Origin of the sequence: Cognataquiflexum rubidum (assembly GCF_022538115.1) — a bacterium.
Lineage (GTDB): Bacteria > Bacteroidota > Bacteroidia > Cytophagales > Cyclobacteriaceae > Cognataquiflexum > Cognataquiflexum rubidum.
Genome location: NZ_JAKZAL010000005.1, coordinates 57672 through 173014, shown reverse-complemented (window position 1 = coordinate 173014; position 115343 = coordinate 57672). Strand labels below are relative to the sequence as shown.

At 42.0% G+C, this 115343-nt stretch carries 93 protein-coding genes (2 of these 93 cut by a window edge); 57 read left to right on the top strand and 36 right to left on the bottom strand.

The genetic code is table 11. From position 1 onward, the window contains the following. From MMU05_RS07930 to mfd, 3 genes are all read right to left on the bottom strand, one after another. Positions 1–1484, bottom strand: the 5' portion of a protein-coding gene (locus tag MMU05_RS07930) for an alpha/beta hydrolase family protein (protein ID WP_241141140.1). Its footprint begins 940 nt before the window's first position; 1484 of the gene's 2424 nt are visible here — the first part of the coding sequence; it begins with the start codon at positions 1482–1484; the stop codon falls past the left edge of the window. 226 nt (positions 1485–1710) lie between these two features. Further along, positions 1711–2934, bottom strand: coding sequence for a gliding motility lipoprotein GldJ (gldJ, locus tag MMU05_RS07925; protein WP_241141139.1), 1224 nt, complete (start codon positions 2932–2934; stop codon positions 1711–1713). Between the two features lie 180 nt (positions 2935–3114). After that, on the bottom strand, positions 3115–6468 hold the full coding sequence (gene mfd, locus MMU05_RS07920) for a transcription-repair coupling factor (RefSeq protein WP_241141138.1): 3354 nt from the start codon (positions 6466–6468) through the stop codon (positions 3115–3117). A gap of 140 nt (positions 6469–6608) precedes the next feature. On the opposite strand from mfd, the gene MMU05_RS07915 reads away from it, so the two are divergent. Together MMU05_RS07915 and MMU05_RS07910 are read left to right on the top strand one after the other, a co-directional pair. Beyond that, a complete protein-coding gene (locus tag MMU05_RS07915; RefSeq protein WP_241141137.1) occupies positions 6609–7217 on the top strand; it encodes a cytochrome c oxidase subunit 3 in 609 nt (202 codons plus the stop codon). Positions 7218–7269: 52 nt separating this feature from the next. Then, on the top strand, positions 7270–7713 hold the full coding sequence (locus tag MMU05_RS07910; protein WP_241141136.1) for an SRPBCC family protein: 444 nt from the start codon (positions 7270–7272) through the stop codon (positions 7711–7713). Here MMU05_RS07910 and MMU05_RS07905 read toward each other — a convergent pair. After that, entirely contained in the window at positions 7710–8180 is a 471-nt protein-coding gene (locus tag MMU05_RS07905) for a Fur family transcriptional regulator (RefSeq protein ID WP_241141135.1), read from the bottom strand. The genes MMU05_RS07910 and MMU05_RS07905 overlap by 4 nt on opposite strands. 211 nt (positions 8181–8391) lie before the next feature. Here MMU05_RS07905 and MMU05_RS07900 point away from each other — a divergent pair, with 211 nt between their 5' ends. The 5 genes from MMU05_RS07900 (at position 8392) to MMU05_RS07880 (ending at position 14988) form a co-directional block, all read left to right on the top strand. Next, entirely contained in the window at positions 8392–9642 is a 1251-nt protein-coding gene (locus tag MMU05_RS07900; RefSeq protein ID WP_241141134.1) for a PDZ domain-containing protein, read from the top strand. A gap of 130 nt (positions 9643–9772) precedes the next feature. Continuing rightward, positions 9773–13072, top strand: a complete 3300-nt coding sequence (locus MMU05_RS07895) for a PAS domain S-box protein (RefSeq protein ID WP_241141133.1) — start codon at positions 9773–9775, stop codon at positions 13070–13072. A 77-nt stretch (positions 13073–13149) separates the two neighbouring features. After that, positions 13150–13740: a LemA family protein gene (locus tag MMU05_RS07890; protein WP_241141132.1), complete on the top strand. Its 591-nt coding sequence runs from the start codon at positions 13150–13152 to the stop codon at positions 13738–13740. 5 nt (positions 13741–13745) lie between these two features. Next, positions 13746–14180, top strand: a complete 435-nt coding sequence (locus MMU05_RS07885; protein WP_241141131.1) for a TPM domain-containing protein — start codon at positions 13746–13748, stop codon at positions 14178–14180. 7 nt (positions 14181–14187) lie between these two features. Then, complete coding sequence (locus tag MMU05_RS07880; protein WP_241141130.1) at positions 14188–14988, top strand: TPM domain-containing protein; 801 nt, start codon at positions 14188–14190, stop codon at positions 14986–14988. Between the two features lie 173 nt (positions 14989–15161). Here the strand turns inward: MMU05_RS07880 and MMU05_RS07875 are convergent, their stop codons facing one another. Then, positions 15162–15860: a ComF family protein gene (locus MMU05_RS07875; protein ID WP_241141129.1), complete on the bottom strand. Its 699-nt coding sequence runs from the start codon at positions 15858–15860 to the stop codon at positions 15162–15164. A 79-nt stretch (positions 15861–15939) separates the two neighbouring features. Between MMU05_RS07875 and MMU05_RS07870 the strand changes: the two genes are divergently transcribed. The 13 genes from MMU05_RS07870 (at position 15940) to MMU05_RS07810 (ending at position 31351) form a co-directional block, all read left to right on the top strand. After that, positions 15940–16296 (top strand): carboxymuconolactone decarboxylase family protein, encoded by a 357-nt coding sequence (locus MMU05_RS07870; protein WP_241141128.1) that lies wholly within the window; start codon positions 15940–15942, stop codon positions 16294–16296. Continuing rightward, positions 16289–16651, top strand: coding sequence for a hypothetical protein (locus MMU05_RS07865; protein ID WP_241141127.1), 363 nt, complete (start codon positions 16289–16291; stop codon positions 16649–16651). The genes MMU05_RS07870 and MMU05_RS07865 overlap by 8 nt, the downstream gene beginning before the upstream one ends. 32 nt (positions 16652–16683) lie before the next feature. Further along, complete coding sequence (locus MMU05_RS07860) at positions 16684–17445, top strand: exodeoxyribonuclease III (RefSeq protein WP_241141126.1); 762 nt, start codon at positions 16684–16686, stop codon at positions 17443–17445. 34 nt (positions 17446–17479) lie between these two features. Continuing rightward, positions 17480–17878: an ATP-binding protein gene (locus MMU05_RS07855; RefSeq protein ID WP_241141125.1), complete on the top strand. Its 399-nt coding sequence runs from the start codon at positions 17480–17482 to the stop codon at positions 17876–17878. 1 nt (position 17879) lies between these two features. Beyond that, entirely contained in the window at positions 17880–18341 is a 462-nt protein-coding gene (gene ybeY, locus MMU05_RS07850; RefSeq protein WP_241141124.1) for an rRNA maturation RNase YbeY, read from the top strand. A 44-nt stretch (positions 18342–18385) separates the two neighbouring features. Further along, positions 18386–20251: a tRNA uridine-5-carboxymethylaminomethyl(34) synthesis enzyme MnmG gene (mnmG, locus tag MMU05_RS07845; protein ID WP_241141123.1), complete on the top strand. Its 1866-nt coding sequence runs from the start codon at positions 18386–18388 to the stop codon at positions 20249–20251. A 278-nt stretch (positions 20252–20529) separates the two neighbouring features. Further along, complete coding sequence (locus tag MMU05_RS07840) at positions 20530–21162, top strand: class I SAM-dependent methyltransferase (RefSeq protein ID WP_241141122.1); 633 nt, start codon at positions 20530–20532, stop codon at positions 21160–21162. Between the two features lie 61 nt (positions 21163–21223). Further along, the gene (locus MMU05_RS07835; protein WP_241141121.1) at positions 21224–22834 is read left to right on the top strand and encodes an Ig-like domain-containing domain; all 1611 of its coding nucleotides are present in this window, start codon (positions 21224–21226) and stop codon (positions 22832–22834) included. 471 nt (positions 22835–23305) lie between these two features. Beyond that, positions 23306–25063: an AMP-dependent synthetase/ligase gene (locus tag MMU05_RS07830; RefSeq protein ID WP_241141120.1), complete on the top strand. Its 1758-nt coding sequence runs from the start codon at positions 23306–23308 to the stop codon at positions 25061–25063. A gap of 211 nt (positions 25064–25274) precedes the next feature. After that, positions 25275–25751: a MarR family winged helix-turn-helix transcriptional regulator gene (locus MMU05_RS07825; protein WP_241141119.1), complete on the top strand. Its 477-nt coding sequence runs from the start codon at positions 25275–25277 to the stop codon at positions 25749–25751. A 14-nt stretch (positions 25752–25765) separates the two neighbouring features. After that, positions 25766–28171: a 3-hydroxyacyl-CoA dehydrogenase/enoyl-CoA hydratase family protein gene (locus MMU05_RS07820; RefSeq protein ID WP_241141118.1), complete on the top strand. Its 2406-nt coding sequence runs from the start codon at positions 25766–25768 to the stop codon at positions 28169–28171. Positions 28172–28296: 125 nt separating this feature from the next. Next, positions 28297–29472, top strand: a complete 1176-nt coding sequence (locus MMU05_RS07815; protein WP_241141117.1) for an acetyl-CoA C-acyltransferase — start codon at positions 28297–28299, stop codon at positions 29470–29472. Positions 29473–29551: 79 nt separating this feature from the next. Then, positions 29552–31351, top strand: coding sequence for an acyl-CoA dehydrogenase family protein (locus tag MMU05_RS07810; protein ID WP_241141116.1), 1800 nt, complete (start codon positions 29552–29554; stop codon positions 31349–31351). A 141-nt stretch (positions 31352–31492) separates the two neighbouring features. Here the strand turns inward: MMU05_RS07810 and MMU05_RS07805 are convergent, their stop codons facing one another. Together MMU05_RS07805 and MMU05_RS07800 are read right to left on the bottom strand one after the other, a co-directional pair. Further along, on the bottom strand, positions 31493–32623 hold the full coding sequence (locus tag MMU05_RS07805; protein WP_241141115.1) for a redoxin domain-containing protein: 1131 nt from the start codon (positions 32621–32623) through the stop codon (positions 31493–31495). A gap of 284 nt (positions 32624–32907) precedes the next feature. Then, positions 32908–34041 (bottom strand): DUF4221 family protein, encoded by a 1134-nt coding sequence (locus MMU05_RS07800; RefSeq protein ID WP_241141114.1) that lies wholly within the window; start codon positions 34039–34041, stop codon positions 32908–32910. 113 nt (positions 34042–34154) lie between these two features. Between MMU05_RS07800 and MMU05_RS07795 the strand changes: the two genes are divergently transcribed. Next, complete coding sequence (locus MMU05_RS07795; RefSeq protein ID WP_241141113.1) at positions 34155–34616, top strand: hypothetical protein; 462 nt, start codon at positions 34155–34157, stop codon at positions 34614–34616. A 45-nt stretch (positions 34617–34661) separates the two neighbouring features. Here the strand turns inward: MMU05_RS07795 and MMU05_RS07790 are convergent, their stop codons facing one another. The 3 genes from MMU05_RS07790 to MMU05_RS07780 all read right to left on the bottom strand — a co-directional run bounded on the left by MMU05_RS07790 (position 34662) and on the right by MMU05_RS07780 (position 37558). After that, positions 34662–35804 carry a cysteine desulfurase family protein gene (locus tag MMU05_RS07790; RefSeq protein ID WP_241141112.1) on the bottom strand — a complete coding sequence of 381 codons (1143 nt, stop codon included), beginning with the start codon at positions 35802–35804 and terminating at the stop codon, positions 34662–34664. A gap of 72 nt (positions 35805–35876) precedes the next feature. Continuing rightward, positions 35877–37268, bottom strand: a complete 1392-nt coding sequence (glmM, locus tag MMU05_RS07785) for a phosphoglucosamine mutase (protein ID WP_241141111.1) — start codon at positions 37266–37268, stop codon at positions 35877–35879. Between the two features lie 59 nt (positions 37269–37327). Further along, the gene (locus tag MMU05_RS07780) at positions 37328–37558 is read right to left on the bottom strand and encodes a hypothetical protein (RefSeq protein ID WP_241141110.1); all 231 of its coding nucleotides are present in this window, start codon (positions 37556–37558) and stop codon (positions 37328–37330) included. Between the two features lie 70 nt (positions 37559–37628). Here MMU05_RS07780 and mazG point away from each other — a divergent pair, with 70 nt between their 5' ends. The 4 genes from mazG (at position 37629) to MMU05_RS07760 (ending at position 41969) form a co-directional block, all read left to right on the top strand. Next, positions 37629–38429: a nucleoside triphosphate pyrophosphohydrolase gene (mazG, locus tag MMU05_RS07775; RefSeq protein ID WP_241141109.1), complete on the top strand. Its 801-nt coding sequence runs from the start codon at positions 37629–37631 to the stop codon at positions 38427–38429. 341 nt (positions 38430–38770) lie between these two features. Continuing rightward, complete coding sequence (locus MMU05_RS07770; protein ID WP_241141108.1) at positions 38771–39682, top strand: hypothetical protein; 912 nt, start codon at positions 38771–38773, stop codon at positions 39680–39682. Positions 39683–39746: 64 nt separating this feature from the next. Further along, positions 39747–40529, top strand: a complete 783-nt coding sequence (locus tag MMU05_RS07765; protein ID WP_241141107.1) for a CHAD domain-containing protein — start codon at positions 39747–39749, stop codon at positions 40527–40529. 57 nt (positions 40530–40586) lie between these two features. Next, entirely contained in the window at positions 40587–41969 is a 1383-nt protein-coding gene (locus tag MMU05_RS07760) for a methyltransferase RsmF C-terminal domain-like protein (RefSeq protein WP_241141106.1), read from the top strand. Between the two features lie 157 nt (positions 41970–42126). On the opposite strand, the gene hflX is transcribed toward MMU05_RS07760, so the two are convergent. Beyond that, on the bottom strand, positions 42127–43392 hold the full coding sequence (hflX, locus tag MMU05_RS07755; protein WP_241141105.1) for a GTPase HflX: 1266 nt from the start codon (positions 43390–43392) through the stop codon (positions 42127–42129). A gap of 229 nt (positions 43393–43621) precedes the next feature. Between hflX and rfbC the strand changes: the two genes are divergently transcribed. The 13 genes from rfbC (at position 43622) to MMU05_RS07690 (ending at position 58247) form a co-directional block, all read left to right on the top strand. Further along, on the top strand, positions 43622–44173 hold the full coding sequence (gene rfbC / locus MMU05_RS07750; RefSeq protein WP_241141104.1) for a dTDP-4-dehydrorhamnose 3,5-epimerase: 552 nt from the start codon (positions 43622–43624) through the stop codon (positions 44171–44173). Continuing rightward, the gene (locus MMU05_RS07745; RefSeq protein WP_241141103.1) at positions 44173–44925 is read left to right on the top strand and encodes a tyrosine-protein phosphatase; all 753 of its coding nucleotides are present in this window, start codon (positions 44173–44175) and stop codon (positions 44923–44925) included. Before rfbC ends, MMU05_RS07745 begins: the two co-directional genes overlap by 1 nt. Further along, complete coding sequence (locus MMU05_RS07740) at positions 44922–45887, top strand: NAD-dependent epimerase/dehydratase family protein (RefSeq protein ID WP_241141102.1); 966 nt, start codon at positions 44922–44924, stop codon at positions 45885–45887. The genes MMU05_RS07745 and MMU05_RS07740 overlap by 4 nt, the downstream gene beginning before the upstream one ends. Before the next feature lie 147 nt (positions 45888–46034). Next, entirely contained in the window at positions 46035–47462 is a 1428-nt protein-coding gene (locus tag MMU05_RS07735) for a tetratricopeptide repeat protein (RefSeq protein ID WP_241141101.1), read from the top strand. 20 nt (positions 47463–47482) lie between these two features. Beyond that, positions 47483–48253 (top strand): phosphosulfolactate synthase, encoded by a 771-nt coding sequence (locus MMU05_RS07730; protein WP_241141100.1) that lies wholly within the window; start codon positions 47483–47485, stop codon positions 48251–48253. A gap of 52 nt (positions 48254–48305) precedes the next feature. Next, positions 48306–49241 carry a polyprenyl-phosphate transporter gene (locus MMU05_RS07725; protein WP_241141099.1) on the top strand — a complete coding sequence of 312 codons (936 nt, stop codon included), beginning with the start codon at positions 48306–48308 and terminating at the stop codon, positions 49239–49241. After that, positions 49238–49978 carry a shikimate dehydrogenase family protein gene (locus MMU05_RS07720; RefSeq protein WP_241141098.1) on the top strand — a complete coding sequence of 247 codons (741 nt, stop codon included), beginning with the start codon at positions 49238–49240 and terminating at the stop codon, positions 49976–49978. Before MMU05_RS07725 ends, MMU05_RS07720 begins: the two co-directional genes overlap by 4 nt. Positions 49979–50006: 28 nt before the next feature. Further along, a complete protein-coding gene (locus MMU05_RS07715) occupies positions 50007–51263 on the top strand; it encodes a pyridoxal-dependent decarboxylase (RefSeq protein WP_241141097.1) in 1257 nt (418 codons plus the stop codon). A gap of 264 nt (positions 51264–51527) precedes the next feature. Then, positions 51528–55559, top strand: a complete 4032-nt coding sequence (locus MMU05_RS07710) for a PAS domain S-box protein (RefSeq protein ID WP_241141096.1) — start codon at positions 51528–51530, stop codon at positions 55557–55559. A 36-nt stretch (positions 55560–55595) separates the two neighbouring features. Beyond that, positions 55596–56021 carry a response regulator gene (locus tag MMU05_RS07705; protein WP_241141095.1) on the top strand — a complete coding sequence of 142 codons (426 nt, stop codon included), beginning with the start codon at positions 55596–55598 and terminating at the stop codon, positions 56019–56021. A 292-nt stretch (positions 56022–56313) separates the two neighbouring features. Then, positions 56314–57144 (top strand): mechanosensitive ion channel family protein, encoded by an 831-nt coding sequence (locus MMU05_RS07700; protein ID WP_241141094.1) that lies wholly within the window; start codon positions 56314–56316, stop codon positions 57142–57144. A 168-nt stretch (positions 57145–57312) separates the two neighbouring features. After that, positions 57313–57543, top strand: a complete 231-nt coding sequence (locus MMU05_RS07695) for a hypothetical protein (protein ID WP_241141093.1) — start codon at positions 57313–57315, stop codon at positions 57541–57543. 146 nt (positions 57544–57689) lie between these two features. Continuing rightward, on the top strand, positions 57690–58247 hold the full coding sequence (locus MMU05_RS07690; RefSeq protein WP_241141092.1) for a DUF2199 domain-containing protein: 558 nt from the start codon (positions 57690–57692) through the stop codon (positions 58245–58247). A gap of 313 nt (positions 58248–58560) precedes the next feature. Here MMU05_RS07690 and MMU05_RS07685 read toward each other — a convergent pair whose 3' ends face one another. Continuing rightward, positions 58561–59907 carry a transglutaminase-like domain-containing protein gene (locus MMU05_RS07685; RefSeq protein WP_241141091.1) on the bottom strand — a complete coding sequence of 449 codons (1347 nt, stop codon included), beginning with the start codon at positions 59905–59907 and terminating at the stop codon, positions 58561–58563. Positions 59908–60141: 234 nt separating this feature from the next. On the opposite strand from MMU05_RS07685, the gene MMU05_RS07680 reads away from it, so the two are divergent. Further along, complete coding sequence (locus MMU05_RS07680) at positions 60142–61089, top strand: polysaccharide deacetylase family protein (RefSeq protein ID WP_241141090.1); 948 nt, start codon at positions 60142–60144, stop codon at positions 61087–61089. A gap of 1183 nt (positions 61090–62272) precedes the next feature. Here the strand turns inward: MMU05_RS07680 and guaB are convergent. The 4 genes from guaB to MMU05_RS07660 form a co-directional block, all read right to left on the bottom strand. After that, positions 62273–63751 (bottom strand): IMP dehydrogenase, encoded by a 1479-nt coding sequence (guaB, locus tag MMU05_RS07675; protein WP_241141089.1) that lies wholly within the window; start codon positions 63749–63751, stop codon positions 62273–62275. Positions 63752–64066: 315 nt separating this feature from the next. Beyond that, the gene (locus tag MMU05_RS07670) at positions 64067–64828 is read right to left on the bottom strand and encodes a hypothetical protein (protein ID WP_241141088.1); all 762 of its coding nucleotides are present in this window, start codon (positions 64826–64828) and stop codon (positions 64067–64069) included. Then, positions 64825–65265 carry an ABA4-like family protein gene (locus MMU05_RS07665; RefSeq protein WP_241141087.1) on the bottom strand — a complete coding sequence of 147 codons (441 nt, stop codon included), beginning with the start codon at positions 65263–65265 and terminating at the stop codon, positions 64825–64827. The genes MMU05_RS07670 and MMU05_RS07665 overlap by 4 nt, the downstream gene beginning before the upstream one ends. A 172-nt stretch (positions 65266–65437) precedes the next feature. After that, positions 65438–66631, bottom strand: coding sequence for an RsmB/NOP family class I SAM-dependent RNA methyltransferase (locus MMU05_RS07660; protein ID WP_241141086.1), 1194 nt, complete (start codon positions 66629–66631; stop codon positions 65438–65440). Positions 66632–66750: 119 nt separating this feature from the next. Here MMU05_RS07660 and prfA point away from each other — a divergent pair, with 119 nt between their 5' ends. From prfA to MMU05_RS07625, 7 genes are all read left to right on the top strand, one after another. Further along, entirely contained in the window at positions 66751–67827 is a 1077-nt protein-coding gene (gene prfA, locus MMU05_RS07655) for a peptide chain release factor 1 (RefSeq protein ID WP_113923343.1), read from the top strand. Positions 67828–68117: 290 nt separating this feature from the next. Then, positions 68118–68660 carry a GNAT family N-acetyltransferase gene (locus tag MMU05_RS07650; protein ID WP_241141085.1) on the top strand — a complete coding sequence of 181 codons (543 nt, stop codon included), beginning with the start codon at positions 68118–68120 and terminating at the stop codon, positions 68658–68660. A gap of 33 nt (positions 68661–68693) precedes the next feature. After that, complete coding sequence (locus MMU05_RS07645) at positions 68694–69833, top strand: BamA/TamA family outer membrane protein (RefSeq protein WP_241141084.1); 1140 nt, start codon at positions 68694–68696, stop codon at positions 69831–69833. Between the two features lie 73 nt (positions 69834–69906). Further along, on the top strand, positions 69907–72402 hold the full coding sequence (locus tag MMU05_RS07640) for a TonB-dependent receptor (RefSeq protein WP_241141083.1): 2496 nt from the start codon (positions 69907–69909) through the stop codon (positions 72400–72402). A 6-nt stretch (positions 72403–72408) separates the two neighbouring features. After that, entirely contained in the window at positions 72409–73656 is a 1248-nt protein-coding gene (locus MMU05_RS07635) for a carboxypeptidase-like regulatory domain-containing protein (protein ID WP_241141082.1), read from the top strand. 127 nt (positions 73657–73783) lie between these two features. Then, the gene (locus MMU05_RS07630) at positions 73784–74782 is read left to right on the top strand and encodes a class I SAM-dependent methyltransferase (protein ID WP_241141081.1); all 999 of its coding nucleotides are present in this window, start codon (positions 73784–73786) and stop codon (positions 74780–74782) included. A 197-nt stretch (positions 74783–74979) separates the two neighbouring features. Next, entirely contained in the window at positions 74980–77472 is a 2493-nt protein-coding gene (locus MMU05_RS07625; protein ID WP_241141080.1) for a TonB-dependent receptor plug domain-containing protein, read from the top strand. Positions 77473–77551: 79 nt separating this feature from the next. On the opposite strand, the gene MMU05_RS07620 is transcribed toward MMU05_RS07625, so the two are convergent. Both MMU05_RS07620 and MMU05_RS07615 read right to left on the bottom strand, forming a co-directional pair. After that, positions 77552–78778, bottom strand: a complete 1227-nt coding sequence (locus MMU05_RS07620; protein WP_241125987.1) for a cation:proton antiporter — start codon at positions 78776–78778, stop codon at positions 77552–77554. 9 nt (positions 78779–78787) lie between these two features. Beyond that, on the bottom strand, positions 78788–79618 hold the full coding sequence (locus MMU05_RS07615) for a universal stress protein (protein WP_241141079.1): 831 nt from the start codon (positions 79616–79618) through the stop codon (positions 78788–78790). Positions 79619–79859: 241 nt separating this feature from the next. Here MMU05_RS07615 and MMU05_RS07610 point away from each other — a divergent pair, with 241 nt between their 5' ends. Together MMU05_RS07610 and MMU05_RS07605 are read left to right on the top strand one after the other, a co-directional pair. Beyond that, entirely contained in the window at positions 79860–81476 is a 1617-nt protein-coding gene (locus MMU05_RS07610) for a M14 family metallopeptidase (protein ID WP_241141078.1), read from the top strand. Between the two features lie 12 nt (positions 81477–81488). Beyond that, positions 81489–83228, top strand: a complete 1740-nt coding sequence (locus tag MMU05_RS07605; RefSeq protein ID WP_241141077.1) for a M14 family metallopeptidase — start codon at positions 81489–81491, stop codon at positions 83226–83228. A gap of 282 nt (positions 83229–83510) precedes the next feature. Here MMU05_RS07605 and MMU05_RS07600 read toward each other — a convergent pair whose 3' ends face one another. The 3 genes from MMU05_RS07600 to MMU05_RS07590 all read right to left on the bottom strand — a co-directional run bounded on the left by MMU05_RS07600 (position 83511) and on the right by MMU05_RS07590 (position 85978). Next, positions 83511–84617: a Fic family protein gene (locus MMU05_RS07600; protein ID WP_241141076.1), complete on the bottom strand. Its 1107-nt coding sequence runs from the start codon at positions 84615–84617 to the stop codon at positions 83511–83513. Between the two features lie 128 nt (positions 84618–84745). Then, entirely contained in the window at positions 84746–85327 is a 582-nt protein-coding gene (locus tag MMU05_RS07595) for a DUF4256 domain-containing protein (protein ID WP_241141075.1), read from the bottom strand. 102 nt (positions 85328–85429) lie between these two features. Beyond that, positions 85430–85978 (bottom strand): hypothetical protein, encoded by a 549-nt coding sequence (locus MMU05_RS07590; RefSeq protein WP_241141074.1) that lies wholly within the window; start codon positions 85976–85978, stop codon positions 85430–85432. 82 nt (positions 85979–86060) lie between these two features. Here MMU05_RS07590 and MMU05_RS07585 point away from each other — a divergent pair, with 82 nt between their 5' ends. Next, positions 86061–86798 carry a CBS domain-containing protein gene (locus MMU05_RS07585; RefSeq protein ID WP_241141073.1) on the top strand — a complete coding sequence of 246 codons (738 nt, stop codon included), beginning with the start codon at positions 86061–86063 and terminating at the stop codon, positions 86796–86798. A gap of 342 nt (positions 86799–87140) precedes the next feature. On the opposite strand, the gene MMU05_RS07580 is transcribed toward MMU05_RS07585, so the two are convergent. The 4 genes from MMU05_RS07580 to MMU05_RS07565 all read right to left on the bottom strand — a co-directional run bounded on the left by MMU05_RS07580 (position 87141) and on the right by MMU05_RS07565 (position 92426). Next, complete coding sequence (locus MMU05_RS07580; protein ID WP_241141072.1) at positions 87141–88385, bottom strand: NAD(P)/FAD-dependent oxidoreductase; 1245 nt, start codon at positions 88383–88385, stop codon at positions 87141–87143. 224 nt (positions 88386–88609) lie between these two features. Next, positions 88610–89614 (bottom strand): 4-hydroxyproline epimerase, encoded by a 1005-nt coding sequence (locus MMU05_RS07575; RefSeq protein WP_241141071.1) that lies wholly within the window; start codon positions 89612–89614, stop codon positions 88610–88612. A 142-nt stretch (positions 89615–89756) separates the two neighbouring features. Continuing rightward, positions 89757–91202, bottom strand: coding sequence for an aldehyde dehydrogenase (NADP(+)) (locus MMU05_RS07570; RefSeq protein ID WP_241141070.1), 1446 nt, complete (start codon positions 91200–91202; stop codon positions 89757–89759). A 333-nt stretch (positions 91203–91535) separates the two neighbouring features. Next, the gene (locus MMU05_RS07565; RefSeq protein WP_241141069.1) at positions 91536–92426 is read right to left on the bottom strand and encodes a dihydrodipicolinate synthase family protein; all 891 of its coding nucleotides are present in this window, start codon (positions 92424–92426) and stop codon (positions 91536–91538) included. 605 nt (positions 92427–93031) lie between these two features. Between MMU05_RS07565 and MMU05_RS07560 the strand changes: the two genes are divergently transcribed. Together MMU05_RS07560 and MMU05_RS07555 are read left to right on the top strand one after the other, a co-directional pair. Continuing rightward, a complete protein-coding gene (locus tag MMU05_RS07560; protein ID WP_241141068.1) occupies positions 93032–93910 on the top strand; it encodes an AraC family transcriptional regulator in 879 nt (292 codons plus the stop codon). Continuing rightward, positions 93907–95595, top strand: coding sequence for a DUF885 family protein (locus tag MMU05_RS07555; RefSeq protein WP_241141067.1), 1689 nt, complete (start codon positions 93907–93909; stop codon positions 95593–95595). The genes MMU05_RS07560 and MMU05_RS07555 overlap by 4 nt, the downstream gene beginning before the upstream one ends. 50 nt (positions 95596–95645) lie before the next feature. Here the strand turns inward: MMU05_RS07555 and MMU05_RS07550 are convergent, their stop codons facing one another. Genes MMU05_RS07550 through MMU05_RS07540 form a run of 3 tightly spaced genes read right to left on the bottom strand, consistent with a single transcriptional unit; the run spans position 95646 to position 97269 of the window. Then, entirely contained in the window at positions 95646–96443 is a 798-nt protein-coding gene (locus MMU05_RS07550; RefSeq protein ID WP_241141066.1) for a hypothetical protein, read from the bottom strand. A 23-nt stretch (positions 96444–96466) separates the two neighbouring features. Beyond that, positions 96467–96787 carry a hypothetical protein gene (locus MMU05_RS07545; protein WP_241141065.1) on the bottom strand — a complete coding sequence of 107 codons (321 nt, stop codon included), beginning with the start codon at positions 96785–96787 and terminating at the stop codon, positions 96467–96469. Further along, the gene (locus tag MMU05_RS07540) at positions 96787–97269 is read right to left on the bottom strand and encodes an RNA polymerase sigma factor (RefSeq protein ID WP_241141064.1); all 483 of its coding nucleotides are present in this window, start codon (positions 97267–97269) and stop codon (positions 96787–96789) included. The genes MMU05_RS07545 and MMU05_RS07540 overlap by 1 nt, the downstream gene beginning before the upstream one ends. 312 nt (positions 97270–97581) lie before the next feature. Here MMU05_RS07540 and gloA2 point away from each other — a divergent pair, with 312 nt between their 5' ends. The 4 genes from gloA2 (at position 97582) to MMU05_RS07520 (ending at position 100435) form a co-directional block, all read left to right on the top strand. Continuing rightward, positions 97582–97974 carry an SMU1112c/YaeR family gloxylase I-like metalloprotein gene (gene gloA2 / locus MMU05_RS07535; protein ID WP_241141063.1) on the top strand — a complete coding sequence of 131 codons (393 nt, stop codon included), beginning with the start codon at positions 97582–97584 and terminating at the stop codon, positions 97972–97974. 94 nt (positions 97975–98068) lie between these two features. Further along, positions 98069–98518: a hypothetical protein gene (locus MMU05_RS07530; RefSeq protein WP_241141062.1), complete on the top strand. Its 450-nt coding sequence runs from the start codon at positions 98069–98071 to the stop codon at positions 98516–98518. Between the two features lie 97 nt (positions 98519–98615). Further along, positions 98616–99443, top strand: a complete 828-nt coding sequence (locus MMU05_RS07525) for a DUF4349 domain-containing protein (protein WP_241141061.1) — start codon at positions 98616–98618, stop codon at positions 99441–99443. Next, positions 99440–100435 carry an AAA family ATPase gene (locus tag MMU05_RS07520; protein ID WP_241141060.1) on the top strand — a complete coding sequence of 332 codons (996 nt, stop codon included), beginning with the start codon at positions 99440–99442 and terminating at the stop codon, positions 100433–100435. The genes MMU05_RS07525 and MMU05_RS07520 overlap by 4 nt, the downstream gene beginning before the upstream one ends. A 42-nt stretch (positions 100436–100477) precedes the next feature. Here MMU05_RS07520 and MMU05_RS07515 read toward each other — a convergent pair whose 3' ends face one another. From MMU05_RS07515 to MMU05_RS07505, 3 genes are all read right to left on the bottom strand, one after another. After that, a complete protein-coding gene (locus MMU05_RS07515) occupies positions 100478–101770 on the bottom strand; it encodes an aminotransferase class V-fold PLP-dependent enzyme (protein WP_241141059.1) in 1293 nt (430 codons plus the stop codon). A gap of 309 nt (positions 101771–102079) precedes the next feature. After that, the gene (locus tag MMU05_RS07510) at positions 102080–103303 is read right to left on the bottom strand and encodes an iron-containing alcohol dehydrogenase (protein ID WP_241141058.1); all 1224 of its coding nucleotides are present in this window, start codon (positions 103301–103303) and stop codon (positions 102080–102082) included. A 124-nt stretch (positions 103304–103427) separates the two neighbouring features. Then, a complete protein-coding gene (locus MMU05_RS07505; protein ID WP_336246886.1) occupies positions 103428–104837 on the bottom strand; it encodes an aldehyde dehydrogenase family protein in 1410 nt (469 codons plus the stop codon). Between the two features lie 377 nt (positions 104838–105214). Between MMU05_RS07505 and MMU05_RS07500 the strand changes: the two genes are divergently transcribed. Both MMU05_RS07500 and MMU05_RS07495 read left to right on the top strand, forming a co-directional pair. Beyond that, entirely contained in the window at positions 105215–107617 is a 2403-nt protein-coding gene (locus MMU05_RS07500; RefSeq protein ID WP_241141056.1) for an arylsulfatase, read from the top strand. Between the two features lie 161 nt (positions 107618–107778). After that, positions 107779–108186: a hypothetical protein gene (locus MMU05_RS07495; RefSeq protein ID WP_241141055.1), complete on the top strand. Its 408-nt coding sequence runs from the start codon at positions 107779–107781 to the stop codon at positions 108184–108186. A gap of 166 nt (positions 108187–108352) precedes the next feature. Here the strand turns inward: MMU05_RS07495 and alr are convergent, their stop codons facing one another. The 5 genes from alr to MMU05_RS07470 all read right to left on the bottom strand — a co-directional run. Next, the gene (alr, locus tag MMU05_RS07490; protein WP_241141054.1) at positions 108353–109507 is read right to left on the bottom strand and encodes an alanine racemase; all 1155 of its coding nucleotides are present in this window, start codon (positions 109505–109507) and stop codon (positions 108353–108355) included. Between the two features lie 183 nt (positions 109508–109690). After that, positions 109691–110428, bottom strand: coding sequence for a tetratricopeptide repeat protein (locus MMU05_RS07485; protein WP_241141053.1), 738 nt, complete (start codon positions 110426–110428; stop codon positions 109691–109693). Between the two features lie 3 nt (positions 110429–110431). Continuing rightward, positions 110432–110992: an RNA polymerase sigma factor gene (locus tag MMU05_RS07480; protein WP_241141052.1), complete on the bottom strand. Its 561-nt coding sequence runs from the start codon at positions 110990–110992 to the stop codon at positions 110432–110434. Between the two features lie 189 nt (positions 110993–111181). After that, complete coding sequence (locus MMU05_RS07475) at positions 111182–112393, bottom strand: serine hydrolase domain-containing protein (protein WP_241141051.1); 1212 nt, start codon at positions 112391–112393, stop codon at positions 111182–111184. A 78-nt stretch (positions 112394–112471) separates the two neighbouring features. Continuing rightward, positions 112472–115343 carry the 3' portion of a CHAT domain-containing protein gene (locus MMU05_RS07470; protein ID WP_241141050.1) on the bottom strand. 368 nt of this gene lie beyond the right edge of the window, so the window shows 2872 of its 3240 coding nt (coding positions 369–3240); the start codon falls outside the window, past its right edge; it ends in the stop codon at positions 112472–112474.

Below are 115343 nucleotides of genomic sequence, written 5' to 3'. Positions count from 1 at the left end.
ACTTTGGCTACCCTTTCGTAATAGGGGGCTTGGCTCCTCCAAAGGATTTTTTCTGCTTTGGTTTTGACATTGAATGCCGACAGGTATGGCATGCTACCTTCAGGACTTCCCCCTTCGGAGGTCATAAATACATCGTCTCCTTTTCTCAGGATCACATTTTTGCCAAAAGCATTGGTTGTATATACAGGGTTTCCGGGATCGTTGTAGATATCATCCGAATTGCGCTCGATGATGAGAGCGCCTTTTTCACCCGGTTTGGAAGGATTGATGACAGAAACCCTTTCCTGTCTCGTCGCAAACCATCTTTCATTCAAAAGAGCAAAATTGTCATCTGACCAAGAAATGCCTCCAAATCTGTATCCGATACCAGCCAACTTGGTTGGTGTGGCGGTAAAGGGAGCTTCCAAAGTATAGATGATTTCCCTTTCTTCCATTTTGACTTTTGGGTCTCCCCCGTCTTGTGCCTCAGTCCAATAGAGTGAAGCGCCTTTGTCTGCTCTCCAACTGATGGATCTTGGTCCGGTAACTGTGGCATCAAAGCCTGTTGGCCTGACTTCATCCAAAGGGATTTGGGCCAGGGTTTTGACCTTATTTCCTTTGCTGTCCCAAATCTCTACATCATAGGGAAAACGCGAAGCGGGAACGAGGTAAGAAAAGGGTTTTTTGATTACCTCTACCAACACAAAACTCCCGTCAGGAGAAAGGTCCACAGAAGAAATCAATCCTGCAGCACCGACTGCCTGCTTGCTGCCACTCAAGTCTACCAACATGAGTTGCGAATTCATAAAATAGGCAAATAAAGCTTCGTCATAAGAATTGGTCAAGAGATCCTGATACGTTCGGGATGGTGCGGCATTGCCGGAAGTCTCCTGAACAATCGGGCCTGCAGGGGCAAGAGGTGCTTTGGGCATGGTTCCTCGGCTTGGATTGACGGCTTTGAGGAGGATTTTGTTATCCGGTGTCCAAGTGATGGCATTTCCATAGGCTGTATTGACGATGTCATCGGTGAGTTTTTTTGCTTCCAAAGTAGTCAAATCCACTACCCAAAGGCTTATGCCGGTGTTGGAGGTATGGGTCATGGCCACAAATTTCTCATCCTTGGAAAGGGAGAAATTACCCAACTTTGGATTGGCAGGAAGGCCTTTGATATCCTGTTCCTTACCGGTTCGGGTATTTTTTAACTTTACATTTTCTACAGAACCACCACGACTTGGACCGTTGGTAGCAGGATTGATACGGATACCTGCAATCCTGAGCTCGGGCTGTGCAAGTTCTTCGATGGATGGATTTCCGGCACGCTCGAGGAGCAGCATAAATTCTCCTGACCTGCTAAAACTCGCCTGAGGTGTAATCGGTGCATTGACCAAGTCCGCTATGGCTTTGGGCGGAGTCTGATAAGTGAGTGCATTCTGTGCTTGGGAGGAAATGACCTCTCCAAAACCACAGAGGGTCAAAACCAGGATGAATCGGTATATTTTTTTCATAGTATCAAAGTAGATTTTGGTTTGAAAATACTGCAAATCGCTGTATCGAAAACAGCTTTTGGGCTTATTGGTTTGAAATCGTTCTGAATGGAAATAGAATTGATAATTCTTAATTCAGAATTATGAATTGGATTGGACCTATAAAAATGAATTTCTTAGAAAAAAAGACATAAAAAAAGGTGTCTTTGTGGACACCTCTTTTGTTTTTTGAAACACAAACTATAAATTATTTGCCATCTGCACCGATCGAAATCATAGCGCATCTAAATCCAATATGGTTGGTAGCAGAGTCCTGATGGATAAATCTTCTGGTGCCCGGTGCAAGCCAATAAGCCATGTCTCTCCAAGAACCTCCTTTATAAACTCTGTAATTATCATCAATCAATGTAGTACCGTATGTATCGGATTCGTCGAATATACCGTCTTTTCTCAATGGGTTGAGATCATCAAAATCCTGATAAGAAAGCGGTCTGTAAACGTCCTGAACCCACTCGTTGACATTTCCTGCCATGTTGTACAATCCAAAATCATTTGGTGGGAAATCATACACGTTGGTTGGGATGATTTCTCCGTCGTTGGTTCGGCTACCTGCAATACCTGCATAATCACCTCTTCCACGCTTGAAGTTGGCTAAGAAGTCACCTTGCTTGCCTTGTCTTTTGACATTGTATGGATTTCTGACACCTCTGCCATCCCAAGGATAGATTCTACCAAATTCCTGGTTTTCGTCCATATACTGGACACCGATCATGGCTTTAGCTGCATATTCCCATTCTGCCTCACTTGGCAATCTGTATTCTGCAAAAGCTACTCCTCTTTCAATCAGTTGATTTTTTGTCAGTGAACTGTCCAATTCATTTCTTTCTCTCACCAAGTTGGATACAAATTCTGTCCTCCACTTGGCATAGGTAGTGGCCTGAACCCAAGATACGCCTGCTACCGGATAAAAGTTAAATCCCGGGAATCGGAAATAATAGGTATCGTATACGTCATTGTAAGACAATACCCCACCCCAAACACCTTCTGCAGGTTCCAATTTTTTGATGGAATCGGTAGAGACTTTCTTTTTCATGTCAAAAAGGAATTCCCTGTAATCGTTGTTGGAGATTTCCGTTTCGTCCATAAAAAAGGAAGCGATGGTCACTGTCCTTTCGGCGTTATCCCTGAAGGCCATGACGTCTTGTTCTTGTGAACCAAGAACCGCACGACCACCTTGGATGAATTTTAAGTTAGGACCGATTTCCTGTTTTGCAAGTCTGGTGACCACAAAATTAGAACTGTCATTGGCATCAAAGCTATATTCCGCACCCGTAGTAGGGCTGGCTTTTCCCGGCTTGGCTGCAGTTCTTCTGCCGTATCCAGGGGATTTGTTACAAGATGATAGCAGCGCTCCCGCTACAAGCAACGCTGAAGCCAAAATTAAACCTGCTTTATTTTTCGCAAAAACCATAATATTTAACTGTTTTTAACCCTCAAATAGAACGCTAATATATAATCAATAATATCTTTATCACAACAATTTTTTTCACAAGAGCCTATGCCTTAAATGGTTTTTATGCAAGATTGTTAGAAATAATGCAAATAGTTTTTCAGGAAAAGCAAAAATGATCTTGTTAAAAATTTTCACATTTTATGCATTTTTCATCTCCTCTAGCCATTTTTTAGCTTTTTCAATACTTTTTACCTCCTCAATGATGAGGATAAGCCTGTTTTTGGCCTCTTTGATTTTGCAATGTTTGCCGTGTTTTTGGATATAAGCAAGGATCTTACCAAATGTTTCTGACTTAAAATACTTTTCCTTTTCCGAAGGAAGAAAATAACATTTCATGACTCCTCCTTTGAGCATGAGTTTTTCAAATCCCAAAGTCTCCGCAATCCACCTCAAGCGCACTGTTTCGAACAGATCTTCCACCGTTGGAGGTACCGGACCAAACCTGTCCCGGATGGATTGGATAAAGGTCTGAAGCTCTTCCTCCTTTTTGATATTGTCAAGCTTGGCATACAGGCTTAGCCTTTCTGAAATATTGCTTACATAAGATTCCGGAATCAACAACTCCAAATCGGTTTCGATCACACAATCCTGAACGAGGATTTCGACTTTTTCTTTTAAGTCAACTTCAAAGAGGTATGCAAATTCATTTTCTTTCAATTCCTGTACCGCCTCATCGAGGATTTTGTGGTACATCTCAAATCCCAAATCGGTAATGAACCCGCTTTGTTCGGCACCAAGCAAATTGCCTGCGCCTCGGATATCGAGGTCACGCATCGCGACTTTGAAGCCGTCTCCCAAATCCGAGAATTCCTCCAAGGTCTGCAATCTCTTCCGCGCTTCTGCCGTCAAACCCGAAGTCGGCGTGGTCAATAAATAACAAAACGCTTTTTTGTTGCTTCTCCCCACACGACCCCGCATCTGATGGAGGTCGCTCAAGCCAAACATGTGGGCGCGGTTGATGATGATGGTGTTGGCATTGGGGATATCCAATCCGGATTCAATGATGTTGGTCGAAACGAGCACATCATATTCTCCCTCTATAAATTTGACCATGATGTTTTCAAGCTTTTTGCCGTCCATCTGACCATGTGCCGCAGCCACGCGCGCATCCGGCACCAACCTCAGTATCAGGTTGGCAATGGATTCTATTTCGCCGACACGGTTGTGGACAAAAAACACCTGCCCGCCTCTTTTCAATTCAAATGCTATGGCATCGCGGATGACTTCTTCCCTGAAAGTGTGGATTTCAGTGGTGACGGGTTGTCGATTTGGTGGCGGCGTTGCGATGACAGACAAATCCCTGGCCCCCATCAAAGAGAAATGAAGTGTCCTCGGTATCGGGGTGGCGGTCAGGGTCAGTACATCCACATTGACTTTCATTTCTTTGAGTTGGTCTTTGGTTTTGACACCAAACTTTTGCTCCTCGTCAATGACCAACAATCCAAGATTCTTAAATTTGATGTCTTTGTTGACAATCCGGTGGGTGCCGATTAGGATGTCTATTTCACCTGTGGCCACTTGTGCAATGATGTCTTTGATCTCTTTGGCAGACCTGAACCGGTTGATGTACTCCACTTTTACAGGAAAATTGGCCAACCTTTCTTTGAAAGTATGGAAATGTTGCATGGCCAAAATGGTAGTGGGAACGAGCACCGCTACCTGCTTTCTGTCATTCAAGGCTTTGAATGCTGCACGGATGGCCACTTCTGTTTTGCCAAATCCCACATCCCCACAGACAAGCCTGTCCATCGGATAAGGTTTTTCCATATCGGATTTGACATCGATGGTCGCCGATGCCTGATCGGGAGTATCTTCAAATACGAAGGAACTTTCGAGTTCTACCTGCATGACCGAATCGGGAGAAAACCTGAAACCGTTGGCCCCTTTCCTTTTGGCATACAGCGCTATCAAATCTTTGGCTATGTCTTTGACTTTACCTTTGACTTTTCGCTTTTTGTTTTCCCATTCAGGACTCCCGAGTTTGGACATGGCAGGCATGGTTCCCTCCTGACCGGAGTATTTGGAGATCTTGTGGAGCGAATGGATGTTGACAAAAAGCAGGTCGTCGTCTCTAAAAACCAAGCGGACTGCTTCCTGCGCTTTGCCGTGGACATCGACTTTTTCCAATCCTGCAAAGCGACCTACTCCATAATCAATATGGACAATAAAATCCCCCGGATGCAGCGCCTTCAATTCCCTTAGGGTAAGGGCTTTGGATTTACTGGATTTGGCTTTTGTCTTGTATCTGTGAAAACGCTCGAAAATCTGATGGTCCGTATAGCAGGCAATGGAAAGCGACTTGTCCACAAAACCTTCCCGCAAACCGATTTTCAAATATTGGACTTTTAAAGTGGGATCCAGCTCATGGAAAATATTCTCCAATCTTTGGATCTGCTTGTCACTCTCAGAACAGACAATGTTGAGCATTCCGGTTTTTTCGTTCCCAACAAGATTTTGTACCATCAGGTCAAAGTTCTTGTTGAATGAAGGCTGAGGTTGGGAGTCAAACTTGGCCGTAGCAGCGTTTTTAAGGTGGAACTTGTTTCCAAATTCTACTTTCCCAAATCGGGAAACATTCTGGACAAATGCCGTTTCGCCATCAAACAAGTCTTCGGGCTTCAACAGCAGCTTTTGGTTGGAAGTCCTGCTTACGATATGGTCAAACTGGTTTTTGGCTTTGTGGAAGTTGTCTTCTATGATGTCAAGGGTATACTGAAAATCCTTGAACCAAAGCAAGGTCCCTTGAGGCAAAAAATCCAGAAAAGACTGTCTCTGTTCCTGCAGCAATTTGGTCTGCACATTTGGAATCAGGCTGATATGGTCAATGGTATCTAGGGAAAGCTGGGTTTCCGGATCAAAGGTCCTGATGCTTTCTATTTCTTTGCCAAATAACTCAAGGCGGTAAGGGAGGTCATGGGCATACGAAAACACATCCAAGATTCCCCCGCGGATGGCAAACTGACCGGGTTCAAAAACAAAGTCTGTTTTTTCAAAATCATAGGTACTGAGCAGTTCAGAGATAAAGGCAAGGTCCACCTTTTCGCCGACAGCTGCTTTGAATGTATTTTCTGTCAGAGATCTTTTGTTGATCACCTTCTCGTACAGGGCCTCAGCGTAGGTGACGATGATGGGGTCTTTTTGCTCTTGGGTCAGGAGTTTGTTCAGAATTTCCGCCCTTTGGAGAACATTGGCATTTTCTACCTCATCAAACTGGTAGGGTCTTTTATAGCTTGAAGGAAAAAAGAATATTGATTCTTCTCCCAAAAGCTCCTGAAGGTCGTTGTTGATATAAGCCGCTTCTTCCTTGTCGTGGGCAATAATGAGGTGACAGCCGCTTAGAGATTTGAAAAGCACGGAAAAAACCAAACTGTCCAAACTTCCTGACAGACCTTTGATCTGATGGTTACCGGATTTGTCTTTGAGTATGTTTTGGGCAATGGTCTGTACAAAAGGATCTTTTTCGTAAAGAGAAACTAACGCGCTTTTTTCCAATTGTGTGATTTTGGCTAATGATGGACAAAGGTAGGAAATTGATTTATAAACCTGTTCCTTCCCCGATTTATGAAATTGTAATCTAATTGGCTGAACCTATGGCTTACAATAATGTTTATTGAAATATAACTTAATGACCCATGGAAAAAACCAAGGAAACCTGGCTACAAAGAGTAGAGAAAATGCATCCCTACCAGACCCTGATGTTCTTGGGGATGTTTGGTAGCGGTTTGATTTTTCTTTTTTTGACAGTGGCTTTTTTGGCCTCCGGTACCGGATATTTTGAACAATACGGCCATAAAATCCCTAAGGCATTTATTGTAAGTACTCTGGTGATTCTTTATAGCGGGTACACTGTTTCGAAATTGCTGATATATTTCAATGAGGAAAATCTCGAAAAACTCAGGTCTACGCTTATCCTTACAGCCATACTTGGACTTGTATTTACCGTCTTACAGTTTTTTGGATGGCGGGAACTTACCATGATGGGTGTCGATTTCAGGGGTTTGCCGAGTGGGAGTTTTCTGTACGTCTTGAGTGGCATCCATATTTTTCACCTTTTGGGCGTGTTGGTATTTTCGGGGATTATGTTGGTACAATATACCCAAAACAGCAAAAGTGAAATACATAAACTTCTGATGCTGACCAATCCTTTTGAGAAAATGAGGATCAGGCTTTTTACCACCTATTGGCATTTTATGGACCTGATTTGGCTGATATTATTTCTGGTATTTGTCTTGATTTTTTAAAACCTAAACGCCTTGATTTCAACCTCCAACTTCTTACTTTAGAAACTATTCCATGAAAATCAATATTGAAACTGCCGTTGAACAGGATTACCTTCAGGTCAAGGAAGGCTTCAACGAAAGCCTTTTTACCAAACTCAGCCCTCCCTTTCCTCCTGTCAAGCTGTTGCGTTTTGATGGCTCAAAAAAAGGGGATGTGGTCACCCTGGAGTTGAATTTCATCTTTTTCAAGCAAAAATGGACAAGTTTGATCACCGAGGACCATACAGATGAGAAGGAATTTTTCTTTGTAGATCAGGGTACGGCATTGCCGTTTTTTCTCCAAGAATGGCGGCATAAACACCGGATTATCAAAAACGGTAAGGGTTCGATTATCAGGGATGAAATCACCTTTAAAGCAAAACCGGGATTGTTGGGAATATTTCTCTATCCGGCGATGTACCTTCAGTTTTTATACAGAAATCCCATTTACAAAAAATGCTTCAAGGCCAAGGCCTAGGCCAATGAGAGGTTGTCGCAATTCTCAATCTGACAATCTCCATAGAGTACCAAAGAATGGCTGGTGATGGCGGACTGAAATTCTTTCCCCATGGCAATCTTAATGGAGTTGATTCTTTCATCAGAGAATTCCCTGATTTTGCGGCATTGGTTGCAGACATGGTGGTCATGGTGCTTGTAGGTCAGTGCCTGTTCGTAAAGTGCCACTTTGTCTTTGAACTGATGCTTGACAGCTAATCCGCATTCGACCAAAAGGTCCAAGGTATTGTAGATAGTAGCCCGGCTGATGGTGTAGCCTTTGTTTCTCATCAGAAGGAATAGCCCTTCTACATCAATATGTTCATCTTGTGGTAGGGCATATAGCTCGTCCAACACAGAATATCTTTCGGGGGTTTTTCTGCTTCCCTGTCTCAAAAGGAAGTTCTCAAAAATTTTCTTTGCTTTTTCTACAACTGATAATTCTGCCATAATGAATAGTACCAAAAAATAAAGATGCGGTATTTTTTAGATTTTATCAAAAATACCAACGCTTCATTAATTCGACTCGGGCTAATTTGGGATCAATCCTGATAAAAATATTCCAAAAACCGGCCTATCTAAAATTTAGATGAACAAATCACCATTGAAAAATATTTATGATTATATTAATCCAACTATAGACCCAAAATTTTAAAAACCCGTGCGCCCATTCTCTATCCTTACGCTGATTCTCTACTTTTGGATCTTTGTCGCCACAGCTCAGGTTCCAGGATTTTATATGAGGGAAGCTGAAAAAAAAGTGGAATTGCCGATCATAGTTTCCAATAATCTCGTCATCATTCCTCTCTCTATCAATAGCGGTCCGCCTGTCAATTTCCTATTGGACACCGGTGTCAAAACAAACATTTTGTTCAGTAAGACTTTCGGAAATTTTATTGGGCTCAATTACACCCGAAAGCTCGATTTGGTCGGTGCGGACGGGCAGACGATTTTGACAGCCTCCGTCTCCCCAAACAATTACATTGATATGGGTCCTTTGGAGGGAATTTTTCAGACTCTTCTGGTATTGGATGAGGATTTTATGGAACTCGAGCAGGTAATCGGCATTCCGGTGTATGGCGTTATAGGCTACGAATTTTTCAAATATAATACTGTCAAAATTGATTATGACAGACAAAAGATCACTTTTTATGCCAATGACATGATGAAAAGAAAGCCTGTTGGCTACAAGAAAGTGAATATCAAGCTTGACAACAGCAAACCTTACATCACAGGAAAAATAAAGCAAAGCTCCGATACAGAATTGGAAGGCAAGTTGCTGATTGATATCGGGGCCAACCACGGGTTGCTCTTGAACAGGGAAACGACCGACGAGATTCTATTGCCAGAAAAGAACATTAAAAGTGATTTGGGCAGGTCCTTGGGTGGTGATTTGTTTGGCTTTGTGGGACGCACCTTTCTTTTGGATATCAATGGCGTCAAATTTAAAGATGTGATCACTTCTTTCCCTGAGGAAACAGAATTCAGCTATGTCATCCGGGAAAGCGGCAGACAGGGAAGTATCGGCTCGGAGATTTTGGGTAGGTTGACAGTGATTTTGGACTACAACAGAGAGAAAATGTACATCAAAAGAGGCGATACATTTCTAATTCCTTTTGAATTTGACATGAGTGGCATCACGCCAAGATTGTTGCCTATGGATGAAAAAATCATCTATGTGACCCAAGTCCGGGAAGGATCTCCTGCCTATGAAGCCGGTATCCGGATGAAAGATGAATTCTATGATATCAACAATATCCCTATTGCCTTTTGGGAACTTCCCGATTTGATCAAACTGTTTCGTTCGGAGGAAGGAAGGGAAATTAATGTAACCATGAAACGGTTTCTTGGAGAGGATCCTGAAAATTTTGAGTTGAAGGATTTTAAATTTAGATTGAAAAGGCAGATTTAATGTTCTTGTTCCAAACCTTCAATAGCCTCATTATTGATGTTGTTATCCGAAGAGTTGTATATTTGGAGGAATGTATTTTAAGTTGAGATGCCCGTGCAGAGGCTGTCCCAATGAATTCTTTGATTAATGTATGTCAGAAGGTGCAAGAGTTTCTTTTCAAAATATTCTACTTACTGTAAAAAAGTACGAGGGTGGCAGATTTGAACTGCTTTATATTTCTTCCGAGATTAGAAATCTTCTGACAGAAGGAGAAAAGTTTTATGAGGAAGCATTTTTCGAAAAGTCATTTCCTACCATTCCAAGGCCCTTTTTCGAATACCTTTTCCAGATTCTCGGCAATGGCGATAAGCTCATCTGCCCACTCACTTGGAAGCAAAAGTATTTCAGATTTGTACAGGTAGAAGGATATGTGATTTCTCAAGAGGACAATTCTTATTTGGTGAATGTGCTCATTTCCCAGATTCCATTTGACTGTCAGGTAAAATTTTCCTGGATTATGGATAAATCTACGTCCAAGGTTTTTACCGGTTTGCACTCAGGAAATGTCCTGACCACGATTTCAGAATGGAAATCCCACTTTTATTCAAAATTCAATTTTATTTCAGAATCCGGTTTCAATGATTTTCTGGACAATCCGGACAATGAGATTTTGACCGTTTTTCCGGGTCACATCTATTTGTCAAAGAAGATGCTGACCAAAGACCATGACCTGATCCAATTGGAATATGGTGCCAATCCTTCCATCGCAAAATCAGAACCAATGGCAGCTGATTCGGAACTTGGCTTGAAGCAGGCGCCCATTTATTACGAATATGATTTAAAGACTGACCAAATCAATTTATCGGGAAATCTGGAGGGAATCTTAGGCCATGCACCGGGGTTTTTTGAAAATTATACTTCCAAAGATTGGTTGAATCTGGTCCATCCCCTTGACCGCCAATATTTTCATTCTGGGTTTGATCATGATTCTAAGGTAATCTACAGGGTCAACCATGCCTCTGGAAATTATGTGTATGTTCAGGATGAGGTGAACAAACTGTTGGATGATCCCAATAGCTCGGGGGTTTCTCTGGGAATCATCACCGACATTACCGCGCTCAAAGAAATCGAGAAGGATATTTTGGAACATAAGACCATTCTCGATCAGCTCACAGGCGTGGTACCGGGCATGGTGTATATGATCAAGGCTTTTCCGGATGGCACCAGAAAGTTTATTTTCGTCAGTGAGGGAAGTAAAAACCTTTGGGAACTTGATCCCGTGACCATCATGGACAATGACTCCAGTCTCCGTCAACTGATCTACCACGAAGATCTTGAGCAGGTAGAGTTGGCGGATAAAATTGCCTTCCAAAAAAACCTGAAATTTGAAAGTACTTTCCGAATCATCACGCCCTCAGGAAAGACCAAGTGGGTATTTGGTGCTTCCAACAGGCTCAAACAATTCCCCAAGGAATCTATTTGGGCAGGTTTTTTCATTGATATAACTTATACCAAACAGAAAGAGACAGAGTCAAATTTGCTGCTCAATAGGTACAAAATCCTGTTCGATGAGAACCCGCTGCCCATATTCCAATATGACAGCCAAGGAACTATCCTCGATGTGAACAAGCGGTTTATGGACAAAGTGGATGTGGTGGATCCCGCAGACATGATTGGCAAAAACATGTTTGAGCTGATCAAAGGACATCCAATTGAAAATGCCTATCGGGACAGCATAGAAAAAGGTCAGGGATTTTATGAAGGTCCCTATGTAAGCCATTTCAACAAAAAGTTGTTCCATGTCCGCGTCAATGCCAAATCTGTCGAGGAAGGAAAGGTCTTTCAGGCCATCTTGGAGGATATCAGTGAACAGCAATATGTCTCCAATATCCTGTCAGAATTGACCGAGCGGACATCTCGATTCTCAGGGCAGGAGTTTTTTGACGCGTTGACTTCCTTCCTTTCCGAAAAACTGAATGTATCCAACTGCTTCATTGCGGAAGTGGATGAAAAAAATCAAGTCGCCAATATTCTTTCTTACCATAAAAATGGGAAGCGTGCTGAAAATTTCCAGTATTCCTTGATTAACGCTCCTTTATATGATTATTTGAATTCTAATGTTCCATTTATAATTCAAAACGGTGCATCTGCCAAATATCCCAAAGACCAAACTTTGGTGAGCAGGGGAATATCCACTTACATGGGTGTGCCGATTGTGGATATTGACAAAAACCGCTTGGGAATCCTGGTTTTGATGGACGAAAATGACCATCCTTACAGTTTGGGTCTTTCCGGGCTGCTGACTGTCTTGTCTGATAGGATCGGAGCGGAATTGAACAGGTTGCATTTCGAAAAAAAGCTGATTTCATCAGAATTGCTCTTCAGAAGTATTGCAGAAAACTTCCCGAACGGCACAATCGAAATTCTGGATAAAAATTTCAACTACGTATTCACCGACGGAAAAGGCTACCAATCTTTACAGATAGACCAAAAGAAGCTGATCGGGACTCCACACCTTTCGATTTATGATGAATCGACTTCCAACAAAGTAAAGGGATTCTTGGAAAAAGTCATGGCAGGTGAATCCGCCATCTTTGAAGTCATGGTAAACAACCAATATTACCTGAAAAATGGTGTTCCGTTGACCAACAGTTCCCATCAAATAGACAGAATCTTGCTGGTAACCCAAAACATTACCGAGTCAAAAATTGCGGAATCAGAAAGAGAAAGGCTCATCAAAGACCTTAAATCCCAAAATGAAGAACTTCAGCGGTTTGCTTATATCATTTCTCACAACCTTCGGGCGCCAATTGTAAATATCACATCGCTCCTAGACTTATATAATTACCAAAATCCTGCGGATATAGAGAATTATGAAATCATCGAAAACCTCAAAATCTCTACCAAGATACTGAACAGTACTCTTGAAGACCTGATAGAAGTGGTTTCCATCAAAAAGAACAAACTGCCTAAAATCGAAAGGGTAAGTTTCAGAAAGTTGCTTAAAAACATTGAGCGGAGCCTTTCCAAGCAATTCCAGGAATCAGGTGCTGTGATCGTAAGTGACTATAGCGAAGCGCCGTATATCAATTACATCTATTCCCACCTAGAAAACTTCATCATCAACTTGACCACAAATTCCATCAAATACAAACATGCCGAGAGAAACCCCGTTATTGAGATCAAATCATTCCTCGAGGAAGGGTTTACTGTCATTGAATTCCGTGACAACGGCATCGGCTTGGATTTGGATCGGTACAAGGACAGGTTGTTTGGTTTGTACCAAAGATTCCATTCCCATGTAGATGGCAAAGGATTGGGATTGTACCTGATCCGTGAACAAATCAGGGCACATGACGGCAACCTCCGGGTAGAAAGTACCGTGGGAGTAGGCACAACATTCTATATTTATCTCAAGAACATGAAGGCAAATTTCCCTGAGGAAAAATAAACCTATCTTAAAATCAAACACAAAAGATATTCCCATCAAAATTTTAATTTTGTGAATCCTTAAACCAATCCAGAAAAATGAAAAAAGCACTCATTCCTATTTTGATCATTGCTGTGATAGGCATATTCATGTACACCAAAGCAGTTGGGGTTTATAATATGTTTGTCCAAAATGAAGAAACAATCAATGGCCAATGGGCAGAAGTCCAAACTCAATACCAAAGAAGGGCAGACCTGATTCCTAACCTTGTGAACACAGTAAAAGGATATGCTGAATTTGAACAGGAAACGCTGACCGGGGTAATCGAAGCCCGAGCAAAAGCCACTTCTATCAATATCAATGCAAATGACCTCAGCCCTGATAAAATCGCACAATTTCAGGAAGCACAGGACCAATTGAGCGGAGCTTTGAGCCGATTATTGGTAACAGTAGAAAAATATCCTGATCTGAAAGCCAACCAAAACTTCTTAGAATTGCAGGCACAGTTGGAAGGAACTGAAAACAGAATTGCCGTAGCAAGAAGGAACTTTAACCAATCGGTACAAGCTTATAACTCAGACCTTAGAAAATTCCCAAACAACCTATTCGCAGGTTGGTATGGATTTGAAACCAAAGGTTATTTTGAAGCAGCGGCAGGTTCCGAAAATGCACCGACGGTACAATTCTAATTGATATGGCAGAAAATCTCTTTTCTCAGGAAGACAAAAACAGGATCGTGTCAGCCATAGCAGCTGCTGAGATGGCTACTTCCGGGGAAATCCAGGTACATATAGAAAACCATTGCCGCCTTGACGTATTGGACAGGGCGGCAGAGGTTTTTGAAACCTTGAAAATGCATAAAACCAAGGAAAGAAATGCCGTTCTGTTCTATTTGGCAGTAGCAGACCATAAGTTTGCCATTCTTGGAGATTCCGGCATCAATAAAGTCGTTCCGGAAAATTTTTGGGAGAAAATAAAAGAGGAAATGGCGAAATCATTCAAACAACAGGCATTTACTGAGGGATTGTCGACTGCGATCGAAGCCTGTGGTCAGCAGCTCAAAGCCCATTTTCCTTATGATAATAAAGGAGACCTCAACGAATTATCGGATGAAATTTCCTTTGGATAACAAAATCATGATCTATAAATATTCCCTTTCCATATTACTCATTCTTCTATTTGTTGGAACACTTACTGCCCAAGGAGACTTTCCCGAAGTCCCTAATCCACCAAGGTTGGTCAATGACTTTACGAATTCCCTTTCCGCAAGTCAGGTAGCAAGTTTGGAAAGTAAGCTCGTAGCATACAATGACAGTACTTCCACGCAGGTCACGATAGTAATGATCAGGTCGGTGGGTCAGTATGATATCAGCGATTATACCTTTCAGTTGGGTGAAAAATGGGGAATAGGTCAGGCAAAGCTGGACAATGGGGTTTTGATTTTGGCAGCAATGGAAGACAGAAAAGTCTTTATCGCAACAGGCTATGGGATGGAAGGGGTATTGCCAGATATATTGACAAAAAGAATAGTTGATCAGTTGATTGTACCAAATTTTAAGATGGAGGCCTACTATGACGGATTAGACAAGGCTACAGATATGATTTTCAAGTTGGCCTCAGGTGAGTATGAAGCCGATAAAGTAACCTCAACAGGAGAACATGGAAGGGCAATAGTCTTCTTTTTGTTCTTTATTTTCATTTTTGTAATTCTTCCTTTGATCAAAAACAGGAAAGACAATGACAACCACATGGGTGGTAAAGGAGGAGGAGTAGACCTATTTACGACCATCATGCTTGCCAATCTGCTCAAAGGTAGCGGCGGGGGTAAATTTGGGGATTTTTCCTCAGGTCGTGGTGGATTCGGAGGCGGTGGTGGAGGTTTCGGTGGATTTGGTGGCGGTTCTTTTGGTGGAGGAGGAGCCGGCGGAAGCTGGTAGGTTTTCTGATTTGACGACCTCAAAGTCCTTTTGCTCGTTGTTTAGGCTTAGAATATTCCTTTACTATTTAGATCCAAATCTGTCGCCCATTCATTTTATCCTCAAGCACAGCTTCAAAAGAAATTCATTCAAAATGAGCCTATCTGTATTATAAAAATTCAATAGCTCACCATTTATTGGTTCTTACCTGCTGCAATTACCGCCAAATCAACCACCTCACTTCCTTTCTCCAGCAAGACATTGGCACAAGTGATCAACGTCGCTCCTGTGGTCATGACATCGTCCACAAGGAGCAATCTCTTCCCGTTGACTTCCTTGTTGGGATCGATATCAAATACTTCAGCGACATTTTCAATCCGCTCCATTCTTGACTTTTTGGTTTGGGTCTCTGTATACTGAACCCTTATCAATGACAACACAACAGGAATTCCCAATGACTCAGAGAGCCCTTTTGCAAACTGTTCACTTTGGTTGTAGCCTCTTTTCTTTTGCTTTACAGGATGAAGGGGAACAGGGGTGATTTGATCCCAATTGTTTTTAAATCCGCTTTCATGGAGGATATTTCCATAAAGTCTTCCGATTTCCACCCCGATTTCAGGTTTATTTTTATACTTCAATTGATGCAAAAGACTTTGGCTAGCTCCTTTTTTTGAAAACCTCAAAAAAGACATAACCAAGTTGGGCTGGGTCAGCCCCATGATTTTGGTAACCAACTCATTGTTTTGAGGCCGGAGGTGGTAATTGGTAATAGGAAGTGCAGCTATACATACCTTGCACATCTGGTCTTCAAAGTCAAAAAGACTCCTTTTACAGAGGCAACAGGTTTTTGGGAAAACCAAAGCCAAAAAATCTTCAAAAATCCTAGAATACATTTTCAAAATGGGAAGTTAGAACTGAATGACTGTAAATACCTGTTATATTTGCAATTGACTAAAAACTCCTTAAAATTTAATGAATTTAATAGAAGAATTCAATGCCTACAGAAGCGAAATGAATGAAAAAATCATGGCTTCGGATAACAAGGTCATCAAGCGTTTTTTCAATCTTGACACCAATACCTATGCAGAAGGTGCGTTGGATATCCAAACCAAGGAAATGATCGGTTTGGCATGTTCAATGGTCCTGCGCTGTGATGATTGTATCAAGTACCACCTGGGAAAGTCATATGAAGCCGGATTGAATAAAGAGCAGATATTTGAGGTTTTTTCAATCGCCACCATTATAGGAGGTTCTATTGTAATTCCACATTTGAGAAGGGCTGTAGAATATTGGGAATTATTGGAACAAGAAGGGAAAAGTGATGTTTAAAAAAGACCTTGATCTGGAAAAACGGTGGAGCAAGCTGCTGAAAGGGATGGAAGAACTCATCGGAAAAAAACCCAATGACCTGAATGGAGTTTTGTTTCTGATTGGTGTGCAAGAATTGGGACAGGGAAACAAGAGTTTTTCCAAAGAACAGAAGCAAGACCTGATGCACATTGGAATATGCAGGGTGTTGAGTCAGGTAGGGTTTTATGAATTGGATTATATCGATCAGGATGGATGGCCGCATTGGAAACTCGTAAACAAACTGCCTCATTTTGACGTGTTAGAACAAGAGAAATTATTGAAAATACAGGTTCTGGAATATTTTGAAACTGAATTCCAAATAGAAATCAAATAGAAATAATCTATAATCAGGCTAATCTTAGTATCATGAAAATCGTATCCTATAATGTCAATGGTATCCGCGCAGCGCTTACAAAGGGATTTGCGGAATGGTTAAAAGCCATAGATCCTGATATCATTGGATTACAGGAAATTAAAGCAGAAGAAAACCAAATTGACAGGACCATATTTGAGGATATGGGATTCAGCATATATTGGTATCCTGCAGCAAAAAAAGGATATAGCGGAGTGGCCATTTTGACCAAGGTAAAACCAAAGCATGTTGAGTATGGTGTTGCTATGCCTTTTTATGATGACGAGGGAAGGATAATTAGAGCAGACTTTGATGGGTTTTCTTTTGTTTCTGCGTATTTTCCCTCAGGAACTACAGGTGACGTGAGGCAAGATTTCAAATATAGGTTCTTGGATGACATTTATGGTTATTCACAGGACTTGATTAAAGCACACCCAAATCTGATTTTGAGTGGAGATTACAATATCTGTCATAAGCCGATAGACATACATAACCCGATATCGAATAAAAATTCCTCAGGTTTTCTACCTGAAGAAAGGGCTTGGATGGATAAGTTCACCGCATCAGGATTCATTGATACCTTCAGACTCTTTAATCCGAATCCGCATCATTACACTTGGTGGAGCTATCGGGCAGGTTCAAGGTACAAAAATCTTGGTTGGAGGATAGATTACCACATGTCAACAGAGGGAATGAGAGAGAAGATAAAAAGATCTATTATCCTTCCCGAAGCTCATCATTCGGATCACTGTCCGATAATGATAGAATTAGAATAACATTAAATTTACAACCAATATCAATATATTTTCCATGAATTCCATTAAAATTTCAATTCCTTCCCTAATAGAGAATATAAAGATTGTAGAAAGCTTTATAGATAACGCAAGGGAAAAATATCCGATTAATGAGGACATTTATGGGAACATCATGATTTCTGTAACTGAGTGTGTCACAAACGCTATCGTCCATGGCAATAACATGGACGGGAATAAAAAAGTAAATCTCGAACTCCACCTCGATGAAAATCAAGTTGAGTTCATCATCATGGATGAAGGAAAAGGTTTTGATTATGATCACTTGGTCGACCCCACTGCGCCTGAGAACTTAGAAAAAACCGGGGGCAGGGGAATATTCATTATGAAGCACCTTGCAGACGGAATCAAATTTGAGGACAAAGGGAGAAAGACGATCCTAACATTTTATATGTAATATGGCCATTCTTTTTTTTGAAGAAGACATCAAATTTTCCTTACCGGAGAAAAACAAAACCAAAAAGTGGCTAAGGCAGGTTAGTTATCTTAATGGAAAAAAAATCGGAGAGCTCAATTACATTTTTTGCTCTGATGAATACCTTTACCAAATCAACGTAGAATATCTTAACCACAAAACATTCACAGATATAATTACATTCGATACTTCAGAACAAGATGGCGTAATTGAAGGGGATATCTTTGTAAGTATTGACAGGGTTAAAGAAAATGCGGTCAAAGAAAACGTGAATTTCGACATAGAGCTAAAAAGGGTCATGAGTCACGGACTTTTACATCTGATGGGATATAAAGACAAAAAAGAGGAAGAAAGAGATAAAATGAGGGAAATGGAAAACTTAGCTATATCCCTATTTGATAAACATACTGTTTCACGTGAAACAATTAAAAAAATTACAGTCTAATTAACTCACATTGTTTCACGTGAAACAATTAAAAAACATTTATTATGTTTCCAGTATATGATGTAATCGTAGTAGGGGCAGGACATGCAGGTTGTGAAGCAGCTCATGCGGCAGCAAAGATGGGTTCTAAGGTTCTTCTATGTACAATGAATATGAATACCATTGCGCAAATGTCATGCAACCCTGCGATGGGCGGAGTCGCAAAGGGTCAGATTGTTAGAGAAATCGATGCGCTTGGCGGAATGTCCGGGATAATTTCTGACAAATCCATGATCCAATTCAGAATGCTGAATAGATCAAAAGGCCCAGCCATGTGGTCTCCAAGATCCCAAAATGACAGAATGAAATTTGCAGAAGAATGGAGGTTAGCTTTAGAGCAAACTCCTAATGTGGATTTTTGGCAAGAAATGATCAGTGGACTACTGATAAAAGACAACAGGGTAGAAGGTGTCATAACAGGAATCGGAATAGAAATCAGATCAAAATCCGTTGTTCTTACCAATGGGACATTTTTGAATGGAATCATTCATATTGGAGAAAAACAATTTGGAGGAGGAAGAACCGGCGAAGCAGCAGCTAAAGGAATTACAGAGCAGCTTACCAGAGTGGGTTTTGAGGCTGGTAGAATGAAAACCGGAACACCACCAAGAGTCGACGGAAGATCGTTGGATTATTCAAAAATGGAGGTCCAATATGGAGATGAAAATCCTGAAAAATTCTCCTATTCTGACGAAACCACTACATTAAAAGAACAGAGAACATGTTGGATAACCTACACAAACAAAGAAGTACACAACTCATTAGAGAAAGGATTTGACAGATCTCCGATGTTTAATGGAAGAATCCAAGGTCTAGGCCCGAGATACTGCCCTTCCATAGAAGACAAAATCAACCGATTTGCTGAAAGGGACAGGCACCAAATCTTCGTTGAACCCGAAGGTTGGAATACAGTGGAAATGTACATTAATGGATTTTCTACTTCCTTACCTGAGGATGTCCAATACGCAGCAATGAGAAAAATCCCCGGATTTGAAAACGCTAAAATGTTCAGACCGGGATATGCCATAGAATATGATTTCTTTCCGCCTACACAATTAAAATTAAGCTTAGAAACACACCTGATAGAGAACCTGTTTTTTGCCGGACAAATCAACGGCACCACAGGTTATGAAGAAGCCGCATCACAAGGATTAATGGCAGGTATTAACGCTGCAAGAAAAGTCCAAGAAAAAGATCCTTTTCTCTTGAAAAGATCAGACGCTTACATCGGCGTATTAATAGACGATTTGATCAACAAAGGCACTGAAGAACCGTACAGGATGTTCACTTCAAGAGCAGAATTTAGGTTATTGCTTAGACAAGACAACGCTGACCTTAGACTCACACAAATGGGTCATGAAATTGGATTGGCTGATGATACAAGGCTGGAAAAGATGTTGGATAAGAAATCTGATACTGCAAAATTGATCAATGATTTAAAACAGAAAAAATTGTCTCCAGACTTGGTAAACGAAGGCCTAGAAGGGTTTGACACTGCAACGATCAAAGAAAAAATAACGGTGGAAAAACTTTTGAAAAGACCACAAATTGGCTTGGCTGAAGTAATGAACCTAGACGCTGATATCAAACAATACCTCTCCAAATATAGCAAGAAGGTACTCGAACAAGCAGAGATCCAAATCAAATACGACAGCTATATTGACAAAGAACAACAGATGGTTGAAAAAATGAATAACATGGAAAATTACAGGATTCCAGTGCATTTTGATTATTTGGCCATTACTGCACTTTCTGCAGAAGGAAAGCAGAAATTAAACAAGATCAAGCCTGAAACAATGGGCCAAGCCTCACGAATAAGCGGAGTAACACCGGCAGATTTATCCATCCTCACTGTTTATTTGGGAAGATAATGTCACAAGAAAGATTAAACAAATGCCCGCTATGTAACAGCGGGCTTTTTCTTAATCACCAAGAAGTCACCGACTTCTCTGTAAGCCAAGAAAAATTCCTTTTGTGCAAATGTACTTCATGCCACCTGATCTTCACCAATCCAAGGCCTGACAGCAAAAACATAGGAAAATACTACCAATCGGAGGATTACATTTCCCATCAAAATAAGTCTACAAATATTATCAATATTCTATACAAGTGGATAAGAAACCTGACTATAAAATCAAAGGTTTCTTGGTTGAACCAATACACAGAAAAAAAAGGTTTGTTGCTTGATATTGGATGTGGTACAGGATATTTTCTTTTAGCAGCCAAACAAAACGGTTGGAAAACCTGGGGAATTGAACCCAATGATACTGCTAGAAAAATTGCCTCTGGTAAAAAATTGAAGGTTTCAGAAACTCTTGATGATTATAAAAAAAGCAAAAAGTTTGATGCTATAAGTCTATACCATGTCTTAGAACATATTCATGACTTGCGAAAATCAGGCAAAAAAATCATTAACCTTCTCAAAGATAATGGAACATTATTCATCGCTGTTCCAAACATAGAATCTTATGATGCTAAAGCATACGGTACAAATTGGGCCGCCTTTGATGTCCCAAGACATTTATACCATTTCAATCAAGAAACCATACGGGCATTTGCGGAAGAAATGGGCCTTCAAATTGTGGGCATAGAACCCCAAAAATTTGATAGCTATTATGTGTCTTTGTTGTCAGAAAATTTCCAAAATGCCAATTCAAATAAATTTATAAAAATGATAAATGCTTTTGTAACAGGCTATAAATCAAATAATTGGGCAAAGAAAAACAATAATAACTATTCAAGTTTATTGTTTATTTTGAAGAAAAAAAATGAGATACATTAATCAAATATTTGGAGTACTTATCATTATTATATTGGTATCCTGCGCAAAACAAAGTACACCCATGGGTGGACCACAAGATGAGGAACCACCAAAACTTTTATCCATTACACCATCCAATAAATCTCTTAATGTAAAACCTACCGTCATTGAACTTGAGTTTGATGAGTATATCAAGACGGAAACACCAAATAAACAAATAATCATAACTCCGCGGATCAATAAAGATGAAATGGAGGTAACTACAAATAAGAACCGTGTTATCATCAATCTAAACCAAGAATTAGAAGACAGCACAACTTATGTTTTCAACTTCCAAAAATCAATCAAAGACATTACAGAAAATAATACTCCTGAAAACCTAAGGTTGGTTTTTTCAACCGGACCTCAAATCGATAGCCTCACAGTCTCCGGCAATGTCTCTTTCATATTGCCACAAAGGGACAAAAACATTACAGACGTATTGGTTGGCTTATATACTACAGAGGACACAACCAACGTCTTGACAGCAGCCCCATACTATATTGGTCAAACAGATTCTATCGGAAATTTCCAACTTACCAACATCAAAGCCGGAGACTACAAGGCATATGCCTGGCATGACCCAAACAATTCCCTTAAAGCAGAAGAAAAACAAGAGGCATATGGATTCCTTTCAGAACCAATAAAAATTTCCGGGAACATCACAGATACTCAATTTTTCCTTTCCAAAGCCGATCTTTCAGAATTCAAGATAAACAGAACAGGAGTCTCAGGAACAAACTATGACATCGTCCTCAGTAAATTTCCGGTAGGAGTAAAGGTAGAACACGAGGACTTGAATAAGACCCTTTTTTACAGGCAAAATGAAAAAACCATCAGATTATACCACACTACCTTAAGAAATGACAGCATCCCCATAAAAATAGCCTTAACAGACTCTGTAGGATTCAAATTAGATACCATAATATATAGCAAGTTTGAGAACTCAGAAAGAAAAAATGAGAAACTTGAACCAACACTGAACGGTCGAAAAAACTTTATTTCAACTATTCAAGCCGAGATCAAATTCAACAAACCTTTGTCTGAGGTCAATTACGATTCATTATTTTTCAAATATGATAGTGCATCATTCATTTTTATCAAACCGGAAATGCTCTCATTCAAAGACAGTTCAGACAGAACTTTATTGAGCTTAAACGTAACAGTGTCAGATTCAGTAAAGAAGGAAATATTTAATTTCCAGGCAATGGATTCTACATTTAAAGACATTGAAGGGGAATACAACGAAAAGAAAATTGAGGCTTCATTCAAAAGACTGGATAAAGAAACATTAGCAGAAGAAATAAAAGTCAAAGTCAACACAGACATTCTTCCGATTATAGTCCAGATACAAGACAAAAAAGAGGAAATTATTGCTGAACAATACCTTAGTGAATCAAATATTGCCATTTTTCGAAACATAGAACCGGGTACCTATACCATAAGAGCGATCATAGACCTCAATCGAAACAAAGTATGGGATACCTCTAACATGATAGAAAATAGACAGGCTGAACCAATTTATTACTTGGAAAACAGTGCAAATGAAAACCCAAGAGATACAATAATCCGCGGAGGTTGGTCCTTGGAAGTCACAATTGAACCAAATAAACAGCCAACACCTACCAAAAAACAAGAAAAATTGCCTCAATAAATGTAGATAACAGGATTATAATCTGTGTATAAGTTCTCATAACATGAGCATAACATAGTACTTATCCATAGACAATCTACATTCAGCCATAGAAAAAGTGAAATTCAGGAATAAGTGCCTAACCATCCACAGTTATTCACAAATACGATCACATTAGGCAATCGACAATTATCTAAAACCTGTTACCCACAAGATAAATCAAAATCAAAAAATTAGATTGATATACAATAACTTGAAGAAAATCACCATGTGGATTACCGGTGGAAAACAAGGTAAAAACTAAAAATCAATTTGTTGATTACTTTTTAGGGACGAATTGTCCACAAATCCACACCTTAATAACAACAGTAGTTTTATTTAATTAAATAATATATTAAATATATAAAGCTGTAGAAAATTGATGAATGTACGTTTTTTGGATTACTGAAAGGTTTTATCTAATTTCAACAACATTCCCAACCCTTCATAACCATGCAAATCACCAGACTCTTCGACCTCATCAATTTCCAAATTGCGACATATGACAAAAAAATCGCATTGGCCCAAAAAATCAACGGCTCATGGAAAACTTATTCTAGCCGGGATTTAAAAAAAATTGTAGATAACCTTAGTCTCGCATTTTTAGAAACAGGAATCGGTAAAGGCGACAAAGTAGCCATCATATCTGACAACAGGCCTGAGTGGAATTTCATCGATTTGGCATTACAGCAAATAGGTGCTATTTCTGTTCCCATGTATCCGACCATATCTGCTGATGATTACAATTACATTTTTCACCATGCAGAGGTCAAGAAGGTTTTTGTAGGCAGTCAGGAAATCTTTGAAAAAGCAGTCGAAGGATCCAAAGATATGGATGTCCAAATTGTGTCTTTTGATAAGATTAAGGGCTGCGAAAATTGGGAAGATTTCATGGCAAGGGGCGAAGGTGGTAATCTGGCGGATCTCGAGGCCATGAAGGAAGCAGTGAAGTATAGCGACCTATTTACAATTATTTATACCTCAGGAACAACCGGAAGGCCAAAAGGAGTCATGCTGACACATTCCAATGTCATCAGTAACCTTTATGCCATTGAAGATCGGATGATTATCCCTAGAGGTGAGGCCAAAGCACTAAGCTTTCTCCCACTTTGTCACATCTACGAACGTACAGGCTCATTTTGTTTTATATTTATGGGAGTATCCATCTACTATGCAGAAAGCATGGAAGCAATCGGAGAAAACCTCAAAGAAGTACAGCCTCATATTTTCAACACTGTTCCAAGGCTTTTAGAAAAAGTCTATGACAAAATCGTTTCCAAAGGTTATGAACTAACAGGTGTAAAAAAATCTCTTTTCTTTTGGGCATTGAATCTTGGGCTAAAATATGAACCTAATAAAGACCAAGGTTCATGGTATAATTTCCAATTAAAACTTGCGAACAAGATCATATTCAGTAAATGGCGTGAAGCTTTGGGAGGCAATGTCATGCAGATCAATTCAGGTGCATCAGCTTTGCAGCCAAGATTGGCAAGGGTGTTTTGGAGTGCGGGTATTCCTGTCAACGAAGGATATGGACTTACCGAAACTTCCCCGGTCGTTTCTGCTTCGATTTGTAACCTTCAGGACATCCGCATTGGCATGGTAGGGAAAATAGTCCGGGACGTTGAAGTCAAAATTGCTGCTGATGGAGAAATTATGGTCAAAGGTCCTAATGTCATGCAGGGATATTATAAGCAGCCGGAGTTGACAGCCGAAGTATTGGAACCGGACGGATGGTTTCATACAGGTGATATAGGAGAACTTCATGAAGGTCATTATCTCAAAATTACTGACCGTAAAAAAGAGATGTTCAAGACTTCAGGTGGCAAATATATCGCTCCGCAACCAATGGAAAACAAGTTCAAGGAATCTTCATTGATCGAGCAGGTTTTGGTAGTAGGAGAAAACAAAAATTACCCGGCAGCTTTGATTGTACCAAGTATCATGGGATTACAGGATTGGTGCAGACATAAAGACATTCCTTATACCACAGATGCCGAAATGCTTCAAAAGCCTGAGATACTTGATAAGTTCCAAAAGGAAATTGATAATCTCAACAAGTACTTTGGCAAATGGGAGCAGGTCAAAAGATTCAAGATTCTGACCCAACATTGGACAGTGGAATCAGGTGAATTGACTCCGACGATGAAACTGAAAAGGAAAATTATCCACCAAAAATTTGCCAAAGAAATCGAATCCTTATACGCTTAACAATAAATTCAAATAAGAATCTTATTTTGGGATAATCTCAATTTTAACGCACAAACCATTATTAAAAACTATATTCTGTAAATATTCAGAATATAGTTTTTTTTATTTACCCAAACCCTAAACTTAATTTCTTATGCATGCATAACTTTTTTTCAATTTAGTATGCATGCATACAATATTTTTATTACATTAGGCGTACTAAAATACACCTATGAAGCGCGAAGAGACAGTTGACTATCATATCAAGAGTGCCTGGCATGCGATTTCCAGGATGTACAATCAAAAAGCAGCTCAGGAAGATTTTACCACAGCCATCGGATTTGTATTGATCAATATCAACTCAAAGGAAGGAACACCTGCTACCAAAATCGCCCCGCTAATGGGGTTGGAGGCCCGTAGCCTTACCCGCATGCTGAAGAGTATGGAAGAGAAAGGGCTGATTTACAAAAAACCTGATCCCATTGACAAGAGATCGGTGAGGATTTTTCTGACCCCGGAAGGAAAGCGGAAAAAGGAAATCTCCGTACAGACAATCATGGAATTCAATGAGCAGGTAAGAGAAGTGGTCAGTAGCGAAGAATTGGAGATTTTTTTTACCGTTTTCCAAAAGATCAACCATGTGATAGATAATTTACAAACAGAAACTATAAACCCCAATGAGTACAACAGTCAGTTGTATGAAATTTAAAACCAACACATTTTATGAAAAGAACCATTAAGAAAGTAGCCATTTTAGGTTCAGGAGTGATGGGGTCAAGGATTGCCTGCCATTTTGCCAATATCGGCGTGCAGGTTTTGCTTCTTGATATTGTCCCCAATGAACCCAATGATGATGAAAAGAAAAAGGGCCTGACCGTCACCGACAAAATAGTCAGGAACCGGATTGTGAATTCCGCGCTTGACAACACGATGAAGGCAAAGCCGGCATCTTTGTATGATGCTACCTCGATCGCGAGGATTACCACAGGAAATTTTGATGATGATTTGCCAAAAATCAAAGATTACGATTGGGTAATGGAAGTGGTCGTCGAAAGGTTGGACATCAAGCAATCACTTTTTGAGAAAGTAGAGAAATACAGGAAACCTGGAACTTTGATCACTTCCAATACCTCAGGCATACCTATGCACATGATGAGCGAAGGTAGGTCAGAGGACTTTCAGGTCAACTTTGCGGGAACCCACTTTTTCAATCCGCCAAGATACCTCAGGTTGTTGGAAATCATCCCTGGACCAAAAACAAATCCAGAAGTCATCGACTTCCTCATGGATTTTGGGGATAGGTTTTTAGGCAAAGAAACTGTTTTATGTAAAGACACTCCCGCATTCATCGCCAACAGGATCGGGGTTTATGCCATCATTTCAGGGATGCATGCCATTGAGAAAATGGGTCTGAGCGTATCTGAGGTAGACAAACTTACAGGACCAATTATTGGTCGGGCAAAGTCGGCTACTTTCAGAACGATGGATGTGGTCGGTTTGGATACCACTGTCAATGTCTCCAATAACCTTTACAAGACATTGACCCACGATGAATCAAGAGACAAATTTCTTCTCCCAAATATTGTCAAAGTACTTTATGACAACAAATGGTTGGGGGACAAAACCGGTCAGGGATATTTCAAAATGATCCGCCACAAGGACGGGACTAAAGAACTGAAAGAACTTGATTTGAAGACTTTTGAATACAAAGACACAGAAAAACCAAAATTCAAAGCCTTGGAGGCTTCCAAAGAAATCGATGACCTGAGGAAGAGAATCAAATTCTTGGTAAACTTCGATGACCGGGCGGGTGAATTTTATAGGGCATCTTTTTATGATCTCTTCAAATATTGCTCCCACAGGATCCCTGAAATCTCCGATGAATTATACAGAATCGACCAAGCTGTTTCGGCAGGTTTTGGTTGGGAATTGGGTCCTTTCGAGACATGGGACATCCTTGGCGTCAAAGGTACGGTAGAGAAGATGGAAGCTGCAGGAGAAAAAGCCGCTGCTTGGGTTCATGAAATGCTTGCTGCAGGACATGCATCTTTCTATAAAGTGGAAGGTGGACAGCGTAGATATTATGATATTCCTTCCAAAAGCTACTTGCCAATTCCGGGAGTGGAAGATTTTATCATCCTTGACACACTCAAGGCAGCCAACAAAAAACTTTGGGGCAATGCCGGTACGACTGTCTACGATTTGGGTGATGATGTCATCGGTTTGGAATTCCATACCAAAATGAACTCTATCGGTCAAGAAGTGATCGAAGGTATCAATACCGCGATCAATATGGCCGAAAAATCCTATAAAGGTCTTGTCATCGGCAATGAAGGAGGAAACTTCTCCGCCGGAGCCAACCTTGCCATGTTGTTCATGTTTGCCGGAGATCAGGAGTTTGACGAAATCAACTTGATGATTGCCGGATTTCAAAACACCATGATGCGTGCGCGGTATTCTTCCGTTCCGGTAGTGGTAGCACCGCATAATATGGCCCTTGGAGGAGGTTGTGAACTTTCTCTTCATGCAGATGCCGTTCAAGCCCATGCAGAATTGTATATGGGTTTGGTAGAATTTGGGGTGGGATTGATTCCTGCAGGCGGAGGTACCAAAGAGATGACTTTGCGTTTTTCCAATGAATCCAAAGCAGGTGATGTTGAGCTCAACAGGCTTCAGGAATATTTCATGAATATCGCTACTGCCAAAGTATCCACTTCGGCTGCTGAGGCAAGAGGATTGGGATACCTGCAAATCAAAGATGCGATCACCATCAACCGTAAGCGTCAGCTCGCCGATGCCAAGGCTAAAGTTTTGGCTTTGTATGAAGCCGGATACATCCAACCTGTGCAGCAGACCAATATCAAGGTCTTGGGAAAAACCTCCCTGGCACTTTTCGAAGCGGGTATCACCGGTATGGTCTATGGCAATTACATTTCCCAACATGATGCCAAAATAGCAAGGAAATTGGGTTGGGTCATGTCAGGAGGCGATCTGTCATCCGCGACCGAAGTCAGCGAACAGTACTTACTCGATCTTGAACGCGAAGCTTTCTTGAGCTTGACAGGGGAGAAAAAAACCCTCGAAAGGATACACAGCATCTTGTTTAAAGGTAAACCGCTGAGAAATTGAAAAATAGATGTGAGATATAAGACGTGAGATATGAGACTGTCTCACATCTTATATCTCAAATCTATAAATCCAAAAAGGAAAAAAAGTTTGGATTTCAACAAATAACCTAAAATTAAGAAGACAATATGGAAGCATATATAGTAAACGGATATAGATCGGCGGTAGGAAAAGCCAAAAAAGGCGGCTTCAGATTCTACCGGCCTGACGATTTGGCCTCAGATGTGATCAAGCACCTTGTGGCCAACACGCCCGGATTGGAAAACAAAATGGTCGATGACCTGATTGTGGGCAATGCCATCCCGGAAGCCGAACAGGGCATGCAGATGGGAAGGATGATTTCCCTTTTGGCACTCGGTATCGACAACCCGGGTTTTATCATCAATAGATACTGCGGTTCGGGATTGGAGGCAATCGCGCTAGCTGTAGGCAAAATCAAAGCTGGAATGGCTGATTGCATCATCGCCGGAGGGACAGAATCCATGTCCATGCTCCCGATGATGGGATATAAGACTGTCCTCAACTGGAAAATCGCCTCCCAGACTCCGGAATATTACCTGAGCATGGGTTTGACCGCTGAAGAACTCGCCAAGGACTATGAAATCACTCGTGAGCAAGCAGATGAATTTTCTGCAAATTCCCATACCAAAGCTTTGGCAGCCATCGCCGCCGGCAAATTCAAAGAGCAGATCGTTCCCATCGAAGTAGAAGAAACTTATTTGGACGAAAAAGGGAAAAGGAAAATCAGAAAAACCATCGTTGACACAGACGAGGGGCCAAGGGCAGGCACGACTTCTGAAGTCCTTGCGAACCTCAAGCCGGCCTTCAAAATGAACGGACAAGTAACAGCGGGAAATTCCTCCCAAACCTCTGACGGGGCCGCATTCGTGGTCGTCATGTCAGAGCGGATGGTCAAAGAACTCAACCTTGAGCCGATCGCCAGGATGATGTCTTATTCCGTAGCTGGCGTAGATCCTAGAATCATGGGCATCGGTCCAAAAGAAGCCGTACCCAAAGCGCTCAAACAAGCCGGATTGACATTGGATAAAATTGACCTGATCGAATTGAATGAGGCTTTTGCTGCACAGGGTTTGGCAGTGATCAAATCCCTCGATATGGACATCAGCAAAGTCAATGTCAATGGAGGTGCCGTCGCACTCGGTCACCCACTCGGCTGTACCGGAGCCAAGCTTTCCGTACAACTTTTCCACGAACTCCGCAGGCAAAACAAAAAGTACGGACTTGTCACTGCCTGCGTTGGCGGTGGTCAGGGAGTTGCAGGAGTTTTCGAACTTCTAAAATAGACATGAGATTTGAGATGTGAAATCCATTTCTCACATCTTAATTCTTGATACTTCAAAAAAAAGTTATAAAAGAAAATATATGAATACCACTATCAAGACCTCTCTCAACGGCGGCGAATTCCTTGTCAAGGAAACCAAAGCAAAGGACATCTTCATCTTTGAAGAATTTACTGAAGAACAAAAAATGATGGCTCAGGCCTGTCAGGATTTTATCGATACCGAAATCCATCCACGCAGTGAGGAAATCGACAGCATGAAACATCCTGAACTCGTTCCCTCCATATTCAAAAAAGCCGGAGACCTCGGTCTCTTGGGAATCGCCGTTCCTGAGGAATTCGGCGGCATGGGCATGAGTTTCAACTCTTCTATGCTTATCGCTGACATCATCGGGGGAGCTGGATCTTTTTCCACCACTTACGGCGCACATACTGGCATCGGTACACTTCCGATTTTGTATTATGGTACTGAGGACCAAAAATCCAAATACCTACCCAAGTTGGCCACCGGTGAATGGGCAGCCTGTTATTGTCTCACCGAGCCGGATGCAGGATCGGATGCCAACAGCGGCAAGACCAAAGCTACTTTGACCGAAGATGGCAAGCACTACCTCCTAACCGGACAAAAAATGTGGATCTCCAATGCGGGATTTGCAGACCTATTCATCGTCTTTGCCAAAATCGAAAACGACAAGAACCTAACCGCATTTATTGTGGAAAAAGGATTTGGCGGGATTACCATGAACGAAGAAGAGAAGAAGATGGGTATCAAAGGTTCTTCCACCCGTCAGGTATTCTTCAACGACTGCAAAGTTCCTGTGGAAAACATGCTTTCCGACAGACAAAACGGTTTCAAAATCGCAGTGAACATCCTCAATATAGGAAGGATCAAACTCGGTGCAGGCGTTTTGGGTGGCTGTAGATCGGTGGCTTCGATGTCGGTGAAGTATGCTGGAGAGCGCAAGCAATTTGGAGTTTCGATCAATTCCTTTGGTGCTATCAAGCAAAAATTGGCAGAAATGGCCGTCAGGACTTATGCCTGCGAGTCACTTTGCTACCGTGCCGGTCAGGATATTGAAGACAGGATGGATGCACTTGCTGCCGAAGGCATGCCGGATGCACAGGCTAAATTGAAAGCTTTGGAGGAATTTGCCATTGAAGCGGCAATAGCGAAAGTTCACGGTTCGGAAGTACTCGACTATGTTGTCGATCAGGGTGTGCAGGTCTATGGTGGCATGGGATATTCAGCCGATGCACCGATGGAGCGTGCTTATAGGGATGCCCGTATTTCCAGGATTTACGAAGGAACCAACGAAATCAACCGCATGCTGATGGTGGGCATGTTGCTCAAAAGGGCGATGAAAGGAGAAATCAACTTGTTCGAACCGGCAATGGCTGTTTCGGCGGAATTGACTTCTGTGCCAAGCTTCGAGACAGTGGATACTTCTGAGCTTTTTGCAGCAGAAAAAGAAACCATCAAGAAACTCAAAAAAGTATTTCTGATGGTGGGCGGAAAAGCAGCGATGGCTTTGGCAGACAAAATCGAGTCCGAGCAGGAAGTCATGATGAACCTTGCAGACCTGATGATTGAAATCTATGCTGCGGAGTCTGTCATCCTGAGAACAGAAAAACTCGTGGGCCTGAGAGGTGAAGAGGCCTGTCAGCCGCAGATTGCGATGACGCAGGTGTATCTTTTTGAGGCGGTGGAAAAAATCCAGACAGCAGCCAAAGAAGCCATTGCGGCATTTACCAAAGGTGACGAGCAGAAAGTGATGTTGATGGGATTGAAGCGGTATACCAAAGCCGATCTCGTCAATACCAAGGAGTTGAGAAGACAGGTTGCGGACTATATGATTGAGAAAGGGAAGTATCCTTTTTCTTAAAAATTTAGAGGCCCACAAAGGCACTAAGACACCGAGATAAAATCTCACGCAAAGACGCAATGACGCAAAAAAAGCCTCCGGAAACGGGGGCTTTTTTGTTTGAAACTTTGCAAAAGGTTTCTATTTCAATTCTCCAAAACCTTAATCCTTATACAAAACCAATACATCAATTTCCAGAGATTCTTTTTTGATTGCCAAGCCTAAACTTTTCAAGGCATCGATAAGGCTTTGTGGATTTTCCGGTTCAAAATTCAGGTCAAAGAAATAGGTGCCATTGAGATTGGTTACGTTCACTACAGGTAAGCCCAAAACATTAAAACCCTCAAGATATTCGGCCAAATCATTCAAGTAGGCTCCCTCACTTTGAAATGTACCGCTTCGCCCGCTGTAGGAGTTGTATTCTTTCGATTCTATCAGGTTTGCCTGACCTTTTGAATACAAAACGATTACCTCGGTGGTCCGTTTTTCAAGTTTCCCTTTTATCTCAAACCATTCAGTAAGCCCTTTTGCAAAATACTCATGAAGGTAAGGTTCACTTCCTTTCGACACAATCACGTCCACGCTGTATAGGTTTCCAGGTTTATAGGCTACCAATTCTTTATCAATTAAATACTCTAACCTCATGGAGCTTTTTTGAAATGCCATCCTATAAAGTCCTTCTATCGAGAAATTATGGGCGGTTATTCTTCTTTTAGCAAATGTTCCTTGATTTGGAACTTTGGAAAAAGTGGGAACACCTTCGAATTCCTTTTGGATCACAAAATATTGATCCATATCCTCGGCCACTTCAAAAAAATCATGGCTGGGATCAAAACCTACCTGCTCCTGTTTTAATGGCATAATAGGTTTTTCTCCATCCAATAAGTCCCGGATTGTTTTTTCGGTGATTTGATCCGGTGAGGTAATGGCTATCACTTCGCCGTACTTATCAATCAAAACTGTGTGCGGGATAATCCTGTGTGGGAAATATTTCTGCAGATTCTTCTCTTTATCTGATACAAAAGAAAAACCGAAGGGCCGGTTCACCATAAATTTTTTAATTCTTTCCGGACTTTCATCACTGACGGCAAGCACGAGAAGTTCAGAAGGAAAAGTCTTTTGGAGACTTTCCAAATGCGGCATTCCTGCTATACAAGGTCCGCACCATGTTGCCCAAAAGTCGATTAAAATGATTTTTCCGGTTTGATTTTCAAATTTCTTAACCTCATCCGTTTTAAGATCAATTACTTCGAAGGAAGGGATCTTATCTCCCAAACCTATCTTTTGGGACATGGAAAAGTGACTAAAAAGTGTAAAAGCAAGGGTCAGGCAAACAAATTTCACTCTCGGGTAAGGGTTCATAAATGGGTCTTTGGAAAACATTAACGGGTAGGTATTTAAAAAAGATATGAGCCTCTCTTGACTTATAATTTGGAAACAGGATTGAAACCAAAATTTAGTGATTTTAAGAGTTTTTCACCTAAATGGATTATTTTTCTAACATTCACAGGCCCCTGCTTGTGGCTCCAAAAGCAGTAACCCTGAGATAAAATAAAACTCTATTCCCTTACAATTTTTCATCTCTCCGAAACCTTAATTCTGATAAAGCCCAATTCATCATTCACATTTATGTGGATCCAGATGGCTCCGTCCTTGAAAAAATTAACGCTGGGAGGTCCAGAAAATCCTTCCACTTTGGTCTCGCCGATCATATTCAAATCCTCATTAAAAACAGTCAAAAATACCTCGGCTTTATAGGTTTCTACACCTTCAGGTCTAGGTAATGAAATACTTGAAAGCCTGTAAAACCTTTTAGTAAAAGGATCCCAATTCAACTGTCCGAATTCGATTTGTTCATTCAACTTGATTGCTCCTGCCATAAATTCTTGTATCGTGCCCACTTCAACCTTTTCATTTGGAGTTTTTTGATTGGGAGTAAGTTTACTTTCAAAGGTCTTAACAGAAATAGATTCTGATTTTGGATCATAAACGATTACCTCATTTATGGTGTTATTGGCAATAAGAATTTTTTTATCCCAAATACCCATAGTTACCAAAGGTGCTTTTAGGGATCTTGCATTTCCATTTTTCCAAAGTACTCTGAAATTCTTTAACTTTTCCAATTGGGGGATTTCAATTCTCTTCAATGTTTTGGTACCGGTATTGACCAATCCAATGGTGGTAATGTTTTGGCCAAAAGTTTCAATCATGGTATATAACTCCTTGTGCCCGTCAATGAACAAAAAATCCGGATACAAACTTTCATTACTCTTTAAACTGTCACTTTCTAATCTATCCTTCACTAAATTGAATTCAAAAGTTTTCTCGCTATTTAGATTTACAGCTACACAAGTCATGTAATTTGAAAAGGCCAATTCGGTGCTTCCTAAAGCAAATAAATAATTTGGGTAATCTCCAATTCCGTTTGGTCCTTCCATTTCCAACTGAATTTTCCTTTCAATTTCGAGTTTATCCAAATCAATCACCTCAACTTGATAAGTATTGTGATCAAAATTATAGAGGAATTTTTTGTCTTCAGATAAATCAAAAGCTGACAAATATGTCCCCGCCATCAGCACTTCCCCTTTGGAGTCAACTAGGACAGTGTCTATTTCTATAGAAAAATCAAAGGAACCAACTTTTCCATTTCCATTTTTATTCCCGCAGGACCATAATAACATTAAGGCAATTACAAAACTTAGATTTTTCATTTGAAAGGAGAATCTCTAAAAATAAACCCGAAAGCGGTAACGAACAAGAGGTTAGTTGTTTTTTGTATTATTTTTCCCAACCTTTAAAAAGAAGTATTAAATATCCGCAAGAGATGAAAAAATCTGCCTACCTCATAATTTTTATTCTTCCCCTTTTGTTTTCCTGTATCGACAAAAGCGTCCCTGACTTCAGCGAATGTACAGCTTCAGGTTCTTTGGAAAAATCGATCCTTGAAACAGAAGTATTAGGCACTTGGGAATGGCAGTTTACAGTCTGTTGTCCTGAATCAAGGGAAGGAATGAAAAAAGATTCCAATATGTATTCAGGCACCAAAATCACCTTTTACGATGATGGCACAGGCAAGAAGGAAGACAAATCCGGAATAACGGATTTTTCTTGGACGCTAAAAACAGTTGATTTCAACTATTATGGGTTTGATACTGACCCTCGGATTTTTTTGGTTTCGGGAAGATTATTTATTTGCGATGGTCAGATGTTTGCCAATGACAGCTATCGTGACGGGGCTGACAAGTACTTCAGGAAAATCAAGAGAACTGAGATTAAACCCAAATAAAATCTTTTCCAAAGTTTGAAACTTTGGAAAAGTTATTTTTCAAAATCAAACCGTCACCCCATAAAGTTCTTTCAACTTCTCCACAGTATAATCGATCTCTTCTTTGGTAGTGAATCTGCTGAAGGAAAACCTCACGGATTCTCTTTCGGGATCGTGGTTGATTGCCCGGAGGACATGTGAACCGACAGTAGCACCGCTACTGCAGGCCGAACCGCCGGAAGCAGAAATCCCATGCAAGTCAAGGTTGAAAAGCAACATACCCCTGTTTTCTTCAGAAGGAGGCAAACTCACATTCAATACCGTGTAGAGACTTTTATCAAAATCCGCTGAAAGCCCATTAAAACCGACTTCAGGAAGATGGTATTGGAGCGATTCAATAAAATGTTTTTTCAATCCTTCGATATGGGTGCGGTGTCCTGCCATGTCTTCATAGGCAAGTTCCAAGGCTTTGGCGATGCCTACGATGCCGATGACATTTTCGGTACCTCCACGCATATTCCTTTCCTGGGCACCGCCGTGGATGAAGGGATGGATTTTTTTATCCTTTCTCACATATAAAAAACCTGAACCTTTTGGTCCGTGGAATTTGTGCCCACCGGCCACGATGGCATCTACAGGAAGATTTTTGAGATCGTGGACAAAATGTCCCATGGTCTGCACGGTGTCCGAATGGAAGAAAGCCCCGTATTCTTTAGTCATACCACCAATGGCAGCCAAGTCATTGATATTTCCGATTTCATTGTTGGCATGCATCAGGGAAACCAACGAATTAGGATTTGCCTGAAGCAATTCCCTGAGTTGGTCAAGGTTGATTTCTCCTTTATTATTGACATCCAAAAGGCTGAGCTTTACCTTTCCTTTTTTGGCACAATCCTCCAAAGTATGCAAGACGGCATGGTGCTCTATCGGGGAAGTGATGGCATGCTTGATCCCATGAGTTTCTATGCCGCAGACGAGTGCAGTATTGTCAGCTTCTGTACCGCCTGAGGTAAAAAATATTTCAGCAGGAGAGGCATTGAGCAATTCCGCCACTTTCTTTCTTGCCTTTTCGATCGCAGACCGGACTTCTCTTCCATGGCTGTGTACGGAAGAAGGATTGCCGTAATGCTGTCTCATAAAAGGAAGCATGGCCTCGATCACGCGGTCGTCCATGGCAGTGGTGGCGGCATTGTCTAAATAAACTCTCATTTTCTTCTATTTGGGTCGGGGTATTTTGTTTTTATCAGCCATTGTTTGTGTCTTCACAAACAATAGTTGAAATCACTTTGAGCTCGTCACCACTTCTTTGATATCAAGAATGATTTTATTCGCCAAGTGGTCAGCAGTGGCCTGACTTTCAGACTCAGAATAGATCCTGATAATGGGTTCGGTATTGGATTTTCTCAAATGCACCCATTCCTTGTCAAACTCTATCTTGACGCCGTCAATGTCATTGATCGGCTGCTTTTTATATTTCTTTTTGACTTCTTCGAGGATCTTGTCCACGTTGATTTCTGGAGTCAGTTCAATTTTATTTTTAGAAATATGGTAGTTGGGATAGCTCGCTCTCAGTCTGGAGATTGTCTTGCCAAACTTGGCCAAATGCGTCAAAAACAAACCTATACCTACCAAAGCATCACGTCCATAATGGGATTCCGGATAGATGACACCGCCGTTGCCTTCCCCACCGATGATCGCATTTGTCTCCTTCATTTTATTGACGACGTTGACTTCGCCAACAGCCGCTGCGTGGTAGTGTCCGCCCCTTTTTTCGGTGACATCTCTCAATGCCCGTGTAGAACTCAGGTTGGAAACGGTATTGCCGGGAGTCTGCGAAAGCACGTAATCTGCCACAGCCACCAAAGTGTATTCCTCCCCAAAAGGACTCCCGTCTTCATTCATAAAGCAAAGTCTGTCGACATCAGGATCTACGACGATGCCCAGGTCATATTTGCCTTTTTTAAGTTTGTCGGCTATGTCCCTGAGATTTTCAGGAAGAGGTTCGGGATTATGGGGAAAATGTCCGTCAGGAGTACAAAACATTTCCTCGATATCCTCCACGCCGAGTGCTCTTAGCAATTTTGGCAAAGCAATGCCTCCTGTGGAATTCACACAATCAATGACTACTTTAAATTTTTTGGCAGCAATAGCTTCTTTGTCGACTAGCTTTAGACCAAGTACATGCTGTACATGTCGGTCGATGTAATCGTCGATTTGGATATATTTTCCCAGTTTTTTGACTTCCGCAAAGGAGAAGTTTTCTTTTTCCGCATTGTCCAAAATGGATTTTCCTTCCAGGTCTGAAATGAATTCCCCTTTGTCGTTGAGCAGTTTCAAGGCATTCCATTGGATAGGGTTATGGCTGGCGGTAAGGATGATTCCACCTCCGGCTTTTTCCAAAGGAACAGCCAATTCGACAGTCGGGGTAGTGCTGAGGCCAAGGTCGATCACATCAATTCCCAAACCCTGAAGCGTTGCTGCTACAAGTTTGGAAACCATTTCACCTGAGATTCTTGCATCCCTGCCGATAACCACTTTTGGATTTTTTGTTTGGTTGATCACCCAACTGCCATAGGCTGAAGTAAATTTGACAACGTCCAACGGAGTCAATCCCTCACCAGGTTTGCCTCCGATAGTACCTCTGATACCGGAAATAGATTTGATTAACGCCACATTGAAGAGTTTTAAGTGCTGATTGAAAAATCCCGAAAATTCCGGGAGGTGAAAAATCCTTATTTGAATTTGGCCAAAACTTTGTCCACTTCATTGTCTGGATTGCCACAGGAACTGTTTGCATCCACTGTTTTGCCACAATAGCCGCAAGTCCCTCCGTCTTTGTTCAGGTATGGATTTTGTGAAGCACAGGTCCCTTTAAACTCGCCGTTTTTGAGGAAAATAAGCCTTACAGACATCAAAACGAAGAACAATGCCAAGAATCCCAAAGTCAAATACAAGGTTGCCATATCAATATAATTTGCGCAAATTTACGTAATACTTTGAAAACGTCCTCACTTTCCGATTAGTTTCCCGCATATGTCTGATTTATCTTTAAGAAAAACCCAACTACAATCTTTTGATAGACTATTGACCATCATGGATGAGCTCCGTGAGCAATGTCCATGGGACAGAAAGCAGACCCTTGAGAGCCTCAGACACCTCACTATCGAAGAAACTTTTGAATTGTCAGACGCTATCCTTGAAAACAACCTAGAAGAAATCAAAAAGGAATTGGGGGACATTCTCCTTCACATTGTTTTCTATGCCAAAATCGGTGCCGAAAAAGAAGCCTTCGATATCGGAACAGTCATTGATAGCCTTTGCGAAAAGCTGATCCGCCGACATCCCCACATCTATGGAGATACCGTTGCCAAAGATGAGGAAACCGTCAAACAAAACTGGGAGAAAATCAAACTCAGTGAAAAAGGAAATACCTCTGTTCTTGGCGGTGTGCCGAAGTCTTTACCGGCTTTGATCAAGGCCATGAGGATCCAGGAAAAGGCACGCGGAGTTGGATTTGATTGGGAAGAAAAGCATCAGGTATGGGAAAAAGTGGAAGAGGAAATGCAGGAATTCAAGGAAGAATTCAACACCTTGGAGGGACAGGAAATTGATAAAATAAAGGCAACCGGGGAGTTTGGAGATTTACTTTTTTCTTTGATCAACTACGCAAGGTTTATCGATATCAATCCAGAGGAAGCATTGGAACGGACCAACCTCAAGTTTATCAAACGCTTCCAATACCTCGAAAATGCCGCGAAATCAGCCGGAAGAAAAATAGAGGACATGAGCCTGGCAGAAATGGACGTGTATTGGGAAGAAGCGAAAAAGCTTTGATTGAAATTTTCGGGCTACTCCAGATTTCGATTTTGGAAAATCGTTTTTTGCTAAAAGTAGAATGGACTTGCTTGGGAACAAGTCTAAAAAGACAAACCTGCAGAATGAATTTAAAAAGGTATAAAAACCAACATGTTTTTCAATCTAAAGGTAATTCAAACTAAACCTTAGGTATCTCAATGGCTATAACCACATTTTTTTGGAGGTAAAACACAAGTACTTATATTCAAAATAAAATTTGGTTTTTTTGGTTTTTTTAAGTTATTTCATTTGATTTTAAGATGCGATCACCCTCCATTTTAATCTAAAACTCTTCAATTCAAAGTTCAATTTTCATTCTCATGAAATGTTTTAGACTCATTGTTCTTTTGGTTATCATGCCATTTGCCTTTACGGTTACTGTAAACGCCCAAGACAGAACTTTCCTCGAATTGGATGTTCAGATACAATCTGCCATCAATAACGGAGAGTGGATAAGAGTCCTTGAACTGGCAAAATCACAGATTAAATCTGACGTTGACCGTCCAGATGGCTTTTATTATTCTGCCCTTGCCTTCTATCACCTTGGGAAAAATAAGATGGCAAAGCCTTATATGACTCATTTGAGAAAAATGGATCCAACGGAATTGGATGCCAAAGTGAAGGAATTGAACGACAAACTGAATTCAGGAAAAAGCAATGGAATTAAGGAAACTTTCTTTTTAAACTATGATCCTAGAAAAGGTATAAAGCTTTATGACAGGTCATTCATTTCTTTTTCATATGATTCCAAGATCCCTTTTGGCATTGCAGTTGGAAGCATCAACCACCACGGAATTGCAACCTATCTTCAGATCAGAGGCAATACCGAAATATTCACCAAAACAGGAGAAATTACCGTTCGGAACAATGGGAATATTTATGGTACCCAAAACAAAGACTCCGAGTCAACAGGAAATATAAGGAAAGGAACCGCGGAATTGGTCATGGGGGTAACATGGAAAATACACCAACCATTATGGATGTACGCAGGTGCGGGGCTCAATCATTCCAGAGAGTTTTGGGAAGTAACCGTTTTTGAAGAAAACGGCAGCAGTTTGGGTCAATTTTGGGCAAGAAACTCTGAAATCAATCTCAATCAATCTGTACTGGAGAGCGGCATCATATTGGATTTCAAAGGTTTGAACTTTCGAGGGGGAACGAGCATGGTGGGATTTGACTTCTCAAAACTGCGATATAATATCGGGGTAGGAATTTCTTTCAAAAGGAAATAGATAATCCTTTTTCTCAAAAAAATTAAATAGCAGTATATTCAAATCAGAATCAAAATATGAGAAGTTGAAAAAGGGTGTCCAGAAGGATTATTTTAAAGAAAGGATAAAGGGTGTAGCCGATAATTTATCCCATTTTGTCAAGGATCAAAACCTGGAGGCCCTCCATCAAATGCGCGTAGAGGTCAAAAAGGCACATTCCTTGTTAAAGCTTCAGGTGTTTTCTGATCTTGACAACAAAACCATCAAGTATTTTACACCCATAAGAAAAATATTTAGGCAGGCAGGTTTGATCAGAGAAGCACAATTAAACCTTGAAAACCTGGATTCCATCCAAATTCAGGATGAAAAAATGCGGCGCCTTCTTCAAATCACTGTGGAGAAAGAAACCAAAACTTTCCTTTTCAAAGCCAGGCATTTTGGAGACCATCTAAAAAAAAGTGTGGAAAAAACCCTGAAAAAGGTGGAAGGGGTACCGGATAAAGCGATATCGGATTTTTTCAGAACTCATTTGCAGCTAGCAAGTAAAAACCTCAAAAGAAAGCTTTTTATCAATCACCTGCATGAAAGTCGAAAATCTATAAAGGTTTTGATTCATCTTCATGAATTATCACCAAACTACCAAATCGGAGAATTGCAGCTTAATTGGCCCTACCTTGATCTTCTTCAGGACAAAATCGGAAAATGGCACGACATGCACCGGACGGAGTTATGGATGAAAAAGAACAAGGCAAATAAAAGCAGCCTCAAAATTATCCATGCCAAGCTCCAAGAACAATTGGTTGAAATCAGGGAAATGAAAAAGGATTTTGAAATAAAAACTTTGGGTTTAAATGGGAACGGGGCTTAGTCAGGAATGAATTTCTTCCTGTTCCATGTTAATCCTTACTTTTGTTAAAAAACAACAATGTCCAAAATCAACCTTCCCAAAGCATTCGAGTCCCAAATGAAATCCTATCTGGGCGAAAATGAATTCAGGGAATTTGCCAAGGCATTGGAAAAAGAACCAAAGGTATCCATTCGGATCAACAGACATAAAACCCAAACCCAACCTGAAAACAGCATCCTGGTTCCATGGAATGAGGATGGGTATTTTCTGGAAGAAAGGCCTTCCTTTACGCTAGATCCACTTTTTCACGCAGGATGTTATTATGTCCAAGAAGCTTCCTCGATGTTTATCCAACATATACTGAAGAGTATTGATGCTCCTCAAGACGGCATTTATCTTGATCTTGCCGCAGCCCCAGGAGGCAAGTCAACTTTATTGAGTAGCTATTTGGGAAAAAACGGTTTTTTGGTAGCCAATGAAGTTATCAAATCACGGGCAAGTATTCTCAAAGAAAACATCATCAAATGGGGGATCGGGAATACCCTGGTCACCCAAAATGACCCTGAGCATTTTGGGGATTTGGCCGGTTTTTTTGATTTGGTATTGGTGGATGCTCCCTGTTCGGGCGAAGGGATGTTTCGCAAAGATCCGGACGCCATGTCGGAATGGTCTGCAGATCACGTGGCACTTTGTGCAGCAAGACAGGAAAGAATCATGGACCATGCCGGCTCATTTGTCAAAGGCGGCGGCTACCTGATTTACAGCACCTGTACTTTCAACGAAAAGGAAAATGAAGAAATGATCAGGTTTATCGTATCTGAATACGATTATGAGCCTGTCAGAATTCCTTTGGATAGTGCTTGGGGAATTGTGGAGTCGGAAGTTGATATTGATGGAAACAGTTTTTTTGGGTACCGATTTTTCCCACACCGTGTGGAAGGAGAGGGATTTTTTATCACAGTTCTCAAAAGACCCGAAAACTCTTTGGCAAACGAACCAAAAAGAACCAAAGACTTCAAGCATCCTTACATCAAACCGGTCGGAAAACAAGAAGCGGAAAAGCTGATGGTCCAATTGGGGTTACCGGATTACAGTTGCTTTTACAATCTTCAGGATAGTTTTTTTTGGGTTAACAAAGATTTTCAGCAGCATTTTGAATACCTGTGCAGGTTTTTGAATATCCGGTATTTTGGAGTAGAACTTGGCAAAATCAATAAGCAGCAATTTATCCCCAACCATGAATTGGCCGTAAGTATTTTGCCGAAATCAGGGTTTTTGACATATGACCTTGACTTGAAGGAGGCCTTGGATTATTTGAGAAAAGAGGATATTCCTTTAAAGGATTTGCCGGAGGGTTGGGTTTTGGTAACGTATAAAAAAATGCCTTTGGGATGGCTGAAAAACCTTGGCAACCGGACCAACAATTACTACCCAAAAGATTGGCGGATCAGGATGAAGTAAGTAATTAGGGCTTCATTTTTTAATTTTGCGTCAATGAAACGTTGCCAATTGAATATACGGTGTAAAGTAAAAAAGCCCCCTACTTCTGACTTCGGTCTTCTGTCCTTAGCAATGGGAGAATGCGTTTCAGGCATGAATTCAGGTATCTACATTTAAATTAACCTTCCCCCTCAAACTTTGACATATCCACTACTTCATCTTCGAGGTAATGCGGATAGATTTTGAGATGTTGTTTTCTGACTTCTTTTGTCAAAGAATCTCTGAATCCCTCCACGTTGGTCCCCTCGAAGGCCGCCATAAACACAGGAGCAATTCCGTATTTCTTTTGATATGCTACAGCTAATTTTTCGAAATCCAGGTATTTGCTTTCTGCCACTTCCAATTCAGTCATGTGCATCATTTCTTCCTCAGAGGGCATTTTTGGCACCATGTCTATTTTGTTGAAAACCAATAGAACCGGCTTATCCACTGCTCCTATTTCATTGAGGGTAGTGTTGACGACATTGATATGGTCTTCAAAGTTGGGGTGCGAAAGGTCCACCACGTGTACCAACAAATCCGCTTCCCTGATTTCATCCAAGGTAGACTTAAATGACTCTATCAGGTGAGTCGGCAGCTTTCTGATAAACCCAACCGTGTCTGAGAGGAGGAAAGGAATGTTGTCATAGACGACCTTTCTCACAGTAGAGTCAACCGTAGCAAAAAGTTTGTTTTCCGCCAAGATATCAGACTTGGTGATCAGATTCATCAAAGTACTTTTGCCAACATTGGTGTACCCTACCAGGGCAACCCTTACAATTCCCTTTCTTCCTTTCCGTTGGGTAGCACTCTGCTTTTCAATTTCTTTCAGCTTTTCTTTCAGTAAAGTGATTTTGGTTCGGATATCCCTTTTATCTGTTTCAATTTCTTTTTCACCGGCGCCACCTCTGGTTCCTGTTCCTCCCCGCTGTCTCTCCAAGTGGGTCCACATTCGGGTAAGTCTTGGCAGGAGGTATTGAAATCTTGCAAGCTCCACCTGGGTTTTGGCTTGGGCAGTCTGTGCCCTTTTGAGAAAAATATCCAGGATCAATAAAGACCGGTCGTAGACTTTTACTTTGAGTTCATTTTCCAGATTCCTCATTTGGGATGGCGAAAGGTCATCATCGAAGATCACCATGTCTACTTCAAAATGAGTCACATAAGCTTTTATTTCCTCAAGCTTACCTGTTCCTACAAAGGTCCTCACGTCGGGTCTCTCCAGCCTTTGGGTAAACTTATAGACTGTTCTGGCTCCAAGAGTCTCCGTCAGAAATGCAAGTTCATCCAGATATTCGTTCACTTGTTGCTCTGTTTGACCCTGACGGATCAGGGCCACCATGACGGCAGTTTCCTGAATCGGGGCTGTTTCAAACAGTTTTTGGAATTTTCTTGAAATTTTACTCATAGCATTTTGGCAGTATAATTGAAAAAGGGAAGCAAACCGGAAATAGTTCCAAATAGGAATGTAGTACAAATTTAACATCCTAAGGACAATTAGCCTTATATTTGGAAGATTAAAACCCAGTGTTTGCGTATTATCCTAAATATTATTCTTCCAAATTGATACTGCTATTGGGGCTTTCCCCATTCTGTCATCGGATTCTTATTGCCTTGTTTACCTGCACCGACAAAAAATGAAAGTAACAACCACGCCTATAGAAGGTCTATTTGAAATACATCCTGTCCTATTCAAAGACGACCGCGGTTATTTTTTCGAATCATTCAGAAAAGAAGCTCTCCTCTCTCAGGGCATCGACAAAGACTGGGTTCAGGAAAACCAATCATTCTCCAAAGCTGGCACAATTCGTGGACTTCATTACCAGAATGAACCATATGCCCAAGCCAAACTGGTGAAAGTTATCAGCGGAAAGGTGCTTGATGTGGTGGTAGATCTCAGAAAAGGATCAAAAACCTTCGGAATGGTATTTGGCAAAGTTTTGGATGACCAAAACCACAACATGCTTTACGTGCCGGAAGGATTTGCACATGGATTTTCAGTATTGGAAGACGCGGTATTTTCTTACAAATGTTCCAATTATTACAACAAATCGAGCGAAGGCGGAGTAATATGGAATGACCCGGTATTGGATATAGACTGGCAGGTGGATTCACCCATAATTTCTGCAAAAGACCAAGTTCTTCCAACACTCGAGAAATTTATAGAATTGACCAAAGGAGGACTATAATGGGGTTATTTGATTTTTTTAAAAATAAATCTAAAAAACACATACCTGATAAACTGGATCTGGGATGGATGCATGCGGACATGCACTCCCACCTCATTCCGGGAATCGATGATGGATCCAAATCCCTCGAAGAGTCTCTGGAAATGATCGTCAGGATGAAAGATTTTGGGATCAAAAAAATCGTGACCACTCCGCACATCATGTCGGAGTTTTACAAAAATACACCGGAGATTATTCTTGGTGGATTGGAAAAAGTACAAAAGGCCCTAAAAAAGGAATCTATAGATATTGAAATCAGCGCTGCTGCTGAATATTACCTGGACGAGTTTTTCCTCGAAAAAGTCAGAAATGGCGAGCAACTGCTCACTGTACACAAAAACCATGTGCTGGTAGAAACAGGCTTTGTATCCAAGCCGCTGATGTTGGTGGAGATTTTTTTTGAAATGGAAATGAACGGGTATAAGCCGATACTGGCACATCCCGAGCGCTATCAATACCTGGCCCAAGACAAAAAGTTGCTGCACGAAATGATCGACAGAGACATTTTCTTTCAGCTCAACCTTTTGTCCCTCACGGGATTTTATTCCAGGCACATTCAGACTTTTGCAGAATTGCTAGTAAAAGAAGGAAGGGTCAAATACCTTGGTACAGACGCCCATAACCACCGCTATCTGGACGCTTTGGAAAACCTTCCCGAAAGCAAGTATTTCGACATCATCCAGAAAATCCCCTTATTCAATACCCATTTATGAAAATATTGGTCACAGGAGCAACCGGTCTTTTTGGGAGTTACCTTTCCAAAAAATTTATGGGGGAAGGTGAAATTCTTGCCCTGAAAAGAGAAAACAGGTCAAAAGGCCTCTTGGATGGAAGCGATGTGGGCATCACTTGGGTGGAAGGAGATATTCTCGATCCACTTTCTCTGGAGGAAGCTATGGAAAATGTGGATATGGTCATCCATTCCGCAGGGATGGTTTCCTTCAATCCGGGGGATGAAGATGAATTGATGAAAATCAATGTAGGCGGCACTGCCAATGTGGTCAATGCGATGCTTGCAAAAGGGGTCAAAAAACTAATCCATGTCAGCTCTGTTTCGGCACTTGGCCGTACGGCTGAAGCAAAAGTTTCTGATGAAAATACTCCCTGGATAGAATCCAAACTCAATACGCCTTACGCCATCTCCAAATACCAAGCCGAGCTTGAAGTCTGGCGTGGTGTGCAGGAAGGATTAGAAGCTTTGGTGGTTTTGCCGACAATCATTCTTGGAAAAATCAGCGATGACCGAAGCAGCACGCAGATCTACCATTATGTCTTGGAAGAAAGTAAATTTTATCCCGCCGGCACAGTCAATTTTATCGATATCAGGGATGCAGTAGAAATCACCTTCCAATTATTCAAAAAAAACCTTTGGAACGAAAAATTTATCCTCAACCACAGTGCGGTTTTGTACAAAGATTTTTTTTACACCATGGCTAAAATTTTTGGAAAAAAAGCTCCTTCAAAAAAAGTAAGCCCTTTCCAGATCAGGCTTGCTATATTTTTTATTGGTATTGGAAGGCTTCTTGGATTGACCAAAAATCCCCTCAACAGGCAGACAGCCATGCTGTCACAACTGTCAATCACCATGGACAACCAAAAAGTCCAACAGGAGATCCACTTCAGATACCGCACCTTGGAGGACAGTTTCAGATGGGCCATCTCGAACGAAAAATAAGAGAGGGACGTTTATTCATTTGAAATTTCAAAATCCGCTATTTGGGGAATTTGGCCACTGTTGGCTACTTCTTTAAAAAAATATTCAAAGAGGGATTTTGTACCAAAAAATAATTTGGTATCTTAAGTAAACTATTAAAAGAAACAGATGACCGGAGATTTTGATAACGATTGGGAAGAAGACAAAGAACTTGTAGAACGGTTTGAAAATTCACTTAAGTCCAATTTGGATCTTTATTTTGAAGAAGAGGAATTGGAAAACATTGTCCGGTTTTATTTTGATCAGCAGAAGTACGTAAAGGCACTCAAAGCATCTGCCCATGCTTTGGAAAAATTCCCATTTAGTGTGGAAATCAAGCTTTTAAAGGCACAGTGCCTCATCTTCAATGATGAGCTCGAAGAAGGTTTGGAAATACTTGAAAATCTAAACAACCTTTCACCAAACAATGAAGACATCATTTTGGCACTCAGTCAGGCTTTGATGATCAACAGCAATATCAAGGAAGCAATTGAATTGTTGGAGGATTTTTTACCCTTGGCAGAAGATAAGGCCGAAGTGTATTACACGCTCGGAAACCTGTACAAAGCCAATGAAAACAACGCGAAAGCCACTTATTATTACAAGGAATGCGTCAAAATCAGGATCAATCATGAGGACGCTTTGTTTCAATTGGCAATGATCACCGAGGAGGAAGGTTCCTTTGATGAGATACTGGATTTTTATCAGGAATTCATCGATCAGGATCCCTACAGCCCGGGTGCATGGTATAACCTCGGCGTGGTCTATAACAGATTGGGAAGGTTCGAAGAAGCGATTCAGGCATATGACTATGCACTGATTATCGACGATGCCTTTGCATCTGCCTATTTCAACTTGGGCAATGCTTACATGAATACCGACCAATTTGAACTTGCGCTTGAAGCCTATCAAAACACCATCAATTGTGAGGGAGCAAATGCCGAAAACTGCTGCTATCTCGGTGCTGCGTATGAAAAACTTGATCAGATAGACCTGGCTTTCAAAAATTTCAAAAAATCAGCGAAACTCGATCCCGAATATGACGATGCCTGGTTTGGATTGGGAATGTGCATGCTCAAAAAAGAAAAGTTCTTTGAGGCAATCCATTATTTCAAAAAAGCGATCAAAATCACCAAAGAAAATGCCACCTATTGGGTAGGCCTTGCAGATGCGGAATACAACCTCGGCAACCTTCAGGCAAGTTCAGAAGCTTATGAAGAAGCCATCACGCTAGAACCGGGCATTATCGAAACTTATGTCAACCTGTCGATCATTTATTTTGACCAAAACAGGTTTGAGGAGGCAGTAGACGTGATCAAAGAAGGGATTGAAGAGCTGCCTGAAGAATCAGAACTTTATTATAGGCTTGTGGTATATCTGCTAAAATCAGCTAAATACAAGGAAGCCTTTTCATATTTAGAAAATGCATTAACTTTGGACTTTGGGAGACATACACTGTTGTATGATTTGATGCCAGAAATAAAACATCAAAAGGCTATTTTCAAAATCATCTCCCAATATAAGGATGCCGATACATCATCCAATCTAAACAATTAATTACCTGAAATTCGAACTTAATGAATTACGTTCTGAAGAATCTGCCTGTACGAACCGAAAAACCACGTACGACGGGGTTTACTATGGTTATGGACAAAGGCATGGGCATCAGGGAAGTCGAAAACTTCGTTGATGCAAACAGTGACTTTGTGGACATTGTCAAGTTAGGCTGGGCTACCTCCTACCTCACAAAAAATCTTGCACAAAAGATCCAGATTTATAAAGACGCAGGCATCCCGGTCTATTTGGGAGGCACCTTGTTTGAGGCCTTTGTCATCAGAGGGCAGTTTGAAGATTATAGAAGGGTTCTTGAAAAGTTTGACCTCACATTTGCAGAGGTTTCGGACGGATCAATCAGCCTGAACCACGGCAAAAAGTGCGAATACATTCAGATCCTTGCAAAAGATGTCACGGTCTTGTCCGAAGTAGGATCAAAAGATGCGGCTAAAATCATCCCTCCCTACAAATGGATTGAGCAGATGCAAAGTGAACTTGATGCAGGTTCATGGAAAGTCATCGGTGAAGCAAGAGAAGGAGGAAACGTAGGTTTGTTCAGAGATTCAGGAGAAGTGAGACAAGGGCTTGTGGAAGAAATCCTTACCAAAATTCCTGAGGATCGGATTATCTGGGAAGCTCCCCAGAAAGAGCAACAGGTTTGGTTTGTCAAATTATTAGGAGCCAATGTCAATTTGGGCAATATTGCTCCAAATGAACTTATCCCACTTGAAACCATCCGATTGGGACTCAGAGGAGATACTTTTGACCATTTCCTTGGTGCGCATCTCATGTAATACTATTTATGGACTGCCTTATTAAGAGAGGCAGTCCTTTTTTTGATTTACAATGAACTATCTCAAAGATTATATTCTAACCTTCCTCAAAGGCATGTCTATGGGAGCGGCTGATGTCGTTCCTGGCGTTTCGGGAGGTTCCATCGCCCTGATAGCAGGCATTTACCAAAAACTTCTTGACAGCATCAAGTCCATTGACAAAACTGCCCTTGGCCTTCTATTCAAATTTGAAATAAAGAGCCTTTGGGACCATATCAATGGGAGTTTTCTCTTTACCCTGCTTGCAGGGATCCTGACAAGTATTTTCTCCCTATCAAAGGTAATCACTTACCTGATGGACCACCATCCGATTCCTCTGTGGTCGTTTTTTTGCGGACTGATCATCATTTCCGCTGTTATAATCCTCAGAGACATCAAAAGATGGAATTTTGGGGTGGTTCTTTCTCTCCTTATAGGAACAGTCGCTGCTTATTGGATTACCGGCTTACCGCCTACTACCACTCCTGATGCGCTTTGGTTTACCTTTTTAGCCGGAGCCATAGCGATCTGCGCGATGATCTTACCGGGTATCTCCGGAAGCTTTTTGCTTTTGGTCATGGGCCAATACGAAAGAATTCTCGGGGCAGTCACTGATAAAAATTTTCTGATAATTGTCGTTTTTGGTTCAGGGTGTGTCGTTGGATTACTTTCTTTCAGCAGGTTGATCTCTTGGCTATTGAGGCATTATCACGCGGTTACAATTGGAGTTCTTTCAGGCTTTATGTTGGGATCGCTTAATAAAATCTGGCCATGGAAAGAAATCCTTTCCTATCGGATGTCTTCTTCAGGAGAACAAAAACCCTTCCTGACTGAAAACATAATGCCTCAGCACTACCTGGAGGTCACGGGACAGGAACCGCTTATGCTATATGCCATATTGGCTTTTTTATTCGGGATTTTGTTGGTCTTGGGAATCGAAAGAACTGCCGCATACCTACAGAGAAGATGAGAAAATTTGGATTGATAGGCTATCCTTTGACCCATTCCTTTTCGAAGAAGTATTTTACTTCCAAATTCGAAAGGGAGGGAATCGTTGACTGTCAATACGATTTGTATGAAATCCCGGACATTTCCCTTTTTCCCAAAATCCTGTCCGAAAATCCTGAATTGGAAGGCATTAATGTCACCATTCCATACAAGGAAAAGGTTATTCCCTTTCTAGATGAAATGGATCCTGCCTGCCAAAAAATAGGTGCGGTCAATTGTATCCAAATCAAAGAGGGAAAACTCAAAGGATACAATACCGACTACATTGGGTTCAGACAATCTTTAGAATCTTTTCTTGGAAATATCAGGCCCAAAGCATTGGTATTGGGAACAGGAGGGGCGTCCAAAGCAGTAGTTCAGGCTCTTGCAGATATTGAAATTCCTTTCCAGATGGTTTCCAGAACTCATTCCGAAAACCATGGATGGATTACTTACCATGACTTGGAACAGAACCCTGAAATCTTAGAATCCCACCATCTCATCATCAATACTACTCCTGTAGGCACGTATCCCAAAACGGAGGAAATGCCCCAAATCAACCCCAACTACATCACCGGGATGCATAAGGTCTATGACTTGGTGTACAATCCCGAAAAAACTTTTTTGATGCGCTCCCTTGAGGCGCGCGGTGCATTGGTAAAAAATGGATTGGAAATGCTCCAACTTCAGGCCGAAGCTGCTTGGAGAATCTGGAATTGATTTCTTTTTACATTTAAATTTCATTGCCATGTACTGGAAAAAACAATCACACGAACAAATCAAAGAAACCATATTCAATGCCCTGGCCCATAATATGGACTACAGGGGCGACCATCCCATTCTCGGAATTCCCGGGACCTATCTGGATACGGCTGAGTTTTATCCGGATGCGCCTTTCCTGAAGGATGCGCCCTACATGTCAGCCATGGTCCGCAATCCAAACCATATTGGGGTCCATACTTTGAGCGACAAATCCGTTTTGGAGATTTTTGAGGGAACCCAAAAAATCGAAAAAGACCTGATCCATTTGGTGGCTGAAGAAATCCTCAACGGTGATCCAAACCAACAGGATGGCTATGTCGCCACAGGAGGAACAGAAGCCAATATCCAAGCCATGTGGATTTACAGGAATTTTTTCAAAAAAGAGTATGATGCCCGATTGGGTGAAATAGGCTTGGTTTATTCCCAAGACTCTCATTATTCCATGCCTAAAGGTGCCAACCTGCTCAACCTTACCAGCATCATCCTGGAAGTGGATCCTGAAAACAGGCAGATCACCAAGGAATCCTTAGAATCCAAAGTGAACGCTGCCATGGAAGATGGGATCAAATATTTCATCGTTATCGCCAATCTCTCTACCACTATGTTCGGTTCAGTCGATGATATCGATATGTTGGGTGAGTTCTTTACGAATATAAATGCTCCTTTCAAAATCCATGTGGATGCGGCTTATGGAGGGTTTATCTACCCTTTTACTAATCCGATGAGCAGGTTTACTTTTCAAAATCCCTTCATGAATTCTATTACAGCGGATGGGCACAAAATGCTTCAGACTCCTTACGGAACAGGGCTTTTTCTGATCCGAAAGGGTTACTTTGACTATGTCAAAACAGAAGAAGCGCAATATATCCCCGGAAAGGATTATACCGTCAGTGGCAGCAGGTCCGGCGCCAATGCCATATCGATGTGGATGATCCTCCAGATTCATGGATCGGAAGGATGGAAGTATAAAATGGAGACGCTTTGTGACCACACCGAGCGGATCTGCAAGCGCCTCGAAAGGATGGGGGTGGAATTTTTCAGAAATCCTTACCTGAATATCATTGCGATAAAAGCCAAATACCTATCCAAAGAATTGGCATACAAGTATTATCTAGTGGCCAATTCCTATGAATTTGAACCGGAATGGTACAAAATTGTCATCATGCCCCACGTCAAACCGGGTACCATAGATAGCTTTCTGATCGAACTCGAAGGAGAACTACAATCAAACCTCCGGAAATAATTCTCAGACCAAAAAACTCAAGAGTTATCACTTTTGGGTTTTTTTATGGATTAAGAATTTTGAAAAAAAATCAATCCCTTAAAGGAACCCGGCATCAGTTGACAGAAACAAAAGCAAATGACTATTTACCAAAAAAATGAGGATCCGAAGGTTATATCAGGCACAAAAAACATTCCCGATCATTGAACACCTAAAACCACTCATAAATAATTAGGGGAACATTGAAGGGGATTAAGTAACTTTGCGTTATCTCGCAAGTAACTTATGGAATTCCCAAATGTCCAGAAAGAAAGGCTTATTGAACTCGAAACCTACAATCTCACCGGGACCGATGAAATAACCGATTTTGATTCCCTGACCAAAATTGCGGCGGAAATCTGTCAGACCAAAATCGCTCTGGTCAGTTTTGTGGCGCAGGAAAAACAATGGATCAAATCGAATCATGGCATAGATTTGTCTGAAATGCGCATAGACACATCCTTTAGTGTGCATGTCATTCAGGAGCCTTATCGCATTTTTATTGTAGAAGACACAAGCAAAGATGAGCGGTTTAGTGAAAACCCCTTTTTCAAGTCTCATCCCCATATTTCATTTTATGCAGCCGCTTCTTTGGTCTCCCCAAGAGGCATACCATTGGGAGCACTCATTGTGATGGACGACCAACCCAAAAAACTGAACGAAATCCAAATCCACACACTTAACGTTCTCGCAAATCAGATCATCCAATTATTGGAACTGAGGAGGATGCATTGTGAATCAGAAAAGGAAAGACAAGCCAAAGATGACCAAGGCAAACCTAAGGGATATCAAGAAACGGTGCAGGATATCATGCTGTGCAAATCTGAAAAACAAAGGTTGAAGCTTATTGAAAGTGTAATAATGAACACCAAAGATTCGGTTTTGATCACAGAAGCTGAACCAATGGATATGCCCGGACCGCGAATAGTATTTGTCAATAAGGCATTTACTAAAATGACGGGTTATGAGGCGGAGGAGGTGATCGGAATGACTCCCCGGATCCTTCAAGGTCCCAAATCAAATTATGCCGAATTGGCTAAACTTGGTGAGGCAATGCGAAGATGGGAGCCTTATGAAATCACCACCATCAATTATAAAAAGAACGGAGATCCTTTTTGGATAAACTTTGCCGTCTCCCCTGTAACAGATGAGAGGGGCCATTTTACACATTGGATTTCGATAGAACGCGATGTCACTCTCCAAAAAAACCTGGAACTTGAAAAACAATTGTTCAGTGACATCAGCTTGTGTTTCAATATTGACAACCAACTTAAGGTATGTCTGGAATTTGTGGTGAAAAAACTTGCAGAGTTTGGGGATTTCAGTCTAGCTGAAATCTGGCTTCCTGATTCCGACAGAAACAAGCTGAAAATGATGGCAAATTTTGCCTTGGACCAAGCAGGAAAAATTTTTTTTGAGTCAAGTTCAGAAATCACTGAATTGAATGTGGGTGAAGGTCTCCCCGGTAGGGTCTGGCAAAAGGGTATGATAGAAATCTATCATACAAGCTCCGACCAAGAGATATTTATAAGAAAAGATGCCTCCACAAAATCCGGCATAAATTCATTGATTGGAATTCCTCTAACCCACAACAATGAACCCATTGGCACCATTGTCATCGGTACCACAAATGTGGAAAGTGCGTTTTCTTTTTATTTTGAGCTATTCAAAAACCTGGAAACCTTCGTTGGCTCAGAAATCAAAAGGAAACGGTTGGAGAATGAGCTAAACCAGATTTTTTCCTCAGCCCCGGACATTATTTGCCTGGTAGATTTTGAAGGCCGGTTCCTAAAAATGAATAGGGCAGGTTTTGCACTGCTTGGATACACGGAATCAGAAATTTATCAAATCGCTTATCATGACCTGGTGCATAAGGAGGACCGAGCTATAACTTCCAAAATAGTCAATAAACTTAAAGAAGGGGAGAATGTCTACAATTTTGAAAACAGGTACCTAACCAAATCAGGAGATATAATATGGCTATCTTGGACATGTAATTCTGCCGTCGATGAGGGGTTGATATATGGCGTAGCCAAGGATGTCACCAAGTTGAAAAAACTGCAAATGCTGCTGGATGATTCATCAAAACTGGCAAAAGTGGGAAGCTGGGAAATTGATGTTGTCAGAGATACCGTCTATTGGTCGGACACCACAAAAGAAATACGTGAAGTAGAACCTGATTTTTCTCCCACACTTTCCAAAGGAATGTCAGGATTCGTGGAGGGTCATGACCAGGACACGATACGGCAGAGGGTGAGGGATTGTATTCAGAATGGCATCCCATGGGATGAGGAATTGCAGATCATTACCCATAAAGGAAATCTTAAATGGGTAAGAACCATCGGAAAACCGGTAATTGAAAACGGAAAATGTGTAAGGATTTTTGGCAGTTTTCAGGACATCCACCAATTGAAGGAGGCAGAAATATACCTGAAAGCGAGTTTAAACTCCCTCGAAAGTTACAAGCTTGCCCTGGACCAATCTGCCATTATTGCTTTCACAGATGCAAATGGAGTCATCATATCTGTAAATGATAACTTTTGTAAAACTTCGAAATACAACAGAGAAGAAATAATAGGTCATACGCATAGACTCATCAATTCAGGTTTCCATTCAAAAGAATTTTTCAAAGATCTTTGGGATACCATCACCTCAGGAAAAGTCTGGCGGGGAGAGATCAGAAACAAGGCAAAAGACAATTCATACTACTGGGTAGACACCACGATTGTACCATTTATCGGGGAGGACAATAAACCCTACCAATATCTTGCCATCCGATTTGATATTACATCCCGAAAATTGGCTGAAGAAAGGGTTTTGGCCACCTTAAGAGAAAGAGACATCATTTTGGAAAGTATAGATGACGGATTTTTTACGGTTGATAGAGATTGGACCATCACTTATTGGAATAACCGCGCAGAAAAACTCGTTGGGAAAAAAAGATCTGAAATCCTAGGCAACAACTTCTGGCATACTTTCCCCGATTCTGTAGAGACTGAATTTTACAAAAAGGGAATTTGGGCCATGGAAAATGGCGAAGCGGTCCAATTTGAGGAATATTCCCCATGGGTCAATAAATGGGTAGAAACCAACATCTATCCTTCTGAAAATGGTCTATCCGTATATTTTAAAGATATCAGCATCAGAAAACTGGCAGACGAACAGATCAAACTTTCCAACGAAAGATTTGAAAAAGTCAGCGAAGTCACCAACGATGCGATTTGGGATTGGGATATCACCAAGGGTACACTATTTGGAGGGAAGGGTTTTGAGAAGATTTTTGGACAAGAGGAAAAGCTCTCATTAAATGCTGATATTTTTTGGACAGACAAATTTCATTCGGAAGACAAGGAAACCGTTCTCAAAAGCCTGAATGACGCAATAGCGGATCAAACGGTCAATTCCTGGATTTACGAATACAGGATGACAAATGACAATAACCAAATTACAACCATCATGAACCGTGGCATGATTATCCGCGACCAAAACGGAAAGGCCATACGGATGGTAGGAGCGGTCCAGGACATTTCACCACAGAAAGAGTATGAAGAATCTCTCAAAAAACTGAATTGTGAGCTTGAAAAACGAGCCAAGGAATTGGAATTTTCGAACTCCGAACTAGAGCAATTTGCTTTTATTGCCTCCCATGATTTGCAAGAACCGCTGAGAATGGTGTCAAGTTTTATGACCCTTTTGGACAGAAAATATGGGCACTTACTGGACAAAAAAGCCCACACCTACATTGATTTTGCGACGGATGGGGCAAGGCGGATGAAGCGGATTATCCATGACCTTCTGGAATATTCCAGAGCCGGAAAACCGGAATCAGACAAAGAGGAAATCAACCTCAAAGAAATGATCGGTGATTACATTCTCCTGAGAAGAAAGCTACTGACTGAAAATAGAGGTTCTATCAAATTTGAATCCTTACCAACAGTGACGGCGTACAAAGCTCCGTTGGAACAGACTATTTATAACCTATTGGACAATGCCCTGAAATACTCAAAACCTGCTGTAGCTCCGATAGTCATATTGACAGTAATGGATATGGATGACCATTGGCTATTTTCTATCCAAGACAATGGACTGGGCATACAAGAGGAATTCTTTGATAAAATATTTATTATTTTCCAAAGACTCCATAATAGAGAAGATTTTAGTGGAAATGGCATGGGATTGGCAATAGTCAAAAAGAACATTGAGAGATGGAATGGAAAAATCTGGCTGGAATCCAAAAAAGGAATCGGTACGACGTTCTATTTCACCCTGCCAAAATGAAAAATATTTTTACCTCAACATTTAAAATACTTGACCATGAAAAAAATGCACATTCTACTCGTCGAAGATAATGAAGGTGATATACTTTTGACTAAGGAAGCTTTTGAAGAAAGTAAAATCCCAACACAACTAAGCGTTGTGAAAAATGGTGAAGATGCGCTAAGTTTTATTTTTAAGGAAGGAAGATTTGAAAATGAAAAACGACCTGACCTCATCTTATTGGATATCAATCTGCCCATTAAAAACGGTCATCAAGTCCTTAAGGAAATAAAATCTGATGATGACAAGAGAAATATCCCGGTAATCATCCTTTCCACTTCTGACTCACAAAAAGACATCAACCTTGCCTATTTCAATTACGCAAATAGCTATATCACCAAGCCATTGGACATGGAAGAATTTTTGGAAGCTATCCAAAAAATAGAGGAATTTTGGCTGGAACTTGTCAAGCTTTCCAAGTAAAGTGAAAACTTGAAATCTCAAAAGCTTTCAAAATTTTTTTGGGTGGCATGTCTTTCAAAGAAGACAATTTTTCCCCATCATCAAAACGCCAAGTAAACTCTCGTCTTAATTTTTTAGCGCAGTATAAATTTTTGGCAAACTCCCAATTCAAATTGACTCAAGTGGGATAAAATTTCCATTTTTTCACGAAAATATAACATCTGTAAAGGGGTCACCGATAAAATATTTCACTTCAATTTTTTATTTTTATAATTAATAATTTTTATCAATTCACCATTTTAAAAAACATTCTATGGAAGAGATCACCACTTATACGAAAGAGATAACAACTATCACTTCGCGGTTTATAGATTGGGTTTATGTGTTCGGCCCAAAATTGATTGGTGCACTGCTGGTTTTTATAATCGGTCTCTATGTTGTCAACTTCATTACAAACCTGATTTCCAGAGCACTCAATAAAAGAGGAATTGATGTCTCCTTGCAGACATTTTTGGGAAGCTTGGTAAGTGGAGGTCTGAAAGTCCTTTTGCTGATTTCGGTAGCAGGAATGCTGGGGATTGAGACCACTTCGTTTATTGCTGTTGTGGGTGCTTTAGGTTTAGCAGTTGGATTGGCACTTCAGGGTTCACTAGCTAATTTTGCTGGGGGTGTTTTACTGTTAGTTTTTAAACCTTTCAAGGTTGGAGACCTCATCGAATCCAACGGACAGACAGGAGTAGTCACCGAAGTCCAGATTTTCAATACCATTTTGTTGACCCCAGAAAACAAAACTGTCATTTTGGCCAATGGGGCAGTTTCTAACAGCACGATCGTCAACTATTCCCGCCATGGAAATCTTCGGGTAGATATCAGCATGGCTGTAGCCCCGGACAGTGATGTGGCCAAAGCAAAAAGTGTGGCATTGGATGTTCTTAAAAATCATGAGTTTGTATTGGAAGAACCTGCACCATCAGTCAATGTCTTGAAAGTGGGAGATGGGATGGTCACATTGGCAATAAGGCCGTATGCTTCTCCGGCGCATTATTGGGACGTATTCTTTTCTGTTCAAGAACATATCCGAACTGCTTTTGATCAAAATGAAATTGCAGGACCAATACCAACAAGGGTCATCATCAATAAATAGCATGTAAGCATTTTTTGAAGAAGTGATTTTGACTGAGTTTCATATATTTACAAAAACTACCTTCATTCAAAAATTGTAAATATATTCTTTGAATAGGCAAAAAATTGTAAATTTGAAATGACCTTAATCAAAAGTTCTAAAAAATCACCAACCAAAAAATCAAAGACTATGACATTGTTAAAAAAATTGAGATCAAGTATGCTTCTGGTATTGGCATGTGGCTTCCTATTTGCTGCTTCTGTTAGTTCTTGCGGAGGCAAAAAAGAGGCCGAAGAATCAACTGAGGAAGTAGAAAGCGCTGAGCATCCTGCTGAAGGATCTGAGCATCCTACTGACGGTGCTGAGCATCCAACCGACACAACTTCCGAGCACCCAGCAGATACTACCTCCTCGAATTAATTAACCTCAGAGCAATATTTTCCTTAATAGTGTCTGAAAACCGGCTTTTGTTATCCGGATTTTCAGACGCTTTTTTTTGAATCCCGAGAAGAAAAAATTATACCCATCAACAAGTTGGCAGTAATCCTGTAATTAAAGATTAGAACTTGAAATTAATCAAGATAAAGACAGACAAAGGGACAACATATCAGTGTTCTTGTTGCGGGCAAGTTTATGACGAATTGCCTCTCACTTTTGGGAACGACTTTCCCGACTATTACTTTTCAATACCTCCCGACCAAAGGGAAAAAAGAATTGAACTTCAAGAAAGCCTTTGTGTTGTTGACGGAGTATACTTCTTCCATCGCGGACGACTAACCATTCCTATTAACGACTACGACCAAGACCTCATATTTAATGTATGGACTTCAATAAGTGGGGACAACTTTAGAAAGAGAAATGACCTTTGGGAGAATCCGAGACGCATTGACGAAGAACCATATTTTGGTTGGTTACAGACCACTATTCTGACTTATGACGACACTATAAACTTAAAGACAATTGCGATTGAAAATGAGGTGGGACTTATTCCGACTATAAAAATGATTGAGGATGAACATCCGTTGACAGTTGACCAGGAAAAAGGAATAACGTTTGAAAAAGCGTTAAAAATTGTTGACTTCATTTTAACGAGTGGACATACAAAAACTACGAACAAAGATTAGGGAAACAAAACTACAGCCCACAAAATGTTTCTGCAATGGGGCCGTGACTAATTGGTTTTAAGTTTTATCCTCGTTCTATTTCAGGTTTCGTGGGAAAAGATGCAGCTGCAGAAGGGGACCACTAAAGAAACACCACCGGTCTGAGGAGGGACAACATCATTTGTTTCTCCTGCTGAATTCGCAAACTGTCGCAGAAATTATTTCAGAATTACGGATTATTTCAAATGGAACACAAAAATAATCTGCGCTCATCTGCGTGGTCTGCGGGATATTCCCATTCCTATTCCAGCTGATTACGTTGACACTTTTTTCGCTACTCAGATTTTCTGTTAAATGAAAAAATGGTTTCAGGAAATGCGGGTTCCCCATTAATCTCCATGATCGGATAGGCCATAAAATTGATCGGGCCTCCTTTAGGACCCGGGCTTACTTTGAGGTCACGGCCTTGACTGAATTCAATCCTGTTGGCGGGATGCCTTCCAAAATAGTAGGTCGCCAAGGCTGTATATTTGTTTCCCTCGCTGATATCTACAGGCCACCACTTGCCTTCTGCATAGAATTCGGCCCAACAATGGTACCCGTCAATACCGCCTTCGTCCCTATCTGAAGGGATCGAGGCCCCAATGGAAAATCTCGCCGGAATATCAATGGACCTTGCCAAGGAGATGAAAAATGAATGGAATTCGGTACAGTTTCCTGTTTTGGAATCACAGGCATAATTGGAATCCCCGCGGCCATATTTCCCAAACTTCATATACCGCATGTTGTCTATTATATAATCATACAAAGCCCTGGCTTGGACAAGTTTGTTGTCCTTTTCCTTGCCTTTGATGGCTTCTTTAGCGATTTCTTCAAATCTTCCGCCTATTGGCATGAGAAGATTTGGAAGTAGGTATTTCTCGTCTATTGGTCCCACAGCCTCATACGGACCTTTTTCCTTCCGTTCTACTTGATACGTAATGTCTATTTCTTTGCCGCTATCTTCGGGGCCTAGTTCGAGGTAAAGGACTGTATTGTCAAAATCCTGTTCATTCAACATCTGATGCTTACCTGGAAGAGACATATTGGTGACCTTCACAGTTTGGAAATTATCGCTTTTGGCAATTGGAATCCACATTTTGGCAGATCCACTGATCTTGGGAAGTTTGGAATAATAGTGGAAATCGAATTCATCTTGCCCTTCCACCACGCCAAGCAAGTCCGTTGATGCGGTTTCAACAGGGACGCGGCGCCAGGTTTTATCCACAACCTGCTTCCAGGTGTAGAAAGGTTTACCGTTCAGTTTGTGAAGCGAAGTTTCGGTGACCTTCATGTTTCCGGGCTCTCCTTCCATAAAAAAATCCACGTCGTATACGTCTCCTTTTTCATCAGCCAAATCCACACAGGCAAAATGCTTCTTTGGTCCAAGATTGGAAAGGTATTCGGTGTGGACTCGGACGAGTTTCAACCTGAAATTTCCCCTTTCATCGTTGACATGAAAGTACCCGTCACTTGTCGCTGTCTCGGCGGCTATGTAAGCTTTGATGCCTGCTTCAATTTCGGCGATGGATACTTTTTTAGGCTTCACCTGTTCTTCCTTTTCAACTTTGGTTTCGTTTGGGGATTGGCAGGACACGCCCAAAAGGAGCAATCCAAATAAAATAATAAATCGGCTTCTCATCTTTGGACTTGGTGATTGGTTGATCGGGTTATGGATTTCTGGAAATCGGCGCTTTACCTTGCCCAAATATACAATTTATCTAAAGAAGGGGATTCCAAATAAATACCTAAAATCGAACAGTTACCTTAGCGGTATTTTTAAAGCATCTTTTCATCCATTTGCATAATCTGCTGTAAAAATGAATTGAATGTTTTTTAGATTGTGGAAATGTTATTCCAAATTTATTTTACCAATATGGCCAATTCCATCTACCTCCTTTTTCTGTTGATTATTCTGAACTTGGGCGGTATGCCGGATAATAAATTGGCAGAAAAGGAATTATCCTCCACCAGACCCAAAGTCGCTTTCACATTTGACGATGGGTCGACCCGTGACATGCCCAATTATACCCTTGAAGAATGGAACGAAATGATACTCGCTAGCCTTAGAAAGCACGATGCCAAAGCGGTCCTATTTGCCAATGTTGGTCCATTACAGAATGAAAAAGGGAAATATGTACTTTCATCTTGGGACAAAGCAGGCCACAAAATCGCAAACCATACCTACACCCATCCGAGATTCAGCGACCCAAAGACAACTTTGGAAATGTTCAAAACGGAATTGCTCCGCAACGATTCTGTCATCCGCTCTTACCCTAATTTTTACCAATACTTCAGATTTCCTTACCTCAAGGAAGGCGAAACCAAAGAGAAAGTCGAAGGATTCAGGTCTTTTCTAAAGGAAAAAGGCTACAAAAATGGCCATGTCACTATCGATGCTTCAGACTGGTATATTGCCAGCCGCCTTGTCGAAAGACTCAAAGAAAACCCACAGGCTGACGTCAGTGGGTTCAGGGATTTTTATATCGAACACATGTATGACCGTGCTGTATTTTATGACGGATTGGCTGATGAATTGACGGGAAGGAAAATCCACCACACTATCCTGCTTCACCACAACCTCGCTGCGGCGATGTTTCTTGATGACCTGATCGCACATTTCAAAGAAAAAGGGTGGCAAATCATCGATGCAGATGAAGCTTTCAAAGACCCAGTTTTCAATGAAGTACCCACGGTTGTTCCTGCCGGGGAAAGTCTGATTTGGGCACTCGCCAAGCAAAGCGGCAAGTATGAAAAAGACCTCCGCTACCCCGCCGAAAACGGCGACTACCTCAAAGCAAAAATGGATAGCCTCGGACTTTGACAATACCAAAAAATAATCATTGATGGTAAAGGTCTGTCGGTATAGAGCTAGAGTCCCAAAAATTTTATTTTCTCCAGCAGATAGCGCAGATTTTCGCAGACTGCTGTCTTAGAAATTTTATTGGAGGAAGCTTAATTGACCTCAAACTTATATTGATATTGGAACTGTGCGACACCCTCTGCGGCGGTCTGCGAGATCCACGGGAAATATTTTTTCTTTTATCGCGTCCCTTTTTTGCTCCCCCAGATTTTCGCAGACTTATTCTATGGAAATTTATTGATCTAAGATTTAACTGGTTGCCAACCCATTTTGGTTTTGAGCTGACAAAAACCTGCGGCGGTCGGCGAGATCTGCGGGATATATATTTTTTTATTGCCCCTTTTTATGCTCCCGCAGATTGCTCAGATTTTCGCAGACTGATTTCTTAGAAATTATATTGGACGAAGACTAATTGACCTCAAGCTTATATTGATATTGGAACTGTGCGACACCTTCTGCGGCAGTCAGCGAGATCCGCAGGAAATATTTTTTCTTTTATAACGTCCTTTTTTTGCTCCCCCAGATTGCGCAGATTTTCGCAGACTGATTTCTTAGAAATTTTATTGGAGGAAGCCTAATTGACCTCAAACTTATATTGATATTGGAACTGTGCGACACCTTCTGCGGCGGTCTGCGAGATCCGCGGGAAATATTTTTTCTTTTTCCGCGTCCCTTTTTTGCTCCCGCAGATTGCGCAGATTTTCGCAGACTTTTTCTATGGAAATTTATTGATCTAAGATTTAACTGGTGGCAAACCCATTTTGGTTTTGAGCTGACAAAAACCTTCTGCGGCGGTCTGCGAGATCTGTGGGATATATATTTTCATTTATTGCCACTTTTTTTGCTCCCGCAGATTGCGCAGATTTTCGCAGACTGATTCTTTGGACATTTATTGATCCAAGATTTAATTGGTTGGAATCCTATTTTGGTTTTGCTACTGACAAAAACCTTCTGCGGCAGTCAGCGAGATCCGCGGGGAATATATTTTCATTTATTGCGTCCCTTTTTTGCTCCCTTAGATTGCGCAGATTTTCGCAGATAACTTCAACTGAAAAAATGGGATTCGAGATCTGCGGGAAAATATTTTTCACAAAAAAAAAGCGGCAGGAAAAACCCGCCGCTCCGTATCCTTATTGTTACTTGATTACATTTTTGCTGAGTAGTTCGGTGCTTCACGAGTGATGCTCACGTCATGTGGATGCGATTCTTTGACACCGGCAGCGGTAATTTTGACAAACTTGCCGTTCTTCTGCAAAGCCTCCACTGTCGGGGTACCACAGTATCCCATTCCTGCCTGCAATCCACCTACCAATTGGTATAACACTTCTGACACCAAGCCTTTATAGGCTACCCTACCCACGATTCCTTCCGGCACAAGTTTCTTGATATTGTCTTCTGCATCCTGGAAGTACCGGTCTTTGGAACCTGATTCCATGGCTTCGAGCGAACCCATTCCTCTGTATGTTTTGAATTTTCTTCCTTCAAAAATCAGCATTTCTCCAGGAGCTTCTTCAGTTCCGGCAAGCAAAGATCCGATCATGATGGATCCTGCACCTGCGGCGATGGCTTTGACCAAGTCACCGGAATAACGGATTCCGCCGTCAGCGATGACAGGTACATTTCTCCCTTTCAAGGCTTCAGCACATTCGAAGACAGCAGAAAGTTGGGGAACTCCCACCCCTGCAATCACCCTTGTGGTACAGATACTTCCCGGTCCGACTCCAACTTTCACTGCATCCGCACCTGCATCTGCCAAGGCAACAGCTGCTTCGGGAGTCGCAATATTTCCGACGATGACTTCTAGGTCAGGAAATGCGTTCTTGATTTTCCTGCAGGCATCCATTACTCCTTTGGAATGACCATGTGCTGTATCAATAGAGACTACATCTACACCGGCATTTTTTAGGGCTTCGACCCTTTCCACAATATCTGCTGTGACTCCAACAGCCGCGCCGACACGAAGTCTGCCAAACTCATCTTTACAGGCAAAAGGTTTATCCCTTCTTTTCAGGATATCCTTGTAAGTAATCAGTCCGGTCAATTTACCTTCCTCATCTACGATAGGAAGTTTTTCGATTTTATACTCTTGAAGTATTTCCTCAGCCTGTTCGAGAGAGATCCCCGCTTTTGCTGTAATGAGGTTTTCGCGGGTCATGATGTCCTTGATCTTCACATTGGGGTCTTTGATAAATCTCAAATCCCTGTTGGTGATGATTCCCATCAATACCCTGTTTTCATTCACCACGGGAATCCCACCGATGTGGTATTCACGCATGATGGCATCCGCATCCCTCACTTTGGATTCGATATCCAAGGTAATTGGGTCGAGAATCATCCCAGCCTGAGAACGCTTTACCTTTCTGACTTGGGCAGCTTGCTGATCGATAGACATGTTTTTGTGGATGAAGCCAAGACCACCTTCGAGTGCAATGGCAATAGCCAGTTCAGATTCCGTCACCGTGTCCATCGCAGCGGAAACAAGCGGAATATTCAGTCTGATTTTTTTGGTAAGTTGGGAGGAGGTATCTGTATTACGTGGGAGGACTTCAGAATATCCAGGTACTAAAAGCACATCGTCGTAGGTGAGTGCTTCAAAAAGAAATTTATCGGAGTTTCGATTCATGGCAAATTCGGTTAGGTAACCCTATTTGCCCGTCAAAGATAAGAACATTTTCAGTTGTCCATCAAATCGGTTTGAAAATAAATTAATTCGGAGATGTGAGACGTGAGATGGGAAACATGAGACATAAGATGTGAGATATGAGACGTGAGATAAGATTGGTGATGCAAGACGTGATTCATCTTAAAGGTAAAGGCATTCCCATGATCTTTCGAATAAAAAGAATTGACATTTGCAGAAAGAAGATGACACAAAACCGACAACAATGACAACGCGAAGCTGACAACCATTACAACAACTAAAACAATTACAACATATTTAACTCCAAAAAATCCCCCTCCCCGCCAAGGCATTCCAAAGTGTACCCAAAGAAAGGAGGAAATAAATCGCTGCAAAAATATTCACTCTTCTGACATTGTCCCTTGCAAAATACCAGGCAAAAAGAGGAACTGCCTGCAGCGCATGTAGTCCCAAAAAGTGGAATATCCGGAGATCACCATAGGTTTTTGCCCAATTGAAAAAGAAAATTCCTTCCTGTCCATCGGGGGCACCAACGGTGTGACTCAGGTTGGCAGCCATCAAGTATCCCTCCAAACTCGCCACCACAAAAATCAACATGCTCAGCTGAATGCCTCTTTTATAGCCTGCAAACAAGGATTCTACAACTGAAAATAATCGGTAAGCCCAAAAAACCATGATCGTATTGATCAGAATGGCAATGCCCATGATTTGAAAAAGAACCGCATTGCTTATAGAACTGACATTAAAATGTGACATTTCACCCCTCGATGCCTGATAGATGATGATCACCTGCTCGATCAACATAGCCGTGATGATGGTCAGTTTGATCTTTTGGACTTTCCTGATTTGAGGAAGATAAAATAGATACCAAGCCATTGTCCATGAAAATATCCCGATCGAAACCGCGAACTTCATCGGCTTCATCCAGACATTGACTCCCATCAAAGTCCTGTCATCAAAAAAGGAAATTCCCAACATGACGAAAAATGCAATGAAATTAAGAAGGCCAAACTGCCCCAGCGATTTGCTTCTCTTAAATATTTTATTGACAAAAATCATGGGTAAAAAGGGCTCTGATTGAGCTTTTTGATTTTGAAAGCCCTGACCAAGAAGTATAATAACAAGCCAACAGGCCCCATCATAAATGTCAGAATCAGACAGGGCAATACAGCCCATCGGCTGATGTCTTTTTCCCAGGAATCCCGTGTAATCCACATCCCCACAAACAAATCAAAAGCGAGGTAATGGATCCATCCGGCCAAGAGTGCTTCGTCAGAATCAAACAGCTTCCTGACTTCAGATAAAGTGCTGAATCCCCCTTCCCCTCCACTGAACAAGGCGGGAATGATGTAAAATGCATAAGTCAGCGCCATCAAAATGAAAACCCCCGAAAAGAGGGTCTGATAGATCCATTTGCGGGGGTAGAAGATAAACAGTGCAATCCATGAGAAAAAGGCCAAGGTGCTGGCCATGCCAAAAACAGCTTCTAGTGTCATGGGAATCGGGTGTTTGGTTAATTTAAATTTAGGGAAAATTATCCCGCAAAGGCGCAATGGCACGAAGAAAAATTTTGAAAATGTAATTATTGACCTAAAAAGGACAATAAAACAAGAATCGCTGATTCGAAAAAAACAGGTTAATTCAAATGAATACCATCATTTTCCAACCCTAAATTATTTTCCTCTTGATCTTGGCAATATAAAAACCATCATAACCGCTTTCCTGCGCCAACACCTTTTGGTCTTCTACCAACTCAAAGTTCTTCCCGTTTGGAGAAGCAAGGAATTTTTCTACCTGCATTTGGTTTTCTGTAGGCAGAATACTACAAGTTGCATAAACCAATAATCCCCCCGGCTTGACCATGCCGGCATAGTTTTGAAGGATTTCCTGTTGGATGGCCTGTACCTTTTCTATAGACTCCGGAGTCAGTTTCCACTTGGTATCCGGATTGCGTTTCAATACTCCCAATCCCGAGCAGGGCACATCCAACAGCACCCTGTCAGCAGACTCTTTCAGCCTTTTGATGGTCTTGTTGCCCTCGATTACCTTGGGTTCGATGATGCTGATGCCGTTTCTTCTCGCCCTCAGTTTGGTATTCTTCAGCTTCCATTCTTCCACATCCATGGACAGGATCCTGCCTTTATTTTGCATCAGCGCAGCAAGATGAAGAGATTTTCCACCCGAACCGGCACAGGCATCGATGACCCGCATTCCCGGTTCAACTTCCAAAGCTGCTGCCACAAGTTGGGATGATGCATCCTGAATCTCAAACAAACCTTCTTTGAATGCTGGATTTTTAAAGATATTCTGCCTTTTGGCAAGTACCAAGGCGTCTTTGTAGCCTTTAGGTGCAAAGGATTCTATGCCATCTTCCGCAAGTCTATTCATGAGTTGCTCACGGGTAACTTTAAGCGTATTGACTCTGAGGACGACATCCGCTTCTTGGTTGAGGGTTTCGATTTCTTTCTCCCACTTTTCCCCGAGCTGCTCAGCACCCATGTCATCCAACCAATCCGGAATCGACTGAAGGATTGCCCTTTCTCTGATCCTATCGTATTTTGCAAGAATGAATTTTGGATCCATGCCTTTGAATTCTCTCCAGTCCGGAAGTTCATTTCCCTGAAGCACCCAATAGGTACCAAACAGGTGGTACAAATCATCCGATGGACTTACCTCATTGAGCAATCTCCACCAGCGCACCATTTCATAAGCTGACTCAGCGATAAATCCCCTGTCTCTTGCACCCCATTTTGGATTGGATTTCAGAATTCTTTCAATCACCTTGTCAGCATACCTGTTTCGGTTAAAAATCTCATCGATGGCTTCAATGACTGCACTGACGGTATTGGTGAAGAGTTTCATGGCAATTTTTTGTTTGAGGTCACAAAGATAACAGGATTCCGATGCCCGATAGCCAAAGGTTTAAAATCCCAAAACCGATATTTTTGTTAATTTTGCACCCGCTCAACAATTATTGATTTATGCTTGACAAACTCCAAGCGCTGAAAGAAAGATTTATAGAAGTAGGTCAGCTCATCATACAGCCGGACTCCATGTCCGACATGTCCAAATACACCAAACTCAACAAAGAATACAGAGACCTCGAAAAAGTGGTAAACCTGTATGATGAATATAAGTTGGTCAAAGAAAATATCAGCAGTACCAAAGAAATCCTGGAAAAAGAAAAAGATCCGGATTTCCGGGAAATGGCCAAAATAGAATTGGACGAACTCAAACAAAGGGAGGAAGAACTAGAGGAAGCTTTGCGTCAGCAATTGATCCCCAAAGACCCCAATGATTCCAAAGATTGTATCCTGGAAATCCGCGGTGGAACCGGAGGGGATGAGGCGGCGATTTTTGCAGGTGATTTGTTTAGGATGTACCAGCGTTTTTGCGAAAAAAAGGGTTGGAAACTGACTGTGCTCGACCTTACTTTTGGCTCCTCAGGAGGATATAAGGAAATCATCAGCACCATCACCGGCGAGGATGTGTATGGAATGATGAAATATGAATCCGGCGTGCACCGCGTGCAGCGGGTACCGGCCACAGAAACTCAAGGCCGTGTCCACACTTCCGCCGCAACTGTCGCAGTCCTTCCCGAGATGGATGAAGTCGAAGTCAACATCAACATGAATGAAATCCGAAAGGATACTTATTGCTCCTCCGGCCCGGGTGGACAATCGGTCAACACGACTTATTCTGCTGTCCGTTTGACACATATCCCCTCAGGACTTGTGGTGACCTGCCAGGATGAAAAATCCCAGATCAAAAACTTCGAAAAGGCATTGAAAGTATTGCGGTCGAGGTTGTATGAAATTGAGCTTGCCAAGCACAACGATGCCGTCGGTGCCCAGAGAAGGACGATGGTAGGAAGCGGGGACCGTTCTGACAAAATCCGGACTTACAATTATCCCCAAAGCCGTGTCACTGACCACCGGATCAACAAAACAGTCTACAACCTCCCCGATGTGATGGAAGGCAATATTGAAGATTTCATTTCTGCGCTGCGTCTTGCAGAAAACCTCGATAGGATGAATCCTTCAGAAATGGAGGATTGAGAAATGGTCAATAGTTATACAGTCCATGGTCCACAGCAGGTGAAATTGAACTTTTAACCATATTATTAATAGTTATGGTTTGGATAGTATCAAATGATCATTCTTTTGAAATGTTTGCGATATTTTAAAAGAAAGCTGACGGGGAGGTAAAAAGGGAATGATGATTGTCATGTATAAAAAGTAACCAAGACAAAACCAATTTTATCATTTTGGTTGATCAAAAAAACACACATTCTTTTCAGTAAACTCAAAAAACTCCGTTATCTTAAGGAGCTTTAACCAGCCATAAAATGAAGATTCAAGGAAAGGGAAATGTAAGCTTGGTGACTTGGCATGATGGCCATTATCACAGCTTATACCCTATAGCCAACAACCCAAATATTGCCAGAAACCTGAGAGATAGTTTCCCTTCTCCCTATACCATCCATGATGCCCGGCATTGGATCGAGCATAACCAAAAATTCAATCCCCCTCAGAATTTTGCAATAGAATTTGACGGCAAATTGGTGGGTTCTGTCGGCTGTGAAATCGGCAAAGATGAACTCCGTACCAATATGGAAATCGGGTTTTGGGTAGGTGAACCCTTTTGGGGAAAAGGAATCGCCACAGAAGCTGTGCAATTGTTTACAGAATATGCCTTGGAAAAATTCCCTGCCATCAAGCGGATTTATGCCCAAGTCTTTGATTTCAATGTGCCTTCCATGAAAATCCTTGAAAATTCAGGTTACGAACCGGAAGCTATTTTGAGACATGCTTATATCAAAAATGGCAAAGTCGGCGACTTGTTTCAGTACGTCATCATCCGCGAAGAGGTGGAAAAATTTATGGATTAAGGTTTTACAAAACATTCCTTACTTTTGGGGCTGATGAAAACAGCCCCTTTTTTATTTTTTATATTTTACATGTCTTTTTCCTTTGCTTCCGCTCAGGAAGCAAACGACACGGTTCCCAAATCCGGCGGAATAGACAGGGTTTTTGATTTTGGAGATCAGGTTATCGATCTCATTTCCGGTGAAAAGTGGGCCTTCATTCCTGCAGTGACTTATTCCCCTGAAACCAAATTGGGACTTGGCGTCCGGGCCATCCGGGTTTTCAAATACAAAGGAGATACGAATCCCAACCTTCGCCCTTCCTCTATTCCGATCACGATTTTGTATACACTCAACAACCAGACGATATTTACCACGGAGCTTGATCTATGGGCAAATGAAAACAAGGAATACCTCAATGCCCGACTCGAGCTTTCAAATTTTCCTTTCAAATTTTATGGTATCGGCAATGACCCTGTCACAGACGAAGGTGAATCCTACACCACCCGATTTGCCTATTTTCACCTGAATTACCAGCGACAGATTATCCCGGGAATCTTCTTTGGTCCAAGGTACGAATTCAGGGTAGATGACATCTATAGGCGTGTTCCGGGAGGAATATTGGAAACCAGCCAAGTGGCGGGATACGATGGGCAAAGACTTTCCGGTTTGGGATTAAATCTTAATCAAGACACGAGAGACAACATCTTCCAGCCCACCAGAGGATGGAACAACAGATTCAGTTGGATGGGATTTGCTTCTTTTTTGGGGAGCAACTTCAGCTTCAACCAATACACAGCGGATTTTAGAAAATACATCAAAACTACAGATACCCACGTCCTCGCTCTGCAGTCTTGGTGGAGTTTCACCACCGGCAATCCTCCTTTTCAGCATATTTCACTGATCGGGGGAAGCGACCGAATGCGGGGATATTTTGAAGGGAGATTTCGGGATAACCATGCCATGGTCCATCAGGCAGAATACCGCTTGCCTGTTTACAGAAATCTTGGAATGGTTCTTTTTGGGCACGCGGGACAAGTAGCACCGAAGGTGGGTGATTTTGGATGGAAAAGATTCCGATATGGGGCAGGCTTTGGATTCAGGTACAAACTCAATGAGGAAGGTCTCAATATCCGCTTGGACATTGCATTTGGAGATCAGAGCGCATTCTACTTCGGTTTGAATGAAGTGATTTGAGTGCTACAATTAATCAAACTATTTTTTTATCTTTTCGTTAATTTCTTAAGTTTATAAGAACCTTTTTGCACCAATGAAAAAAAGCCTTTCCCTGTTTCTCTGCTTTGGTCTGATTAACTTTTTGAACTTCAGTCTTTCTGCCCAATCATCTATAGAAAAACTGACCGCATCCTTCAAAGAATATAACAATACTTTCCCTTGGGAAAAAGTCTACCTCCACACAGATAAGCCTCATTATGTCCTGAATGACACCATTTGGATCAAAGCCTACGGTATGATTGAAAAAGGTGGTGAGGCTCCGGAAGCGACCAAATCCGTTCCGCTCTATGTGGACCTGTTCGATGCCAAATTTGAAAGGTACATTGACCGCATCATCATCAAGCTGGAGGAAGGCAAAGGTCAGGGAGACATCGTCCTACCCAAAGACCTCAAACCCGGAGCTTACTCCCTTCGGGCATATACCCAATGGATGCGGAATTTTGGCGATGCAGCTTATTTCCACAAAGACATTTGGGTAGGGGAACTGGGTGAAGGTTGGGAATATGCAGGTTCAGATTCCAAACTGAATCTCGGCTTTTTCCCCGAAGGAGGCGATCTTGTAGAAGGCCTAAAAAGTAAAATCGGCTTCAAAGCCACTGATGCCTACGGACGCAGTACGGATGTCATCGGCTATATTTTGAACAGCAAGTCGGATACAATCATGCGCTTCCAATCAGAGCATCTTGGTATGGGAAGCTTCGGATTCACCCCAAAAGAGAATGAATTTTATGAGGTTCATGCCAAATCTCCAGAGCAGGACTGGTCTAAATTTGCATTGAGCCGAATCCAAAAACAAGGTTATGTCCTCAATTTTGATCCGCTCTTTTCGGAAGAAGAAATCAAAGTAGAGATCAGAAATAATCTCTCAACAGCCAATGATGGCAAGAAACTCTTCCTTGTCGGACTGTCCAAAGGTCAAAAAGTATATGAAAAGGAATTTGACGCAAAACAGGCAATCAATTCGACATTAATTTCCAAAGAAGGTTTTTATCCGGGCTTGGTCACCTTTACCCTGATGGATGAGGAAACGACACTTTTGGCAGAAAGGCTGGTCTATCTTTTTCCTTTTTCAAAAGGAAACGCAACCTTTAAAACAGCAAAAGCCGAATACATTTCCAAGGTACGTGTTCAGATGGAAATCAACGTAATGGACGAATTCCAAAGGGCTGTGGAAGGAAACTTCTCGGTATCGGTGACGGATGCCTATCAGGTCTTGCAGCCTGAAAATGCAGAAAACATCCATTCCTACTTTCTGCTGAGTTCAGAGGTCAAAGGGGAAATAGAGCAACCGGATTATTACTTCAATCCTGAAAACCCAAATGCTGAAAAATACCTGGACAACCTCCTTTTGACCCAAGGCTGGAGAAGATTCTCTTGGGAACATTTGTCAAAATTAAGCAGCCCGCCGACATACGCTTTTGAGGAAGGGCTGACCTTGACGGGAAAAGTATATAAAGTGAATGAAAAACCGATCGAAGAACCACACGCATTGCGGATGATGGTAACCCACCGCTTTGGAATGCCTATCCTCTATGAAGGCGAGACCAATGAAATTGGTGAGTTCTCATTTCTCGGAATGGATTACCAGGATTCAGTAGGAATTTACATGCAGGCCTACATCGAAAAGGAAAAAAATAGCGGAAAAACCACAGAGGTCAAAAGAAATGAGGTAGTGATGTCAATTCCAAAGGCTCCCAAATTCCAGGAGAGAAACAAAGCCCTGCTTCCCTCGGGAGATAAGTTTCAGGATTTTGATGACTATCTCGTCTCTGTAAAGGAGGCGAAAAACATGATGGAACAATTCAGACTGAGTCAGGAAATCGAATTGGGAGAGGTTACCGTGACAGGGAAAAGAAGCTTAAAACCTGATAACCGGGCCATCCAGTACAACAATACGCCCGACAGGGGCATGTTTGTGACCAAAGAATTTTACTATTTTCAAAATGTTTTCCAGGTGCTTAGGGGAAGATTCCCGGGCGTCAATGTGATTGGAGATGTGTTCAGCCTTTACCCCACTCCGGTAGTTATCATCAGAGGCGGCGGAGGCTCTATCATGAATTCCGGAGGTGCCACTTTTCTTATTGATGGCATGAGGGTGATGCCATCAATGGTGGGTCTGTTGCCTGTCGCTGAAATAGAAAGAATAGACATACTGATGGGCCTGAGCAAAGGAGCTGTTTACGGTGCTGACGGGGCAGGAGGAGTCATCAATGTATTGACCAAAGCCGGAAACCCTAATTACAAATGGGAGGATGAACCTGTTATTGGCAATACGACCATCAAAGCCAAAGGGTATGTTCCCATCCGGGAATTTTACTCTCCATCGGGAGTTTATGACATCAGTGCGCCGATTGCGATAGACTTCAGGTCCACCATTTATTGGAATCCCAATTTGGATACAGACAATACGGGAAAGGCGCAGATTGAATTTCTCCTCACCGAAAGCAAGCCTGAAGTATTTGTCAATCTTCAAGGCATATCCAAATCCGGCGAACCCATCCACGCCACCTACAGATTCAAAGTGAAATAAAAACAGATGTTGAAAATCAATCCCAAACCCATAATCAGGATTTCTCTGACTCTTTTGTTGTCTTTTTGGCTGTTTGGCCTGAATGCTTTTGGACAATACAGTATCAAAGGAAGGGTATTGGATGCGGAGACTTTAGAGCCTTTGCTTTTTGCCACTGTTTTTATCAGCAATTCCAGTATCGGTACTTCTACCAATAAGCAAGGGGAATTTGATTTGTCCATCCCCGAGGGCAACCATGAACTTGTCATCAGCTATATTGGGTTTCAACCTTTCAGCTATACCATTTCGACCAAGGTTTTGCGGAGTTTTTACGAATTCAGGATTTTGCCAGAAACCATAGAATTGGAAGGAAGTGAAGTGACAGAAAAAAGAGATAAAACCTGGTACGAAAACCTTGAAGTATTCAAGAAATATTTTTTGGGTAGCAGTGCCAATGCCGCAAACTGCAACATCCTCAATCCCGAAGTACTGATCCTCGATGGGGAAACAGAACCAAACTCACTGAAAGTGCGTGCCAAGGATATTCTCCAAATAGAAAATCCTAACCTTGGTTACCAAATCAAATACGTCCTCACCGGATTTGAATACAACAAAGTAAGAAATGAGGTGGTGTATGCCGGATACCCCTACTTTGTGGAAGAAAACCTTCCAAAAAGAAGAGTCAAAAAAGTGACCGAAAGCCGGGAAAAAGCATATTTGGGTAGTATGATGCACTTCATGAGGAGCTTGTATGAAGGAAAAGCAGAAAATTCCGGATACCGAATTTTCCCAACCCAAAAAGTCCCAAACATACCCGCTGAAGTGAATTTGGAAATTGTTGGCTATGGAAGTGAGGTAAAGTTGGATGAGGGAAAAGAAGAAAAGGAATTGGCATCTTTAGATTCCATCGACATCCCATTCAATGACCCGATAGCAGCGGCTACACTGACCCAGTCTACAAAAGACGGGAAGGTATTTATCATCTACAATAAACCTGTCTATATCCTGTATCTGCATGAGGAGGAGGAGTCTGCATTTTTTCTTTACAGTCTTCGCAATATCAATTTTACCATCAAAAACATAGGCTCAGATTTGATTGGGGATTCAGGAACAAAACTTCCTCAACTGAGCAAGTTGGAAATGCGCTCCAAGGCTGTTCAGGTTTTTGATAATGGCAGCTATTTTCATCCTTTTGACATTTTTGTGCAGGGATACATGGGATGGGAAAAAATCGGCGACCTGATGCCACTGGATTACGGGATGGGAGAGAAATAAAGTTCCTTCTTCCAATTACGAATCCAAGCAAATTAGTATTCCAATCTTTACTACTTTTGTCAAAGTGGATAAGATACTAGAACTTATTATTTTTATCCAAAATGCCTTGGACTAAAACAAACTCAGAATGAGCACGGAGAAAATGATTGATAGTCCGGTATGCAGAATATGTAACAATGCCAAAGGAAATAAGACCTATCAGGTAAAGGAAATGATGTTTGGGATGAGGGAAAAGTTCCAATATTTTCAATGCTCCAAGTGTCATTGCCTTCAGATAAGTGATATTCCGCAAGACATGTCAAAGTTTTATCCTGAAAATTATTACAGCTTTGGGAAATACGATGGGAAAAAATTCAAAGGAATTTTAGGAGCCATCAACAGAAAAAAATATGCCCAACTTGTCACAGGAAAAAATCCGTTCTTGAGAAAGACGGCAAGTCTGATTTCAGGCACAGATCTTTTTTTCATTCTTAACGGACTCAATATAAGTAAGGAATCAAAAATACTGGATATTGGCTGTGGCAACGGTAAGAATTTTTTATACCCTCTGGCAGAGATCGGATTTAAAAATGTACATGGCTGTGATCCGTTTCTGTCAGAATCCATCAAATATGACAACGGACTGCAGATCAGTAATTCCAACATTTTTGATATCGAAGGAACGTGGGACATCATCACCTACCATCATTCATTTGAACATATTCCCGATCCATTGGATCATCTTCAAAAAGTCAGTAAAATCCTTGCGCCCGGAGGTGTATGCATCATCAGGATTCCTACTGTCTCTTCTTACGCCTGGAACCATTATAAAACAAACTGGGTACAACTGGATGCACCAAGACATTTCTTTCTCCATTCCAAAGAAAGTATGAAGATCCTTGGAGAAAAGTCAAATATGGAATTGTTCAAAACAGTTTATGATTCCACACATTTCCAGTTTTCGGGCAGCGAAAAGTATATCCAGGATATCCCATTGCGGACACCAAACCCAAAAGGACTGGTCTCTACTTTTAAGAGAAAAATCAAAAAGAGCAAATACGCCAAATCAGCAGAAATCCTAAATAAAGAAGGTAATGGAGATCAGGCAGCATTTTTCTTTAGAAAACCCCTTGAAGTAAATAAGTAATTCGATTTGAAGTTAGTGCGGAAGTCTCGATTTGACATTTCATAAATTTTTTTGAAGTGGGAAAAGTACAAGCAGGTCAGTTTGATTGTTTGGGAGTAGGATGAGGGATAAATTATTTACTTAAAAGATTCTCGATTTACTTACAACAGATAAATATTTGATTATTTTTAGTTTATATACTTTCAAAATCCCCACTTATGAAAAAGGCCTCCAATCCTCTCTTCCTTATTTTTTTGCTTCAGGTATTTTTTTCAGGGTTTTCGCAAGCCCAAAATCTGGAATCCTTAATATCAAAAACCAAACTCTACCAAGTATCCTATCCTTTCGAAAAAGTATTTCTTCACACCGATAAGCCCCATTATTTTTTGAATGATACGATTTGGATCAAGGCATATGGCACTTTGCAAAAGGATGACCAACTCATCTACAATACTCCTACTGTACCTGTCTATGTAGAATTGATCGACAACCAAAGCAAAAGAAAGGTCAGCCAAATCATTCTAAAAATGGAAAAAGGAATCGGAAGAGGTGATATCACCTTGCCGTCCGGTCTTTCTGCAGGCATGTATACGCTGAGGGCTTATTCGACTTGGATGAGGAATTTTGAGCCTGAGGTATTTTTTCACCAAGCTATTTATATCGGCGAATTGGGGAAAGTCAGCTCCGGAGCAGCACCGCCTCAAAATGACTTTGAATTGATGCTCTTTCCCGAAGGTGGCGATTTGGTGGATGGGATTTCCACGGCAATCGGCTTTAAGGCAATCGGCCAAAACGGAAAAGGAATCCAAGTCAGAGGACATATTATTGATTCAAAAAAAGACACATTAGGCAATTTTTCTTCCTCCCATCTTGGCATTGGCAGTTTTACTTTTATCCCCCGAAAAGGAGAAAAGTATGAGGTCGTTGCCACTGCCGGCGGAAATCAAAAAAGAATTGGATTTCCGGAAATCAAAGATAAAGGCTATGTCCTCAATGTCAATTCATCCTTTACTGCCGACCAACTTGAAATTTACATCAAAAGCAACATTACTGAAAAGGAAACACTTCACCTGATGGCCCTTTCCAAAGGGGCAATTTTATTTACCCAGACTTTTGAAGGAGGTGCTGCGATGAAAAAATTCACCCTCAACAAGGCGGATTTCAAATCGGGTATCATTCAGTTTTCTTTGTTGGACCGAATGGGAAATCCATTTGCTGAGCGGTTGGTTTTCCTAAAGCCTGAAGAAAAATCCCTTGTCAAATTCATTTCTTCCAAAACCAGCTACGCTCCAAATGAAACCGTAAGAATGGAAATCCAGGTCAAAGATGCCTTTGGCAAACCTGTTCAGGGCAATTTTTCACTTTCTGCCACTGATGGAATTCAGGTACATTATCCTTCCCATTCCCAAAACATCAGCACGTATATGGACTTGTCTTCCGAACTGAAGGGAGAAATAGAACAACCGGCTTTCTACTTTGATGCTACCAATCCAACAGCTGCCAAAGACCTTGACAATCTCTTATTGACCCAAGGTTGGAGGAGATTCGATTGGTCGCATCTTGACAAACTGGAAAAGGAAAGGGAACATTTCTTTGACTTTGGTATCAACTTGGCGGGCCGGGTCTTGCCGGAAGGACGAAGGGGAATTACCGAACCAAAATTCCTGACTTTGATAGTCAATCAAAAAGACCACCCTTTGGTATATGACGGTCAGACCGACGATAAAGGATATTTTTCATTCCAAGGATTGGATTTTGAAGATTCGACATCGATTTACATCCAGGTATTTACGGTCAACAAAAACAGGAAAAACAATCCCATCCAGGTCAAACCCAACGATGTGGAATTTTTTGAAAAAAACAGACTGGATATTTCCTTGAAAAATTCTGATCTATTGACAATCGACGGCTCAGAATACGAATTCAAGGAGTATTGGATGGAGGTCAAACAGGCCGATCTGATGATGCAGCAATTTCTCAAAAACCAAATGGTAGAATTGGAAGAGGTTACCGTCCAAAGCAGTCAGATCCAGCGCAAGTCTGATATCCGTGCTATCCAATACCAGGACAATCCCGACTTTACCCTATTGGTAACTCCGGAGGAATGGGTTTTCCAGAATGTCTTCCAGCTGATACGTGGGCGATTCCCGGGAGTCACCGTGAGCGGAGATGTGTTCAGCATCAATCCTCCACCTACTGTCACGATCCGGGGCGGTGCTCCCGGAGGTTCCCAAAACAGGGGAGCTTTGTTTCTCTTGGACGGGATGCCGGTTCAGACTTCCATGGCGGCGGTGATCATGGTTCCTGATATTGAGCGGATTGACCTTTTGCGAAGCATGTCCAAGGCCATGATATTTGGACCCGACGGTGCGGGCGGTGTGATCAATATCTTTACAAAGAGAGGAAATCCACAAGCTGACCAACTTTCAAAAACCCCAAAAATGGACAGCAATGCCACCTTGAACAAAACAGGATTTGCACCCGTGCGGCAGTTTTATACTCCTCCAAAATACATTGAAAATGTTGGCCCAAGGATACCGGATTACCGGTCCACGATCTATTGGAATCCAGAAATCACCACTGACAAAAACGGGAAAGCAGTGGTAGAATTCCCGCTGACTGATGGCAAAACCCAAGTGGAAATCAGACTTGAGGGACTTTCTATAGAGGGAAAACCTGTTTCAGGAACTTATTCATTCAAAGTACAATGAGTATCCAAAACCAAAATCCCTGTTCGATTGGACAAGGATTTTGGTTTTATTATCAATGTGAGAGACTCAATACAAACAGCTATTTTTTCAAGGCCCACTTCATCAGCGGCCCACTTGACATGCTGGTGACGATAGCCATGACGACCAAAGCCACAAAAACCTTTTCATCGATCAGCCCATTTTCCAAGGCTATTAAACCCAAGATGATCTCCATCGCACCACGGGCATTCATTCCGAATCCAACCGCCAAAGATTCTTTAAAATTGAATCCACCTCTTGAAGCTCCATATCCACTACCAATAATTTTTCCTGCAAAGGAAATAACAATAATTGCAAGGGTAAGGAGAAATTCAAAATTGGTAACAAAGTTGATTTTCAAGCCAATGGACACAAAGAAAAGCGGGGCAAAGATATTGTTGATAAATTGATGGACAATTTCCTTGGCCCTTTCGGACATGTGTTCCGAATCTCCCAAAGCCACACCAAGTAGGAAAGCGCCGAAAATAGCATGGATCCCAAGCCACTCTGTAAATGCTGCTGAAAGAAAACAGAAAGCCATGGACAGTGACAATACCCCTCCCGGCCAAGCAAGTTTTTTATTGACCCAAGGCAAAACCCTGTTGATAATAAACTTACCCAAAGTCAGCATAAAAAAGGTAAACAACAGGGTAATCCCGACAGTCTGAATAAGCGAGAGGTTACCGCTTTTTCCCATAAAGGAAAGAATCACAGAGAAAATCAACCACCCGATGATGTCATTGACCATCGCTGAAGCCACGATCAGCATGCCCATCTTGGTCTTGAAGAGATTGAGATCCATCAATATCCGGACCACTACAGGCAAAGCTGTAATCGACATGGCTGTACCCATAAAAAGTGAAAACAACAACCTGTCACCATCTGCCAACCCAAAAAAGGAGGAAAAGAAATAGGGGAATACAAATCCCAAAATGAAAGGAACCACCAAGCCAAGTAAGCTGATGCTTATAGCTGCTTTTCCCTGCGACCAAACGAGGTGAAGCTCCACTTCCAGTCCGGCAATAAACAAAAGAAGTACGACCGCAATCTGTACAAACCCGTCCAAAGCAAGATTTGCATTGGGATTACTCATAAAGAGGTACTCGTGGAATTCGGGAATAAAAGTCCCCAAAATGGTAGGACCCAAAAGTATCCCCGCCAACAACTCACCCACTACAGCCGGCTGTTTGAACTTTTGCGCCACCTCCGCAAAAATCCTAGCCAGTAGGAGCATTGCTGCCAACTGCAGAAAAAGGTTGACTACATCTTGATGTGATAAACTCTCCATGTAGCCCGATTATTTTTTAAGTATCAGTAAATTGCAAGGAAGGTTGTTAAGAATTTCTTCAAGGTCGTGCGGAAAAAGCCTGTCCAAAAATCCAAGTTTTCCTTCGTCGCCCACTATCAACAGGTCTGCTTTGACATCTTCAGCAAATTTTGCAAGCTCTATTGCCCATTTGCCACAAGTGACTTTGACATTGACTTTGAGGTCACCTTTGTCAAGATCTTTCAAAATATCATTGACATAAGCGACTTCATCTGCAACAAGCTTCCTTCGTGCAATGGCTATTTCCTCTTCGTTTCCTTCCCCGGCAGTTGCCATTTTCAGGCCATACATTTTGATCTCATTGACCACAAATACCTGCCTCGCACCATCCAACTTGCACCATTCGAGTCCTTTTTGGATGACCTGTGGCGTTTGGTCCTGCTCCGTGCCGTTGATCACCACCTTGTCAAATGGAGTAGGTTTCACGAGCGGTTCAATCAAAGTCAGCACCGAACACTTGGAATTACGGATGATCTTTCTTGCAATAGACCCAATGTAATAGTTTAAAATACTTTCGCTTTTTAGCGCGCCGGCCACCAATAGATCGACATTTTCGGCTTCACAGGTCTGAAGGATCCTTTTTGCCGGTTTGCCTTCTGCCCAGATGATTTTGACATCATTTTGTGAAAGACCGTGTTTGTCAAGCAACTCGTTGAGTTTTTCTTCAAGCACAACGGTTTTTTCACCCACATGGATAAGCAGCAATTCTGCCTGAAAGAGATCTTTCAGTCTTTTTGATTCAGCAATCAAGGCCTCCATTCTTGGAGAGAAAGCAATGGCAAGGGCAATTTTACGAAACATACCTAGGGAATAGTGTTTGTGGAAAAATACCATTTTTTTCGGCCAGGAAATAACTTTTTGTGCTTTGTTTTTTAAGTGGCCTAAAATTAGATTCCGCTTATCCACACTGAAAACCTTTCAAAACCATGCTAACCAATAGGACGAATCGGCTTTTATTTAACGGTTTAAATTTTGTAACATAGCGCGGCAAAAGACACTTTGAGTGTCTTTTTTCATTACAGAACTAAACCTGATATACTTTATGAAGAAAATGTATCTATCGTTGGTTTTAGGGGCGGGATTTCTTTTTTCCGTTCACTCGACCACGCTGGCGCAGGGGGATTATCCCACTCTTGGCCAGATTACCCAAAGGCTGCAAGCCATCTCCGGCAGCGGAAGTGCAGCCAAACTCAGTTCCCTCACCAAAACCGAAGGCGGAAAGGACATCTGGGTATTGAAAATCGGAACCGGTGACATGGACAACAAGCCGGCCATTGCAGTCGTGGGCGGGGCAGAAGGCTTTCATGTTCTCAGTGTCGAATTGGCTCTGCAGTTTGCCGAAAGATTGATCAAAAACCATGCATCGGCCCTAGAAAAAAACACTTTCTACATTTTCCCAAACATGTCTCCCGATGCTTACGAGCAGTATCATGCTTCCCTGAAGTATGAAAGAAGAGGCAATGCCGCCAAAGTCGATCACGACCGTGACGGACAGGTTTCAGAGGATGGCTATGAGGACCTCAACAAAGATGGACTTATCACCATGATGCGCGTCGAAAGCCCCATGGGCGAGTACATGGCCAATGAAAAGGATGCGAGGTTGATGGCAAAATCAGACAAATCCAAAGGCCAAAAAGGTACTTACCTGATGATGCCTGAGAGTATGGACAAGGATAAAGACGGAAGCTTTGGAGAAGATCTGGCAGAAGGCATTGCCTTCAACAAAAACCAGACTTACAAATTCCCGATCTTCCAGCCGCTTGCAGGTGATTTTGCGGTATCGCAGGTCGAAAGCCGCGCATTGCTCGATTACCTTTTCAATCAGTGGAACATCTTTGCTTTTGTGACTTTCAGTCCTGCAAACAACCTCTCCGCTCCCCTGAAATACAATGCAGGAGATGCCAAGAAAAGAATCATTGCCTCCATGCTGGAAAAAGATGTAGCCATCAACGGCATGGTTTCAGGAATTTACAATGAAACGATCTCCCAAAAAGCATTCAACCAAACCAATCAGGGTACGGATGGTGATTTCTTCCAATGGGCTTATTTCCACTTTGGAAGACTCAGCTTTAGCACACCGGGATGGTGGGTACCTGAAGTAAAAGGGGAAGACGGCAAATCCAACAGCAATGCTGAAGCAAACTTCATGGCTTGGGCAGCAAAGGAAAACCTCAGCAATGTACATGTCCCTTGGGCGCCGGTGACGCATCCGGATTTTCCCGGTCAGAAAGTAGAAGTAGGCGGCATCAGGCCTTTTGTGATGCACACCCCTCCTTATGCCAAGGTGGATTCTATCGCTATGGAGCATACAGCATTCATCTTGAAATTAGCTGCTATGAGTCCGAAATTAGAGTTTCACAATGTCAAATCTGAAAAACTGGGCAACGGACTTACCAGAATCACCGCAGATCTTTTCAACAATTCTTCCTTGCCAACACATTCAGAAATGGGTGAAAAATCCCGTTGGCTGAGGAATATCAGAGTAGACATCAGCAAAGATGCTGCTGACCTAGTTTCCGGTGAAAAAATCAAGCTGATTGAGAAAATTGATGCTTATGGCAAAATTACGCTGTCATGGGTCGTCAAAGGAACCGGCTCAGTAGATATCAAGGCCGGTGCAGCACATACCGGTATCGCCACACTCAATGTGAAACTCTAAACCGACAAAAAAATGAAATTCAAAAACTGGATATATACAACTGCCTTAGGACTGGCAATCGGTTTTGCAGGCATTCAGGAGACTAGCGGACAGGAAAAGTATTTCCGCGCCATCGGTACTCCGCACAATCCCAAAGTTCCCGTTTCCTGGAACAGGTACCATACCAACCTTGCTTTGGAAGAAATCATGAAGGACATGGCCAAAAAGCATCCCGATCTGGTAAAGCTCGAAAGCATCGGTAAATCCTACCAAGGAAATGACATTTGGGTACTGATCGTCACCGACTTCAAATCCGGCAAAGCGGAAGACAAGCCGGGCATGTGGATCGACGGCAACATCCACTCCAATGAGATTCAGGGAACTGAATTTACCCTTTACACCGCTTGGTACCTTTCTGAAATGTACGGGGAACTGGAATTCATCACCCAATTGCTCAAGGACAAAACCTTCTACATCGCGCCTACCATCAATCCGGACGCGCACGACAACTTTATCAAGGAACCAAACACGCTGAATTCTCCACGATCAGGAATGATCAATATGGACGATGACGGCGATGGGGTGATCGGCGAAGATCCTTTTGACGACATCAACAAAGACGGTCATATCACGATGATGATCCGCAAATCACCTACAGGCCGCTATATCAAGGATCAAATGGATCCGAGAAAACTCATCATGGTCGCTCCTGATCAAAAAGGGGAATATGAAATGTTGGGTTTTGAAGGAATAGACAATGACGGTGACGGTGAAATTAATGAAGATGCCATCGGTTATTATGACCCTAACCGTGATTGGGGATGGAACTGGCAGCCAGATTATGTACAGCGAGGTGCATGGAAATACCCGTTCAGCGTGCCTGAAAACAAAGCTGTGATGGAATATGTGATGAAGCACCCCAACATTGCCGCAGCGCAAAGCTACCATAACTATGGCGGCATGATCCTGAGAGGTCCGGGAGCGGAAGAAGACTTGGGAACATACAACCAAACTGACATCCGAATCTATGATGCCATTGCCAAAAAAGGAGAAGAATTCATGCCAGGTTACAAATACCTGGTGGTGTACAAAGATCTTTACTCCGTATTTGGCGGTCAATTGGACTGGTTCTATGGTGGAAGGGGAATTTTCACTTACTCCAATGAATTGATGACATCTTACCTCTATGTGCACAAAAATGCAGGAAGAGGCAATCAGGATGAGCAAATGATGGTAGACACTTACCTGACTTTTGGCGATGCATTTGTCAATTGGGCAGAATACGACCACCCTCAATATGGCAAAATCGAAGTCGGTGGCTTCAAGAAAAACTTTGGCCGTCTGCACCCGGGATTCCTATTGGAGCAGGATGCCCATAGAAATGCCGCCTTCACCATCCTCCACGGCTACCACACTCCAAAACTCAGCGTGATGGATGTCAAAGAAGAAGACCTTGGAGGAGGATTAAAAGCAGTTACAGCGACGATTTACAACGAAAGGTTGATCCCAACCCACTCCAGCCAAGATTTGAAATACAAAATCGAAAGGCCTGATTATGTCAGCATCACCGGCGCCAAAGTAGTGGCGGGATTTGTAGTGGACAATGAGGACTTCAACAGACTTTCCGAACAAAAGACAAATCCTGAAAAAATCTCCGTCGCCAATATCCCGGGAATGGGTGCGGTAAAAGTAAGATGGATCGTCTCCGGCAACAGCAGCTACAGCATCAACGTGGATTCTGCCAAAGGCGGAAAAGCTAGCTGGAAGAAGTGATAATTGTCCACAGTCCATAGTCGACAGTCCACTGTGGATAGTCATCAAATAGAAATAGCTACCTGAGAGACCAGGCATGGTCAAATCGACCACAGTCGATGGTCCACGGTCCATGGTGGATAGTCATCAAATAGAAATAGCTACCTGAGAAATCGGGTAGCTATTTTGTTTTTGTGGATCTCTATTTTTACTGCAAACCATATATAACTCGGATTGAAGTTCCATAGTCGTGACCGTGGACTATGGACTGTCGACCGTGGACAATGGACTATAGACTGAATTTTATTTTGGAAGATTCAGGTAATATCTTGTTCCCTTTAATTCTCCGGTTTTTGTCAATACCTCAAGATCCACGAGATATTGTAAATCTCTGGTGGCGGTAGCTCGCGAGGCTCCCGTGATCGATAAATAATTTTTGACGCTCAATCCTCCTTTAAAGCCTTCCGGTCCTTCTCTGAATATCCTGGAAAGCAATTTTTCCTGTCTTTCATTCAGTTGGGTCCTAACCTTATCGTAGAGTTTTGTTTTTTTAATTATAAAGTCAACCAGTTCAAGTGTTCGGACTTGGGCTTTGATAATTGTTTCTGAAAAATACATCAGCCAATCTGTGATTTCAATTTGGGTATTGTTTCGCTCCAATGCGGTATAGTAATCTTTCTTATACTTTTCAATCACAAAAGACAAGGCTATCAATGAAGGTTGCCCAAGACTTTGTGCCAAAGACTTTTCTGCAATTGCGCGCCCAATTCTACCATTTCCATCTTCCATAGGATGGATGCATACAAAATAAAGATGTGCAATCCCCGCCCTGATAAGCGGTCCCAACTTCCTATTCCCTTTTGGCCCTGAGCTTTCAAACCAGTCCAAAAAAGCATTCATCTCCCCTTTCAACGTATCAGAGGGCGGAGCCTCAAAATGGACAATCGGTCTGTTTATTGGACCTGAAACCACCTGCATAGCATCACTACCTGTTCTGTACCTGCCAATATCTGTCAGGTCTCTTCTCCCTTTGGTAAGCATCTCATGCCATCGAAAAATGGCTTCATGGGTTATTGGTTCGGAGAATGTCTGATACACATCGACCATCATCTCCGCTATTCCTTGTTCGGCTGCCGGCACTTTCCCAATGTTGGTTTCAAGGCCAAATTGTTTGCGAATGGAGGATTGTACACTTGCCCGGTTCAAATATTCACCTTCAATTTCTGAGGTCTTCAGGGCTTCATCAGCTATGATTTCCACTATCAGGTTGCTCTTCTCATCTTCCTCAACATGTTTGAAAGCACCTACCAAAAGACCGGAATTTTTAAAAAATTCCTGTTCAAAAACCGATAACTCTTCCAGGTCAAACCTGAATGACGGCCAGTCTTTTGATTGCCAATTCCACTTCATGAGTTATAAATCTGAATTTTATAACTCAAATATAAACAAATTGTGAGTTATAAATCTGATTTTTATAACTCATGGGAAATCATTGGTCCAAAACAAATACTTGAAAATACATTTTTAGAAGATTGAAATCAGATCCTGAGCATCCCGCGGAATGCTCGGACTCCATAATAGGATTGGGCTCCATTATGATAGGTAAAGACATGATTGTAGCGACGGTCGCAAAAAAGAGCTCCCCCAAGTTTCCGGATGGCTTTGGGTGTTTGGATCCAACTTGAGGTTTTGGTATCGAATTCTCCCAATTGTTGCAATTCCCGGTATTCGGATTCGGTCAGGATATCAATGCCCATTTCAGCAGCCATGTCGACGGCGTTGTTGGCAGGTGGGAAATCTTTCCTCGATTCCAATCCTTCCCTGTCAAAGCAAATACTTCTGCGGCCTTTGGGACTTTCTGCCGAACAGTCATAAAAAATATATTCTCCGGTGTTGTCATCGAAGCCGACAACATCCGGTTCTCCGCCAGTGATTTCCATTTGATGCAGTGACCAAAGCTTTTCTGAGCTTCCCTTTCCATTGAGATGGAATTCCAATTTGGCCAGGACCGAAGCCCATTCCAAACCTTGGTGACGGTTTTTGTTTTTCTCAAACCTGGATTTCAACGTTCTGAAAAGCACTTCACACTGATCGCTTGTCAATTCCTTTTTAGTATCCATGGTTCTCCCTATTAAATCAATTGCAAAACATAGCTATAAAAACCATTCCAAATCCAGGGCCTAACACATCCTCTTACCTTTCACCTCTTACCAATTACTTTTCTAATCATCCTTCCCTGCTCCTTTGAAGTAATCCTCCTTGTCGGCAAAGAGTACATTGAAAGTGGTCAGTGAACCGTAGGCCCGCGTAATGTATTGCTGCAGGGCAATTCTGTCCTGATCGTCGAGTTTCTCGTGGTTGTTGATATTCTGCTCAAGGACACGGAGCCGCTCCCTGACCATGACGATCTTGTGGAAAAATGTCGCAATCGGAACTTCCTTGTTGCTCAATTCGGGATTATAGGGATTGAGAATCATGTTGCCTTTGAGCCACTTTTGGGCCATGCTGACTTTTGGCAAAGCTTCCGTAGGCGGGATTTTTTTGATCGCGTTTTCTACTGCCCTTTCGATATCCGCAAGGCTGAACGCTATCGGTTCTGCTTCTTTCTTTTCGATCAGTTCAAAATGCTGAAAGTCCCTTGCGATGGTTTTGACCTCCGCAATAAAGTTGAAATAAATCTTGTAATAGGAGGCGTCTGCCTCCACGACCACGCCTTTTCCAAATTTTGGATGTCTAACTTGACTGCCGATTCCCAATTCCATTGCTGACATAAAATAATTGGTTTTGCTACCTAATGTTTCGGTCAATATAAAAGCTATTTTTATATTTTCACAAAAACTTTCCACCAAGCCTATGAATTCTTTGGACCGCCTCCGATTGCTTTTTGAAGAACAGATCAATGTCATGCCCATTGCAGAAAATCTGTTGGTTTTTGACCAAAACAGTTACAGGGAAGAAATGGAAAAACGGAATTTTCAATCGGCCGTCGTGGATGTCGATGGGATATTGATGAAATTCGATATCGGTGATGCATCTCCGGTTCCCATCCCTGAGGATGACATCATGCCATCTGAAACTCCGCTGTTGATTGCCTTCAGAATGCTGATCGACAAGAGGCGGTATTTCATTGAAGAAGATGGAAAAATCGCGCACATCGTCACCCGGACTGACCTCGACAAGATTCCTCTCAGGATCGGGTTTTTTGGAATGATCAGCCTGTTGGAAACCCACCTGAAGGAACTGATCCGCAAATACCTCCCACATTGGGAACAAAGCATTTCCGAAAACCGGCTCAACAGCGCCCGATCACTCTATGAGTGGAAAAAAGGACGGAAAGAAGAAATTGATTTGGTGCAATGCCTGCAGTTTGGTGACTTGGGTTCTATCTTTTCCAAAAATCAGCGCTTCAAAAAATTTGATCCGGAGTATAGCAGAGACCGTTTTGTCAAGATGATGAATGACATCGGTCAGCTGCGCGATGCACTTGCCCACTCGCAGGGAAATCTGGGATTTTCATGGGAAGAAATTGACACTATCATCCGGTTTATCAGGATCATTATCGATGCAGAAGATCAGGTTTTTGGGGAATAGATTAAGGGGTTATCGGCTTTTTTGCCAGCAAGCTTATATTATACTTCAAACAGGACGGAAGACCGAAGTCGGAAGTATCGGACTTCTCAGTGTTTGGCAAAGAACTATATCAAATTATCATTTTGCTGGCATCATAGCGTACATACATAGGTGGGGGCGTAGCCCTCAAATCTTCGTAGCAATTGATATGGTAAATGAACGAAAGGGGCGTAGCCCTGAGATCTCGTAAACTACTTCATTCTCCAAATATTCTTGTCGGAGAAGCTTTTTATTTTGGGTTCGTGTGTAAATGAAATTGGTTAACCCCGGAACAACAGATTCGCCCTATTCTGAGGTCGAGATTCAAAACCTATCCACCTTAAAACCTGCCAATTCCATGCTTGGGGATTTTTGGGCATGGAGTTCTGCGAGGATTTTTCCTGTCGCAGGTGCCAGGCTAATACCCATCATGGAATGGCCGCTGCCGACAAGAACATTCTTCCAATTTGGCGCAAAACCGATATAAGGCAAACCATCGGGTGAACAGGGTCTCAAGCCTTTCCAGATCTGATCGGTTTCGGGGAATTTGGATTGAAAATCCGGATAATACCGGTTGATGGATTCGAAGATTCCCTTAACCCGGTTGATGTTGATGGATTCATCTGTTCCGGCGATTTCCATCGTGCCACCAAATCGGATCTGATTGCCATAAGGACTGACGGCAACTTTCATTTCTGTCAAAATGCTCGCCTGCTTGATTTCAGGCTTGTTGTCCTGGATAAAGCTGTATCCTTTTCCGCCCATCATGGGAAGTGAAAAATCTAACATCTTAGCCAATTCGGCAGACCAAGCGCCTCCACAAAGCACAAACTTATCCCCTTCGATTTTTCCCTCCGAAGTCAATACGCCGATGACTTTATCTGATTTTGTTTCAAATCCGGTGACTGTCACTTGGTTTTTGAACTGCACACCATTTTCTTCCAAATGTTTTTTCAAAAAGCTATATAAAGCAGCTGGGGAAAGGTGGGCATCGCCGGGAAAAAGCACTGCACCCCTTGCCTTCACTTCAAGGTTGGGTTCGATATTCCTGATGTCTGCCGGACTGAGGATTTCTGCCACCAAGCCATGTTTCTGCGCCAAATGTGCAAATTCAATCTCTTCCTTTTCTACATCGGCAGTTTGATAAAGCATCATCAAACCCTTTTCCACCAAGCCCAAGTTTGACTCGATGTGCTCAGCCTTGAACTGTTGGTACAGCGCTTTGCTCATCAGGCTGAGGTTTTTCAGGTAGGGGATGCTTTTCTCGACATGGGATTTGTTGGCGGATTGGTAAAACAACCACGACCATTGCAAGAGCTTCCGGTCAAATCTAGGATGGATATAGAAGGGACTTTTGGAAGAAAACATCCAGGAAATCCCCTTGCTTATCATGCCCGGAGCGGCTAGCGGAATGATGTGACTCGGCACGATCATCCCGGCATTGCCGGTGGAGCAATTGACCTGCATGTCACCTTTGTCAATGATGATGACTTCCGTTCCTGATTTTTGAAGGAAATACGCAGTAAACAGTCCGACGATCCCGCCGCCGATGATGATGGTTGGTTTCATTTTTTAGATGTGAGATGGGAGACTTGAGACATGAGACTGAATTCTGGTAATGTTTGGATTTAAATGTTGTAGTTGGTGTAATTGTTGTCCGCTTCGCGTTGTCAGGTTATCGGGTTAGTTTGGTTGTAGTTGTAATCGAGTCCAGTCATTCTTCATTATTAATTCATAATTCTGAATTTATTGTCTCTCGCATCTCGGCTCTCGTTTCTCGCCTCTCGCTTCCTTCAGATTACCTGAAATCCATGCACATAAGGGTCTTCGTCATCAAGGAAAATGGTATTGTAGCCTGTCACCACTGCCCAACCTTCGATGCTTGGAACGATGGCAGGAAAGTCTCCGACGGAAGTCTCCTCTTCTATCCTGCCTGTAAACTTGGAACCGATAAAACTCTCGTGGACAAATTCATCCCCTTTTTTCAACAAACCTTTGGCATGCCACTGTGCCATCCTAGCCGAAGTGCCCGTCCCGCAGGGTGAGCGGTCGATGGCTTTGTCGCCGTAGAAAACGGCATTTCTGGCGGTAGAAGTGGGGTCTATAGGTTCGCCCGTCCAAAGCAAATGAGAAAGTCCCCGGATAGAAGGATGCTCTGGATGGACAAATTGGTGGGAAGCGTTGATCTTTTTGCGGATTTCCCGGCTCCACATGATGAGTTGCTCGGCCCGGAAATTTTGGATTCCTGAGAAATTTTCCTGTGGATCGACAATGGCATAGAAATTCCCCCCATAAGCCACATCTACTTTGAGCGTACCCAAGTCATCACAATGCACCTCAATGTCGGTTGCGGCAAGGTAGGAAGCAATGTTGGTCAGTTTGACGGATTTGACTTTTTTGCCTTCCTTCACATAGCTCACCCTTACCAATCCGGCAGGCGCTTCGATTCTCAGTTGGCCGGGAATTTTCGGCGTGATCAATCCCTCTTCTATCGCAATGGTAACAGTCCCGATGGTGCCATGACCGCACATGGGCAGACAACCACTTGTTTCGATAAATAAAACCGCAACGTCATTGGCAGGATCATGAGGTGGAAAAAGCATCGAACCTGACATCATATCATGCCCACGCGGCTCAAACATCAGCCCCTTGCGGATCCAATCAAGATGGTCAAGAAAATACTGCCGCTTTTCGACCATGTTTTTCCCTTCCAAAAAAGGTACTCCACCGGAAACAAGTCTGACAGGATTGCCACAGGTATGTGCGTCGATGCAGGAGAAGGTACTTCTAGAGGACATAAGAAATTGAAAGATTGGAAGATTAAGGGTTGAAATGTTGAAAGGTTTTGAAAGTTAGAAAGTTATAAAACCACCTTATTTCTAAATATATGCCTATCTGTGGACTATGGACTGTTGACTGTTGACAAAAACAATTTTCTGCCTACTTTATGAATTCGCCGTCTATTGTTCTCCAAATCCCCAAAGGATTGCTTTCTCTCAGTGCATCAGGCAATAAAATATCCGGCATGTCTTGGAAAGCTATCGGTCTTGCAAATCTCTTGATTGCGTAGACACCGACGGAAGTACTTCTGCTGTCAGAAGTGGACGGATAAGGACCGCCATGTTGCATGGCATAGCCCACTTCAACTCCGGTCGGAACGCCTTTGTACAGCATTCTGCCGCATTTTTCCTCAAGAAGATTGATTAGAAAAAGTTTGTCGCTGAGTTCTTCTTCTTCCGCCCAAATGGTGATGGTCAACTGTCCATGGAGTTTTTCGGCTATGGCAAGCAAATCATCCTCACCTTCATACACCACCATCATCGCAAATGCCCCGAAAACTTCTTGTTGGAATTTGTCATCACTTAACCAGTCTTTGGCTTTGATTTTTGCCAGAGCAGGATGGCCTTTGATCAGGTCTTTGGCAGCTGCAACTTTTACCCATTCGAGTTCTTCCCTACTTTGAAGATATTGCAAAGCATTGTAGTAAGCATCCGCGATTCCCTCATGCAGCATCGGTGCCGCAGCGATGTCTTCAATTTCAGTTTTGATTGCTGCCGCAAATTCCTTTTGCAGACTTTTTGGGACAAAGATCAAACCCGGATTGGTACAGAACTGCCCCACTCCAAGGGTCAAAGAAGATATAAATGCTTTGGCACTTCCTGCAATGTCTTTGGAAAGTTTTTGCTCGAAGGTAAAAATCGGATTCACAGAACCCATTTCGGCAAAAACAGGAATCGGTTCTTCTCTTTGGCTGGCTGTTTTGAACAATGCCATGCCTCCATAATGTGAACCCGTAAATGCAATGGCTTTTGCAATCGGATGGACTGCCAAGGCTTGTCCTTCTTTGGCGCCACCTTCCACATGCTGAAATATTCCATCCGGTAAAGCCGAATCTACAACTGCTCTATGAATGACCTGGGAAACAAGTTTGGAAGTTTCAGGATGGGCGGGGTGTGCTTTGTATATCACCGGACAACCCGCCGCCAATGCAGAAACGGTGTCCCCTCCTGCTGTAGAAAATGCCAATGGAAAATTACTTGCTCCAAATACGACGACCGGACCAAGAGGTGTCAAAAACCTTCGGATATCCGGTTTTGGTGCCGGAGTGCGGTTTGGATCTGCATGGTCGATGGTTGCTTCCACCCAACTTCCTTCCTCCACCAACTTTGCAAACAAGCGGATCTGACCTGTGGTTCTTCCAAGTTCACCGGTAATCCTTCCTTCGGGAAGGTTCGATTCTTTGGATGCCAAAGGGATAATGGTGGCTTTTTCAGCCTCCAATCCATCTGCGATTTTTCGGAGAAAAGCCGCTTTCTCTTTTCCTGGAAGGTTTTTATATAACAAGAATGCTTCCTGTGCTTTGGCAAAAATCTGGTCGTAGGTCATGGAGTTTGGTTAATGGTTGTAATTGTTCTATTTGTTGTAATTGTTGTAATGGTTCTAATTGTTGGAGGGTTATCAGGTTGTCTTGTTGTCCTTTTTTCGACGTCTTGTTTATGTCAAACAGAAGGTCAAGAAACCAATTAAAGTTCACCTTGTCACTTCGAACGTAGAGAGAAGTCTTTTATATTTTGGCATTTAAGATTTCTCAGTCGTACCTCCTTCGAAATGAAAAAGGATAGGTTTTGTTAAAGAGCAATCGAATAATTCCAAGTCTAAGAAATCTAAGAAACTTCACCTCGCCTAATTCGTACTTCGTAAATCGCACCTCGTAAATACTTACAGTTTCGGTCTATGCTCCAAACCCCTCTTGATGATGTTCTCGATTTTTATCCTTTCTTCCCCGATCAAAGTCAGTCTAGGAGCGCGAACCCATTCTGTCCCGATGCCTGCCATCTGCTCAGCAAGCTTGATGTACTGCACCAACTTCGGATGGATATCGAGTTCTAATAAAGGTAAGAACCAACGGTAGATTTTTAAAGCTTCTTCTGTCTTTCCGGCCTTCACGAGGTTATAGACGGCAACAGTCTCCTTTGGAAAAGCACATACCAACCCGGCAACCCACCCGTCAGCGCTCATCAGCAATTCTTCCATGGCCAAAGTATCAACTCCGCAGAGGATTTTGAACCTGTCACCAAATAGGTTTCTCATTCTCGTGACATTTGAAATGTCTCGGGTTGATTCTTTGATGGCTTGGATATTTGGACAATCGGTCAATTCCTCAAACATAGACAAGGTCACCAAAGTCTTATAATCCACGGGATTATTATAAATCATGATCGGCAAATCAGTACTGTTGGCCACCGCCTTGAAGTAAGCGACGGTCTCTCTTGCATCAGAACCATACCGCATCGGAGGCAAAAGCATCAAACCTGAAGCGCCCATTTCCTTTGCCTTGTGTGCCCAAAATATGGCATCTCGCGTGGCTCCTTCGGCGATATTTAGGATCACAGGAACTTTGCCATTGACATACTTTACCGTTTCGGTTGTCAATTGGATTTTTTCCTCCAAGCTAAGTACCGAGGATTCACCCAAAGTGCCTCCGAGAATGATACCATGTACGCCGGCTTCGAGCTGCGCATCGAGGTTTTTGAAAAACATGTCCATGTCCAAGCTTCCATCCTGATGGAATTTGGTCGTCACTGCCGGAAATACACCTTGCCAATTCATAGTCGTAGATTTTTTTATTCAAAGGTAAAGCGATTAATGGCTTGATACTTACACTTGATTAGTCAATAGTAATACCATATTGATTTTGAATTAGATATTTTGGTAAAAATAAATTAATATCATATTGAAAATTAATTAGTCCATAGTCCATGGTCGACAGTCCATACTTGTCCGCCGTGGCGGAGCCCTTACAATCGATTTTCAATCCTGGGTTTATATGGTTTTGTGGAAAAAAAGCATACATATTGGGAAGTTCATGAGATTACAATTCCTTTCTATTCAAGGTTGAGAAAAAAATCAGCTTCAACTTGTCACTTCGAACGTAGGGAGAAGTCTTTTGAAGACTTAGAAAAAGGATTCTCAGTCGTGCCTCCTTACCAATGACGTATTTGTCTAGGTCGTCACTCTGAGTGAAGCGAAGAGTCTCTTTTATTCTGAGATCTTTCATCCTCGTACCTCGGATTCAAGATGACGCACCACCAATCGTCATCCCCTTTCTGTAAATGCCAATTTTAACGACTCGAAATGACAAGGAAAGGTTGGTTAAGAATTCAAAGATTAATCCATTTTAAATAGAAAGCTGACAAAGAATAAGCTAACAACGCATGTCCAAAGTTATTCCCTTCAAAATCCCCAAGTCGCAAAAGGAATTTGTCCGCTTCCAGGTGGATGAAGGGAGTCACTTCTATGACAAACTCCACCAGCATCCTGAGTGGCAACTTACTCTCATCTTGGAGGGAAAAGGCCAATTGATGGTTGGGGATTATCTGGGGAGGTTTGAACCGGGAGATATTTACCTGCTTGGTTCAAATGTGCCGCATGTCTTCCGTTCTGATGAGGAATACTTCCAAAAAACCAATTCCATCAAATCCGTCAGCAACACGATCTTCTTTGATTTTGAGGCGCTCGGTAAAGGAATCTGGGAAGTTGAAGAATTTCTGGAACTGAGACAATGGGTCAACGCCATCAAAGGTTGCTACGTGGTCAAGTGCGAAAATCAGGAATTCCTTAAAAACAGCATCCGGAAATTTGCTTTAAAAACAGGGATGGAAAAAGTCCTGGCAGCCTTGGAAATGATCCGGTACTTGCAACAACCCTATGCAATGCTACCACTTAACCGACTGCTTCCTATCAGGGATTATTCTGAACTTGAAGGTAAGCGCATGGGCAATGTCATGGCTTTTATCCTTGCTGAGAACCACCGCAACATCAGCCTCAAAGAAGTAGCAGAAACCGCAAACATGAGCAAGGAAGCATTTTGTCGGTTTTTCAAGGAGCGGACCGGGAAGACGTTTACAGAATTTCTCAATGAACTCCGTATTCACAAATCCTGTCACCTGCTCCAAGAAACCGACCTTTCCATTTCCCAAATCGCTTATCAGACAGGTTTCCAAAATCTTTCTTACTTTAATAGGGCATTTAAGAAATATATACTGACCACCCCGAAATCATTCCGCAAACAAATCCATTTTCAAAACCTATGAAAAAACTGCTCCTTATTTCAATCATATTCCTGATGGCTTGGCAGGTATCCGCCTCCGAACTCTACCCCGCCATCATGAGCTATCAGGCTGACTGGACTGCCCTCAACAGAAAATATAACAATCCACTTTCGGATGAATATTTTGAAAGAATCAGTCGCTTGTATGCTGATTGGTTGAAGGCACTGGAAAGTATGCCCTATGATTCCTATTCTGCGGATGGCAAACTGGACTACCAGATTTTCAAAAATTACCTTGAAAAGGAAAGCTACTTTCATTCCGCCGCCTTTGAAGAATACAAAGCCGTAAAAAATGTGGTGGACTTTGCAGCTCCGCTAGAAAAATTCTATCAGGCTCGAAGGATGGCCACCAAACCCAATGCGCAGGAATTGGCCGCTGTTTTTACCCAAGTCGAAATGGCTATGAAAACCAAATGGGAGCAAAGCAAAAAAAGCAAGCCTTACGACAGTTGGCAAAAAGCGGAACTTGCCTCCCAAGTGGTAGAAGCGATGAGAAAGAGTACAGAAGAAGCTTACAAGTTTTATTTTGACTATGACCCTGAATTCACCTGGTGGATGAAGGAACCCATGGCTAGCATGGACAAAAGCTTAAAAGCCTATGGCGAATTTTTGAAAAACCATTTTGAAAATACCGTGGTGAAGGATGACGGATCGGGAATTATCGGCAAAGTGGTGGGAAAAGTAGCCATCGAAAAGGAACTGGCTTACAACATGATCCCCTACACTGCGGAAGAACTTTTGGCAGAAGGGGAAAAACAGTATGCCTGGTGTGAGCGCGAAATGCTCAAAGCCTCGCAGGAATTGGGATTTGGCAATGACTGGAAAGCCGCTTTGGAGAAAGTGAAAAATACCTACGTCCCCGCCGGAGAATGGCCGCAAATGGTCACCGAAATGGCAGAGGAAGCGATTACCTTCTTGGAGGAAAGAGACCTGATGACCATTCCGGAGATGGCCAAAGAAACCTGGCGGACTTCCATGATGTCAGCTGAAAGGCAAAAAGTCAGTCCCTTCTTTTTGGGTGGGGAAACGATTATCATCTCCTATCCCACTTCTGAAATGTCGCATGCCGACAAAATGATGAGTATGCGGGGAAACAATCCCCATTTCTCCAGAGCAACAGTACAGCATGAATTGATCCCCGGACACCACATGCAGCAATACATGAATCAGCGCCATTTCCCTCACCGAAGGATATTCAATACACCATTTTGGGTAGAGGGATGGACTTTGTACTGGGAGTTTAACCTTTGGGACAAAAATTTCCCAAGAAATGCCGAAGACAAAGTGGGCATGTTGTTTTGGAGAATGCACCGGGCAGCAAGGATTGTCTTTTCGCTCAATTACCACCTAGGCAAATGGACGCCACAGCAATGCATCGACTTCCTAGTAGACAAGGTCGGTCATGAGCGGGCAAATGCCGAAGCGGAAGTCAGAAGGTCATTTGAAGGTAGTTATGGGCCACTTTACCAATTGGCGTATATGATCGGGGGGCTTCAAGTGTATGCTTTGAAAAACGAGATGTTGGCCTCAGGAAAAATGACCGAAAAGCAATTCCATGATTTCTTTATCAGCCAAAACTACATGCCGATCGAACTGCTCCGTGCAAGGATGAAAGAAGAAAATCTTCCACGGAATTTCAAAAGTAATTGGAGGTTTCTAAACCCTTGAGGTGGGGAAATCAACCCTCAAAGGGTTTCGAACCCTTGGAGGGTTTTTCACTACTCCTCTTGTTTGTCTTTTTTCAAGGTGATAATGATTGCTCCGTTTTTGGCTTTTTCCCCAAACCTTATGGTTGCTGATTCACCCTTCAGGACTTCAATGCTTTGAATATCATTGGGATTGATGTTATCAAAATCGAAAAATTCCTCCAATCCATTTTTCGTTTTTAGGTAGTATACCGGTTTATCCCCTTTAGATTTAGGATCCATTTGGAGATAAATCTTGGACTTTGGATCTGAGTTTATAACGTATGAGTCTGAGGAGTTAGGTGTGACAGTTATGCCATTTACACGTTCTTGTGCAAAACTGCCATCAGAATCTATTGGCCCTGTACCAACTCTGAATTGTGGACTTGTGCTTTGAAATGTAGATGGAATCTTTGCCGGAGAAGCATATAACATCCAATTTTTGGATCCATTCAAAGAAGCTTGTTGATTTTCTGTCAGCTCATTTTTTATGGCCACCAATGTACTGAGCTGCTTTTTCTTCAAGCGATTTTCTATGTCCAAAACAACATCCATCTGTTTGGAAACAGCTACCGCATCAGGTTTGGATTCTGCTAACAGTTTTTTCAGCTTTTCAGTGGCCGCATCCAGATCCCATTTGAGTGTACTAAAGTCTGCGGCATTAGTACTGTGGATTTTTTTGATTTTCTCAGCCTGGGCATCAGAAAGGGAAATTTTATCCCTGTTTTTCATGACGATATCGGCAGAGAACAGGTATTCCTGAAACATGTCCTGGGCATTGCCCAAGCTTGCGGTAAGGAATAGGAGGATGAAAAGGGAATTCTTTAGCATGGTCAAGTAGATTTATTGTTGGTTCAGTATTCGGTCAAAAGGGAGGAGGTTGGAGATTCCCAGGTTTCAAGATAGGTTTTTTCTTCAATCAGGATTTGTTGGTTGTTATTTTCATCTTTTTCAAGCGTGATAATGATAACCTCAGCCGGAGGATTGAGATCCTTTTTATTTTGAGGCAAAAGGAAAAATCCCAAAGTCAGAGACGCTGCAATCCCTATTGGAATCCACCAATTGATGCTGCTTTGTTTTGCCGGTTCCGGAAAAGCGGGAATTTGAATCTCCCGATCATTCTCCTTTAATTGATCAAAGAAGCTTTGTAATTCTTTATCGGTTTCGTTTCTCATCACTTTTCTATTCTTGTTTTTTCAATCCACTCTTTCAATTTTTTCTTTCCCCGGTCATAATGGGTCCGGATCGTGCCTATATGAAGATTCATCACCTCGGCACATTGCTCCAAGGTCATGTCGTGGTAGAATACCATCAGCAACACTTCCTTTTGCCGATCCGGCAGCGCTTGGAGCAAAGCCTCATGGGAATCATTTTCCGGAGGATCATCTTCATAAGCCATGTCAGGCAGCTGGTCCAATGAGGAGTTTTTTCCTTCCTTTTTGATTTCTTCATAAGCCGTAAACCTGATCACTGAAAACAGCCAGGTTTTGACTTGGGACTTTTCCTTATAGACAGCTTTGCCTTCCAGTATTTTCAGATACACAAGCTGCAGGACATCCTTGGCCCGATCATCATCAAATGAGCAACACTGCCGCGACCAATGGTAAGCTTCGGAATGAAGTTCTTTGAGTATGGTTTCGAGCCAATGTTTTTTCATTTGTATCCCTTTGTTTCAAAAAGTTAAGATTATATGACAAGCCGGTATGAAAATTTTTAGAAGTTGAGAAAAAAAAAGATGGATATGCGCTTCTTTGCCTGTGACCCCATATTCTTCTTCAATCGGGACGGAAGACGGATGTACAGGGCATTTAAGCCGACAGACACTAATTAAAATGGATATTCAATCTACAGGTATCATTGCGTACAGGGATAAAAAAAGGAAATAGGAAGCATAAATCCTATCAAGAAAGGATAATGTTATTTCTCCAGTTTTTCAAACCAAAAAAACCCTGTTTACCTTTGGCCCACTATGAAAAACCTGATCAACAAAGTCCACCATATTGCCATCATCTGCTCGGATTACAGGAAATCAAAGGTGTTTTATACAGAAGTTTTGGGCTTGGAAATCACGCGCGAAGTTTACCGGGAAGAGCGTGATTCTTACAAGCTAGACCTTTCTTTGAATGGGCAATATATCATCGAATTGTTTTCATTTCCTGATCCGCCGAGGAGGCTTTCGAGACCGGAAGCTACGGGATTGAGGCATTTGGCCTTTGAAGTGGGGGATTTGGAGGCGGTTTTGGAAAAGTTGAATGACTCAGGAATTTACTTTGAACCTACCAGAACAGATGAATTTACAGGCAAAAGATTCACCTTCATTACCGATCCGGATGGATTGCCGGTAGAGTTTTATGAAAAGTAAAAGCGCCCAAAAAATGATTGGCTCTATGGGTGTAGGGCTTCATGCATTTCCAAAAAAATTAGGTAATTTTCAGCCACCTTTATAAGCCCACCCCATGAATCCGAATCCAAAAAACAAGGAACTGGCTTCCAAAAAAAATAAGATAATCGTGCTTTTTTGCTTGATGATTGTCCTGACCAGTGCATTTGCCGTCAAAAAATTATTTTATACCGATTCTGCTTTTGACAAACAGTTGGCTTTGCTCTCCACAGAAATCAATAAAACCACACCTATTTTGGTGGATCAAAATACCCGTCTCGACCGGACAGAAACCAAAAGAGGCGAAGTGTTTCTTTACCATTATACACTTGTCAATATGGAAAAAGGGAATTTTGAGGAAGACGAGCTAAAAGAATTTCTCCGGGAACAGATCTTGAACAATATCAAAAACAATCCCGACCTGCAGTATTTCAGGGCACATGGCGCTGCCATGACTTACACCTACAAAGACAAAAACAGTACCCACCTTTTTGACCTCACATTCACCTCCGATGATTATCGATAAATCGGTAACATTCCTTGAATTTGAAAAACATATGCTTTAAGCAAGATTTTGTTACCTGCTTTTTTCTTAAATTTTGGGTGAAATTAACCCCAATTCCATGAAGCTATTTTTCACCATGGCATTTATCATTGCCGCCTGCTCCAACAATCCTTCAGATACTGTGGAAAGCATACCGGTGGAGTTCAATGAAATCATAGAAGCGCCTCCTACGGCACAAGCCTACCCATTGTCAGAAAAGCTGCTTCTTTCCCAGGATATCAGCCAAAAATTGGTTCGGTCGGGAGGAATTAATTTCCAATCTGAGGATATAGAAAAGGATTATGTCAAGATCAAAAGCATGCTTGGGGGATTAAATGCCTACCTCGAAAATGAAAATCAAAACAACGACAATTACAGAAAAAGCTACAATCTCAGCATTCGTGTTCCTTCTGAAAAGTATGACAGTCTGTTGAATTCCATTTCCGGAATTGCCTTTAAGGTAGAAAGCAAATACTCCAATGTCGATGATGTCACCGAAAGGTACTATGACCTCCAAAACCGAATCCAAAACAAAAAGGAACTTGAAATCAGGTACAGGGAAATATTGTCCAAAGCCAATCAGGTAAAAGACATCCTTGAAATCGAGCGAAACCTCAACGAAGTCCGAACCGATATCGAGATGATGGAGGGGCAGTTCAATTACCTCAGCAAGCAGATTCAATTCAGTTCCTTGCAGGTACAGTTTTACGAGGAATTGCCTTATGAACTCAATTCTCCCAAAAAGAAGGGATTTTGGGTGAGGGTATTTAATGCTTTGGATAATGGATGGCAGGTGTTTTTGACCGTCTTGGTTGGATTGGTGACACTGTGGCCATTCTACTTTGCCGGAGCCTTGATCTTTGTTTTGGTAGTATATCTCAAAAGAAGAAATAAAAAACATCCATGAACCTTGTCAGATTTTTTATAATCCCCGTAGCTGTTTTCTTGTTTGTTTCCTGTGCGAGTATTCAGGATTCGAACATCAACCTGCGCTTGGATAAGAGCAATTGCTTTCAGGATTATTATTACGAATATGAGGAGGACCAGATTCCTCCTCCTCTACATACTATTACAATTCCAGCAAACCTTGAGCAGAATTTTTCCAAGAAAAGTATCAACATCGCCAATGCCATGGGTATTTTGGAACTAATGGAACGATATCTACAAAGTATGGAGGAATTATATGCTAATCCAGGTATTGAACAAAGGATCCGTCATCTGGAATTGTATCAGAAACTATTTCAGCGCATTGGTTTTGCAGAGTTGGAAATTTCCTCCGAATCTGCTGAACTCGAGTGCGAAGAGTACAGGGCCGATCAGATCTCCAAATACCTCAAAGCAAAGGAAGATAATACAAATACCAAGTTAACAGTAGCTTCAATAGTCGTTGGGGCCCTAGGGGCAGTAGGGACAACAATTTTTTTTGACAATGGCAAAACACCTGAATACATCGCTCTTAGTGCCGGGATTTTGGGAGCAACATTTGGGGTAATGATATTGGTAAATAAGAAGAAAGTGACTTTCGAACATGAAAGGAACCATTTACAGGAGATTTGGGAAGGACCGGCAACCTCCAAATATTTCCCGGCATCGGTGTGGTATTACCTCAATTATGTCTATCCTGAAAAAGAAGAGCAGGTCTCCAAAAGAGAAGAAATCATTGAAAAATGGATTAGTTTGGGATTATTTGAAGATTTAAAGCCAAAAGATAGAGAGGAAATGATCGAAAAGTTTTTTGGAAATGGAGGCGTTTACTATAGTGATGAACTAGAAGAAAGGGCAGGCATGTATGACCAAATCGTTTCTCAGATCAATCTTATGATGCAAGATTTGAAAACCCTTTCCGGTGAATTGGAAATTTTGCAGGAAAGCAAATTTTCCAAATTCGGGAAAAACTGATTACCTAAATCCTAGCTTCCATTTTCCCCCCTCTTTTAATTTTTATCCGCGGGAAATTTTCTCCAGTCCCTCTATCAATGTATCCAAATCCGAAATCTTGGTGTACACATGGGGAGAAATTCTGACACAATGGAGATTTTCATACGAAATCGGCGAAGTTTGGATCTTGTAGGTTTTCATAAGCTGGTCAGACAAGTCTGTCGGACTGACCCCTTCTATGGAAACACAAGCCAAAGCGCAGCTGTACTCATGTTTCAGGGAGGTGTGGAGTTTGACTTTTGGAATTTCCAATGCCCTTGTTGCCCAATAATCTTTCAGGTACCGGATCCGTTCCTCTTTTCTTTTTGTACCAATGGCATTATGAAAGTTGAGTGCTTCGCCAATTCCCTGCTCGATCGGGAAGCTCCGTGTACCTAGATTTTCAAATTTTCGGATGTTATCACTCTTCGGATCTCCGGCGCATACCAATGGCCACACTTTAGATATCTTTTCTTTTTTGACCCAAAGCATGCCACTCCCAATGGGGGCAGAGAGATATTTGTGGAGGCTCGTGCCAAAGTAATCTCCCTCTAGGTCGGGAATATTGAATTCCAAGAGCCCATAGGAATGTGCACCGTCAATGATGACTTCTATGCCCTTTTCGTGTGCCATCCGGGCAATCTTTTGAACCGGCATGATCTGTCCTGTCCAATTAATGACGTGAGTGAGGTGGAGGATTTTGGTATTTGGTGTGATGGCATTTTGGTAAGCGGCCACAATTTCAGCATCATTTTCTACGGGGAAATTAAAACTCAGTTGCTTGTACACGATACCTTCCCGCATCTCCCGCTGTTTCCAGGCCAACATCATGTTTGGGTAGTCTTGATGGCTGCCGATCACTTCATCACCCCTATGTAGATCCAAGCCATAAATGACCGTCACCAATGCTTCGGTCGCATTTCTGTTGATCGCGATTTCCTCCGGCGAGCAACCGCCTAATTTTGCCAGGCTTTCACGCAGGTTTTCCCTGCCCTGATCCAAAATCCGCCACATGTAATACGAAGGTCCCTGATTAGACATCAGATTAAATTTTTCCACTGCGTTTTGGACAACTATCGGACTTGGCGAAACTCCGCCGTTATTTAACATGATCAGCGGATCAGAACTTGCGCTATAGCCCTTTTGGATCACAGACCAATAATCCTCCTTAGTTGCCATTTCAGAAGGAGAGATATTCTTATAATCTTCTGCTAGGGTGCCCCATTCCTGGGCATGGAGGTGATTGAAGAGGCTAGTCGCCGAAAATGCTCCGGTCAGGACTCCAGCTTTTTTGAGGAAGGTTCTTCTGTCAAACATGGAATAAGGTTTCATACAGCAGAAGCTAAAAATAATTTTGCTTTTAAGCAAAACTGCCAGAAAAAATGATTCCTGGCAGCCTTTCTCAAAAGAAATTTACAATAATAAAAACTTATGTTTTTTCCCCTTTTAAACAGTTTTAATGTATGTACGCAATTGCGCCAGTAGATTGGATATCCATTTAAATTCTTGTCTGCGGACTGAAATACCCGGTACATCGGTCTTCCGACTTCCGTCTTCCATCCCCATGAAGAAGAATATGGGGTTACTGGCAAAGAAGCGTATATCCATGATAGTTTTTATAATTGATCAAGCTTTTGCACTACCTCTAATTTTCATATAGAGTTTTTCCAAATCCTCCCTAAACAAAACCTGAGGTACAGGATATAGTGGATTGGCTTCCGCCAATGCCCTGCTGATCATTTCCGGTAAATCACTTTTTTTGATTTCCTCAATGTTACTTTTTATGCTCATTTTTTTGTTCATGTCTTTGAGGTATTGGACAAAAGCAGTTGCTTTTTGAGCGGTGCCTTGGTTTCCTTTAGCAATACCCAAATGGTCTGCAAGTTCGGCCAAACGGCCACTCGCCGCAGGTCCATAAAATTCCAAAACATGGGGCATGATGATGGCATTGGCCAAACCATGTGGATAACCATAGAACCCGCCAATAGTATGTGCAATCGCATGGACATAGCCAACATAAGCACGGGTAAAGGCTACTCCTGCCAAATACGAACCTTTAAGCATAGCAGCCCTGGCTTTTAGATCTCCAGGAACATTATATGCCTGCTGCAGATTTTGGTGAATGAGGGTAATCGCTTCCAATGCTGAGTTCCTTGTTTCCTTTGTATTGCTTCTACCGATGTACGATTCGACTGCGTGTGTCATAGCATCCATTCCGGTCGCCGCAGTGATATGGGGTGGAAGTTTTAAGGTAAGCTCAGGGTCAAGTACCGCATAATGTGGAATGAGGCAAAAATCATTGATGGCATATTTTTCGTGGGTTTCACTGTTGCTGATTACCGCAGCTAAAGTTACCTCGCTGCCTGTGCCCGCTGTAGTAGGCACTGCAATGAGCGTCGGAATTTTGAAAATTACTTTCAAAACTCCTTTCATTTTGGAAACAGGCATATTTGGACGGCTGACCCTTGCGCCCACTGCTTTGGCACAATCCATCGGAGACCCACCACCAAATGCAATAATGGCTTTACAATCATACTGATGATAAAGTTTCAGCGCTTCTTCGACATTTTCAATAGTCGGATCCGGGACTGTTTTATCAAAAACAGCATATTTACAGCCATTGACTCCAAGTGAACTTATCAGGTCTTCCAATAATCCCAATTTCATCAAAGTACTGTCTGTCACGATCAGTACGTTTTTGATTTTCAATTCTTCAAGCAAGCTTGGCACTTTCTTTACACTTCCCGGACCTTCCAACAGCACAGGTTTGCGCCAGGGAAGTAAGGGCATTGCCAATTTAAAAACTGTTTGGTAAACCCTGTAGTAGGAGCTTAGGATTAAATTTTTCATTTCAGTATATAAGAATTTATAGTAAGGAAAATCAATCAAAACAAAGATTGCTATGATCTGTAAGGGAAAATTAAAAATGGAAACCTCTAAAAATTGCTTTAGAAAAGCTCATTCAAATTACCCATCAAAACCACTTCAAGAGGCCATCAATTAACATTTCCTTTGTTTTGTTATAAGGTGGGAACAAAGGCGTAACAGCGGTGAAGCCGACCCTTTGCTTGAGAACTGATTTTTGGTTGGTAAATTCCAAGAACCCAAAATGTCCATGTGACTTACCGATCCCTGAATTGTTCACCCCCCCAAAAGGAAGCTCAGGATGGATAAAATGCAGCACACAGTCATTGGCGACAGCACCACCTGAACTGGTCTTTTTGAAAATGTAACCCAACTTCTTATCACTCTTAGAAAATGCATAAAGCGCCAAAGGCTTGGGCATTTTGTTGATAAAATTCAAGGCATCATCCAAGTTTTCATAGTCCATGATGGGTAATATGGGACCGAATATTTCATCTTCCATTACCATCATAGAATCTTTGACCATGGTAAGGATAGTGGGTTCTATGAAATTTTCTTCAGGGATATTTTTACCTCCTTTGGCAAGTGTAGCTCCGCTTTTACAGGCTTCCTCCACCAGTTGATTGAGTCGGTTGAAATGCCTTTCATTGACTATCCTGCCATAATCCGCACTTTTTTCAACACCTTGTCCATCGCTGGAATACAATGTATCAATGGCCTCATTTAAATTTTGGACAAATTCATCCCGTAAGGATTTTGGTACCAAAACAAAATCGGGAGCTACGCATGTCTGTCCACAATTGATGAATTTGGTGGAGGCAATTTTTCGGGCTGCGTCCTTCAAGTCCGCATCAGGCGCAATGACAACAGGTGATTTTCCACCCAATTCCAAGGTCACAGAACCAAGGTGGTCGGAAGCGGATCTCATGACAATCTTCCCAACCATAGGACTTCCGGTAAAAAAGATATGGTCAAAGGGCTTGGCAAGAAGCAGCTGACTGGCTTCAAGACCACCTTCTATTACGCTGACAAGGTTTTCATTGAAAAGTTCGCCGATCATTTGTTTGATCAGGGCAGAGGTGTGCGGTGTCATTTCCGAAGGTTTGATCATCACCGTACAACCTGCACTCAAAGCGGATACCAATGGACATATTGCCAGATTAAAGGGATAATTCCATGGAGCAATGATGAGACTTGATCCTTTCGGTTCAAATTGGATGTGTGCTTTTGTGCCCAAAAAGGTGACCGGGGTAGGGACCCGTTTCGTTTTCATCCAGTTCTTCAGGCATTTGATGGTATGCTTGGCTTCCGAAAGAACCGGGTAAATTTCTGTGATATCGGTCTCTGTGTAGGGCTTGCGGTAATCCGCATACATGGCCTTTTTGATGTCGTCCCTATGGCTCAAAACCCAGTCGTGAAGACTTCTTAGCAGTCCGATTCTTTCATCGGCAGTGCTGGATCTCATATTCAAAGAATGAGTTTTTTGCAAATCGAAAACCTTATCTATTTCGGTTTTCATCAATTCAACTTCCATTTTTTTCTACATTTTGATAAGGAAACAATTTTCATCCTTAAAATTTAGAAACCAATCTTTTTGAAATCGCTTGTGGCCTTTTTTCAAATAAAGATTCAATCATTCATCGAAATTTGGCAAGATTATCCAAAGATTCTTTACTGGAAACAATAAGTTTGAAGATTAATGAAAATTTCTCAAAAAACTGAAAAACGAGAAGTTTCTATTGTAAAAAGCAAAACCTAGCTTTTCATATTTCGGCGAAAAATGCCATCTATTTTATCTGTGCTTTTTCCTGACACTCTCGGGATTTCGAGCATTTCTCTGGTAGTAAAAGATTCTTGGTAAGTAAATTTTAAAAAATCTCAATTAAATATTCACGTATGAAAATTCGATTAATTCAACTGTCACTCATGTCTAGCCTTGCGGTATTTTTGGCATGTGAACCCAAACAGACCGAGACTACAACGGTTGCCAGTCCGGACGGCATAGACCGAACAGTGCTACCCATCAGACACCCGGAAAGGGTTAGGTACAGCGAACTCGATGTGCGTAACGCCACGCCTCCGCCAAGATTTGAAGTTACGGCTCCGAAAGACGCACCTAACGTAGTTATTATTTTGATGGATGATATGGGATTTGCTGTTCCAGAGACGTTTGGCGGTCCGGCCTATATGCCGACCCTCGACCGTCTTGCAAAAAACGGCTTGACTTATAACCGGTTTCATACCACTGCGCTTTGCACCCCAACACGGGCAGCACTGCTTACAGGATACAACCCACACTCCGTAAACCTTGGCATCATAACTGAATTAGCAACTGCTTATCCAGGGTACACTTCTATCCGCCCTCAATCTATTACCCCAATGGCTGAAGTCCTCAGGCAAAACGGATATAGCACGGCCCAATTTGGAAAAAGCCACGAGACGCCTACCTGGGAAAAATCAAGTAATGGACCACAAGACAGATGGCCTACCCATTCAGGCTTTGAGAAATTTTATGGTTTCCTCGGGGGAATAACCAACAACTGGGCGCCATTAATTTATGATGGTGTAACCATGATAGAAACTCCGAACTATCCGGGCTACCATTTCACCAACGACATGACCAACCAAGCAGTTTCTTGGGTAAACAAGCAGCAAGCTTTGCAGCCTGACAAACCATTCTTCATGTACTATGCACCGGGAGCAACGCGAGCGCCACATCATGCCCCTAAAGAATATTCTGCTAAATACAAAGGCAAATTCGACAAAGGATGGGATGTATTGCGCGAAGAAACCCTGGAGCGTCAGAAAAAATTGGGCATCGTTCCTGCCAATACAATCCTTCCTCCTAAACCAGAGCAAATTCAGGATTGGGCCGATTTATCTCCCGATGAACAAAAATTATTTGCCCGTCAGATGGAGGTTTTTGCCGGGTTTGCCGAGCATACCGACCATGAAATCGGCCGCTTGATAGATGCCATTGAAGAAATGGGTGAATTAGACAATACCATCATCTTCTTTATTGCCGGTGACAATGGATCAAGTGCAGAAGGTCAGCAAACAGGTATGTTCAATGAATGGACCTACTTCAACAGGGTAAAAGAAAATGTTGAGGATATGATGAAGCTCTATGACGAATGGGGTACCGAAAGCACCATTCCACACATGGCTTCCGGATGGGCAGTAGCTACCAATAGCCCTTTTACATGGACAAAGCAAATGGCTTCAGATTTTGGAGGAACCCGTAACGGTATGGTAGTGCATTGGCCAAAAGGCATTAAAGCCAAGGGTGAAATGAGAAATCAATTCGGTTTTGTCAGTGATGTAGCTCCAACGGTTTACGAAATAACCGGGATTCCATCTCCCAAAATGGTAAACGGCATTGCGCAAGATCCTATCGAAGGTACCAGTCTTGCGTATTCATTCGACAATGCTTCCGCACCGGAACAGCATACCGTGCAATATTTTGAAATTGGCGGTAACCGAGCTATTTACGAGGATGGTTGGTATGCCCGGACTATTCACATAGCGCCATTTTTGCCTGAACCATTTAATACGCTGGAAAATGATGTTTGGGAATTGTACAACACCAAAGAAGACTTCAGCTTATCCAATGACCTTGCGCAAAAGGAGCCGCAAAAACTTAAAGATATGCAGGCCCTCTTTATGAAGGAAGCCGAGAAATACCACGTACTACCCATTGATGATCGCACAGTAGAGCGGATGATAGCCGAGGTCGCAGGCAGGCCTACTGTAATGGCACCAGGAAGAACATCAATGACACTCACCAAGGATATGAAAGGACTTGGCGTTGATGTATTTCCTAGCTTACAAAATACGTCCTACACCATTACCGCCGAGATTGAATTAGGTCCGGGAGGAAATGGTGTTTTGGTTTGCCAAGGAGGGCGATTTGGTGGGTTATCATTCTATGTCAAAAACGGAAAACCTTTATTTACCTATAATTTCCTAGGATTGAATTCCACAACCATTTCTTCCACACAGTCTTTAGCCCCAGGAAAACACACCTTGGTATATGAATTTAAATACGATGGTGGAGGACCTGGTCGCGGTGGTGTTGGAACGATTTCAGTGGATGGAGAAAAAGTTGGTGAGGGACGCATTGAAAGGACACAACCGGGAATTTTCTCTGTTGTTGATTTGGCAGATGTGGGTGTGGATTTAGGAACTGTTGTGGCAGATTATGGTGCCTCAAGTAAATTTAATGGAAACATCAAAAATGTTACAGTCCAACGTATTGCTACAAACGTTCCGTCAGAAACTCCACCTGTAATCGATTAAACAGAAAGGTCAGCTCAATGACTTGCACTCAATGACAATGAGGTCATGGGGGTTTTAAAAGAAGAATTTCAGGGAGAATTTACTGCGGTAATCTCTTTGGAATTCTTCTTTCATTTCTCAATTAAACAGCGCAATCTCCCTTAAAAATTAAGAAAAAAGTCATGAATAAATTCGTATCAAACTTTAAATGGATCATGCTTATTTGCGGATTGCTTACCTGCAGCATGTTTCTTGGGCTTTTTTCACCTGAATCTTCCCTTGAGTCAAATTTTGGGGAACCGCTCGTAACAGGGCCTGAAAATATCGTTGTCCGGGGATGGTCAGCTTTAATAGGCCTTATAGGGATTATGCTGATATATGGCGCATTCAAACCTGCTGTTAGGGATTACTCATTGGTAATAGCAGGAATGAGCAAAACCATTTTTGTAATTCTGGTTCTTTCTTTTGGAAGTCAGTATATGAGTTTCGGCGCGGGGACTGCGGTAATTGTAGATATCATCATGATTCTATTGTTTGTCCTTTACCTCATCTTTTCAAAATCGTCTGAAAGCACCCCAACAAAAGTTTGAAACACCCTCATTTTTTTATCAAATCCAAGGACTGTCTGGACTACTTATTTTACTTATTTCGGCCAAGGTTGTCATTGCTGACAATCATAAAAAATAATCAATGACCTTGTAGATGCTGCCTACGCTGACTTTGTAGGTAAAAATAAAGAGATAGAGATTCTTTTTTTTATTCCACAATCCTCCGCGGTATATCCAAAGGCAATCTTGTCAGCAATTCATAATTTACTTGTTGGCTGGATTCTCCAAAGGAGGCGACAGTGATTTCAAGTTCGCCTTGAACACCAATGATAACAACCTCATCTCCCTTCATTACCTTTTCCAAATCAGTAACATCAACGGCGATGCTATTCATGGTCACTGTTCCTGTGACGAAAACGATCTTTCCGGAAATGAGGACTTTACCCTGATTGCTGAGCAAGCGGCTGTATCCATGGCCATATCCGATCGGCACCAAAGCAATCTGCATGTTTCTTGGCGTCATATAACTCGAGCCATAACCGATAAACTCACCCATTTTGACTGATTTGATATTCATCACGCTACTTTTCCAGCTGATAAGTCTTTTGAGAGGATTTTTATTGTTTACAGGCAAAGATTGGTACCGGTACATATAGGTTTCCTGTGTCGGCCAAAATCCATAGGAAGTTATTCCAATTCTGACTAGATCCATTTTTGTTTCGGGATAGAGAAGTGTCGCGGCCGAGCAGGCAGTATGGTACTTATCAAAATTTAGACCTTGTGATTCAAACCATGTTTTGAATTTCTTGTATAGCTTGATCTGCTTGCGGACACGTACATAGTTGCTGATGCTTTCTGCTCCTGCATAGTGGGTGCACAATCCTTTGAGTGAAAGTTGTTCGGCATTTTCTTTCAGAATCTCCAACAATGCTTCTTTTTCCTCCCATTCGAATCCCGTCCGATGGAATCCGGTTTCTACCTCAACATGGATTTTCGCTTTGACATTTAGCTTTTTTGCCACCTTGATTGCTGCATCCAATCTTTCAAATTCAAAAACGTAAAAGCTGATTCCTTTCTGAATAATTTCCTTCAAATCCTCATCTTCCAACATGCCCATAATCATGACTTCACTGTCAGATTTGCTTGAATTATGTACCCGAATGGCCTCATCTGCGCTGAAGGTACTGAAGTGGCGGATGCCGTTTTCTTCTGCGAGAAGTACAATGTTTTCAATACCGTGACCATAAGCATTTCCTTTGACTACTACCGATATTTCGGTTTTTGGACCGATATCAGATTTCAAAAAATCCATGTTTTGCCTGTAGGCTTGTCGGCTAATCTCTATGTAGGAAGTATGACGCATCCCGCAAATTATACAATTTGGAAGGATTGGAACCTATCATTTCCTCATTGGTTCTTTTTAAACAGTTTTTATGTAAGTACGCCTTCTTGACTTTTACTATCTAAAACTCGGAGTGAAGCGCAATTGAAGTGGCTATGGAATATCGACTGTGGTCTGAATATCTTTAGCTAAATCCATAAGGTATCACTTTAGTTTTTCGATGATTTCGGTAGCTTCTTTCCTACCTGAATTTTGGAGGAATTTGATTGCCTCTTCAGTTTTTTCTGATTTTAGCAATGATAATCCAAGATACCAATAAGCTTCTTTTTGGAAGATACTGGATTCCACCTGAGCCGTTTTTTCCAGGTAAGCTTTGGCTTGGTCAGGATTACCTACCGCAAGAAAAGCTGACCCTAGGAAATAATTTAAGGTGTCGTTGTCTGGCTTTTGGGCCAATAGTTTTTCCCATCTTGTAATGGCTGCTTGGTAATCTCCCGTCTTGTAATCGACCATTCCTCTGTCAAATTCATAATCGGTATTGGTACCCATAGCGGTGACCATCCCGGGATCAGGCAGGTAATAAGCCATAAATAATTTTTCATTTTCGGTAGAGTTTCCCACAAAAACCCAAAATGAAACGGCCAATAAAAGCAGAACTGATGCAGCGATGGCCAAAGGCTTCCACTTGAATTGTCTTTCGGGCAAGATGGGAATAACCGGTGTAGCTTTCAACTCCGAATGGTATTCGTCCAAGCTTTCTTTAAGGGATGCCCGCTCCACTTCCTGCAAAAGGACCTTGATGTCCTTGACATTTGCACGGAGTTTTGGGTCAAGGTTCAGTTCTTCTTCGAAGGATTTCTTTTCCTCATCAGTCATCAAACCAAGGATATAGCTCTCTATTCTTTCAAATTCCTGTTGCGAGATATTGTCTGTAGTGTCCAATTTTCAATGTTTTAGAGTATTCACTTTTTCTTTGAGGCGCTGAATGCACCTGTATTTGTTGTTTCGGGCAGTTGCCTCCGTCCACTGGAAAGCCTCGGCGATGGTCTCCATGGTTTGCTTTTGGAAGTAAAACCTTTTCAGGATTTCTCGGCAGTTTTCTCCCAATTTTTTGAATTCGGCTTCCATGTGGTTTTGCAAGGATTCCGAATTTCCTTCCTCCTCTTCAGACCTGTCATGTTTGGTCTCGAGGTTGGTGGTTTTTTGATATTTGGATGACCTTAGGTAATCCAACCATTTGTTTTTTGCGATTTGATACAAATATCCTGTGACTGCAGTACCGTTTTCGGGTATGAATTTATCTGACCTGACATTGTTCCAAACAGTAATGAAAGCTTCCTGAAATATATCCTTGGCCTGATCTTCATCACCGTTATTGGCCACCACATATTTTTCAATTTTTGGGTATTGGGATTGGTAAAGCCATTTGAGCACTTTTGGCTCATTTGACTTGATTCCAAGGATTAATTCATCTTGGGTAAAAGGATTAAAAGTAGGTTCCTGCATGATTCAAAACATTACAGAAATATACTATTTAAAGGCTTTTTTCCAAACTGAATTCTTTTGTAATCCCTTTCACCTTATATACTTACATCGAAAGAAACCTCAAATGTCATCAATGAATAAAAAAAATCAGCCAAGATTTCTTGGCTGATTAGGGTTGGTCGTCCCGGCGATAAAAAAATCAATTTTATCTTAAAACTGGTCAATGTCCAGGTAGACATTGAGGTTCTTGGTAAGCAGGTCCACCAAAAGTGCCTGATGGGCCTGTACGAATGGGTTATAAACTGCATTGTTGGTATAATCGGCGTTTCCGTTGAATATCAATGCTACTGCCATCCCATTGTTTTCTGTCATGTAAGAAGATCTTGTCCCCGGCAGGGCACCGTAGAAATAATACCTCGTATTCCACTTAACAATTCCATTTCCAAAGTTTGGTTCGAGAGGGGCAGGACCTGATGGTTGAATAAATTTTTGGTAAGTAGTGGCATCCAATATATCCGGACGGCTTGGGTTTCCATCAATGGCCGTTACAAATTTCAACAAGTCACTCGCATTGATTACCAATCCCCCATCTCCGTCCCTTCTTTCAATATTGAGGTTATACTCAAATCCTTTAGTACCCCCTTGCCCATAATATTTGGTTTCTTCTGGTTGAAGGTTTGTCATGGCCGATTTTCCCATCACAGCCGATGTAATCCCAAGAGGAGTTAAGAAATCATCTTTCATAAATTGATAAAAAGATTTTCCTGATACTTTTTCTACCACCCTTGCAGCCACAAAATAATTCGTATTGATATACCAATACCTTGTCCCCGGATCGTGTTTCAATAAGGCATTGTCCATCATCCAATCAAAAAACACCTTGTTATTCATCGTAGGATTGGAGTCGATAGCATCACGGTCATTGGCCAATACCCAACCTCCGGTGGTCATCTGGAGCAGGTTTTTGACAGTCACATTGAGTACCCTTGCGCCGTAGGCTTTGGTTCCGAAATCTGTCCCTAAAATACTTCCCGGACCAAAAACCTTGTCATCAAGGCTCAGCTTTCCTGCCTGAACCAATCTCATAATAGCCACTCCGGTAAAAGTCTTGGACACACTCGCCACCCGCATTCGATGGTTGGTAGTCATGTCAACGTTTCCCTCGACATCAGCTTTTCCATAGGCTTTTTTGTAAACCAGTTTTCCGTTTTTGGAAATGGCAAGAGATGCTCCGGGGATTTTGTAGGAGGCTAGAAAAGCTTCAATTTTTCCATCAATAACAGGAATGTCTACCTGTGTCACTATAGTGGGAGGTGTGGGATCGGAATCTTCTTTTGGACTGCACGACCAAATGAAAATGGATACAAGGGCAGAAAACAGTAGGCCTCGATACATGATTTTGGAGAAGGATTGGAATTTCATGGTTGAAAAGGTTTTGGTGAGCAATGGATTTTTGATGACATCGGGATTACTCCAAAATGTCATCAATGAATCCCGATTTTATTTTCCTTTTGCAAACCAGTACTTTCTCCAACCGATTAGCAGGATGGCTAATACTGCAACCACCATCAGATAAACCCACCATCTGACCGACTTGTCAAAAACCATTGGACTCGGATCTCCCATCAAAATCAACCCTGCCCAAAAATCAGGAGACAATTCTCTTCCTTTGGCAACAGTCAGGTAGTGTAACTTCGCTTTTTGCAGGGCTTCAGCTTTGTCGAATCCCTTGGAAAGGTTTTGGTAAAATTCCTCCACGATGATGCTGCTTGCCTTTTCATCGATCTTCCAGAGTCCGATCAACAAGCTTTCGCTGCCGGCGTAATTAAAAGCATGGGCCAAAGAGACCATTCCTTCCCCCGGATCGAAGGTATTCTTGCCTGTTTCACAAGCTGTCAACACGGCTAATTTTGCGCGCAAATCAATGTTGTATATGTCAAAAGCATACAAGGAGTTGTCTTCAGGAAAACTTTCCTCTTTTGATTCTTTGGAAAAAATGAGTTTGGAAAAAGCCGGACTGAGGTTGTTGGATTCTGCATGGGTGCCGATGTGGATGATCCTATTCGAGCCTGCTGATTCCTTGAATCGGGAAACCGTGGATTCATCTTCGACAAAAAGAGATCCTCCAAACAGCGACTTCACCTTCTTGACCAAAGCCAAGGTAAAAGGCTGTGGTATCAGGGTAAGATAAGCCCGGTCCATGTAGAGGGAATCCTTCAGGCCGGACAAATAATCGGTTTTCATCCTGTCAAAAAATCCGGGAGCGAATGCCACAAAATTGGATTTATAGCCGGATTCTGGTTTGGATTTTTGAAGAAGCAGGGAGCTATAATGGTAACTGATGCTATGCTTGGCCAATAGGCTTTTTTTAGCCAATTCACTATAAGACTTGATCTTAGCGGGTGTCAAAATCTCAAAACTCAGATTAAAGAGCTGCCCATCCGGGATGATAATCAGCTTTTGGTTTTGGATCATGGCTTCGAGAGGCCTCCAAAGTGATTGGTACAGTTCATCAAGCAGTTTAAAGACCACTTCCTCTTTGTTCCAGTTTAGTTGAAGGTCTGCAATGTGGTTCTTAACCGTCTCAAAATCCAAGGAAATGAGCTTTTTTTGGTTTTTGTCCATCACCACTGCGGCAAGGTTTTCTCCTACAAAAATATACCTGATTACCGTTGTTTTGTCAGGAATGTTCACCTGAATGTCATCTATGGAACTTGAAATATTGGCATATCTAAATTGGAAATAGGAGGGATATGTAATCTTTAGCATGTCAAGGTAATCATCCCAATCTTTACTGGCTGCAAGGAAAGGAGTAATATCCGGAGATTCCTGATTCAGAGAATTTTGTAGGTTGGTTTTGAGCAAATCTTCCTTTTCCTGTATTTCGGTTGGGATATCGGCAAACCTGATGTTATCCACTTTCTGCAATCTGGCGCGGACTTTATTGTATAGTGAAGATTCATGTTTGCCCAAAAAATCATCCAGGTATTTTTCATCTCCGGTAAGTTCATGCAGTTCGAGGTCGATTTTTTTGGAGAAATCGAACAAGTCCCTGTTTTCGGAAAGCAATAAATTTAGGTCCTCATCCGTGCCGAGAGCGGTTTTCCTTCTTTCCAAAATCGAAATGGCTTTATCCATCCTGATCTTTATTTCCGAGAGGAAGCGAACATCCCGTACAGGTTGGAGCTGATAAGATGATTTTGACTGGAGGAGAATGGCGCGGGGTTTTTGGGTCTCGGTCTGGAGTGAATCCAGCCAAGTCATTTCGGAATCGTACCTGCCATCCATTATCAGGAGTGCTTCCTCGCTGAGACGGAGGGACTCAGGATATTCTTGGAGCAAATAATGGATTTCTGCAAGGTTCAATATTTGATTGAAAGCAAGGAGACTGTTTTTTCCCTGATTTTGGATGACATAGTCCAAGCCTTTGTTGGCGGTCGTTTTGGCTTCTTTTCCCAATCCGGATTCTGCATAAAAAAGAGAGGCATTGGTCAAAAAACCGAGGTAGATATTGTCAAATTCTCCTTCGAGAAAGTCCTGATACACCCTTTCGGCCAACTTGTAAAAATGAAGTGCCTCACTGTCCTCTCCTTGAGAATCTTTGATTCTCGCCAAAGCGTAATAAGCATCTGCCTGCCAATAAAGATAATCCCCTCCCAGCCTGTCGATCAGGGAGAGTCCTTCCAGCAGGTAATTTTCGGCCAATTCATTTTCCCGAATGTCATAATAAAGTTGGCCAAGGAGAATCTGGGATTTGAATACTTCGGGACTTTCGGGACCAAAACTTGATTTCTTTTGCTCAAAGGCATACTCCAACAAGTCCTTTGCACGGGAATAATTACCCAATCCCTTGTGCATCCCGGCGAGGTTGTCAATGGCCTGGTATTGGAATTCCTTTCCTTTTGCGATTTCCTGCACATCTGACATTGCCGCGATGTAGTCTGACAGGTGGTCGATGGTCTGTTCCATGGACTTGATGCCCGCTGAGGTTTTGCCTAAAGCGGATTGAACTCCTGCCAGGTTATTAAGAACCATCGCAGGTCGGTAGTGCTTGTTTCGGGGAGTGTCGCTCATGTCTCCAAACTGCTTCAACGCTTTCAAAAAGTAATATTCCGCCGAATCCATCCTGGCCCCAAACCAATGCATATTTCCCAGAGCATTATAGCTCAGGTAGAGAGATTCAGCATCTACCTTTGGTTCTTTGCGGTAGAGTGATATTGCTTGATGGACATGTACTTTGGCTTGGGCCCTGTTTCCAAGATAGAGGGAAAGGGTTCCCATATTATTCTGGATTTTTCCCAATTCTTTAAAGGTAGTTTCCGAATCTTTTTGCCCCCAATCAAAGGCAGATTGGTTGGCTTGATAAGCAAGT

What these genes read in the sequence shown, in the direction of transcription:
- mnmG (WP_241141123.1), top strand. Translation starts at nt 18,386, where the DNA reads ATGTTTCCAGTATATGATGTAATCGTAGTAGGGGCAGGACATGCAGGT.
- MMU05_RS07660 (WP_241141086.1), bottom strand. Translation starts at nt 66,631, where the DNA reads ATGAAACTCTTCACCAATACCGTCAGTGCAGTCATTGAAGCCATCGAT.
- MMU05_RS07710 (WP_241141096.1), top strand. Translation starts at nt 51,528, where the DNA reads ATGGAATTCCCAAATGTCCAGAAAGAAAGGCTTATTGAACTCGAAACC.
- mazG (WP_241141109.1), top strand. Translation starts at nt 37,629, where the DNA reads ATGTCTGATTTATCTTTAAGAAAAACCCAACTACAATCTTTTGATAGA.
- MMU05_RS07685 (WP_241141091.1), bottom strand. Translation starts at nt 59,907, where the DNA reads ATGAGAAGCCGATTTATTATTTTATTTGGATTGCTCCTTTTGGGCGTG.
- guaB (WP_241141089.1), bottom strand. Translation starts at nt 63,751, where the DNA reads ATGAATCGAAACTCCGATAAATTTCTTTTTGAAGCACTCACCTACGAC.
- MMU05_RS07720 (WP_241141098.1), top strand. Translation starts at nt 49,238, where the DNA reads ATGAGAAAATTTGGATTGATAGGCTATCCTTTGACCCATTCCTTTTCG.
- MMU05_RS07515 (WP_241141059.1), bottom strand. Translation starts at nt 101,770, where the DNA reads ATGTTTGACAGAAGAACCTTCCTCAAAAAAGCTGGAGTCCTGACCGGA.
- rfbC (WP_241141104.1), top strand. Translation starts at nt 43,622, where the DNA reads ATGAAAGTAACAACCACGCCTATAGAAGGTCTATTTGAAATACATCCT.
- MMU05_RS07760 (WP_241141106.1), top strand. Translation starts at nt 40,587, where the DNA reads ATGTCCAAAATCAACCTTCCCAAAGCATTCGAGTCCCAAATGAAATCC.
- MMU05_RS07875 (WP_241141129.1), bottom strand. Translation starts at nt 15,860, where the DNA reads ATGTATTCTAGGATTTTTGAAGATTTTTTGGCTTTGGTTTTCCCAAAA.
- MMU05_RS07870 (WP_241141128.1), top strand. Translation starts at nt 15,940, where the DNA reads ATGAATTTAATAGAAGAATTCAATGCCTACAGAAGCGAAATGAATGAA.
- gloA2 (WP_241141063.1), top strand. Translation starts at nt 97,582, where the DNA reads ATGAAAAACCTGATCAACAAAGTCCACCATATTGCCATCATCTGCTCG.
- MMU05_RS07780 (WP_241141110.1), bottom strand. Translation starts at nt 37,558, where the DNA reads ATGGCAACCTTGTATTTGACTTTGGGATTCTTGGCATTGTTCTTCGTT.
- MMU05_RS07595 (WP_241141075.1), bottom strand. Translation starts at nt 85,327, where the DNA reads ATGGATACTAAAAAGGAATTGACAAGCGATCAGTGTGAAGTGCTTTTC.
- MMU05_RS07905 (WP_241141135.1), bottom strand. Translation starts at nt 8,180, where the DNA reads ATGGCAGAATTATCAGTTGTAGAAAAAGCAAAGAAAATTTTTGAGAAC.
- MMU05_RS07545 (WP_241141065.1), bottom strand. Translation starts at nt 96,787, where the DNA reads ATGAGAAACGAAACCGATAAAGAATTACAAAGCTTCTTTGATCAATTA.
- gldJ (WP_241141139.1), bottom strand. Translation starts at nt 2,934, where the DNA reads ATGGTTTTTGCGAAAAATAAAGCAGGTTTAATTTTGGCTTCAGCGTTG.
- MMU05_RS07610 (WP_241141078.1), top strand. Translation starts at nt 79,860, where the DNA reads ATGAAGAAAATGTATCTATCGTTGGTTTTAGGGGCGGGATTTCTTTTT.
- alr (WP_241141054.1), bottom strand. Translation starts at nt 109,507, where the DNA reads ATGCGTCATACTTCCTACATAGAGATTAGCCGACAAGCCTACAGGCAA.
- MMU05_RS07915 (WP_241141137.1), top strand. Translation starts at nt 6,609, where the DNA reads ATGGAAAAAACCAAGGAAACCTGGCTACAAAGAGTAGAGAAAATGCAT.
- MMU05_RS07615 (WP_241141079.1), bottom strand. Translation starts at nt 79,618, where the DNA reads ATGTTTCGTAAAATTGCCCTTGCCATTGCTTTCTCTCCAAGAATGGAG.
- MMU05_RS07645 (WP_241141084.1), top strand. Translation starts at nt 68,694, where the DNA reads ATGAAAACAGCCCCTTTTTTATTTTTTATATTTTACATGTCTTTTTCC.
- MMU05_RS07790 (WP_241141112.1), bottom strand. Translation starts at nt 35,804, where the DNA reads ATGAGAGTTTATTTAGACAATGCCGCCACCACTGCCATGGACGACCGC.
- MMU05_RS07860 (WP_241141126.1), top strand. Translation starts at nt 16,684, where the DNA reads ATGAAAATCGTATCCTATAATGTCAATGGTATCCGCGCAGCGCTTACA.
- MMU05_RS07585 (WP_241141073.1), top strand. Translation starts at nt 86,061, where the DNA reads ATGAATTCTTTGGACCGCCTCCGATTGCTTTTTGAAGAACAGATCAAT.
- MMU05_RS07500 (WP_241141056.1), top strand. Translation starts at nt 105,215, where the DNA reads ATGAAAATTCGATTAATTCAACTGTCACTCATGTCTAGCCTTGCGGTA.
- MMU05_RS07730 (WP_241141100.1), top strand. Translation starts at nt 47,483, where the DNA reads ATGAATTACGTTCTGAAGAATCTGCCTGTACGAACCGAAAAACCACGT.
- MMU05_RS07795 (WP_241141113.1), top strand. Translation starts at nt 34,155, where the DNA reads ATGAAAAAATCTGCCTACCTCATAATTTTTATTCTTCCCCTTTTGTTT.
- MMU05_RS07620 (WP_241125987.1), bottom strand. Translation starts at nt 78,778, where the DNA reads ATGGAGAGTTTATCACATCAAGATGTAGTCAACCTTTTTCTGCAGTTG.
- MMU05_RS07805 (WP_241141115.1), bottom strand. Translation starts at nt 32,623, where the DNA reads ATGTCCCAAAAGATAGGTTTGGGAGATAAGATCCCTTCCTTCGAAGTA.
- MMU05_RS07520 (WP_241141060.1), top strand. Translation starts at nt 99,440, where the DNA reads ATGAACCTTGTCAGATTTTTTATAATCCCCGTAGCTGTTTTCTTGTTT.
- MMU05_RS07480 (WP_241141052.1), bottom strand. Translation starts at nt 110,992, where the DNA reads ATGCAGGAACCTACTTTTAATCCTTTTACCCAAGATGAATTAATCCTT.
- MMU05_RS07855 (WP_241141125.1), top strand. Translation starts at nt 17,480, where the DNA reads ATGAATTCCATTAAAATTTCAATTCCTTCCCTAATAGAGAATATAAAG.
- MMU05_RS07540 (WP_241141064.1), bottom strand. Translation starts at nt 97,269, where the DNA reads ATGAAAAAACATTGGCTCGAAACCATACTCAAAGAACTTCATTCCGAA.
- MMU05_RS07555 (WP_241141067.1), top strand. Translation starts at nt 93,907, where the DNA reads ATGAAAAAACTGCTCCTTATTTCAATCATATTCCTGATGGCTTGGCAG.
- MMU05_RS07715 (WP_241141097.1), top strand. Translation starts at nt 50,007, where the DNA reads ATGTACTGGAAAAAACAATCACACGAACAAATCAAAGAAACCATATTC.
- MMU05_RS07625 (WP_241141080.1), top strand. Translation starts at nt 74,980, where the DNA reads ATGAAAAAGGCCTCCAATCCTCTCTTCCTTATTTTTTTGCTTCAGGTA.
- MMU05_RS07680 (WP_241141090.1), top strand. Translation starts at nt 60,142, where the DNA reads ATGGCCAATTCCATCTACCTCCTTTTTCTGTTGATTATTCTGAACTTG.
- MMU05_RS07580 (WP_241141072.1), bottom strand. Translation starts at nt 88,385, where the DNA reads ATGAAACCAACCATCATCATCGGCGGCGGGATCGTCGGACTGTTTACT.
- MMU05_RS07880 (WP_241141130.1), top strand. Translation starts at nt 14,188, where the DNA reads ATGATCTATAAATATTCCCTTTCCATATTACTCATTCTTCTATTTGTT.
- MMU05_RS07505 (WP_336246886.1), bottom strand. Translation starts at nt 104,837, where the DNA reads ATGAAAACCGAAATAGATAAGGTTTTCGATTTGCAAAAAACTCATTCT.
- MMU05_RS07910 (WP_241141136.1), top strand. Translation starts at nt 7,270, where the DNA reads ATGAAAATCAATATTGAAACTGCCGTTGAACAGGATTACCTTCAGGTC.
- hflX (WP_241141105.1), bottom strand. Translation starts at nt 43,392, where the DNA reads ATGAGTAAAATTTCAAGAAAATTCCAAAAACTGTTTGAAACAGCCCCG.
- MMU05_RS07705 (WP_241141095.1), top strand. Translation starts at nt 55,596, where the DNA reads ATGAAAAAAATGCACATTCTACTCGTCGAAGATAATGAAGGTGATATA.
- MMU05_RS07815 (WP_241141117.1), top strand. Translation starts at nt 28,297, where the DNA reads ATGGAAGCATATATAGTAAACGGATATAGATCGGCGGTAGGAAAAGCC.
- MMU05_RS07600 (WP_241141076.1), bottom strand. Translation starts at nt 84,617, where the DNA reads ATGAAGTGGAATTGGCAATCAAAAGACTGGCCGTCATTCAGGTTTGAC.
- MMU05_RS07495 (WP_241141055.1), top strand. Translation starts at nt 107,779, where the DNA reads ATGAATAAATTCGTATCAAACTTTAAATGGATCATGCTTATTTGCGGA.
- MMU05_RS07825 (WP_241141119.1), top strand. Translation starts at nt 25,275, where the DNA reads ATGAAGCGCGAAGAGACAGTTGACTATCATATCAAGAGTGCCTGGCAT.
- MMU05_RS07605 (WP_241141077.1), top strand. Translation starts at nt 81,489, where the DNA reads ATGAAATTCAAAAACTGGATATATACAACTGCCTTAGGACTGGCAATC.
- MMU05_RS07590 (WP_241141074.1), bottom strand. Translation starts at nt 85,978, where the DNA reads ATGTCAGCAATGGAATTGGGAATCGGCAGTCAAGTTAGACATCCAAAA.
- MMU05_RS07800 (WP_241141114.1), bottom strand. Translation starts at nt 34,041, where the DNA reads ATGAAAAATCTAAGTTTTGTAATTGCCTTAATGTTATTATGGTCCTGC.
- MMU05_RS07745 (WP_241141103.1), top strand. Translation starts at nt 44,173, where the DNA reads ATGGGGTTATTTGATTTTTTTAAAAATAAATCTAAAAAACACATACCT.
- MMU05_RS07565 (WP_241141069.1), bottom strand. Translation starts at nt 92,426, where the DNA reads ATGAATTGGCAAGGTGTATTTCCGGCAGTGACGACCAAATTCCATCAG.
- MMU05_RS07525 (WP_241141061.1), top strand. Translation starts at nt 98,616, where the DNA reads ATGAAGCTATTTTTCACCATGGCATTTATCATTGCCGCCTGCTCCAAC.
- MMU05_RS07830 (WP_241141120.1), top strand. Translation starts at nt 23,306, where the DNA reads ATGCAAATCACCAGACTCTTCGACCTCATCAATTTCCAAATTGCGACA.
- ybeY (WP_241141124.1), top strand. Translation starts at nt 17,880, where the DNA reads ATGGCCATTCTTTTTTTTGAAGAAGACATCAAATTTTCCTTACCGGAG.
- MMU05_RS07835 (WP_241141121.1), top strand. Translation starts at nt 21,224, where the DNA reads ATGGGTGGACCACAAGATGAGGAACCACCAAAACTTTTATCCATTACA.
- MMU05_RS07635 (WP_241141082.1), top strand. Translation starts at nt 72,409, where the DNA reads ATGTTGAAAATCAATCCCAAACCCATAATCAGGATTTCTCTGACTCTT.
- MMU05_RS07895 (WP_241141133.1), top strand. Translation starts at nt 9,773, where the DNA reads ATGTCAGAAGGTGCAAGAGTTTCTTTTCAAAATATTCTACTTACTGTA.
- MMU05_RS07670 (WP_241141088.1), bottom strand. Translation starts at nt 64,828, where the DNA reads ATGATTTTTGTCAATAAAATATTTAAGAGAAGCAAATCGCTGGGGCAG.
- MMU05_RS07890 (WP_241141132.1), top strand. Translation starts at nt 13,150, where the DNA reads ATGAAAAAAGCACTCATTCCTATTTTGATCATTGCTGTGATAGGCATA.
- MMU05_RS07575 (WP_241141071.1), bottom strand. Translation starts at nt 89,614, where the DNA reads ATGTCCTCTAGAAGTACCTTCTCCTGCATCGACGCACATACCTGTGGC.
- MMU05_RS07735 (WP_241141101.1), top strand. Translation starts at nt 46,035, where the DNA reads ATGACCGGAGATTTTGATAACGATTGGGAAGAAGACAAAGAACTTGTA.
- MMU05_RS07740 (WP_241141102.1), top strand. Translation starts at nt 44,922, where the DNA reads ATGAAAATATTGGTCACAGGAGCAACCGGTCTTTTTGGGAGTTACCTT.
- MMU05_RS07630 (WP_241141081.1), top strand. Translation starts at nt 73,784, where the DNA reads ATGAGCACGGAGAAAATGATTGATAGTCCGGTATGCAGAATATGTAAC.
- MMU05_RS07650 (WP_241141085.1), top strand. Translation starts at nt 68,118, where the DNA reads ATGAAGATTCAAGGAAAGGGAAATGTAAGCTTGGTGACTTGGCATGAT.
- MMU05_RS07570 (WP_241141070.1), bottom strand. Translation starts at nt 91,202, where the DNA reads ATGACCTACGACCAGATTTTTGCCAAAGCACAGGAAGCATTCTTGTTA.
- MMU05_RS07865 (WP_241141127.1), top strand. Translation starts at nt 16,289, where the DNA reads ATGTTTAAAAAAGACCTTGATCTGGAAAAACGGTGGAGCAAGCTGCTG.
- MMU05_RS07475 (WP_241141051.1), bottom strand. Translation starts at nt 112,393, where the DNA reads ATGAAATTCCAATCCTTCTCCAAAATCATGTATCGAGGCCTACTGTTT.
- MMU05_RS07820 (WP_241141118.1), top strand. Translation starts at nt 25,766, where the DNA reads ATGAAAAGAACCATTAAGAAAGTAGCCATTTTAGGTTCAGGAGTGATG.
- MMU05_RS07885 (WP_241141131.1), top strand. Translation starts at nt 13,746, where the DNA reads ATGGCAGAAAATCTCTTTTCTCAGGAAGACAAAAACAGGATCGTGTCA.
- MMU05_RS07770 (WP_241141108.1), top strand. Translation starts at nt 38,771, where the DNA reads ATGAAATGTTTTAGACTCATTGTTCTTTTGGTTATCATGCCATTTGCC.
- MMU05_RS07560 (WP_241141068.1), top strand. Translation starts at nt 93,032, where the DNA reads ATGTCCAAAGTTATTCCCTTCAAAATCCCCAAGTCGCAAAAGGAATTT.
- MMU05_RS07640 (WP_241141083.1), top strand. Translation starts at nt 69,907, where the DNA reads ATGAAAAAAAGCCTTTCCCTGTTTCTCTGCTTTGGTCTGATTAACTTT.
- MMU05_RS07665 (WP_241141087.1), bottom strand. Translation starts at nt 65,265, where the DNA reads ATGACACTAGAAGCTGTTTTTGGCATGGCCAGCACCTTGGCCTTTTTC.
- MMU05_RS07695 (WP_241141093.1), top strand. Translation starts at nt 57,313, where the DNA reads ATGACATTGTTAAAAAAATTGAGATCAAGTATGCTTCTGGTATTGGCA.
- MMU05_RS07530 (WP_241141062.1), top strand. Translation starts at nt 98,069, where the DNA reads ATGAATCCGAATCCAAAAAACAAGGAACTGGCTTCCAAAAAAAATAAG.
- MMU05_RS07725 (WP_241141099.1), top strand. Translation starts at nt 48,306, where the DNA reads ATGAACTATCTCAAAGATTATATTCTAACCTTCCTCAAAGGCATGTCT.
- MMU05_RS07700 (WP_241141094.1), top strand. Translation starts at nt 56,314, where the DNA reads ATGGAAGAGATCACCACTTATACGAAAGAGATAACAACTATCACTTCG.
- MMU05_RS07510 (WP_241141058.1), bottom strand. Translation starts at nt 103,303, where the DNA reads ATGAAAAATTTAATCCTAAGCTCCTACTACAGGGTTTACCAAACAGTT.
- MMU05_RS07810 (WP_241141116.1), top strand. Translation starts at nt 29,552, where the DNA reads ATGAATACCACTATCAAGACCTCTCTCAACGGCGGCGAATTCCTTGTC.
- prfA (WP_113923343.1), top strand. Translation starts at nt 66,751, where the DNA reads ATGCTTGACAAACTCCAAGCGCTGAAAGAAAGATTTATAGAAGTAGGT.
- MMU05_RS07550 (WP_241141066.1), bottom strand. Translation starts at nt 96,443, where the DNA reads ATGCTAAAGAATTCCCTTTTCATCCTCCTATTCCTTACCGCAAGCTTG.